The sequence below is a fragment of the Pseudomonas brassicacearum subsp. neoaurantiaca genome (genome assembly GCF_013608025.1).
Taxonomy (GTDB): Bacteria; Pseudomonadota; Gammaproteobacteria; order Pseudomonadales; family Pseudomonadaceae; genus Aquipseudomonas.
This window is the reverse complement of the sequence record NZ_VDLV01000010.1, coordinates 119,537-234,879: the sequence shown is the minus strand read 5'-3', so window position 1 is coordinate 234,879 and position 115,343 is coordinate 119,537. Positions and strand designations below refer to the sequence as shown.

Below are 115,343 nucleotides of genomic sequence, written 5' to 3'. Positions count from 1 at the left end.
CCAGGTCCAGGTTGGCTTGGCGGCTTCGGCGGCCAGTTCCTTGACGGCGTTGATCACCACCTGGAACTCGTCGTGGGCGAACAGCACGGCGCCCAGCATCTGGTCTTCGGTCAGCTCTTTGGCTTCGGATTCAACCATCAGCACGGCTTCGGAAGTACCGGCCACAACCATGTCCAGGCTGGAAGCCTTCAGTTGCTCGTAGGTCGGGTTCAGCAGGTAGCCGGTGCTTTCGTGGAACGCGACGCGGGCAGCGCCGATCGGGCCATCGAAAGGAATGCCGGAAATGGCCAGGGCAGCCGAGGTACCGATCATCGCAGCGATGTCCGGATCAGTCTTCTTGCTGGTGGACACGACGGTGCAGACAACCTGCACTTCGTTCATGAAGCCTTCTGGGAACAGCGGACGGATCGGACGGTCGATCAGTCGGGAAGTCAGGGTTTCTTTCTCGGAAGGACGGCCTTCGCGCTTGAAGAAACCGCCAGGGATCTTACCGGCAGCGTAAGTCTTTTCCTGGTAGTGGACGGACAGAGGGAAAAAGCCCTTGCCTGGATCAGCTTGCTTGGCACCGACAACGGTCACCAATACGCTGACGTCGTCGTCAACGGTGACCAGCACTGCGCCGGAGGCCTGACGGGCGATACGGCCAGTCTCGAGGGTAACGGTCGACTGACCGAACTGGAATTTTTTGATTACCGGGTTCACGGTGTCCTACCTTCTTTGTGGCTCTTGGGGAACTTGTCTTCTTGCGAAATTCTTGGGCAATGGCGGGAATCGGCCCGACGTTTGTCCAGGGTAAAACGTGTATCCAGATAAAACTTGAGGCTGGGAGCCTGCCATGCGCCAGCGGGAAACCCTCTGACGCACGACAGACCACCAACCTCTAGCGCAATCGCTGATTAGCGACGCAGACCCAGGCGAGCGATCAGAGCGCTGTAACGGCTCACGTCCTTGCCTTTCAGGTAGTCCAGCAGCTTACGACGCTGGTTTACCATGCGGATCAGACCACGACGGGAGTGGTGATCCTTACCGTTGGCCTTGAAGTGACCTTGCAGTTTGTTGATGTTGGCGGTCAGCAGTGCAACTTGCACTTCTGGCGAACCAGTGTCACCAACAGCTTGCTGGTAGTCAGCTACGATTTGAGCTTTTTCTTGAACGTCGAGAGCCATGAGGCAATCCTTTTAGTCAGGAAACTGTTCCGAGGAAACAGCTTCAACAGGCCAGGGACAAGTCCCTGTATCTATAAATGAGTAGTGACCGTGCCTGTTAACAGCCACACTCGCCAACCTGCTGTTACACAGGTTGGTTCCGGTCATTCCGACCGAATCAGTCGACGCGGCGCAATGCGCCCGTCTTCGCCCACTTCACCGATACCGATGAAGCGACCATTGTGATCCTGTACCCGAACCATGCCGAACTTCGGCGCATCCGGGGCACGCACCGGCTGGCCGTTGAGCCAGTAGAACGCACTGTGTTCCGAGAACTGCAACAGCGGCCAGTCCAGCAAGCCGCTGTCCGATGGCATCAGGAAGCGGTCGACCGCTTCGTTGCCGCCTTCGGCATGCACCGCTTCGAGCTCTTCCAGCGTGACCGTCTGGGCCAACGTGAAAGGTCCGGCCTGGGTCCGTCGCAATTCTGCCACGTACGCGCCACAACCGAGCTGCTCGCCAATATCCTCCACCAGAGTGCGGATATAGGTGCCTTTGCTGCAATCCACTGCCAGCCGCGCAGTATTACCGTCAAAGGCCAGCAATTCCAAGCGCGCAATAGTAACAGAACGCGGTTCACGCTCCACTACTTCGCCTGCACGGGCCAGTTTGTACAACGGCTGCCCATCGCGCTTCAAAGCGGAGTACATCGGTGGTATCTGACTGATTTGTCCGCGAAATTTCGGCAAGACCGCCTCGACATCCGCCTGACCAACGGTCACCGGGCGCTCCAGCAAAACCTCACCTTCGGCGTCCGCCGTGGTGGTGGTCTTGCCCAACTGCGCCAGGGTCTCATAGCCCTTGTCGGAATCGAGCAGGTACTGGGAAAACTTGGTCGCCTCGCCGAAGCACAGCGGCAACACGCCCGTAGCCAGCGGATCGAGACTTCCGGTGTGCCCGGCCTTTTCGGCATTGAGCAGCCAGCGAACCTTCTGCAATGCCGCGTTGGAAGTGAACCCCAGCGGCTTGTCGAGCAGGATGATGCCGCTGACGTTACGACGGATACGTTTGACCTGAGCCACCGATTACTCCTTGGTGTCTTCGGGTTCAGCGGCCGCCGGGTGCTGGCTGTCTTCAGCCACGGCGCGCTCGATCAGTGCCGACAGATGCGCGCCACGCACGACGCTTTCGTCGTAATGGAAGTGCAACTGTGGAACGCTGCGCAGCTTCATCTCGCGGGCCAACTGCATACGCAGGAAGCCGGCGGCCGAATTGAGCACCTTGATGCTCTGGGCGATTTCTTCGGCGCTGTCCTGCCCCATCACGGTGATGAAAATCTTCGCATGACCGACGTCACGGCTGACTTCCACTGCGGTAATGGTGACCAGGCCAACGCGCGGGTCCTTGACTTCGCGACGGATCAGCTGGGCCAGCTCGCGCTGCATCTGATCGCCGATTCGTTGGGTACGGCTGTATTCTTTTGCCATGTCTTGTTACCTGTTACTGCCCCACGGTGAAACCCGCGAGGTCTGAAAGCGGCAAACGCCCGGCCTGGCAAAAGCCAGACCGGGCGTTGCGTTTAGAGTCCGCCTGCGCGGCAGCGCATGTTCATGCGGCTGCCCGATGCGGCTCTTGAAGTACGCGAGTCAGAGGCTGCGAGCAACCTGGACCTTCTCGAAGACTTCGATCTTGTCGCCGACCTTGACGTCGTTGTAGCTCTTGACGCCAATACCGCATTCCATGCCGGCACGTACTTCGGAAGCGTCATCCTTGAAGCGACGCAGGGATTCCAGCTCGCCTTCGAAGATCACGATGTCTTCACGCAGTACACGGATCGGACGGTTACGGTGAACGACACCTTCGATCACCATGCAACCGGCAATGGCACCGAACTTCGGCGAACGGAACACGTCGCGAACTTCGGCCACGCCCAGGATGTTCTCCCGCACGTCGCTGCCCAACATACCGGTCAACGCTTTCTTCACGTCTTCGATGATGTCGTAGATCACGTTGTAGTAACGCATATCCAGGCCTTCCTGCTCGACGATCTTGCGAGCGCCAGCATCGGCACGCACGTTGAAGCCGAACAGTACAGCGTTGGAGGCCAATGCCAGGTTGGCGTCGGATTCGGTGATACCACCGACACCACCACCGACCACGCGCACTTGCACTTCGTCGTTACCCAGGCCGTTCAGAGCGCCCTGCAAAGCTTCCAGCGAACCACGAACGTCGGATTTGAGGACGATGTTGAGCGTCTTCTTCTCTTCCTGGCCCATGTTCTCGAAGATGTTTTCCAGCTTGCCGGCGTGAGCACGGGCCAGCTTGACCTCGCGGAACTTGCCTTGACGGAACAGCGCGACTTCACGGGCTTTCTTCTCGTCAGCCACAACGCTCATTTCGTCGCCAGCGTCCGGAGTACCGTCCAGGCCGAGGATCTCGACCGGGATAGCCGGACCGGCTTCCTTGATTGGCTTGCCGTTCTCGTCGAGCATGGCGCGCACGCGGCCATAGTTCGAGCCGACCAGCACCATGTCGCCTTGGCGCAGGGTACCGTCTTGAACCAGCACGGTCGCCACTGGGCCGCGGCCCTTGTCGAGACGCGATTCAACGACCACACCACGGCCAGGAGCCGAAGGCGTAGCGGTCAATTCCAGAACCTCGGCCTGCAACAGGACAGCTTCGAGCAATTCGTCGACGCCGGTACCCATCTTCGCGGAAACCGGGACGAATGGAGTGTCGCCACCCCACTCTTCGGAGGTCACGCCGTGAACCGACAGTTCGCTACGGATGCGATCGAGATCAGCGCCCGGCTTGTCGATCTTGTTCACCGCGACCACCAGCGGCACGCCAGCTGCCTTGGCATGCTGGACGGCTTCGATGGTTTGCGGCATCACGCCGTCGTCCGCTGCAACCACCAGGATCACGATGTCGGTTGCCTTGGCACCACGGGCACGCATCGCGGTAAACGCGGCGTGACCCGGGGTGTCGAGGAACGTCACCATGCCGCGGTCGGTTTCAACGTGGTAGGCGCCGATGTGCTGGGTAATGCCGCCAGCTTCGCCAGCCGCAACCTTGGCACGACGAATATAGTCGAGCAGGGACGTTTTACCGTGGTCGACGTGGCCCATGACGGTCACGACCGGAGCACGGGAAACCGCCTCGCCTTCGAACTTCAGCGACTCGGCCAGGGAATCTTCCAGGGCGGTATCGCTGACCAGGGTCACTTTGTGGCCCAGTTCTTCAGCGACCAGCTGGGCAGTTTCCTGGTCCAGAACCTGGTTGATGGTGGCCGGGGTGCCCAGCTTGAACATGAACTTGATGATCTCAGCAGCCTTGACCGACATCTGCTGGGCGAGGTCGCCCACAGTGATGGTCTCGCCGATCTTCACTTCGCGCACCACAGGGCCGGTAGGGCTCTGGAAACCGTGGGCGTTGCGTTTCTTCAGCTTGGCCTTGCCGCGACCGCCACGACGGAAACCATCGCTTTCTTCGTCGGTAGTACGAGGCGCAACGCGTGGTGCTGGCGCCTTTTCCTTGACCGAAGCACGATGAGGAGCGTTTTTACGCTCGCCATCGCCACCGCCACGACGGTTGTCGTCGGCACGCGGCTTGTCCGGACGACGTTGTTCGTCGCGCTTGCGAGTATCGGCTGGAGCCGGCGCTGGCGCGGCGACCGGAGCCGCTTCGCGAACAGGCTCGGCAACCGGGGCAACAGCCTCGACGGCTTCGGCTGGAGCAGGTTGCGCAGCAGCAGGCTGGCGACGCGCTTCTTCTTCAGCGCGACGCTTGGCTTCTTCTTCAGCCTTCTGACGAGCTGCATTTTCTACTGCGCGACGTTCTTCCAGTTCGCGCTTGCGCTCGGCTTCGATTTCTTCCGGGCTGCGTTGTACGAAGACTTTCTTCTTGCGTACTTCAACGCTGATGCTTTTGCTACCGGCAACACGCAGGGTGCTGGTGGTTTTACGCTGCAGAGTGATCTTGCGCGGTTCTTCCACTTTCGCCTTGTGACTGCTCTTCAAGTGAGTCAGCAGGGACTGCTTCTCACTGTCGGTCACATGTTCCTCGGCGGCGGTGTGCGGCAGACCTGCCTCACGCATCTGCTGCAACAGGCGCTCTACCGGTGTTTTGACCTCATCGGCCAGTTGTTTCACCGTGACTTGCGTCATGCACTTCTCTCCTCAGGCCGCGCCTAATTACTCGAACCAGTGGGCTCGGGCGGCCATGATCAACTTGCCGGCACGATCATCGTCAATGCCGTCGATGTCGAGCAGATCGTCAATAGACTGCTCGGCCAGGTCTTCGCGGGTAATTACGCCGCGCACCGCCAGTTCCATCGCCAAATCCTTGTCCATGCCCTCAAGCGAGAGCAGGTCTTCGGCCGGATGGGCGTCTGCCAGCTTTTCCTCAGTAGCGATGGCTTTGGTCAACAAGCGATCCTTGGCCCGAGCGCGAAGCTCGTTGACGATTTCCTCGTCAAAGCCGTCGATGTTGAGCATTTCCTCCACCGGTACGTAGGCAATCTCTTCCAGGCTGGTAAAGCCTTCATCCACCAGCACCTGCGCCAGTTCTTCATCGACTTCAAGCTCTTCGATGAAGTTGCGCAGGATGTCGCCGGTTTCAGCTTGCTGCTTAGCCTGGATGTCCGATTCGGTCATCACGTTCAGGGTCCAGCCAGTCAATTGGCTGGCCAGACGCACGTTCTGACCACCGCGACCGATGGCCTGAGCAAGATTGTCTGCGCCAACGGCGATGTCCATGGCATGGGCATCTTCGTCGACGATAATTGCCGCCACTTCAGCAGGCGACATGGCATTGATCACGAACTGAGCCGGGTTGTCGTCCCACAGGACGATGTCCACACGCTCGCCGCCCAACTCGCCGGATACGGCCTGGACACGCGAACCGCGCATGCCGATGCAGGCACCTTGCGGGTCGATACGCTTGTCCTTGGAGCGGACCGCGATCTTGGCGCGCGAACCCGGATCACGGGAAGCGGCCATCACTTCGATCAGGCCTTCAGCAATTTCCGGCACTTCGATGCGGAACAACTCGATCAGCATTTCCGGCGCGGTACGCGACAGGATCAACTGCGGGCCCCGGTTCTCGGTGCGGATTTCCTTAAGCAGCGCACGCAGACGCACGCCAACCCGGAAAGTTTCGCGAGAAATGATGTCTTCGCGAGCCAGCAACGCTTCGGCGTTGTTGCCCAGGTCGACGATCACGTTGTCGCGGGTGACTTTTTTCACGGTGCCGGAGATGATTTCCCCAAGGCGCTCGCGATAAGCGTCGACGACTTGCGCGCGCTCGGCTTCGCGAACTTTCTGCACAATGACCTGCTTGGCAGTCTGTGCAGCGATGCGACCGAACTCAATGGATTCGATTTTTTCTTCGACGACATCACCGACCTTGGCGCCCGGGTGCGTTTCCGCAACCTTGCTCGGCCAGGTTTCGATAGCCGGATCGTCCAGGTCGGCTTCCTCGACAACCGTCCAGCGACGGAAAGTCTCGTAGGAACCGGTGTGGCGATTGATTTCCACACGCAAATCAACTTCGTCTTCAAACCGCTTCTTGGTAGCAGTGGCCAGGGCCAGCTCCAGCGCTTCAAAAATAACGTTAGCCGGTACGCCCTTTTCATTGGATACCGACTCAACAACCAGCAGTACTTCTTTGCTCATCGTACGCCTCGCCTTTCGCAAGCCATTGGATCCGCGGGATCCGCAGTATCTGGCACGTATCAGTCAAAACTGGGAATAATGTTGGCCTTGTCGATCATGTCGATCGGCAACAGGAACTCGTGCTCGTCTACTTGCACCACGACGTCCTGCTCTTCTACACCGCGTAGAAGGCCTTGGAAGTTGCGTCGACCTTCGAAAGGCGAGCGCAGCCTGATCTTCACTTGTTCACCGGCAAACGAAGCAAACTGCTCAAGAGTGAACAGAGGGCGTTCCATGCCAGGCGAGGAAACTTCAAGGGTGTATTCGGAGGTGATTGGATCTTCAACATCCAGCACACCACTGATCTGACGGCTGACAATGGCGCAATCGTCCACCAGCACTCCGCCTTCTTTATCAATATAAACGCGCAACATTGAGTGGCGACCTTGAGCCGAAAACTCAATACCCCAGCATTCATAGCCTAGGGCCACGACCACCGGGGCCAACAAGGCCTGCAACTCTTCTAGCTTGCTCGACACCTGAACCCCCTCGTGCATGTAGTGCATGCTTTGCAAAATAAAAAATGGGCGAAACGCCCATCCTTGAAACGCCGTTGAACAGCGGCGTTATAAAGTGTCCAGCTAACAAAAAGCCCCTTGGAAGGGGCCCTGAAACTGGTTGCGGGAGCCGGATTTGAACCGACGACCTTCGGGTTATGAGCCCGACGAGCTACCAGGCTGCTCCATCCCGCGACAAAGCTGGGGGCGGAAGTATACGACCGATCCCTTATAGGGTCAATGTAACCCTTCCACCTACAAGAAAGCCCGCAATAGCGGGCTCTCCTGATAATTGGTACCGAGAAGGGGACTCGAACCCCTACACCCTATGGGCACAACCACCTCAAGGTTGCGTGTCTACCAATTCCACCACCTCGGCAATACAACGTTTGAAACCTTCTTACTTCTGCTCTTGAGCTGGAGGTACGTCAGTCGCCGAATTGGCCGACTTTTGCTCTTGAAGCACCGGGACATCATCAGAAGCCGGTTGTTGCTTTGGCGCTTCCAACACCGCTGGGTTTGGCAATCCTACTTGAGTCAGCTCGTGAGCCTTCTCTTTAGCAAAGTAACCTAACCCTAAGCTGGTTATGAAGAAACCGGCGGCGAGTATAGCAGTAAACTTACTAAGAAAGGTAGAGGAACCTTGGCTTCCGAATACAGTATTTGAAGCACCTGCACCAAAAGACGCACCAGCATCCGCACCTTTACCCTGCTGCAGCAATACGAGAGCGACTACACCCAGCGCGCCCAGCAGATGAAAAACGACTACGACTGTTTCCAGCATTTTTTCAGTTTCCCGCGGCGCGACATATCGCACCGAACTCATCTGCATTCAGGGAAGCCCCACCAATGAGCCCCCCATCGATATCCGGCATGCCGAACAGTTCGGCCGCATTGGCCGCCTTCACGCTGCCGCCGTATAGAAGCCGCACACCTCGTGCCACTTCAGAATTCTCTGCCGCCAACTGCGCGCGAATGGCTGCATGCACATCCTGCGCTTGTTGCGGCGAAGCCGTCAGCCCAGTGCCAATGGCCCAGACCGGCTCGTAGGCAATGACTGCCTTTGCAAAAGCACCGACACCCAAGTCTTCGATGATGCTGCCCAGCTGACGCCCGACAACTTCAAGCGTCTTGCCGGCCTCACGCTGCTCGAGGGTCTCCCCTACGCACAGCACCGGAATCAGACCACAAGCCTGGGCCGCAGCAAATTTGCGGATCAGCATTTTGTCCTGCTCGCCCATGATCTGGCGACGCTCGGAATGTCCGATCAGGACCAGGGCACACCCTGCATCCACCAATTGACTCGGTGCAATCTCACCGGTCAACGCACCTTGCATGGATTCCACCGCAGAGTTCTGCGCACCGACCGAAATCGACTTACCCTTCAAGCCATCAACCACTTGGTTGATATACAAGCAAGGCGGGAATACCGCGACATCAACACCGCTTGGCAAGGCCAGATTACGAAGGCCCTTGATCAGCTCAGCGACGCTGGCGCGGGTACCGTGCATCTTCCAGTTACCAGCTACCATAGGGCGACGCATGCTGTACCTCGTCGGTCAAAGTGGGCGCAGATGTTACCCAACCGATTCATCACTGGCAAGCCGAATTCAGGCAGAAACTTCAGTTACAAGTTTCGCCAGCTCTTCGGCGTAACCGCGGACCTGTGCTTCATCCTCGCCTTCGACCATCACACGCACCAAAGGCTCGGTACCCGACTTGCGCAGCAGCACCCGTCCACGCCCCGCCATTGCCTGGGTTACGCGATCACTGGCCTGCTTGACCATCGCGTGTTCGAGCGGACTCGCACCACCACCGAAACGCACATTGATCAGAACCTGCGGACATTTGCGCAACGCCTGGCGTGATTGCGCCAGACTTTCATTGTGCGCCTTGAGCGCCATCAGTACCTGCAGCGCCGCGATGATCGCATCACCGGTAGTGGTGTGGTCGAAACAGACGATATGCCCCGAATTTTCGCCACCAATCACCCAGTTGCGCTCCAGCAGCTCCGAGATGACATAACGGTCACCCACATTGGCTCGCACAAAAGGTATGTCCAGGTCCGCCAGGGCCAGCTCAAGACCGAGATTGCTCATCAACGTCCCAACGACGCCGCCCTGCAGCTTGCCACGACCGTGCAAGTCGCGAGCGATGATGAACAGCAACTCGTCACCATCGACCACAGTACCCGTGTGATCAACCATCAGGACTCGGTCACCGTCGCCATCAAAGGCGATCCCCAGATCAGCCTGCTCAGCCAGCACCGCTGCCTGCAACGCCTCGGTGTGCGTCGAGCCGCAGTTATGGTTGATGTTCAGCCCGTTAGGCTGGGCGGACAGCACCACCACCTCGGCGCCCAACTCACGAAAAACGCTAGGGGCGACCTTATAGGTTGCACCATGGGCGCAGTCGACGACGATCTTGAGGCCGGAAAAGCTGGTACCCGTCGGAACACTGCCTTTGCAGAACTCGATGTAGCGACCCGACGCATCGTTGATCCGCGACACTTTACCGATCTTGCTCGACTCAACCACCGTCATCGGTGCATCCAGCAGCTCTTCGATCATCAACTCGATTTCATCCGGCAGTTTCGTGCCCTTGCCGGAAAAAAACTTGATACCGTTGTCATCATGGGGATTATGCGAGGCGCTGATCACGATACCGGCTTGCGCCTGGAAGGTTCGCGTCAGGTAGGCGATAGCAGGCGTAGGCATCGGCCCCAGCAACATGACGTCGGCGCCCGCCGACGTCAGCCCTGCTTCAAGCGCCGATTCAAACATATAGCCAGAGATCCGCGTGTCCTTGCCAACCAGCACTTTGCAGGCGCCCATTTTTCGGAACGCCATGCCCGCAGCCCAGCCGAGCTTGAGCATGAAATCGGGGGTAATAGGATATTCACCGACCCGACCACGAATACCGTCGGTGCCAAAATATTTCTTGCTCATAAGTGCTCCATCATTCTTATTCGGCTGAATCCACTGCTGCGATCATCCGCACGACGTCCATCGTTTCGACTACATCGTGTACCCGCAATATGCGCGCACCTTTCGTAATAGCCAATGCCGCGAGCGCGAGACCACCATACAAACGCTCGCCCACCGGACGCCCCAAGGCATTTCCGATCATGCTCTTTCGCGAGACGCCAACCAATAAGGGACGGCCCAGGGCATGCAGGGCTTCCATATGCTTGAACAGGCTGAGATTGTGCGCCAATGTCTTGGCAAAACCGAACCCCGGATCAAGAATGATCCGCTCGGCAGGAATGCCCACGGCGGCGCATTCGTTCATTCGGTCCATCAGGAAATCACGCACCTCCCCTGTCACGTCCTGATAGTACGGATCGTTCTGCATCGTGCCGGGCTCGCCAAGCATATGCATCAGGCAAACCGGCAATCCCGTGGAGGCCGCGGCGTCCAGCGCGCCGTCACGCTGTAAAGAGCGAACATCGTTGATCAGTCCCGCCCCCAGTCGCGCCGCTTCGCGCATGACCGCAGGCGTGGATGTATCCACCGAAATGATGACATCAAGCTCGCGATGGATGCGCTCGACAATGGGCGCCACCCGCTCCAGTTCTTCGGTCGGCGAAACCGGCCGTGCACCTGGGCGCGTCGACTCACCACCAACGTCGATCAGCGTCGCACCTGCCGCCGCCATGGCCTCGGCATGTCGCAGCGCCGCGTCAAGCTGACTGAATCGGCCGCCGTCGGAAAAGGAATCGGGGGTGACATTGAGAATGCCCATGACATGCGCATGGGATAAATCAAGAACCCGGCTGCCGCATGGCAACCGGGTCGAGGACTGAGCAGAAGTCATTTCAAGCCTTAAACGTCGGCAGCCGGACCGCCGATCGGTGTTTCCGGACGCTCGCCCTGTACCGCCGGCGGCGTACCGGAAGAACCTGTGCCACCCGACCAGTCACGAGGCTCACGAGGCGGACGCCCAGCCATGATGTCGTCGATCTGCTCGGCATCGATGGTTTCGTACTTCATCAGGGCATCAGCCATCGCGTCCAGCTTGTCACGATTATCCGTGAGAATCTGCTTCGCGGTACCGTAGCACTGGTCGATGATGCTGCGCACTTCAGAGTCGATCAGCTTGGCTGTCTCGCCTGAGAAGCTCGCATGCTGGCCACTACCACCGCGACCGAGGAATACTTCACCTTCTTCCTCCGCGTACATCAACGGCCCAAGCTTCTCGGAAAGCCCCCATTTGGTCACCATATTCCGAGCGATCTGGCTAGCGCGCATGATGTCATTCGACGCGCCGGTCGTTACACCATCGAAGCCCAGGGTCATTTCTTCGGCGATACGACCGCCATACAGCGAACAGATCTGGCTGATCAATGCACGTTTGGACAGGCTGTAGCGATCTTCTTCCGGCAGGAACATGGTCACACCCAGCGCACGACCACGCGGAATGATCGAAACCTTGTACACCGGATCATGTTCAGGCACCACACGCCCGACGATGGCGTGACCCGCCTCGTGGTAAGCGGTGTTCTGCTTTTCTTTCTCCGACATGACCATGGATTTGCGCTCGGCGCCCATCATGATCTTGTCCTTGGCCAACTCGAACTCTTTCATTTCCACGATGCGCTTGCCGGAACGGGCTGCAAACAAAGACGCTTCGTTCACCAGGTTGGCCAGGTCGGCACCGGAGAAGCCCGGCGTACCACGAGCGATCACGCCTGGGGCGACGTCATCGCCCATTGGCACCTTGCGCATGTGGACTTTCAGGATCTGCTCGCGACCACGGATATCCGGCAACCCCACCACGACCTGACGGTCGAAACGCCCTGGACGCAACAGCGCAGGGTCGAGCACGTCAGGACGGTTGGTAGCCGCGATCACAATGATCCCGTCGTTCATTTCAAAACCGTCCATCTCGACCAGCAACTGGTTGAGAGTCTGTTCGCGCTCATCGTGACCGCCGCCCATGCCGGCACCACGATGGCGACCGACGGCGTCGATTTCATCGATGAAGATAATGCAGGGTGCATGCTTCTTGGCTTGTTCGAACATGTCGCGAACACGGCTAGCGCCTACGCCAACGAACATTTCAACGAAGTCGGAACCGGAAATCGTGAAGAACGGCACTTTCGCTTCACCAGCGATCGCCTTGGCCAGCAAGGTCTTACCGGTACCAGGCGGGCCAACCATCAGCACGCCACGCGGAATACGACCACCCAGGCGCTGGAACTTGCCCGGATCGCGAAGGAATTCAACCAGCTCACCGACCTCTTCCTTGGCCTCGTCGCAACCAGCGACATCGGCAAGGGTGGTCTTGACCTGGTCTTCGGACAGCAACCGCGCTTTGCTCTTGCCAAAGCTCATCGGCCCGCCTTTACCGCCCGCTCCGCCCTGCATCTGGCGCATGAAGAACATGAACACCGCGATGATCACCAGGATCGGAAAACTCGCGACCAGGAGCTGGGTCCAGATACTTTGCTGTTCAGGCTGCTTGCCTTCGACCACGACATGGTTGTCCACCAGGTCGCCGATCAGCCCATTGTCCTGAATAGCCGGACGAATGGTCTTGAAGCTGTCGCCATCGGTGCGCTTGCCGGTAATCACATAGCCATCAACGGCTACGCGCTCGACCTTGCCATCCTTGACCTGCTGGATGAAGTCGGAATAGTTGAGGGTCTGCGGCTCGTTAGGGCTGGAGAAGTTGTTCATCACGGTCACCAGGACAGCGGCGATGATCAACCACAGGATCAGATTCTTTGCCATATCGTTCAATTAACTACCCTCTGAAGCAAGCTCCGCTACTGGCGCGCGCTTCGCATGATATTCACCGGCCTAACTTACTACATTACCTACGACTCTGGCAGGCGCCGTCTGTAACCCTTTGTGAAACACTTTCTACACAATATTCGCTAATGCTCACGGGACGAAATACGAAAAACCTATCGCCCCGGTCGAAAAATCCCTTATTCCTCACTGCGACCACGGAAACCACGGCCCAGCAGGTACTGCTCACGGGAGCGATCACGCGATGATTTCGGCTTGCGCGTCGTGACCTTCTCGAACTGCTTGCGCACACTCTTGTGGTATTCGTCGAAGCCTTCGCCCTGGAAGACCTTGATCAAAAAATCACCACCCGGCTTCAACACCCGAGTCGCAAGATCCAGTGCCAACTCGCACAGGAACATCGATCGAGGCATATCAACAGATGCCAATCCACTCATATTGGGGGCCATATCGGAAATCACAAGGTCCACCTCGTTTTTTCCAACCGCTTCAAGAATCTGCGCCAGTACCGCGTCCTCGGTAAAGTCGCCCTGAATGAAGGTCACATCCGGGATGCTGTCCATTTCCAGGATATCGGAAGCGATCAGTGTGCCTTGCCCACCAATCAGACGACTGGTCACTTGGGACCAGCCACCCGGGGCGGCGCCCAAGTCGATCACGCTCATGCCTGGACGGATCAAACGGTCTCTTTCCTGAATCTCCAGCAGCTTGTAGCTGGCACGGGAACGATACCCGTCTTTTTGCGCCATTTTCACGAATGGGTCGTTGAAATGCTCTTGCAGCCACTTAAGACTTGTCTTGGAACGGGCCACGGGCCACCTCTAAAAAAATAAAACCGATCGTGATTAACTGGGCGGTCCCGGACTCGCTCGGGTAAACTGGCCGCCGCTTTTTACAAGATCAGACGCAGGGGTCAGATTATGCCGCTCACTCAAGAGCAGAAGAAACAATACAAATCCATCGGCCACCATCTGAAACCGGTTTTGACTGTGGCTGACAACGGTTTGACTGAAGGTGTGCTCGCCGAATTGGAACGCGCCTTGGGCGATCACGAGCTGATCAAGATCAAGCTCAACATCCTCGACCGCGAAGCCCGCCTGGCTGCTGTTGCCGAACTGTGCAAAGTCGGAAAGGCAGACCTCGTGCAGGTCATCGGCAAGATGGCGCTGATTTATCGCAAGAATTTCAGCGTCAACAAGCAGTTGTCGAACGTTCACCGCTTCAAGTGATATCAAAGGGTCAAGGGTGCGCTTCGCGCGCCCTGCCACTCCAGCCAGGAACGGGTTGCAATACAAGCACCAATCCGGAAAAGCCCAGCACCAGGTAACTGAATACCTGCCACTGGCTCGCATCCGGCCAGCCGAGATGCACAGCAAAGAACATCCCGCACGCGTACAACGACATGAGCAACAATTGCCCACGGATGTCGCGCCATAGACTGGCAAGGCCCTCGGCCTGAACCAGCACCAAAGCCTGAAACATCACACACGCCGCGGAAAACGCCACCAGCAGCGCCGTCAGCATGCCAGCGATTTCGTCGATGAGCAGCGGTGCCAGGCCAACTCGACCCAGCACCGGCAGCAAACCGATGTGTAACAACCAGATGCCGCCCACCCATAACATCTGGGTGAGCTGCCAGATCATGGCGCCGGCTCGCAGCGGGCGCCTTCGCTCAGATGTGACGGACTTCGACAATCTCATACTCGATGACACCACCGGGCGTCTTCACAGCGACCACATCACCCTCTTCCTTGGCAATCAAGGCGCGAGCGATGGGCGAGCCGACTGAAATCTTGCCGAGCTTGATGTCTGCCTCGTCTTCGCCAACGATCTGGTAGGTCACGCTTTCATCGGTCTCGACGTTGGCGATTTCCACCGTGGTGCCAAAGATGACCTTGCCAGTATGTGGAATCGTCGTGACATCGATGATCACCGCATTCTGCATACGGCCTTCGATGTCACGGACACGCGCCTCGACCATCCCCTGCTCCTCTCGGGCAGCGTGGTATTCGGCGTTTTCCTTCAGGTCGCCCAGCTCACGCGCTTCACCAATAGCCTGGCTCAAGCGCGGGCGCTCGACCTTGGTCAGGAAAGCGTGTTCTTCCTCCAGGGCCTTCGCGCCCTGAACAGTCATCGGGTACTTGGTTATGCTCATGCCTTCAATCCTGCATGTAGATCCTGCAAGCGACGTACGGTCTTCTCGGGACCGAACTTGAGCGCTTCGCAGATCGCTTCGCCCGCAGCAATGGTCGTGGTGCAGTAGATCTTATGCTGCAGCGCGTTGCGACGAATGGAGTAGGAATCGGCGATCGACTGGCGACCTTCCGTGGTGTTGATGATCAGCGTGACTTCGTCATTCTTGATCATATCGACCACGTGAGGACGACCCTCGGTCACTTTGTTCACGCGGCGCACTTTCAGCCCCGCCGCCTCGATCAGCTTGGCGGTGCCGGCAGTGGCAACCACTTCGAAGCCCAAGTTGATCAGATCACGGGCCACACCTGCAACCAGTGGCTTGTCGTCATCACGCACGCTGATGAACGCCGTGCCGCCCGTCGGCAATACTTCGCTGGCGCCCATCTGCGCCTTGGCGAAGGCTTCACCGAACGTATCGCCCACACCCATCACTTCACCGGTGGACTTCATTTCAGGGCCGAGGATCGGGTCCACGCCGGGAAACTTGGCGAACGGGAACACCGCCTCTTTCACGCTATAGAAGTTCGGAATGATTTCCTTGGTGAAACCCAGCTCTTTCAGGGTTTTGCCAGCCATGACCCGTGCAGCGATCATTGCCAGGGAAACACCGATGCATTTGGAAACGAACGGCACGGTACGGGAAGCACGCGGGTTCACTTCGATGACGTAGATGTCTTCGCCCTGCAACGCCAACTGCACGTTCATCAGACCAATAACGCCCAGTTCCAGGGCCATTTTCTTGACCTGCTCACGCATCTCATCCTGGATGTGCGCTGGAAGCGAGTACGGCGGCAGCGAGCACGCGGAGTCACCGGAGTGAACACCGGCCTGCTCGATGTGCTGCATGATCGCACCGATCACCACGTCCTTGCCGTCGCTGACCGCATCCACGTCCATCTCGATGGCGCAGTTCAGGAAGTGGTCCAGCAGCACCGGGCTGTCGTTGGATACTTGCACCGCTTCACGCAAGTAACGCTTGAGCTCGTCTTCCTGATAAACGATTTCCATCGCACGGCCGCCCAGTACATAGGAGGGACGCACCACCAACGGATAACCGATCTTGGCCGCGGCACGAATCGCTTCGTCTTCGCTGCGCACGGTGGCGTTTGGCGGCTGACGCAGGTTCAAGCGCTCAACCATCTGCTGGAAGCGCTCACGGTCTTCGGCGCGGTCGATGGCATCCGGGCTGGTGCCGATGATCGGCACGCCAGCGGCTTCAAGGGCACGAGCCAGTTTCAGCGGGGTCTGGCCGCCGTACTGAACGATCACGCCTTTTGGCTTCTCGACGCGGACGATTTCCAGCACGTCTTCCAGGGTCACTGGCTCGAAGTACAGGCGATCGGAGGTGTCGTAGTCAGTGGAGACGGTTTCCGGGTTGCAGTTGACCATAATGGTCTCGTAACCGTCGTCGCGCAGGGCCAGTGCCGCGTGCACGCAGCAGTAGTCGAACTCGATGCCCTGGCCGATCCGGTTAGGACCGCCACCCAGGATCATGATCTTGTCCCGGGTCGAAGGCGCGGCTTCGCACTCTTCTTCGTAGGTGGAATATAGATAAGCAGTGTCGGTGGCGAACTCGGCCGCGCAGGTGTCGACGCGCTTGTAGACCGGGAACACTTCCAGCTTGTGACGATGAGCGCGCAGGCTCTTCTCGGTCACACCCAGCAACTTGGCCAGGCGCATGTCGGAGAAGCCTTTGCGCTTGAGGCGGAACATCATGTCGCGGTCGATGCTGGACATGCCCAGGGTCTTGACCTTCTCTTCTTCCTTGATCAGATCTTCAATCTGCACCAGGAACCAAGGGTCGATCATGTTCATGCCGAAGATCTGCTCGACGGTCATGCCGGCACGGAAGGCATCGGCCACGTACCAGATACGCTCGGCACCCGGCACGGTCAGCTCGCGCTTGAGCACGCTCATGCTTTCCGGATCGTTCAGGTCCAGCTTCGGATCGAGGCCGCAGACGCCTACTTCCAGACCGCGAAGGGCTTTCTGCAGGGACTCCTGGAAGGTCCGGCCGATGGCCATGACTTCACCGACCGACTTCATTTGAGTGGTCAAGCGGGCATCGGCCTTGGCGAATTTCTCGAAGGCGAAGCGTGGCAGCTTGGTCACAACGTAATCGATGGACGGCTCGAAGGACGCCGGGGTCTTGCCGCCGGTGATGTCGTTCGACAGCTCGTCCAGGGTGTAGCCCACGGCCAGCTTGGCGGCGACCTTGGCGATCGGGAAACCGGTGGCTTTCGACGCCAGGGCCGAAGAACGGGATACCCGCGGGTTCATCTCGATGACCACCATGCGACCGGTATTCGGGCAGATGCCGAACTGGACGTTGGAGCCGCCGGTTTCCACGCCGATCTCGCGCAGTACCGCCAGGGAGGCGTTACGCAGGATCTGGTATTCCTTGTCGGTCAGGGTCTGGGCCGGCGCGACGGTGATCGAGTCACCGGTGTGCACGCCCATCGGGTCAAAGTTCTCGATGGAGCAGACGATGATGCAGTTGTCCTTTTTGTCGCGGACAACTTCCATTTCATATTCTTTCCAGCCGATCAGGGATTCGTCGATCAGCAGCTCCTTGGTCGGCGACAAGTCGAGACCACGGGCGCAGATTTCTTCGAATTCCTCACGGTTGTAGGCGATACCACCACCGGTGCCGCCCATGGTGAAGGACGGACGGATGATGCACGGGAAGCCCAGGCGCTCCAGGACGGCGTTGGCTTCTTCCATGCTGTGGGCGATGCCCGAGCGAGGACAGTCCAGGCCGATGGATTTCATTGCCTTGTCGAAACGCGAACGGTCTTCGGCCTTGTCGATGGTGTCGGCGTTGGCACCGATCATTTCCACACCGAACTTCTCCAGGACGCCTTCGCGCTCCAGGTCCAGGGCGCAGTTCAGCGCAGTCTGGCCACCCATGGTCGGCAGCAGCGCGTCCGGGCGCTCCTTCTCGATGATCTTGGCAACGGTCTGCCATTTGATCGGCTCGATGTAGGTGGCGTCGGCCATGGCCGGGTCGGTCATGATGGTGGCCGGGTTGGAGTTCACCAGGATGACGCGGTAGCCCTCTTCGCGCAGGGCTTTGCAGGCCTGGGCGCCGGAGTAGTCGAATTCGCAGGCCTGGCCGATCACGATCGGGCCAGCGCCAAGAATCAGGATGCTTTTTATGTCTGTACGTTTTGGCATGGGTTTGTCACTCAAATCCGCAGGTCAGTCGGCTAGGCCGTCGAACAATCTTTGAAGCGCCCGTGGGGGCCGCCGCTTTCGGGGCCGCCCTCGGGCTTCACGCGGTCAGCGTCGCTTGGCCATCTCATTGATGAAGCGATCGAACAGCGGCGCCACATCGTTCGGGCCCGGGCTCGCTTCAGGGTGGCCCTGGAAGCTGAACGCGCTCTTGTCGGTACGCTCGATGCCTTGCAGCGTGCCGTCGAACAGCGATTTGTGGATCGCACGAACGTTGGCCGGCAGGGTCGCCTCATCCACGGCAAAACCGTGGTTCTGGCTGGTGATCATCACCACGCCGGTGTCCAGGTCCTGGACCGGGTGGTTGGCACCGTGGTGGCCATGACCCATTTTCAAGGTCTTGGCGCCCGAAGCGAGGGCCAACAGTTGGTGACCGAGGCAGATGCCGAAGACCGGGATCTCGGTTTCCAGCACATCCTTGATCGCCTGGATCGCGTAGTCGCAAGGCTCCGGGTCACCCGGACCGTTGGACAGGAACACACCATCTGGCTTGAGCGCCAGGACGTCGGCGGCCGGAGTTTGCGCCGGCACCACGGTGACGCGGCAACCGCGCTCGACCAGCATGCGCAGGATGTTCAGCTTGACGCCGTAGTCGTAGGCAACCACGTGGTATGGCAGCTCGGAAGCCTCGATCGTCGCGTGACTGTCGGTCTTCAGATCCCAGACCGTGGAGCGCCATTCGTACTGCGCCTTGGTGCTGACGACTTTCGCCAAGTCCATGCCCTTGAGGCCAGGAAAACCTTGGGCAGCGGCGATGGCGGCTTCTTCGGAAATGTTGTCGCCGGCCATGATGCAGCCGTTCTGCGCGCCTTTTTCCCGAAGGATGCGGGTCAGGCGGCGGGTGTCGATACCGGCGATCGCCACGACGTTGTTGGCTTTCAGGTAATCGGACAGGGACATCGTGTTACGCCAGTTGCTCGCTACCAGCGGCAAGTCACGGATGACCAGGCCAGCGGACCAGACGCGATCAGACTCGGCGTCTTCCGGCGTGGTGCCGGTGTTGCCGATGTGCGGATAAGTCAGGGTAACGATTTGTTGGGCGTAGGAAGGATCGGTAAGAATTTCCTGATAGCCGGTCATTGCGGTGTTAAACACCACCTCACCAACGGTCTGACCGTCGGCTCCAATGGCTTCGCCGCGAAAAATGCTGCCATCAGCAAGGGCGAGTATGGCTGGCTTAGTCAAGAAGACCTCCCGTAAATAAAGCCTGAAAGGGCGATCGCAGGTTGTAAAAAAGCGGAGTGACGTATGGACACGTCACCCCGCTTGTTCACTGAATTATTCTGCGCGCTTTTAGTGGACACACTAAAGCTGTAGCTTACAGAAAAAGGCTTTTTTGGTCCACCGCTAATGAGCCTTAAAGGCAGAGGAATGCGACAGGCCGTCGCGAGGCGGTGCAAAACGGGGCTCAGTATAACCTGAACCCCGCCTTGAGGGGCATCAACGCAGGTCGAGAACGTCCTGCATGTCGTACAAACCAGGCTCGCGCCCATCCAGCCACAACGCGGCACGCACGGCGCCCTTGGCGAAGGTCATCCGGCTCGATGCCTTGTGGGTGATCTCCAGGCGCTCGCCTTCGGTGGCGAACAACACGGTATGGTCGCCCACCACGTCACCACCCCGCACGGTCGCGAAGCCGATGGTGTCGCGCTCGCGAGCACCGGTATGCCCTTCGCGACCATACACGGCCACCTGTTGCAGATCGCGCCCCAGCGCATCGGCAATCACTTCACCCATGCGCAAGGCCGTGCCCGAAGGCGCATCGATCTTGTGCCGGTGATGCGCCTCGATGATCTCGATATCCGCATCGTCACCCAAGACCCGCGCCGTCAAGTCGAGCAATTTGAGCGAAAGGTTCACGCCCACGCTGAAATTCGCCGCAAAGACGATTGGAATGTCCTTGCCAGCTTCGGCCAGCAATTGCTTCTGCGCAGCATCAAGACCGGTCGTACCGATAACCATGGCTTTGCCTGCCTTGCGGCAGATGGCAAGGTTTTTCAGCATGACTTCCGGCAAGGTGAAATCAACGAGGACGTCAAATTCGTCGATCACCTTTTCCAGCCCACCGGACATCGGCACGCCAATACGCCCGATCGAGGCCAATTCGCCAGCGTCGGCGCCAACCAGGGTACTGTCGGGCCGGACGATGGCGGCCGTCAGCCCCGACAGCGGTGAACGCTGTTGCACCGCCTCGACCAACGCCTTGCCCATGCGCCCGGCGGCGCCCATCACTGCTATACGTCGCATGCGGACTCCTTAGAGATCGCCGAAGAAGCGCTTCACGCCTTCGAACCAGCCAGTGGTTTTTGGCGAGTGGCTGTTGTCATCCGCAAGGGAACTGCGGAATTCTTCAAGCAACTCACGCTGGCGTCGGCTCAGGTTGACCGGGGTTTCCACCGCCACACGGCACATCAGGTCGCCTGCTCCACCGCCACGCACTGGCGCGACGCCCTTGCCGCGAATCCGGAACTGTTTGCCGGTCTGCGTACCTTCGGGGATCTTCAGCTTGACGCGACCGTCGAGGGTCGGGATCTCAAGCTCGCCACCCAAGGCCGCATCGACAAAGCTGATCGGCACTTCACAGAACAGGTGCTTGCCGTCGCGCTGGAAGATCGCGTGCTCGCGCACGTTGATCACGACATACAAGTCGCCAGTCGGACCGCCCTGGGCCCCCGCCTCGCCCTCACCGGACAAGCGAATGCGGTCACCGGTGTCGACACCCGCCGGCACTTTGACCGACAGCGTCTTGTACTCTTCCACACGCCCTTCGCCGTGGCAGGAATCGCACGGGTCGGAAATGATCTTGCCTTGGCCATGGCAACGCGGGCAGGTCTGCTGTACCGAGAAGAAACCCTGCTGCATGCGAACCTGGCCGATACCGCCGCATGTCGGGCAGGTCACGGGCGACGAACCTTTCTTGGCTCCCGAGCCATCGCACGGTTTGCAGTTGACCAGCGTCGGCACACGAATATTGACCGTCGTACCGCGCACCGCCTCTTCCAGATTCAGCTCCAGCGTGTAGCGCAGGTCACTGCCACGCTGGGCGCCACCACGGGCACCGCCGCGACCGCCACCGAAGAAATCGCTGAAAACATCGCCGAAGATGTCGGAGAAATTCTGACCGCCGAAACCGGCGCCACCACCGCCCATGCTCGGGTCGACACCGGCATGACCGTACTGGTCGTAGGCCGCACGCTTACTGGAGTCGGACAGAACTTCGTAAGCCTCGTTGGCTTCCTTGAACATCTCTTCCGACGCTTTGTCGCCGGGATTACGGTCCGGGTGATGCTTCATCGCCAGGCGACGATAAGCCTTTTTCAGCTCTGCCTCGCTGGCACCGCGCTCGACACCCAATACTTCGTAAAAATCACGCTTTGCCATTAGTCTTTGCACTCTTATAGGACGTTCGGCAAACCTCTCCTGAACCTTGCCAAACTCGTTGAGCCCCAATACAGGCCCGGACCCAACTCACGTCAATTCAACGATCCTGGTCGTAGGCTTTGTAGGAAAAGTGCCTGCGCGACGTCTCCTACAACCAAATCTTTCAGCCAGGGCCCCGGCCAAAATGCGGTGCTCATCGCCCGAAAAGCAGGAGCATTCCCGAACACACCGCCAACACCCGAACACTGTCGCATGTTGTAAAAATTCGCTGGCTCCAGACACGCCAACGCGGGAGCAAGCTCCCGCGCGGCGACATCCTACCAGCCACCGCACAAATGCAGTCAACCGGCCGACCAACAAGCGATTACTTGTTGTCTTTCACTTCTTCGAACTCAGCGTCGACGACGTCGTCGGCTTTTTCCGCCGATTCGCCTTGCTGCGCGGCGCCTTCAGCTGGCTGAGCCTGCTCGGCGTACATCTTCTGAGCCACTGGAGCGGAGACTTTCGACAGCTCTTCGATCTTCGCCTCGATGGCCGCTTTGTCGTCACCTTTGACAGCCGCTTCAAGGGCAACCACGGCCGCCTCGATAGCGGCTTTCTCTTCAGCGGTCACTTTGTCGCCGGCATCGGCAACCATCTTGCGAGTCGAGTGAACCAAGGCATCGCCCTGGTTGCGAGCGCTTGCCAGCTCTTCGAACTTGCGGTCTTCCTCGGCGTTGACTTCAGCATCGCGGACCATCTGCTGAATTTCTTCCTCGGACAGACCGGAGTTGGCCTTGATCACGATCGACTGGGTCTTGCCGGTCGCCTTGTCTTTCGCGCCGACGTGCAGGATGCCGTTCGCGTCGATGTCGAAGGTCACTTCGATCTGTGGCACGCCACGTGGTGCTGGCGGAATCTCTGCCAAGTCGAACTTGCCCAGGGACTTGTTTTGAGCAGCTTGCTTGCGCTCGCCCTGCAGAACGTGGATGGTCACGGCGCCCTGGTTGTCATCGGCAGTCGAGAACACCTGGGATTTCTTGGTAGGAATCGTGGTGTTTTTCTCGATCAGCGCGGTCATCACGCCACCCATGGTTTCGATACCCAGGGTCAGCGGACTAACGTCCAGCAGCAGAACGTCTTTCACGTCACCGGCCAGAACGGCGCCCTGGATAGCTGCACCCATGGCAACGGCTTCGTCAGGGTTCACGTCCTTGCGAGCTTCTTTACCGAAGAAATCGGTAACCAGTTTCTGCACCAGTGGCATACGGGTCTGACCGCCGACCAGGATCACGTCATTGATCGAGCCCACGTCGATACCGGCATCCTTCATCGCAATGCGGCAAGGTTCGATGGTGCGCTGAACCAGGTCTTCCACCAGCGCTTCGAGCTTGGCGCGGGAGATTTTCACGTTCAGGTGCTTAGGACCGGTAGCATCTGCGGTGATGTACGGCAGGTTCACGTCGGTCGACTGGCTCGAGGACAGTTCGATCTTGGCTTTTTCAGCGGCTTCTTTCAGGCGCTGCATGGCCAGCGGGTCACCCTTGAGGTTCATGCCGCTTTCTTTCTTGAACTCGTCGACGAGGTAGTCGATCAGGCGGATGTCGAAGTCTTCACCACCGAGGAAGGTGTCACCGTTGGTGGCCAACACTTCGAACTGGTGCTCACCATCAACTTCCGCGATTTCGATCACGGAAACGTCGAAAGTACCGCCACCCAGGTCATAAACGATCACGGTGTGATCGCCCTTGGCCTTGTCCATGCCGTAGGCCAGAGCCGCCGCGGTAGGTTCGTTGATGATACGCTTTACGTCCAGGCCTGCGATGCGGCCGGCGTCTTTGGTCGCCTGACGCTGGCTGTCGTTGAAATAGGCAGGGACAGTGATGACCGCTTCAGTCACCGCTTCGCCGAGATAGTCTTCGGCGGTTTTCTTCATTTTCTTCAGAATTTCAGCCGAGATCTGTGGCGGTGCCATTTTCTGGCCGTTCACTTCAACCCAAGCGTCGCCGTTGTCAGCCTTGGCGATCTTGTAAGGCACCATCTTGATGTCTTTCTGAACGACTTCTTCGTCGAACTTGCGACCGATCAGACGCTTCACCGCGTACAGGGTGTTATGCGGATTGGTCACAGCCTGACGCTTGGCGGATTGGCCCACCAGGATCTCGCCATCGTTGGCGTATGCGATGATCGACGGCGTGGTGCGCGCGCCTTCAGCGTTTTCAATAACCTTGGCCTTGCCGTTTTCCAGCACGGAGACGCACGAGTTGGTGGTCCCCAGGTCGATACCGATAATCTTGCCCATGTTAACTCTCCCGGAACTTGAATTTTTTTGCCGCAGCAGTGGTGGCTAACTGCGGTAGTACTTAAACGCTTGACTTCTTAATGGGGCCGTTGCGCCCGATTTCAAGCCTGCTCATCAATAGAGGGCGAAACCGGTGCCGGCGCCTTGCTGACCACAACCATGGCCGGGCGCAGCAAACGACCGTTGAGCAGGTAGCCCTTCTGGAAAACCTTCAGCACGCTGTTTGGCTCGACGTCCGCACTTTCCTGCATCGCCATGGCCTGGTGATGCTCGGCGTTGAAGGGTTCGCCGTGTGGATCGATCGCCTCAAGCTGATAGCGCTTGAGGGTGTCCTGGAACATTTTCAGGGTCAGCTCGATGCCTTCACGCATCGGCCGGATGTTCTCGTCGTCCGGATTGGACAGCTCCAAGCCGCGCTCAAGGCTGTCGATGATCGGCAGCAGATCGCCAGCGAAACGCTCCAGGGCAAACTTGTGGGCCTTCTCTACGTCTTGCTCGGCGCGACGGCGAACGTTCTGCAGATCGGCTGCTACACGCAACGCCTGATCCTGCGCACCGGCCAGTTGCTCCTCGAGCACTTGTACACGTGCCGACAGGTCTTCGCCCGAGTCCTGGGGAGCCTGATTGGCGTCTAGATTTTGCGTGTCCTGCGTCTGTTCGTCAGCCATAGATTTCTCCTTTCAACTTCGTCCGCGAGCTCGACTCGCGCTTCTGCCCCGGTATATGGGGCCGGGTTTTCAAGCTTCAAGGGTCACCTGACGAATTAACCCTACAAAAGACAGCAGCATGGTCATTCCTCGCAGCACTAAGAATCTCGCGCAGCCAAGCAAATCGAGCTAAGCGCAGGCATTGTCAGCCCGAAACAAAACACTGTATAAATAACCAGACCTAAAGCCTGGGAGCGGCCTTATGCTGGTGCACCTGTCCGTACACAACTACGCCATCGTCGAACATCTCGACCTCGAACTCGATCGGGGCATGAGCGTGATCACCGGTGAAACCGGCGCGGGCAAGTCGATCATGCTCGACGCCCTGGGCCTGACGCTGGGCGACCGCGCCGATAGCGGCGTGGTGCGTCCCGGAGCGGACAAGGCCGACATCCTGGCAACCTTCGACCTGGTCGATATTCCCGAAGCCAGCACATGGCTGGCTGAACGCGACCTGGACACCGATGGCCTGTGCATCCTGCGCCGGGTCATCACCGCCGAGGGCCGCTCCCGAGGCTACATCAACGGCACGCCCTGCCCACTGGGCGACCTCAAGGCCCTGGGTGAGCTGCTGATTGATATTCACAGCCAGCATGAACATCAATCCCTGCTCAAGACCGACACCCATCGCCGCCTGCTCGACGAATACGCAGGCGCCACCGACCTGGCACGCCAGGTTCAACTGGCCGCCCAGCGCTGGCGGCAAACCCGGCAGGAACTGGATCGCCTCTCCAACTCCGGCGACGAACAGCGTGCTCGCCACCAGTTGCTGAGCTACCAGCTGGAAGAGTTGGAGAACCTGGCCCTGGGTGAAAACGAGCTGGAGGAATTGGAACAGGAACACAAGAACCTGACCAACGCCGAGGCGCTGCTGGGTATTTGCCGTCAGGTCGTTGAACAATGCAGCGAAAACGATTCAGGAAACGTGCTCAACGCCCTGACAGCGAGCCTGAACCGGCTTTCCAGCGTCAGCAACTCGGTGGGCGCCCTGAACGAAGCTACGAACCTGCTGACCAGCGCACAGATACAGGTCGAGGAAGCCGTCGGGGAATTGAACCGGTTCCTCGATCATTTCGATGCCGACCCGGCACGCCTGCAATATCTGGAAGAACGCCTGGATACCATCTATACGCTCGCCCGCAAGCACCGCGTCCAGCCGACCGATGTCGTCGAGCTGCAGCAGCGCCTGCTGGAAGAGCTGGAATCCCTGAACGCCAATGATGAATCCATCGAGCGCCTCGGCGACGAGCTGGCTTCCTATGCGCGTCATTATCAGGAAAAAGCCAATGAGCTCAGCCAACTGCGCCGCCAGGCCGCGACAGGACTGGCCAATGCCGTGGAGCAGGAGATCCAGCGACTGGGCATGCCGGGCGGGCGCTTCACCATCGAGTTGCACCCCAACGCGGGCAACGAACTCCAGCCCAATGGACTGGAGCAGGTAGAGCTGCTGGTCAGCGCCAACCCTGGCCAGCCGCTCAAGGCGCTGGCCAAAGTGGCGTCCGGAGGCGAGCTGTCGCGCATCAGCCTGGCTATCCAGGTCATCACCGCGCAAACCTCAAGAGTGCCTACATTGGTATTCGACGAAGTGGACGTAGGGATTGGCGGCCCGACGGCGGAAATTGTCGGCCAATTGCTCCGCAGGTTGGGCGAACGCGGCCAGGTCCTGACCGTTACCCACCTGCCTCAGGTCGCAGCCCAGGGACACCAGCATCTTTTTGTCCACAAGGTGCGTGGCGAAGATGCGACTCGTACCGCTGTGTCCAAGCTCAACAAAAACGAACGCGTGGAAGAAGTGGCACGAATGCTGGGTGGCATCGACCTGACCAAGGAGTCCTTGGCGCATGCCAAGAAAATGGTGATCGCGGCAAAAATCTAAAAGACATCGCAAAGCAAGAAGGCGACCCGAGGGCCGCCTTCTTTCGTTTTGGGAGCATTGAGTCCCGCGACGAGCTTATTTGCGCTTGCGCACATGCAAGACGAGATGGTGATCGATCAGCTCGAAACCATACTCTTCAGCAATCGCTTTTTGCAGCTTCTCGATTTCGGGACTGACGAATTCGATGACTTCACGGGTTTCCACATCCACCATATGGTCATGGTGCTCCCCGTCAGCCAATTCAAAGACGGCATGACCGCCATCAAAATTATGACGAGCCACCAGCCCCGCAGCTTCGAACTGAGTCAGGACACGGTAAACCGTGGCCAGACCGACGTCCTCGCCAGCTTCCATGAGCGCCTTGTAGACGTCTTCGGCACTCATGTGGCGTTGCTCTGCGGAATCGAGCATTTGCAGAATCTTGACCCTTGGAAGGGTCACTTTGAGGCCGGCTTTGCGTAGTTCGCTATTTTCAACCATGGTCAGCTTTCTCGCGATGCTGCTTCGCAGCTTCTCTTATTGCGGGTATGATCGGCGTTTACGTTGTCCCAGCCAAGATAGTGGAAGTCGCCCACCGATGCAAAACACCAAGCTCTTGCTAACCAGTTTCACCTTTGTGGGACTGCTCGCACTCGCCGGTTGTTCATTCCCCGGGGTTTACAAAATCGACATCCAGCAGGGCAATGTCGTCACGCAGGACATGATAGACCAGTTACGCCCGGGAATGACCCGTCGGCAAGTACGGTTTATCATGGGCAACCCCCTGCTGACCGACACGTTCCATGCCGATCGCTGGGATTACCTGTACAGCTTGCAGCCAGGCGGCGGTGAGCGGCAACAAGAACGCATCAGCGTTATCTTCAATGCCAATGATCAGCTTGTCAGCCTGTCGGGTGATTTCATGCCGGGCGTAAGCCGTGATGAAGCCATCATGGGCAAGGACAGTGGCACCACCGTCACCGATCCGACGCAGAAAGCCGAACAGCCAAAACCGGAAAAACCGGCCAAGCCAGGTTCGCTACTGGACCAGATCCAGAAAGACGTGGACAAAGTCGAGACCGTACCTGTGCCGACTCCGGAGCCGCTGGATACGTCACCGCAATAAATCGCGACATGAAAAAACCCGGCATGCCGGGTTTTTTATTGCCTGCGATTCAGCCCGACTATTGATCTGCCTGACGCGCCTGGGCAGCCTTCGCCGCACGCAGGCGACGAATTTCCTTCGGATCAGCCAGCAAAGGTCGATAAATCTCAAGCCGATCCGCCGGCTGGACCACTTGCTGGTCCGGATCGGCAACCACCTTGCCAAAAATCCCGACAGGGCAAGTGGACAGGTCCAGCTCCGGAAACTCCTCAGCGATGCCCGACACGATCAGTGCGGCGCGAACAGATGTTCCTTCGTCGACCTTGAATGGGCGCAACGCCTGGCGATCGCTAGCGGCGTACACCACTTCTATCTCGATCAACGCTTGAGCTCGGCATTTTGCTTGGCCCGCTGGCAGAACGCGTCCACCAGGGTATTGGCCGCCTGATTGAACAGCGGCCCCAACGTTGCCCGCACTAGCGGCCCGGCGTAATCGAACGACAGGTCCAGGCTGATCTTGCAGGCCTTCTCGCCAAGCGGCTTGAACACCCATACACCATGGAGCTGATTGAAAGGGCCTTCTTCAAGGTTCATCTCGATGGACTGGCCCGGCACCAAGGTATTGCGAGTGACGAAATGCTGGCTCAATCCACCCTTGGCGACATTGAGACTGGCGCGCATATGGGTTTCGGAGCTTTCGAGCACCTCGGCGGACGAGCACCACGGCAGGAACTGCGGATAACTCGCCACGTCGTTGACCAGGTCATAGAGCGCCTGCGCCGGATAAGGCAGCAAGGCCGAGCGTTGAATATGTGTCGTCATGCAAGCGTCACTTCCACAGCTGGGCGGCAAACACTACAAGAATGCCGATGGGCGCCACATAGCGCATCAAGAACAGGCTCAGGGCGAACAGCACCGGACTGCGCAGCGACAACTCGTCACGTACGGCTTCGCGCCCCATGACCCACCCTGCAAACACCACGAAACACAAACCTCCCAAGGGCAGCATGATCCGCGATGTAAAGAAATCAATCACCCCGAAGAAATCCAGTCCCCCGGCAGCTCCCCACTGGTAGAGGTGGAACAGGCCGTCTTCGTTCACGAAAAACTTTGCCTGCTTCCATATATTGAAGGAAAAAACCGTGCCCAGCCCCACGAACCAGCAAGTAAAGGCCAGCCAGAAGGTGACCCAGGCGCGGCTCAGGCGGGTTCGTTCCACAAGATAAGCCACCATCGGCTCAAGCAGGGAAATGGCTGAACTCCAGGCTGCGATAGCCACCAGGACAAAAAACACCACCCCCATGACTTGGCCGAACGCCATGCTGCCGAAGGCAAAAGGCAGGCTGACGAACATCAATCCCGGCCCTTCGCTGGGGTTCAGGCCGGCGGCAAACACAATCGGGAACAATGCCACCCCAGCCAACAACGATACAAAGGTGTCCAGCAACGCGACCCCGACAACGGTCTTGGTCAGAGACGCATTCTTCGGCATGTAGGCGCCATAGATCATGATCGAGCCGACTCCCACGCTGAGGGAAAAAAATGCGTGGCCCATGGCCGGCAACAAGCCATCCATGACTTTCTCCGGCTTGAAGTCGAACATGAAATGCACGCCTTCCATGAAGTGGCCCGTGGTCATGCTGTAGCCCAGCAACACCAGGATCATCACGAACAGGAGTGGCATCATGATCCGCAGGCTGCGCTCAAGCCCGGCGACCACGCCTCGGGCAATCACCACGGCAGAGAGCACCAGGAAAAGTGTGTGCCAAAGCGTCAGCCTCCACGGGTCGGCGATCACATTGCCGAAGTAGGCACCGACTTGATCGGGCGTCGCGCCCTGGAAATCCCCACGCCCCATGTCGATGATGTAGTCCAGCGACCAGCCACCCACCACGCTGTAGAAGGACAGGATCAGCAACGCCGTGATCATCCCGGCGAACGCGCCCCATGACCACTTGGGCGAGTGCCCTGCCTCCACGGCCAATACCTTCAAGGCATTGGCCGGGCTCTGTCGGGCGCGACGACCGATCAAGGTTTCCGCCAGCATGACCGGCGCGCCGATAAGCGCGATGCATGCCAGGAACATCAATACGAAAGCCCCGCCGCCATAGACGCCGACCATGTACGGAAACTTCCAGATACTACCCAGGCCCACGGCCGAACCGGTCGCGGCGAGTATGAAGACCCAGCGGCTAGCCCAACTGCCGTGGACAGAAACCTTGTCTGTCGACATCGTGATCACGCCCAAGCGTTCAAAAAAGAGGCCGCATTGTCCGGGATTCACGCAACCTGCTCAAGCACACCGCTTCACCGTAGCCGACACGCACGCAACTGCCTATAATGCCGCCCCTATGGCTAAACAGAAGAAACACCCCACAGGGACCATCGCGCAAAATAAAAAGGCGCGACACGATTACTTCATCGAACAACGTTTCGAGGCTGGCATGGTCCTGGCCGGCTGGGAAGTAAAGAGCTTGCGTGCTGGCAAGGCGCAACTGGTCGACAGTTATGTCTTGCTCAAGGACGGCGAAGCCTGGCTGCTGGGCAGTCATATCACGCCGCTGACCACCGCCAGCACTCACGTCATTGCCGACCCAGTGCGCTCGCGCAAGTTGCTGCTCAACAAGCGCGAGCTGGAGAAGCTCTTCGCTTCCGTGCAGCAGAAGGGTTATGCGTGCGTCTGCACGTCGCTGTACTGGAGCAAGCACTTGATCAAGTGCGAAATTGCCCTGGGCAAGGGCAAGAAGGAATACGACAAGCGCGATACCGAACGCGAGCGCGACGCCGGTCGCGAGTTGCAGCGCGCGGTGCGCAACAAGGGCAAGGAAGACTAACCAGCTCGAAATCGACTGTGGGAGCGAGCTTGCTCGCGATGAAGTCGTCACATTCGCTGTAGATGTGTCAGATAGACCGCCATCGCGAGCAAGCTCACTCCCACAGGTTTCGCGGGCACGCTTAGATTCCCTTGCGCCGCTCCGCCCGCGCCACCCGCTGCACTTCCTGCCGCACCTCTTCCAGGACTTCCTGCACATACAGGATATGTCGGCTGGAGACTTCCCGCGCCAGCTCGGCGTGCCCGTCCATAATGGCTTGATACAACTCCCGATGTTGACTGATCAGCATGTCGCGCGTCTCGCTGCGCTGCTTGTACATGCCGCCAATGTTGGTCACCACGTTGCGCTTGAGCAGGTCGAACAACCCACGAATGGTGTGCAGCAAAACCGCGTTATGGCTGGCCTCGGCGATCGCCAGATGGAAACGCGCATCCGCCGCCCCCTCCTCCGCCCGACTCACTTCTTCATGGCGCGAATAACAGTCCTGTAACGCTTCGAACGCCGTCGTCAGCCGCTCGCGATCGACTTCAGTGGCCCGCAACGCTGCGTAATAGGCGCAGGAGGCTTCAAGCGTATGGCGAAATTCCAGCAAGTCACGCTGCGCCTCGGGATTGCTTTCCAATAGTTGCAGCAGCGGATCGCTGAACGTCGATCCCAGCGACTCGACGACATAATTCCCCCCGCCCTGGCGACTGACCAGAAGCCCCTTGGCCGCCAGTTTCTGGATCGCTTCGCGCAGTGAAGGCCGCGAAACGCCGAACTGATCGGCGAGGGTCCGCTCGGCCGGCAGCCGCTCACCTGACTTCAGCGTGCCCTCGAGGATCATGCCTTCAAGCCGCTCGACAATATCGTCAGACAAACGGCGCTGACGAATCTGATCAAACCCCATAACTCAATTCTCCACGATCCCGACGGCTCGCCGGGCTCTCTATTCTGGCCCATCCGGGCCACGTCCACACCTATCAAACGCCGTTTGAACGAACGGATCAGATGCCCTCTGCTCCGCTTATTCGACGAAAGTTTCAGGGCGGCAAATTGACACACGACAACCAAGGCTTTTACCCTAGCCAACAGCGCTTGTAAATTGGTATTACCAATTAACCATAAACGCTGACCAGTGCCTGACCAACAACAATTAGGGGCTCACCCAATATGCAAACCTGGCAACAGCTTTACAGCCCGCTCGGCAGCCTAGGCTTGTCCGCACTCGCGGCCGTCATTCCCATCGTGTTTTTCTTCCTGGCCCTGGCGGTGTTTCGCCTGAAGGGACACGTGGCCGGCAGTATCACCCTGGCCCTGGCGATTGCCGTGGCGATCTTCGCATTCAACATGCCTGCGGACATGGCTTTCGCCGCCGCCGGCTATGGTTTTGCCTACGGTTTGTGGCCCATCGCCTGGATCATCGTCGCCGCAGTGTTCCTCTACAAACTCACGGTCAAGAGCGGCCAGTTCGAGGTCATCCGCAGCTCGGTGCTGTCGATTACCGATGACCAACGCCTGCAAGTGCTGTTGATCGGCTTTTGCTTCGGCGCATTCCTCGAAGGTGCCGCCGGTTTCGGCGCACCCGTGGCGATCACCGCGGCCCTGCTGGTCGGCCTGGGCTTCAACCCCTTGTATGCCGCTGGCCTGTGCCTGATTGCCAACACGGCACCGGTAGCCTTTGGCGCGCTGGGTATTCCGATCATCGTGGCCGGGCAGGTCACCGGAATCGACGCGTTCAAGATCGGCGCGATGACCGGTCGCCAATTGCCTTTGCTGTCGCTGTTCGTGCCGTTCTGGCTGGTGTTCATGATGGACGGCCTGCGTGGCGTGCGGGAAACCTGGCCGGCGGCGCTGGTGGCTGGCTTGAGCTTCGCCATCACCCAGTACTTCACCTCGAACTTCATCGGCCCTGAACTGCCGGACATCACGTCCGCTCTGGCCAGCCTGATTTCCCTGACGCTGTTCCTGAAAGTCTGGCAGCCCAAGCGCACCGCAGGCGCGCAGATTGCGGGCGCCACTTCCAGCGCAACAATCACCGCCAGCGCCGGCGGTTTCGGCCAGCCGCGCAGCACCGTGGCGTCACCCTACAGCCTGGGGGAAATCATCAAGGCCTGGTCGCCTTTCCTGATTCTCACCGTGCTGGTCACGATCTGGACCTTGAAACCGTTCAAAGCGATGTTCGCCGCTGGCGGCTCGATGTACGCCTGGGTGTTCAACTTCGCTATTCCGCACCTGGATCAGTTGGTGATCAAATCCGCGCCCATCGTGGTGAATCCGACCGCCATCCCGGCCGTGTTCAAGCTTGATCCGATTTCCGCCACCGGCACGGCGATTTTCTTCTCAGCGCTGATTTCGATGCTGGTATTGAAAATCAACGCCAAGACTGGTCTTACCACTTTCAAAGAGACCCTTTTCGAGTTGCGCTGGCCGATCCTGTCCATCGGCATGGTGCTGGCGTTCGCGTTCGTCACCAACTACTCCGGCATGTCCTCGACCATGGCCCTGGTATTGGCCGGCACTGGCGCGGCGTTCCCGTTCTTCTCGCCGTTCCTGGGTTGGTTGGGCGTGTTCCTGACCGGTTCCGATACGTCGTCCAACGCGCTATTCAGCTCGCTGCAAGCCACCACCGCGCACCAGATCGGCGTCAACGACACCTTGCTGGTGGCGGCCAATACCAGCGGCGGAGTGACCGGCAAGATGATCTCGCCACAATCGATCGCCGTGGCCTGCGCGGCCACCGGCTTGGTGGGCAAGGAATCGGATCTGTTCCGTTTCACCCTGAAACACAGCCTATTCTTTGCAACGATTGTCGGCTTGATCACATTGGCCCAGGCCTACTGGTTCACCGGCATGCTGGTTCATTAAATCCTACGCGCAACATTGGAAAAACCGACGCCGACCCGTGATTCGGCGTCTGCTATTCACAACCGGGTCTGCAAGGCTGCTGAAAGATTTCCTCACTATATTCAGCAGCCTCAGCGGACGGATAACCGGGACCACCCGGAGACACGCCTGATGAGCGAGCTTTTTTACAACGCCGTACCGAACGCGACCCGTGTCGCCCCGCCCCTACCTGAACCCCGGCAGTACCCCAGCGAGAAGCCTGCTCGGGTCTACCTCTTCGGGACATGCGTGGTGGACCTGTTCTATCCCGAGGCTGGGATGGATGCGATTCATCTGCTCGAACGCGAAGGGATCCGAGTGGAGTATCCGCAAGGGCAAACGTGCTGCGGGCAGCCGGCGTACACGTCCGGATACACCGAGCAGGCGCGGACGGTGGCGCGGGCGCAATTGGCGTTGTTTGCCGGGGATTATCCGGTGGTCGTGCCGTCCGGCTCATGTGCCGGCATGTTGCGTGAGCATTATGCCGACCTGTTCAAGGACGAGCCTGAAACGCTCAAACAGGTCCAGACCCTGGCGGCCCGGACTTATGAATTGGCCGAGTTCCTGTTGTTCGTCTGCAAGGTGCAATTGAACGACAGCGGCACGCCGGTGAAGGTCGCGCTGCATACGTCCTGCTCGGCACGCCGGGAAATGAACACCCACCTGCATGGCCGCGCGTTGTTGGCGCAACTGCGCAATGTGGAACGCGTCGAACACAGCCATGAAAGTGAATGCTGTGGTTTTGGTGGGACGTTCAGCGTTCGCATGCCGGACATTTCCGGCGCGATGGTGGCCGACAAGACCCGGGCGTTGAAGGAATCCGGCGCGCATCAGGTGATCAGCGCCGATTGTGGGTGCTTGATGAACATCAATGGCGCCCTGGAAAAACAGCAGGAAGCGTTGCGCGGCCAACATCTGGCGAGCTTCCTCTGGCAGCGAACCGGAGGTGCCGCATGAGCACGCCGACGCTGATCCCGACCGTTGAAGTGGGGAACGATTTTCGCGCCCGCGCCCACAAGGCGCTGGACGACACGCAATTGCGAAATAACTTTCGCAGCGCGATGGATTCACTGATGACCAAACGGGCAACGTCTTTCAGCGATGCCCACGAAAGAGAACATTTGCGAGTGCTGGGCAACGCTGTCCGCGCCCGTGCGTTATCCAAGCTGCCCGACCTGCTCGAGCAACTTGAAAGCAACCTGACCCGCAACGGTGTGAAAGTACACTGGGCGGAAACGGTGGACGAAGCCAATGGCATCGTCCTCTCGATCATCCGTGCTCACGAGGCGCGGCAAGTGATCAAGGGCAAATCGATGGTCAGCGAAGAGATGGAGATGAACCATTTCCTCGAGGCTCGGGACATTGAATGTCTCGAATCCGACATGGGGGAATACATCGTCCAACTCGACCACGAGAAGCCTTCACACATCATTATGCCGGCGATCCACAAGAATGCCGGTCAGGTCGCGTCCTTGTTCCACGACAAACTTGGCGTGGAGTACACCAAGGACGTTGACCAACTCATTCAGATCGGCCGCAAAGTCTTGCGGCAGAAATTCTTCGAAGCCGACATTGGCGTTTCTGGCGTCAACTTCGCCGTTGCCGAAACCGGGACGTTGTTGCTGGTGGAAAACGAAGGCAACGGGCGGATGTCAACGACGGTACCGCCAGTGCACATCGCCGTCACTGGCATCGAAAAAGTCGTCGAGAATCTACGGGACGTCGTTCCGCTGCTCTCGCTGCTGACCCGCTCGGCCCTCGGCCAGCCGATCACCACCTACGTCAACATGATCTCCGGACCGCGCAAGCCTGACGAACTGGACGGTCCCCAGGAAGTCCATCTGGTCTTGCTCGATAACGGTCGCAGCCAGGCGTTTGCCGACAGCGAACTGCGCCAGACCCTGAACTGCATCCGCTGCGGCGCCTGTATGAACCATTGCCCGGTCTATACCCGAATCGGTGGCCATGCCTACGGCGAGGTTTACCCGGGGCCTATCGGAAAAATCATCACACCGCACATGGTCGGCCTGGCGAAGGTGCCGGATCACCCGAGCGCCTCTTCGTTGTGTGGCGCCTGCGGTGAAGTGTGCCCGGTGAAGATTCCGATCCCAGCCCTGCTGCGGCGGCTGCGGGAGGAAAACGTCAAGGCGCCGGACAGTCCCAACCCGATCATGCGCGGCCAGGGCAGCAAATACTCGGCCAAGGAACGGTTCATCTGGAATGCCTGGGCCCGGCTCAACAGCTCGCCACGGCTGTACCGATTGTTTGCTTTCCTTGCCACGCGCCTGCGCGCCCTGGCACCGCAAAATGTCGGTCCGTGGACGCAAAACCACAGCGCCCCAAAACCCGCCGCCCGCTCACTGCATGATCTGGCCCGCGACCACCTGAACCCGCAGGGAGACCGCTGATGAGCGCCAAGGAAAATATCCTCGCCAAGCTGCGTAAAAGCCTGACCGGCACCACGCCGGTTGCCGACACCTATGACGTTGAACTGGTGACGCAGACCTACCGCTATGCGCCTGAAGAACGCATCCCGCAATTGCGCAAGCAAATGGAAGCGGTGCACACCGAGATCCACCTGACCTCCGGCGAAGCCTGGCCGGCACTGCTGGCGCAACTGCTGCGGGACCGACAACTGCCGAGCCTGCTGATCGCGCCGACAACGTCTCACGGTCAAAAAATCGTACAGTTCTGGGCGAATAATCCGGACCTGCCAGTTCTAAAGGCCTATGACCGTCCCGTAGAAGAATGGAAAGCCGAACTGTTCAACGACACCCCTGCCAGCCTGACCGGCACTCTCGGCGCCATCGCCGCCACCGGTAGCCTGATTCTCTGGCCGACGCGGGAAGAACCGCGGCTGATGAGTCTGGTACCACCGGTGCATTTCGCCCTGCTCAAGGCCAGCGAGATTCGTGACAACTTCTATGAAGTGCAACAGGAATTCGAGTGGGCCCAAGGCATGCCGACCAATGCCCTGCTAGTGTCCGGGCCGTCGAAAACCGCTGACATCGAGCAAGTCCTGGCTTATGGCGCCCATGGTCCGAAGGACCTGGTGGTACTGATCCTGGAGGACCAATGACGCTTCCGGCCCCTTTCCTGCGCGACGCATACCAACTGATCCCGCAAAAACGACGTTTTGACGATCCGTTGTCCACCCTGGCCTTCGGCACTGACGCCAGTTTCTATCGGTTGATTCCGAAGCTGGTGGTGCGCGTCGAATCCGAAGACGAAGTCATCGCCCTGCTGAAACTGGCCCAACGCGACCAGGTTCCGGTCACGTTCCGCGCCGCCGGTACCAGCTTGTCAGGCCAAGCCATCAGCGATTCGGTGCTGATCGTGCTTGGGGATAACTGGAACGGCCGGGAAATTCGCGAGCAAGGCCACCAGATTCGTTTGCAACCCGGCGTCATCGGCGCCCAGGCCAACGCCTGGCTAGCCCCGTTCGGACGCAAGATCGGCCCGGACCCGGCGTCGATCAATGCCTGCAAAATCGGCGGTATCGTCGCCAACAACGCCAGCGGCATGTGCTGCGGTACGGCGCAGAATACTTATCACACCCTCGCCGGCATCCGCCTGGTTCTGGCCGACGGCACGCGCCTGGACACCGAAGATGCCGCCAGCGTGGCGGCTTTTCGCACAAGCCATGGTGAACTCCTGGAGCACCTTGCAAACTTGGGTCGCGAAACGCGCGCCAACACGGAACTGGCCGCCCGAATTCGCCACAAATACCGTCTGAAAAATACCACCGGTCTGTCACTCAACGCCCTGGTGGACTTCGACGAGCCTGTGGATATCTTGAGCCACTTGCTGGTGGGCTCCGAAGGAACCCTCGGTTTCATCAGCGCGGTGACCTACAACACGGTGATCGATCACCCGAACAAGGCGTCGGCGCTGATCGTCTTCCCTGACGTTGAAACCTGCTGCAACGCCGTCACCGTGCTGAAAAGCCAGCCGGTCTCCGCGGTCGAGCTGCTGGACCGTCGCAGCTTGCGCTCGGTGCAGGACAAGCCGGGCATGCCGGATTTCGTACGACATCTGTCGGACAATGCCTGCGCCCTGCTGATCGAATCCCGCGCGGCTTCGTCATCGTTATTGCAGGAACAACTGGCGCTGATCATGGCCTCGCTGGCAAGTTTCCCGGTGGAAAAGCAGGTCGATTTCACTGAAGACCCACGGGAGAACGCCCGGCTCTGGGCGATCCGCAAGGACACCTTCCCCGCCGTGGGCGCGGTCCGCAAGACCGGAACCACGGTGATCATCGAAGACGTGACCTTCCCGGTCGAGCAACTGGCGATCGGTGTGAACCGCCTGATCGCGCTGTTCGACAAGCATCACTACGACGAAGCGATCCTTTTCGGACACGCGCTGGAAGGCAATCTGCACTTTGTCTTCACCCAAGGCTTCAACAGCGCCGACGAAGTCGCACGCTACCAGGCGTTCATGGATGACGTGGCGCAACTGGTGGCGGTGGAATTCGGCGGGTCGCTGAAAGCCGAGCACGGCACCGGCCGCAACATGGCGCCGTTCGTCGAGTTGGAATGGGGCAGCGACGCCTATCAATTGATGTGGCGGCTCAAACGCCTGCTCGACCCCAATGGCATTCTCAACCCGGACGTGGTGCTCAGCGAGGATCCGCAGATTCACCTCAAGCACCTCAAGCCCTTGCCGGCCGCCGATGAGATTGTGGATAAGTGCATTGAGTGCGGCTTCTGCGAGCCGGTCTGCCCATCCAAGGACCTGACCTTGAGCCCGCGCCAGCGCATCGTGATCTGGAGGGACATCCAGGCGAAAAAGCGCGCCGGTATCGATACTTCGGAGCTGGAAGCGGCCTACCAATACCAAGGCATCGACACCTGCGCCGCTACCGGGCTTTGCGCCCAACGTTGCCCTGTAGAAATCAACACCGGCGAACTGGTGAAAAAGCTCCGCAGCCGCAGCGCAACGCGTACGAAAACCGCTGATTGGCTTGCGGGCAATTTCGCAACCGCACTGCAAGGGGCGCGCTTTACGCTGCACGTCGCCAATGGTGCACGAATGTTCTTGGGGGCACCGCGCCTGGCACGTTTGTCGGCGGGCCTGACACGGCTGACCAAAGGCCAGGTCCCACAATGGACCAACGCCATGCCGCAGCCCGAAAGGGCCATTCGGTTCAGTCCCGCCGTGTCGGATGAACGGCCCAAGGTGGTTTATCTGGCGGCCTGTGTATCGCGGGTCATGGGCCCTGCCGCGGGCGACAGCGAGCAGATGTCGCTGCATGATAAAACCCGAGGCCTGCTGGAAAAGGCGGGCTATCATGTCGTTTTTCCGGACAATGTCGATAGCCTTTGCTGCGGCCAGCCTTTCGCGTCCAAAGGTTACGCCGAACAAGCCGAGCACAAGCGCCAGGAACTGATCGGCGCGCTGCTGCATGCCAGTCGCGGCGGACTTGATCCGATTTATTGCGACACAAGCCCCTGCACACTACGGCTGGTCCAGGACCTCGGCGACGTGCGCCTGGACCTGTATGACCCGGTGCGTTTCATCCGCACGCACCTGATGGATCGCCTCGACTTCACGCCTCAGGAAGCGCCCATCGCAGTGCATGTCACCTGCAGCACGCAACACCTGGGTGAAAGCCAGGCGCTGATCGATCTGGTGCGCAAGTGCAGCAAACAGGTGGTCATTCCGGAAGGCATCCATTGTTGCGGCTTTGCCGGCGACAAAGGTTTCAGCACGCCGGAGCTGAACGCCCATTCGTTGCGTTCGCTCAAAGACGCAGTGCAGCATTGCAGCGAAGGGATTTCCACCAGTCGAACCTGTGAGATCGGTCTTACGCAACACGGTGCAATCGACTACCACGGGCTGGTTTATCTGGTCGACCGAGTGACCCGCGCCAGGGCGACCTGAGAAAAAAATAGAACCCTGGCAAACGGCGGCAGTCCATTAAGCAGGTCCTGCAAACGCAGGACTTCCTCAAACTTGGTAGTCCTGATGGGTCAGCGAACGCTGCCCTTGGGTCAAGGAGAGACATATGAAACGCTCTGTGCTGTTAGGTCTGTTTGTCACTGCCTCGATGCTGGCATCTCCCTCGTTTGCCGCCGGCGATTCGGACAGTCTCTGCGACACCAACATCAAAACCATTGAAAATGCCAAGACTCAGGTCCAGGGTTCGGATCTTGAAGCAAAAGTCGAAGCCAGCGTGCAGCAAGCCAAGGCCCATCAGGCTCTGAATACGGAGGAAGGCACTAAAAAATGCATCTCCGAGACAACCCAGACCATCCAGGAGATTCAGAAAGTCAGCAAAGACGGTAAAAACTCCTGAATGCAGGGGGCCAACCTTCGGGTTGGCCCCGGATGCGTTTTGACGTACACTACGCAGGCCTGTCGCTCTACAGATTCACAGAGCGCCAGGTTCGGGGCCGTTTAGGATTCGACGCCGGTTGCGAAACTTTAGGTGCATGCCGAGTTGGTAACAGAACTCGTAAATCCACTGTTGCAACTTCCTATAGTTGCCAATGACGAAACCTACGGGGAATACGCTCTCGCTGCGTAAGCAGCCTTAGCCCTTCCCTTCTGGTACCTTCGGGTCCAGCAATCACCAGGGGATGTCCGTAAACCCAAAGTGATTGTCATATAGAACGGAATCGCCGTGCAGTACGTTGTGGACGAAGCGGCTAAAACTTACACAACTCGCCCAAAGCACCCTGCCCGTCGGGTCGCTGAGGGTTAACTTAATAGACACGGCTACGCATGTAGTACCGACAGCGGAGTACTGGCGGACGGGGGTTCAAATCCCCCCGGCTCCACCAATCCAACGAAAAAAGACGTCCACGGACGTCTTTTTTTGTGCCTGGAATTCAGTGAATACGGGGGCATGGCTGGTTGGGGGCTTTCGCGACCTCTCATTAGCGAATGCTTGCAGCGACGATGGTATTGTTCGATGCGCTGGGGGCGAGTGCCGCGGCGAGCAACAAGGCACTGGATCGGTTGTGGCGTAATGCGCGCACGTTGGCGAACCCCAATCCGCGAGTGTACGAGTCGCGGATTGGGGGTAATTACCTGGTCAATGGCGCGAGGGTGGCCAAGGGGATCGCCTGATAAAACAGTTGAATACTCGGCCACCACTCGATCAGGCAATGGCCGGGCCAGACTCAGCGATAGACCGGAAAACGACGGCACAGTGCGACAACCTGTTCGCGCACGTGGTGCCCGACCTTGTCGCTGCCTCCGTTTTCCAGGGCGTCCAGTACGTCGCACAACCAGCCGGCCACTTGCTCGCAGGCCTCCACATTAAACCCGCGGGTGGTCACAGCCGGGGTACCGATACGAAGGCCGGATGTCACAAACGGTGAGCGTGGGTCATTCGGCACCGAGTTTTTGTTGGCGGTGATATAGGCACTGCTCAGGGCCGCGTCGGCCTCCTTGCCAGTGTAAGGCTTGTCGGACAGGTCGATCAGCATCATGTGGTTGTCGGTGCCGCCCGAGACGATTTTGTACCCGCGTTTTTGCAACACCCCGGCCATGGCCCGGGCGTTGATGACCACTTGGGTCTGGTAGATGCTGAACTCCGGCGCAAGCGCTTCCTTGAACGCCACGGCCTTGGCCGCGATCTGGTGCATCAGCGGCCCGCCCTGCACGCCGGGAAACACAGCAGAGTCGAGTTTTTTGTTGAAAGCTTCATCCTGTCCCTTGGACAAAATCAAACCACCGCGTGGCCCGCGCAGGGTTTTGTGCGTGGTGCTGGTGACCACATGCGCATGGGGAAGCGGGTCCGGGTATTCGCCCGCAGCGACCAGCCCGGCCACGTGGGCCATATCGACCCAGAAGATAGCCCCAACCTTGTCGGCAATGCTGCGCATGCGTGCCCAGTCCTTGTGCCGCGAATACGCGGAAAAACCACCGATCAACATTTTGGGGCGTGTCTGCAGTGCGATTCGCTCCATCTCGTCATAGTCGAGAAAGCCGGTTTTCGGGTCCAGTCCGTAAGGCACGATGGTGTAGTGACGCCCCGAAAAGTTGGCCGGGTTGCCGTGGGTCAAGTGCCCCCCCTGGGCCAGGTTCATGCCCATCACCGTATCACCGGGGTTGATCAGCGCCAGGAAGACCGCCGCGTTGGCCTGGGCACCCGCATGGGGTTGCACGTTGGCGTAGTCGCAGTCGAACAGGGCCTTGACCCGCTTGATGGCCAGCCGCTCGGCCACATCGACGTATTCGCAGCCGCTGTAATAGCGTTTGCCGGGGTAGCCTTCGGCGTACTTGTTGGTGAGCACCGTGCTCTGGATTTCCATTACCAGCGGGCTGGCATAGTTTTCCGAGGCGATTAGCTCGATATGGTCTTCCTGGCGATGCTCTTCGTTGTGAATCGACTCATACAGCTCAGGGTCGAAAGCGTTGAGGGTCAGCGTCGAGTCGTACATGTGCAAAGTGTCCTTGGTCAAGAATTCAAGCGGCGGGTGACAGCAGGCGCGTGATGCGCGCGGCGATGTCGTCGATCTGTGCGTCATCGCAGATCAGCGGCGGCAACAGGCGCACGGTGTTGCCCCGTGTGACGGTGATCAGCAGACGTTGTTCTTCACGGGCCCGGCCGATCAGTTCGGCGCACGGGCCATTGAGTTCAATGCCGATCATCAAGCCGATACCGCGCTCGTCACCGCCACGCCGGCGATGGCATCCAAGTATTCAACACCCTCGGTGTCGCACAACGAGGCGCCCTGGCCTCGGCTGAACGAAACCGGTTGTCGGGCAGAGGTATGCATGAGGTAAGCGGGTGCAGCGGACATTGCGGGCCTCCTTGTAGAGGGGGATCAACGGCTGGGTGCGATCGATAACAACGTGTCTTCAATGAGAGGGCGGGCATCAGCGGTCGGCCAGTAGTACGCATCCGGCATGGCTCTGGCACCGAAGATCGCCTGCCCGACGCGCACCACGGTCGCGCCCTCTTCAATGGCGACTTCAAAGTCACCCGACATGCCCATCGACAGCTCTTGCAGCGACACCCCGTCAGGGGCGCAATGACGCAATCGGTCGCGCAATTCACGCAGCCGGACGAAGCAAGGGCGTACCCGCACCGCGTCGGCGGAGAACAGCGCCAACGTCATCAGCCCGCGAACCCGCAGTGTCGGGAACGCTGGCATTGTCTCCAGGAAAGCCGCCACGTCATCGGGCGCTAGCCCGTACTTGCTGGCTTCGCCGGAGGTATTGACCTGGACGAACACGTCCATCTGCCGACCTTCAATGCGCAGGCGACGGTCCAGCGCCTCGGCCAACCGCAGACTGTCCAGGGCCTGGAATTCACTGGCGAAGCGTGCGACCTGCTTGGCCTTGTTGGTCTGCAAATGGCCGATCACCGACCATTGCAGGTCTTGCAGGTCGGTCATGGCTTCCCACTTGCGCTGTGCTTCCTGCACTTTGTTCTCGCCCAACAGGCGGCAACCGGCGGCATAGGCCAGACGCAGATGAGCTTCATCAAAGGTTTTGCTGACCGGCAGCAGGCGCACACCGGCCGGGTCCCGCCCTACCCGATGGCACGCCTCGACAATGCGTTGCTGCACGGCGGCCAGGTTGCGGCGAAAGTCTTCGACACTGTCGACCTGTGGGTAACGACCATGGCGCGCATGCAAGATGTTGAGGTCTTCGGTTTGATCAGGCATCAGTTGGCCGCTCCCTTGGTGGACACTGCAATCGGTTCGGCCCGTGGGCCTGCAGTCTTTTCACGACGCGGCAACTGCCCATTGAGTACGACATAGGCGGCCAGGCCGATGACAAGGCCCCAGAACGCGCCACCGATGCCCAGCAAGGTGATATTGGCCGCGCAGGCGAGGAACGTGATCAGCGACGCTTCCCGCGATTTCACGTCCGCCATGGCGTTGGCCAGGCTCGCGCCGAGTGTGCCCAACAGGGCCAACCCGGCCAGGGTGGTGATGAAGGTCGCCGGGAAGGCCATGAACACCGCCACCAGGGTCACGCCGAAGATCCCCACCAGGATGTAGAAGATGCCCGCAGCCACGCCCGCGATCCAGCGCTTGGACGGGTCTTGCGACGCTTCCTTGCCCGTGCAGATGGCGGCGGTGATGGCCGCGATGTTGAAGGCATGGGAACCGAACGGCGCCATCAGCAGAGAACCCAGCCCGGTCACGCTGAGGATCGGGTTGGCACTGGTGTTGAAGCCATCACTGCGCAGCACCAGCATGCCCGGCATGTATTGCCCAGTGAGGGTGATCAGAAACAGCGGCAACGCCACGCTCAACAACGCATCGACCGAAAACTCCGGGCGGGTGAAAACCGGTGTCGCAAACTCCAGCGTCAACCCCGTGAAGTCCACGCGTCCCTGCATCAGCAGAAAGCCAAGCCCCAGCACCAGAATGCAGACCACTGCGTAGCGCGCACTCAAGCGCTTGAACAGGATGTAGGCACCGATTAACACCCCGCCCAATAACGGGTCGATGCTCATGCTGGCGAACGCACCGATGCCGAACTGCAGCAAGATGCCGCCCAACAAGCCCGCTGCTACACCCGGCGGGATCAGGCGAACGGCTTTTTCAAAGTAACCGGATACGCCCAGCAGCACGAACGCTGCAGCCGAAATCATGTACGCCCCAATGGCCTCGGCGTAGGGTGTGGTCGCCAAGGCGACGATCAAAAACGCCGCCGCCGGGGTCGACCAGGCGGTGATGATCGGCTCGCGACTCACCCAACTGAGGAACAGCCCGGTCACCCCTACCCCGATCGACACAGACCAAACCCACGACACCGTCAACTCAGGGCTGAGCCCTGCGACCTTGGCGGCCTGAAACACCAGGATGAAGGTGCCGCCGTAATTGACGATCACCGAAATCAACCCGGCAACCACCGGATGCAGCAGGTCCCGCAGACGCAGGGACGAGAGGGATTGAGTAGATGACATGGGCTTGGCTCCTTGCCGGACGATGCATCCGGCCACTGGTAAGCCGTACTTTATAGCGGTTGAGTGGCAGGTTTTACCCCTACGCTTTAACGCAGAAGACCAGACCACTTTTTGTGGTCGGCTCAGCCATGCTCACGCGCAAAGGCGTTCATGAAATCACACTCCTGTTCAAGAACGCTCGCCCTGCGCGTCATCACCGAGGTAAAGGCGGAGGGTAGCGAGGGGCCAGAGCCTACGGATAAACTGGCCTGCCTTTACCTGCCAGTTCATGGAAAGAGAGCAGACCACATGGCAAAGACCTTCGAGCTGGAAACCCTGAAGATGCGCCTCAACGACGCTGAATTTCAGTTGCTGGATCTGCATCAGAAGATCCAACGTGCATTGCGTGCGCTGATTCTCGACGGCGCCCTCGGCTCCGGCTTGAAACTACCCGCCACGCGGGTGCTGTCCAAGTCACTGGGATGCGCCCGCGATACCGTTGAGAACGCCTATGTGCAGTTGCATCGGGACGGGTTTATCGTGCGCCGCGAAGGCGCCGGCAGTTACGTCCGCGACACGCTGGGTGTCGAATTGCGCGGTGTTGGCCGCCGACGCCTCAGGGCTCAGGAAATCAGGAGCAGCGTCGCCGCACCGGGCGCAGAACTCAGCCAACGCGGGCGGATGATCTTCGACACCGGCGGCGTGCGCGATCAGCAAGTCATCAAGGCATTCGCCACCGGCCTGCCGGAAACCCGCAGCTTCCCGACGGATGTCTGGGAGCGTTTGCAGCGCCAGGTCATGAAGGACTATCGCGCGAGCGTGCTGCTGCATGGCGATCCACAAGGGGCTGAGCCCCTGCGCAAAGCGATTGCCACCTACCTGAACCTCGAACGCGGCGCCAAATGCTCCCCCGACCAGGTACTGGTCTTGAGCAGTACGCGTCAGGCGTTGTATCTGTGCGCGCAATTGCTGGTGGACGCCGGCAAGCCGATACTGATGGAAAACCCCGGCTACTACGGCGCCCGCAAGGCCTTCCAAATCGCCGAAACCAAGGTGATACCCATTGATGTCGATGAACAGGGTATCCGTACCGACCTGTTGCACGCCGACCGCAGCGGCGCCAATTGCGTGTATGTCACGCCCTCTCACCAATACCCCACCGGCGCGACATTGCCGCTGGAGCGGCGTCTTGAGTTGATCAATTGGGCGGCGCAAAAAGGCAAGTGGATCATCGAGGATGACTACGACAGCGAGTTCCATTACGACGGGCAACCCACGGCGTGCGTGCAAGGCCTGGACAAGTACCAGCGCACGCTCTACATCGGCACGTTCAGCAAAACCCTCTACCCCGGACTGCGCATGGGGTACATGGTGCTGCCCTCCCAACTGGTGAAGCCCTTTGCCTATGCGCGCAGCATGATGGACGGCCATACTCCGCAAACGCTGCAACTGACGCTGGCGCGCTTTATGGAGGACGGCCACTACAACGCGCATGTCCGGGCCATGCGCAAGCTGTATGCCGGACGCCGGTCGATCATGCACGACGCCATCGGCAAGTACTTGAGCACGGTGGTCACCGCCGAACTGCCGCCGGGCGGGTTGCAAATCCCCTGCTTGCTGAAAGCCGGATGGTCCGAGGAAAAAACCATCCGCCAGGCCGCCACTGCCGGCGTGCAACTGTCCGGCCTCAGCGGCTTGTACGCGGGCGAACCGAAGCAACAGGGCTGGCTGCTGGGTTACTCCTCCCTGACCGCGTATGAAATAGAAGCCGCCATGTTACGTCTGGCCAACGCCCTGAAAATCTAATGGCCCAGCGCAACAAAAAAAGACGTCCACGGACGTCTTTTTTTGTGCCTGGAATCCAAGGAATCAAGCCCCCTGCACCACCAGCGAGCCGATGCTGCTCACTTCTGCGCAGCCAACACCCTACGCGCCGCCTTTTCATTTTTCATCGCCGCAATCTCCCGCTCACACGCTTCCACATCGAAAGAATTGTCCCACTTGGCAATGGCGATCGTGCCGATACCGTTCCCGATCAAATTCGTCACGGCTCGCGCTTCGTTCAGGAACCGATCGATGCCCAGGAGCAAGACAAGGCCCACCAGCGGAATGGAGTGGATGGTGGTGAGCGTTGCAGCAAGGGTGATGAATCCGGCCCCCGCCACGCCAGCCGAACCTTTCGACGTGAGCAGGAAAACGCCCAACAGGATCATCTGGTCCATGAACGTCAACGGCGTGTTGGTTGCCTGGGCGATGAAGATCGCAGCCATGGTCAGATAGATGCAGGTGCCATCGGCATTGAAGGTGTAGCCCGTCGGCAGCACCATCCCCACCACCGATTTCTTGCAGCCCAGCTTTTCAAGCTTGACCATCATTCGCGGCAGCACGGCCTCGGTCGAGCACGTCCCGAGCGTGATCAGAATCTCGTCCTTGAAGTAACGGAGAAACAGCAACAGGGGCATGCCTGACCATCGAGCCACCGTGCCCAGGACGATCACGATGAAGATCAGCGTGGTGACGTAGAGCGCGACCAGCAACTGGCCGAGGGAAAGCAACGTACCGATGCCATATTTGCCGATCGTGAACGCCATTCCCGCGCCAGCACCAATCGGAGCCAGCCGCATGACCATGGCAACGATCCTGAACAGCCCTTGCAGAAACAGATCGATGGTATTGATCAGCGGTTTGCTGGTCTCACCCATTTGAACCAGGGCCACACCCATCAAGACAGAAAGCAGGATGACTTGCAGCATGACTCCATTGGAGAACGCACCCAAAAAAGTCGGCGGGATGATGTTCATGAAGAAATCAACAGTGCCACCCTGCTCCGTGGCGGCTTGGCTGTACTTGGCGATAGCACTGCCATCGAGCGCATCGACATTGATGTTCATCCCAACGCCTGGCTTTACAACGTTGACCACGACAAGGCCGATGACCAGTGCGATGGTCGAAAGAATCTCGAAATAGACCAGCGCCTTGACGCCAATCCGGCCGACCTCCTTGATGCTGCCCATCTTGGCGATACCGACCACCACGGTGCCAAAAATAATAGGCGCCAAGAGCATTTTGATCAGCCTGATAAAGCCATCTGCCAAAGGTTGAAGCTTGGCGCCGAACTGCGGTTCGAAGTGACCAATTGCGGCACCGACCACGATGCCGATCAGCACCTGGACGTACAGCTGGCTATACCAGCGGGACTTGGAGTTTTCCACGGGAGCACCTCATTTTATTGTTGTGATGGGCGTGTGGTGTGGCGCCAACGGGTGACGCCGGATAACGGGGGCCTCAGGCGAAGAGGCCGCGTTCGGGGCTGTCAGCCCTCGCCCAATTCGCGCATGACGGCGTACAGGGCGGACTTGGCTTCGAAGCCGACGCCCGGGATGTCCGGCAGTCCCACATAGCCGTTTTCCACGCGAATCCCGTCGGCAAACCCGCCGAACGGCTGGAACACATCGGGATAGGATTCGTTACCGCCCAGGTGCAGGCCCGCGGCGATGTTCAGAGACATCTGGTGGCCCCCGTGCGGAACGACGCGACGCGAAGACCAGCCCATTTCCTCCATCACTTTCAGGGTGCGCATGTACTCGACCAAGCCATAGGACAGCGCGCAGTCGAACTGGACGTAGTCACGATCGGGACGCATGCCGCCATGGCGCAGCAAGTTGCGGGCGTCTTGATGGGAAAACAGGTTTTCGCCAGTGGCCATCGGCAGGTCATAGTGCTTGGCCAATTCCGCCTGCAAGGCGTAGTCGAGCGGGTCGCCTGCTTCTTCGTACCAGAACAGGTTGTAGGGTTTCAAAGCCTCGGCATAAGCAATGGCCGTGTCCTGGTCAAAGCGGCCGTTGGCGTCCACAGCCAAGCGACGCCCGTCACCGACCACTTTGATGACCGATTCGATTCGCCGAATATCGTCAGCCAGAGGCGCGGCGCCGATCTTCATCTTGACCACGTCGTAGCCGCGATCCAGGTAGCTGCGCATTTCATCCTGAAGCTTGGCGTCGTCCTTGCCTGGGTAGTAGTAACCACCGGCGGCGTAGACCCAGACTTTGTCGTCGGCCACGCCGTTGCGGTAACGGTCAGCCAACAGGCGATACAACGGCTTGCCTTCGATCTTGGCGACGGCGTCCCAGACGGCCATGTCGATGGTCCCCACGGCAACCGAACGCTCGCCATGGCCGCCGGGTTTCTCGTTGGTCATCAGGGTTTTCCAGATGGCGAACGGATCAAGGTTATTGTTTTCTTTATCGATCAGCGACTCAGGGTCGGCTTCGGTGATGCGCGCCAGGAAACGGTCACGCATCAAAGCGCCTTGGCCGTAACGACCGTTGGAGTTGAAACCGTAGCCGATGACCGGTTTACCCTCGCGAATCACATCCGTGACGACAGCGACGACCGAGCAGGTCATCTTGGAAAAGTCGATGTAGGCATTGGCAATTGGCGAGGCAATGGAAACGGTTTTTTCACGGATGTCTACGATGCGCATGGCGGGTTCCTCTTGTTGTTGATGGCCCCACGTTATGCTTTGCGATGACACCCGCCCAATGCTAATAATGCCGCGCCCCATGCACAGGAGGCATTGCCCTTGGAACTCGTTTGGCTAGAAGATTTTTCAGCGTTGGCGGAGTACGGCAGCTTTGTCCGTGCCGCTGAAGCGCGCCACGTGACCCAACCGGCGTTCAGTCGCAGAGTCCGTGCGCTGGAGAATTGGATGGGTGTTGAGCTGTTCATTCGTACGCCCCAAGGTGCCACGCTGACCGAGGCAGGGAAGCAGATTTTGCCAAGCGCCCAAGAGACTGCGAGGCGCCTGTACCGCATGCGCAGCGAGGCCCAGGAAGTGGCGGGCATGGCGATCAAGACGCTGCAATTCGCGGCTACCCATTCGCTGTCGTTCACGTTCTTTCCGAAGTGGCTGAGAAGCACGGAAAACGGTGCCCCGATCGAAGCAGTGCGACTGCATTCCGATAGCATGGCCGCTTGTGAGCAGATGCTGATCCAGGGCCAGGTACAGTTCCTGCTTTGCCATCGTCATCAGGATGTTCCGCCGCTGTTGGCCCCTGATCAGTTCATAGGCAAAAAGGTCGGCGAAGATGTACTCGTGCCACTGGCGAGCGCGTCCGCCAACTTTGGCAATGCGCCCGCGTCGCTGCCATACCTGGCGTATACCCAAGAGTCCGGGCTGGGGCGCATCGTCGCTCATCGACTCCAGGGCAAGGAAGAGTTCCTGCACCTCAAGCCGCTGTTCAGCAGTCACCTCGCAGCGGTGCTCATGTCCATGGCGCTGGAAAACAAAGGCGTGGCCTGGCTGCCAAGCAGCCTGACCGAGCAAGAGGTCGCCGACGGGCGCCTGGTACGAGCCCTCGACGAAAGCTGGGATATTCCGTTGGACATTCACCTCACTCGGCCAACGGGTGCCATCAGCCCATCGGCGGAGGAGTTCTGGGCGAAGTTGAGGGATTGCTGAAACTGGTTTTTCTGCCGTGCATGGTGAACTCCAAATGGATAGACAGGAGGCCATGGTAACGATCGAAAACTGGCCCACCTATGCCGGTTTGCCTTGGGGCGTTGCCTATTCCTATCAGCGCGTCAGATTCCCGGACCTGTCACGCGGGCCGGCAATCTGGCCAAGCGATCCCAACCGTTCGCATCGATCCCCGAGCAATTGGGCAACCACAGCCTCTGCAGCGGCAATTGCTCGAATACGGGCACCACCGCCGACGTGATCCGCGATTCACCTGGATCAGCACCCAGCGCCAGGTCCCGCAACGGCATGCCCGCCAGATGAGCCACCCCGGCATCCGTCAGCCAAGGACTGTCATGCAAGCCCAGGCGTTGCAAGGGCAGGTCGCGCAAACAGGCCAAGTCGGCATCGCGCAGGTCCAGGCCGCTTATTTCAAGCGCCTCCAACGGCAAGCCCAACTCGACGAGCTTGCGCAGCACCTTGCCGTCGATGCCCCGGCAATAACTCAAATCGAGCCGCTTCAGAGGCAGACCGGCCAGTTGCTTCAGTTCCTTCCAGCTGATGTCGTTCAAGGACAGATCGAGGGACTCCAACTCCAACCCGCGCAAATCACTCAACGTACCTGCACAGACGCCCTGCACATCAGACAATCCCAAGCGCTTCAAAGGAAAACCGTGCAGCACATCGAGCCGCTCGATCACCTGTCGCAGGCACTTGAGGTCCAGGTCCGCGAGCGGCATTCCTTCGAGGACTTCAAGGTCGTCTTCGCAGATGAATGCGGAATGGAGCGAAAGCTGTTCCAAAGGCAGACCCCGAATCGCCTGCAACACACTCTCGCCTGCATAGCAGCCATCCAGACTCAACGAGCGCAACCGCGTCAGGTCGCCAAGCCAAGCAGGATCATCGAGGATCGCGCCGCAGTCACTGAGCGACAAATGTTCGAGGGGATGGCTGGCCAAGTGCGCCATGCCGCGGGACGTCAGCTCACCCACGCGTTGCAACGTCAAGGATCGCAGCTTGAGGCGTGACAGTGCTTCAAGGCCGTCGTCGGTAATGTCATCGCAACGGTTCAACGACAATTCCTGCAGCGGGCTGTCGCTCAGTTGGCGGAGAAAACGGTCATCAAAATCTTCGCCGTAGGTTTGCAACTTCAGCCGGCGCAACCGTGTGGTCGGCGGTAGGCAATGGGCATTGTCGTCGCGGGAGAAATTACTGACTTCCAAGCTTTCGAGGGTTGTGGCTTGCAACCGCTGCCACATCTCCGGACCGCAGATGAACCTGGGACTGTTGAGCACCAGCGTGCGCAAGGGCAGCCCGGCCAGGGCGTCGCACCACTCTGGCTCGGCATTGTTCAGTTCCAGATGATCCACCGGCAGGCCACGCAGTTGCGGCAGCAGTGGGCCGGGGCGATTTACAAGGACCGAGGTGTTCAGTTGCGCCACCACCCCATTAGCCACCGGATCGCCCAGACCCGACGCGACGCGTAAACCATCCAGTGACGCCTCCCCGGTATCGAGCAGATCGCGACAGAGCGACGCGCGTGCGGTGATGTCATCGGGGTTGGCGGCGAGTTGGGTGATCAGAGCGTTGCGGTTGGGGGTTGGCACGATCTAGGAGTCTACGAAAGGGATTGAAGGGGGATATGGCCGTTAGAGAAGCATAAAAAAGAGTCTTACAGAAGAGGCTGTCAGGGCTGGGTAGCGCCATATCGCTTCCACCCTGTGGCGAGGGAGCTTGCTCCCGCTGGGCTGCGCAGCGGCCCCACGATTTTGCGGTCGCTGCGCAACCGAGCGGGAGCAAGCTCCCTCGCCACGGTCATCTCTCTAGCCATGACAATGTGCCGAATGGACGGCTAATTCGAACCCGTTGATAGCTGTAAACAAAATGTAGGGAAATACAGCCGCAGAAAGGCCAAAGCTCCTACATGAAGCTCGGAAAGCGGTGTCTTGTAGCGCTTGAGCGGGGCGGCCTATAGTTCCTCGTCGCCCCAATGGCGACTCGGGTTTGGCGACTCGACAACGAGGTAGCTCCTTTCAACTGAATGAGGTCCTACCGATGAACCGATACATGCCCATCGCCGGCGTCGACTGCGTCCCCGCTACCCTGCTGATCGACATCGAAGCCCCGCTTGATGTCCTCTTCGAAACTGCCGATTACCGCATCCGCACGGTGACTCAACTTTTGGAAAATATCGCGTTCCGTTCGGAGATCAGTTCCGACACGCTGGTGCTTTCCGATTTTTGCAAAATGCTGACGATAGCGCTGCGCGACGGGTGTGATGTGATGGATGTGATTGGCAGGCGATTGCGGTCGCAGGCGGCGGAGTAAGTAAGACGGGCGACTAGGCCATAACGTGGCCCCCACCGTCAGGAGCAACTACATCTATCTACTCCGATGAGCTGTGGCGCAGTTCGTCAAGAACTGCGCCACATTTTCAATCCAAAATGGCGCGATTCTGAGAACTGCGCCATAATCGCGCCAAATCTTCTCTAACAGCGCCAACATAACCATGCCTTCGACCACCGACATACTGAACAGTATCCAGGCAGCCAGGAGCGGGGCGAGCCTCTCAGAGCTTTTGACCAAGCACCCGGAAATCGCCCGGCGAACGGCGCAGCGCATCCTTGCAAACCTGGTCGAAAGCAGCCAAATCACTGCACAGGGAGAAGGCAGGGCACGGCGTTATTTCGCAATAGAACACCAGGCCGAAACCCACGCGCTGAATACTGACACCGATGCCTTCCCTGCCTTCATTCCATTATCTGCAGACAGCCGGGACATACTCGCCTATATCAACCAGCCCACAGAAGCGCGCAAGCCGGTGGGCTACCAACGTGACTTTCTGGACGCCTATCGTCCTAACGAGACAGGGTACTTACCTGAGTCGTTGCGGCGCCAATTGCACAGGATGGGCAAAACCGCAGATGCGACGGAGCCAGCAGGCACTTACAGCCGGGCGGTCCTGAATCGCTTGTTGATTGATCTGTCGTGGGCATCAAGCCATCTGGAAGGAAACACCTACTCACGACTCGACACGCGGCAACTCATTGAGCAAGGTAAGGCAGCACAGGGCAAGGCCGCTCTAGAAACGCAGATGATCTTGAACCATAAGACAGCTATCGAGCTTTTGGTCGAGAACATCGAGAGTGCCGAGTTCAACCGTTACACATTGATGAACCTGCATAGCGCCCTGGCCGAAAACCTGCTGCCCAACCCAGCAGACGAGGGCCGAATTCGCCAGCACGCCGTCGACATCGGGAAAAGCACCTATCGCCCGCTCTCAACGCCACAGCAAATTGAAGATGCACTGGATGTCCTGCTTGGCAAAGCCAATCAGATCGCTGATCCGTTCGAGCAGTCTTTCTTCATGATGGTGCACCTGCCCTATTTGCAGCCCTTTGCCGACATCAATAAACGCACCTCCCGACTGGCAGCGAATCTCCCCTTGTTCCGTGCCAACCTTTGCCCGCTGACCTTTCTGGATGTACCGGAGCAGGCCTACAGCCGAGCCACATTGGGTGTGTACGAAATGACCCGTGTAGAGCTGCTTCGCGACCTGTATATCTGGGCCTACGAACGCTCGACACAGGAATATCTGGCAATCAAGCAAGACCTTGCGGAACCGGACCCTTTACGCCTGGCATGGCGAGACGTCATCAAGAAGACCATTCGGGAAATCATCACTCACCCAGAACTTGACCCGTTGTCATGTATCCAACGCTCGGTAGCGGAATATGTTTCAGAAAGAGAACAGCCGGAAGTGCAAGCACTGATCGTCGAGGAACTCCGTCGGCTGCACGAAGGGGTTCTCGCACGCTATGGGTTACGACCATCAGAGTTCATGTCCTGGAAGTCGCGCCATGGCCACTGATAGGTGAGTAAAAAAGTGGACAGATAACGTGGTCTTTTCCCGTCCCCATTACGGACCGTTTCAACCATGATTTAAATTCTTAGCCGCCTGATTCAAACAAAGAAAGGAAGGGGGCAGTTTTATTTAACACTAAAGCATGGACATCTGCTCTCCGCGCCTTAAATAAATCCGTCCCCTTTTGTCTTCAAGCCCTATTCAAATCTTTCGCCGCTTAATTATTTGCACGTCAATCAACCAGACCTTTAACGTGTTTATCCAACATGAGAATGGAGAAACCGAAGTCTAATCTTTGATTAAGAAAAAATCGTCCTTGAATAGTTTCTTAAGCTCAGCGCGACGCTTCGAAAACAAGGGGAAATCACTTACCACATCCTGAAGTTCATTAGTAACCCTCAGCAAATACCCATTACTTAACTTTTCAAGTGGAAAACCTGACGCTACGATTCGCTCAGCATCCACGTCCCCAGCAAACTCATCTCCGAAGAACATCGCCCAACCAATGTTTGGAACATCTGGCTTCAACGCCGAGTTAAATGACCCGATCTGAAAGCTATTATTTTTTTCATTAGAGCCAAGTTCAGGATCACTAAAATGGTGAAGCATCCCAAGCTGAGGCGGAAAGACCTCGCACCACGCATTGAAGAGCGAGCACCAATCAACCTTGTCGCTACATGCCGAACGGAAGCTGATCGCGCCTGGTACAAGCTGCCCTCTAGCATTCCGCGCCGTATGCACAACACTGCCAGAGTGCTTTATTGTTCTCTTTCTTCGCCAAGCGAAATCTTGGTAGAACTCTGACAACGTTCCATTGACTCTTATCGATGCCTTCGATGCCCAGACACTCTCACTCGCAGCCTTCCCCATGAAGGGCTCTGTGAACTCATCAGCGTTATGCGATACTTGCTCTGGAGCAAGCAAGCCCTCCACCCAGGCTCAGTGAATCAATAAATTTCTCACCCACATCCCATCCAACCGTCTCAGCCCTTGTTCTAATCGCAATCTGTATATATGGCTTCATCTATTACTAGAACCTCGTCAAATCGCCCGTAGCGGGATCATATCTAAAAACATCTCCGCCGGTGCTTCTCACCCGTCGCATGAGCTCCGCGAAGACATTGCTTGTTCTAGGACTCACTACAAGATTTAAAGGCTGCCCCGTATCGCTTGCAACTTTAACCTGTACCCGCAGCTGGTTAGACATTGAAAAATTTTGCAAGAAAGGGGACAGATTTATTTAACCAACAGAGCGATGACTATCACCTTTCCTTTAAATAAATCTGCCCCTTCCCCTACTCCTCATTTTCACATCTTAGAATTACCCCTGAGATTGTAAACTCCAAAAATCCATTCCATCCACTATCCAATATTTATCCTCATCTGGAATCAAACCTCCAAACTCACTAGACGCTTTTGCATTCCAATCTGAAGGAACATAAGACTCATGCGACCTATCCCAATCAACATGTTGAAATATCTTACTATCAAGATTTATATAGAATCGCGGCAGCCTCACCCTTAACTTACCCCATTCATCCAGACGAGCTTCTGCGCGACCAGACAAAACATCTTCTATATGCCTATAGAGCTCAACAAAGTAGACAGCGGAGTGGCCGTACTTAAAAAACTCACCCATCCATTCAGAAGAGCAAACATTAACTCCATTATTATCTAGGTAACGTTGAAATGTATTAACATCTAGGATCGGGACACCACCTCTAAACGCAGAAATGGCAGCATCATAAAGTTCACCATCCATAGCACCGCGTTCAACATACCCTCGATACTCAGGCCTTACATCAATACAAAAATTTTCTTTATCATCTGCAAGGTAGTAGCACCTACTCCCAACGACAAACAAAGCCAAGTCCTTCCTTCCTTCGAAAATATTTTCAAGCAGGCTGTCAAAATCATTTACCAAACTCATCAACAAACTCCTTACCTGTTAATACCCGCGCTCTCGAAGAACTTTGCTCAATCAGTCGATCCCATACCTTAGGTAATTCTAGTGAGATACTCGGTTCGCCTTTGCCCGGATCGACAATTTTAGGAGCATTAGGGTCCCTAGGAGGTCAGGAAGAATGGTCACCCGAAGAAGGTTAAGTAAGTGCCATTCAAATCTGCCCCCTTTTCCCTTTAACTTATTCTGAACGGATCAAACAAAACACTTTTCCTTAAAGACTTTGCCTCCAAAATCTTTTCCACCATTATTTCAATTGAACTTAAAAGCCGCGGCTCTATATGAGCAGCAGCAACCAATTCGGATATAAGCGAATCCATTTGCGAAGTAGAAAACATATCATAATCATCAAAACTCAGACTAGAAAGAGCTGGAAACTCCTCGGCATCTAGCTGAAAGAAAAAATGCGCTAAATTTTTTGGAATCTCAACCTTATCAAGACAGCCATCCTGCCCCGTAGCTGCTAGCTCTTTGTCCCACACAATTAAGCAATACATAATTTAGAAAGTCTTCCCAGGAAACGTATTCACCAAATTACCTTTTGAGTCAGTAATCACCGTTATGAAATTAGTAGGCTGCCCCCCGGCCTTGGCATCGATACCTATAGGTCTTCCCATATCAACCGTTCGGATAAAATTACCAGACGTAGGTGATTGGTAGGCAGGTGTTTTGACAACCTGTGGCGTTTGCAGAACGACCTTCAGTTCATCCTTGGAAATCGTAAAAGCAGATTTATTTTCGCCCCAAGCACCACCATGCTTTTTCCAGGCGTACTCAAGCCCACTACCAGTGGCTTTGAAAAAAGGGGACAGATTTGAATGGCACTTACTTAACCTTCTTCGGGTGTCCATTCTTCCTGACCTCAGCCCTTGCTGATCGACGTGTTTTCATCAGCATGGGGTAAGGCTTGGGTCTTCGTTTTATTGCGCGCGGCTCAATCCTGCCAGGACGCTTTCCGACCCGTTTCTGGGCAATCAGCGCAAGCAGATTCAGCAGCCGATCCTCTTGCTCCTGAGCCCCGTACTGCCTCAACGCTAGGCACAGCTGAAGGCTATGCTTGAAGCTCAGTTGGCGAGGCAGACAGTCGGCCAACAGAGCTGATTGCGCCATGAGCATCCGTATCAGGTTGTGGGCCAACAAGTAGATCCACAACTCTTTGACGGCCATGCTCGGTGTCTTGCAGCTCAGAGCTTCAAGCCCCAGCGTAGTCTTGAGGTTGCGCAGATCCAGCTCCACGTGCCATCGATCTTTAAACAGTGATTTAAGAGCAGCTTTTGGCACCTGCTGTGGACAATTCAGAGTGGTGACCAGGATTTTTCCACCGGCCTTCAACTCACGTACTGTCAGCGTTTCAGGTGCCTCGTCGTAATAGGCCTGACTCATCCAGGACGGCTTTGCCTTGGGCTTTTTCAACTCAACCAAATGATCTTCCGACCCCAAGGGCTTTCCCAACTGAAAGTCCGTGCTACGCCGTCGAGCGCCATATTGTTCGAACACCCCGTCCACGCCTCGATGTTGCAATTCACACAACAAAAAGTAGGTTGCGTAGTAGGCATCGCCCAGCACAATGTCACCTCGTTCCAAGGTATCGAGCATGGTTCTGAGCAGCGTCTGCTCATCACCTCCTTTACCGCGGAAACGTCCCAACGAGGCATCCAAAACAGCACCGCTGGCGAGGCAAACAATTCCCACCACCCGGCAGATGGGAAAGCCCAGTCCGGCTTTCTGCCCACGAGATTGCGGATAGGCCTCTTGGTTGGCCGGCGTATCCGGCAGGGTAACTGTAGTGCCATCCACGAGGCGCACAGGTCGCCCCCTCCAACGCCACGATGACGGAGCCCGGTTGCTCATCGATGACCCCGTGGAGCGCAACAAGGTTGAAACCATCTCCACCGGCAGCCGCGCTCTTGCTTTGCAGTAAGCACCGGTATGAATGCTGTTGGGCTTCAACCCCTCGCAAGAGCGCCTGACAGAAAAATCATTCACGGCATTCTGACAGGAGCGATCGGCGCTCATCGCCTGGGACAAAAACAGGGACAGTGTTTCGGTCGGGGGGAATAGCCGCTGGCGATGTTTGGGTATTGACGACTCGACACCCCGCAATAGCTCTGGGTCGTTGAGCAGTTTGAAGAAAGCATGAGCATTGCTGTTCGTGGCGTGCTGGCGCATACGGTGCTGTTGATGTCGGACGATTTGGCGTCTACGATTCACTCGGGCTGTGTCCTTGCTTGATCGGTGTGTGTTCGCAACTATCACCGTAGACCAAGGCCAGCCTTTTTTCATTTTTTGCAGGCGTATCAGCTAGTTAGCTGTTAAGTAAGTGCCATTCGGGACAGATTTATTTAACCGTCAGAGCGATGACATCCACTCTCGCCTTTTAAATAAATCTGTCCCCTTTTCCACTCTTCGCTTTCGGACCTTCTGCTTTTTAAGTCCGACTCAAAGCCCCTGGACGCTCGCCACAGGAATACGCTCCTGAGGTTGAGTGACATCGTAAACATGCTGCTCACAACCTGCCCCAATGATCACGAACTCCACCAGGTAAACCTTTTGCTTCTCGGGCTTGAAGGTGGAACTCATAGGGCCGCATGCATAAACAATTTTTTCGGCATAGCGGTAATAGTTCGAGTCGTAGACCCGTGATTCACCGATCACTTCAATCGCCTGCCCGGGATCAGCCTGCACCTCCAGTTGGGGGAAGCGTTTTACGGTGGCGCTGTTGGCAACCTCGTTCACTTTGGCAATCCAGCCGAATACCTTGCCACGACCGGAATCGACCACGGTTCCCAAGACCTCGGCACGTTGGTCCGCATCGGAACTGCGCCGCACGGAAAATTGCACCGGGTGGGTGAATCCTGTCGCCTTCATGATGATCTTGGCGTGTTCCGCGTCAGCAACGACCTTGGGTTGTTGCAACTGCACGCCATCCTTGAGCAGGCTTGGCGAGGAGTCCCTGACGTTTGAGTGACAGCCTGCCAGGGCCATGGCTAGAACTAAAAAGGTGGTTTTTTTCATTATTACTTCCCTGCAAAATTTTAATAACCACAGATCACCGATATACTTTCGACGACAGCAGAACGGCAAAAAACCGGACTAAAAAATAGGACCAACTTACTTTAAGAACCGGGCAAAAAACCTGCCCCCTTTCCTTAAGTTGTTGGACTCAAGCTATTTAGACACCAACTAACCCAGCAAAATATCCTGCGTATCAACGGCTTCAACAGAACCGTTAGTAACCAGAACTCCCAAACCAAGCTGGGGGTCAAAGACCGCATCGAAAATAAAACCAATTTCACGTGCTCCCGCATTAAAAGCGGACATCACTTTCACACACTTCAAAGAAACTAAATCCCGCATATCATCAACTGCATGGACTCTCGGCGCCTTGGTGTCAACCTCATCACCATCAAAGCATGCTCGGTAATCTTCAAGCCTACCAAGATAATAGTTAAAAACAGCTTCTTCTACCAACAAAGAAACAGCGTTTTTGTTCGAATCAAACTCCCGAAACGCAAGCCGCTGAGTTTCAGAGATTGGTTCACCATCAAAAGTCTGAACGACAAGCGGCACCTCATAGCGATTTCCAAAAATCGCTACACAACATAGCCCTGTCCAAACCCCATCAAAATGCAACTCACCAAAATCTATATCTGAGACAATACTCATTTTTTAACCGCCTCCAACAAAGCTTTCTCGGCAACGCCGCCTAGGTGACCATATTTCACACCAAAATCCATCGAATTCACCTTGCCAGTATGGATAAACGAAGGCACCAACTGCATTCTTCGCATATCCTCGACCTCATGCCAGGTAAATTTTTCCTCCCTCATAAACCGAGCCACATCTGACTCTTTCAAACCAAGCTTATTAGCCAGCATCTGGTTGGCAGCACGAAAGTTAGCATCTCGATTTGTAGATATTAGACCAGGAAGCCTAACCTCATGAAGTGTAACCGGAGAGAAGTCCGGGTAACCATTCCTGTAAGCAATCCCATCAGGCAGAATCTTCTTAAATTCAGGGTTATCGAATACAAAATTTGATTCACCTCTGACTCCTGCCCACGATCCTCCGTTAATTGGTGTCAGTTTAATTCTGTCTTCATACCGACTGAGTTGAGGTACAAAAGGCCCCATCTCTGCATTGGATAGACCGGTGGAACCCGCTTCCTTTGCACCGACAACAGCCTCAACCTCTAATCCCCCCGCCGCTTTTTTCGCCGCCATCCTTTCCAGGATTGTCTCAAGGACAGTCTTAGCAGCCTTGGCCCCTGGCATCACCAGCATCGCTGCATCCAGCTCCGGCGAAACGGTCACGATCCCTTTCCCGGCCAAAACCGACAGCCTCTGCGCAGCGGCCTCTACGTCAGAGTCATAGCTCGACAGTTTTGCAATCTCACCCGAATGCTGGCTCGTCTGCTCCTGCCCGTACTGACGCCATTGTTCATACACCGCGCCGGGGCCATACAACCCCGCCGCGTTGAACAACGTTGGATCATTGAATTGTTTCTCAGTTGCGCCGAACGCGAAAACCTTCTCGCCATTCGCGACAATTTGGCTTCCGTTGCTCCACGTCAATGGGATTTTCTGCGCCGCCAACTGAGCGACAACGCCTTTGGCGAAGTTTAAATCCTCGGTAAAACGCTGAGACTCCGGGTCATTCCCTTGGGACTGCAGAGACAACTCATTCAATCGTGTAGCGTCGGCGGCATCGACGCTGCCACCCGCAGCTATCATCAGCAAGTCTATCCAACGAGAACTGGAACCCGGTTGACCTAAGGTCTTCTCCAGTTCCTCAGCTTTTTTCTCCAGAACGGGAATTTCTTGCTGCTTGTGCAACTGTCGGTTGAATGCCTCAACGCCATTAGCCGTGCCTCCAGCCACGACCGAACCACCAGTACCGTTACTCGTTCCAATCGTTGCCCCGACACCCGCCGCAATCAGCGAAGCGAGGGCATCTTGGTCAGCCTCTGTCATTGTTGTGCCGCTGAGGGCTTTGCCAATGTACGGCATCAGCGCCGCTGACGTACCAGCCCCAAGCGCCCCACTTTCCACATTGCCGCTGGAAAGCCCTATCGCAGCCCCAGCCAGCGCATGCAGCATTACCCGCGCCGCACCACCCTCCGCCCAGGCAGCTCTGGTAGCTGCATCCGATTTTGGATCGGTCGCGCGCGCTTGAGCGTAATCGCCGATTTTGTTGAAGATATCACTGGAGGCGGTGTTGGCAACAATACCAACCGCCGTTCCCCCTGTAGCGCCACCCAGCCCTGCAGCAATCAATCCTGAAGCAATGTCTGCCATCAGTTTCTTGTCACCGCCGACCTGCCAGCGCAGGGACTCGACATAGGCGACTTCTGCGGCCCGTACCGCCTCGGCGGCATCGGGCGAGCCAGCGTCTACTTGTGCTTTCGCTTGGTCGTCGAGCTTTTTGGCCTCATCCGCCTTTGCCTTCGCCACCGTACTGATAATTCCACTGGCCAGTTGCGCCGAGCTTTGAATCAGATCGATACGCTCCTGCATGGCCTCTTCATCAGGCCTGTCCAGCTTCTGATTGGCGTTGGCGGTATCGCGGTTCAGCCCCACCAAGTCAGCCGCGCCCTCGGGGTTACGAACAACGATCGTGCCTTCGCTGACAGCACTGCGGGTGTAGCTGTGATCTTTGTCCTTAAGGGCTACTGGGATGCTGCCGCCGAATGAGGAGCCGCCAACATTGCTGCCCGAGATGGAAATTCCTGCCGATTGGCTCTCGATATTGCTGCTGTTTTTGATATCGCTGACGAGCAAGCGATCCGTGCTGAGGCGGTTTTTATCCGCAGACGCTTCGCTGGCAATCACAGCGCCCTGCAGAGTCGTGGTTTTACCCACATGGATGTCGTAGCCACCGGCACCAGCGAACAGCCCGCTCTGGTCGGTCACGGCCTTGTAGTCACTGTTCATGTTGGCGGCGGCAACATTCGCCGAACCCGCGACCATGGAGCCGTAGCAGAACGGCGGAACGCAGATGCTCGCTCCGATCCCCCCACTGCTTTGCTTGCTTTTCGACGATTCGGTGTCCTGCCGAGAAAGAATATTCAGGTTGCCGCCAATCGACGCGTTGATGGTGTCCGCCCGGACCTGCGCGCCTTCGAGGGTGGTGTCGCGGCCGCTTTGCAACAACAGCAATCCGGTATCCAACGTGGTATTTACCTGGGTGACGGACTTGCCGTTACCCATGTTTTTCGCACCTTGGGCCCCCAGATCGAGGGTGAAGCCGTTTTGCTCCCCAATGTTGAAGCTGGCACCAATGGCCGTTTTGTTGCTCGACCCGTCGTTTTTGCGATCAACGGTGTCCTGTGCACTTTTCAGCAGCAGATCATTTTTAGCCAGCAACAAGGTGTTTTCAGCCTTCAGGCTGCTGCCGGTTATCTGGATATCACCCAGGGTTCCCGCCGCGTCCCCCGTGGCAACAATCGATAGCTCTTGACCGGCATTAAGGGTGCTTTGCTTCGCCGTCAGGCTGTTGTACTCGCTGCTGCTTTTGCTGCGCGTATTGGCCAGCTCGGTACCGATCTTGATCAGTGAGCCATTGCTGGGGGTGCCGCCTTGCTTGTTTTTGAACCCGGAGCTCTGCCCGTTGGCATCCGAGGCCTGGCCACCCAGGTTGTAAAACGCAAGCGCAGCCTGGGCGATTTTTACTGCCTTGAGTCGAGGGTCATCGGCATTCTCCGCAGCTTTGGACGCGTCGCGAATAGTCCTTGCGGTGTCGACGATCGCACCACCGATGACCCTACCCACTGCCAAGCTTTTAGAGCTGTCCTCAGTGGTTTGCCGCGCGGTTTCATCACCTGCGGTAATGGTTACGTTGGAACCGGTAAGCGCCATGTCCTTGGTACTGACCAAATCACTAGCAACCACACTCAATTCACGCCCAGCCGTGAGCGTCACATTGCCGGCACTGGAGCCAACCGTGCTGCCGGTAAGCGTGGTTTCTGCAGCCGTGCCGTTGTGCTTCTGGCTGTTAATAAACAGGTGCTGGTTGCCCGTCATGTCATCCAGGCCTAGCTTGTTACCAGTCAGCACACCTGTCAGGTCGCGATTCTTTTCCTTGTGCATATCAGTGCGCGAGAAGGTATTTTTCGCCGCATCGATGGTCAGGTCGCGCCCGGCCTGGACTGCCAGATCACCGGTACTGACCAGGGACGAGCCCGTCACTTTCACATCTTGGCCGCCCGCGACGGTGACCGTCTCGCCGGAGACCATGCTGCCCACCGCCGTGGTGCGTTTCTCGTCGACTTTGTCTTGGACTTTGCTCGACTTGAACCCACCCCAACTGCTTTTGCTTTCCTTACGCTCATGGCGGGCGCTGTCGGCGTCGGTCACGGCAAGAATCTGTACGTCCTTGCTGGCGACCAATTTCGTCGCGCCTTTCTCGGAAGTCACGGCGCTGCCTGCCGACAGCAGGTTTTCGCCCGCCACCAGCGTGCTGTTGCCGCTGGAACTGACCAGGCTGCCCACATGGGTGGTGCTGCCCGTTTCATCCAGCCGGAATTTCTTCCCTGAAGAAGACTTCTTGGTCTTGCTGTAGAAGCTGTAGTCCTGATCCGCAGCAGCCTTCAGGGCGAGGTTGTTACCCGCCACCAGGTACGCCTCATTCCCCGCGTTGACCGTACTCGCTACCAGCGTGAGATCCTGCCCCGCGCTCAGCGTCGCATCCCCGCCCGCCTTGAGCGTGGTGGACACCTGCTGGACATGATCCTCGATGCTCTTGACCTTCTTGCTCTGGCCATACGAATGCTGTTCATTCGCCGCTGGCCCCAAGGTCAAGTTCTTGGTAGCGGCAATGGCCAGGTTCCGCTTGGCTTCGACCTGGCTAGCGACCACGTTGAGGTCACCGCCCGCAGCGGCCTGAAGATCCCGCCCAACCGTAACGCTAGAACCATTCTGGGTAATGGTCTGGTCTCGATGTTTGCTGCCCTGCGTATGGCTGTCCACCTGCTCGGCGGCGGTGATATTCATATTTCGGGCTGCGCGCAATGTGGTGTCGTTACCACTCTTGAGCACACCACCAACATTGGCGATATCCCGCCCAGCGCCCGCGCTCAGGTCATGACTCGCCTCGATCCGCGCCGCGTTGTCAGCAAATTCGCGTTGCTCAGTCTTGTAACCAGTGCCGCTGGCATGCCGGGTAATGGTTCGCTCATTGGTCAAATCACCAGCGACGGCAACAACACTGACATCCCGCCCAGCAATAACCCCGCCAGCCCGGTTAGTAAGATCCTTACTCGCCAACGCCTCAAGCCGGTTCCCCGCTTCCATCAACCCACTGTTGACCAAGCTGTCGCCCGCCGTCGCCCTCAGGTTGCTGGACGCACGCAAGGTGCCCGCACTGTTCAGGTTCTTACCCGCAATCAGGCTGACGTCTGAACCCTGAATCAGCGCACCATTCGGCGCCAGACGGTTGTTGGCTTGAGCCAGATAAAGCACCGGCACCAGCACCTGTTGATTATTCACCGTCCGAGTTTCCATCCAGACGATGTCATGGGTCAGGGCCGCAACCTGTTCGGCGGTCAGGCTCACGCCCAGGGACAGGTTGAGAGCGTCCTTGCTGGCGATGGCGTTGTTCATCAGGTACTTGAACATGCCGTCGTCGGAGGTCTGGCCATCGAGGAAGCGCTGGCCGGTGCGGGCGATCACGGCTTGCTGGATCAGGCGTTGCTCGTAGAAACCATCGCCCAGGCGCTTGGCGGCGGTGTCCGGGTCGTAGCCCAGATTCGACAGCAGGTAATCCGAGCTCATGAAGCGGCGCATGTCGGTCAGCGCCGGGTTAGTCTCGATCAGGTATTTTTGCGGGCTGGTCTGGAACGAGCGGTCCGGCAGGCCACGCACTTGCGTGAGCCCCGTGCTTTGGGTTGGCGTGGTGGAGCCGTCGCCGCTCATGCGGAACAGGCCGTTTTGCCCGGTGGGCAAGTCAAAGCCCGGCAGGGCCAGTGGATCGACCTGTTGCTGGGTCAGGCTCGGCGGGAGTTGCCGATTGACGCTGATGCGGGTCGAGAAGGCGTTGTCGGCCTGGGTGTCGGTGCGCGGGCCGGCGCCGACGTAGTTATAGCCGCCACGCACGACGCCGCTGTTGAGGTCGCCCTGGGTAGGAATGTCGACGGCGCCACCGGCTTGGATAATCGCGGCATAGGTCTGGTTATCGGTAGTACTGGTTTGGGTGCGAAGCTGCAGGAACTCCATCTCGGTAATGCCGATGAAGCGGCTCATCGCTGCTTCAAGGCCACCCAGGTCGTTGGCGTTGTAGCCCGGGCTCTGCAGCCAATATTTGTTGGTGAAGTCATTGGCGGCGGCGCGCCAGCCACTCGGATGGCGCGTGCGCTCGGACCTGAAGGTGCGCGAGGTTTCGATCTCGCTGGTCTCGATGCCGATGTTGTTCAAGCTGACGAGGTTGGCGGTCAATGCACCGCCGACGCCGATGCTGCTGCTCCGATTGGTCAGGGTGTCGCCCTGGATATTCAGGTTGCCGCCGGTGGTGATGCTGGAGGCGGCGCTGGCCGCGGTGACTTCGAACTTATCGCGCTGGATGATCTGCCAGACGTGGTTGACCTTGGGACCGTCGCAATCACCTGGGATGCAGGCCACTTCCCTGATCGAGGCGGTGTAGATGCCTGCATCGTGGGTGGTCAAGACCTCGCGGACGTTGTCGATCGTGCTGGCCGCCAGGCGCATGTTGCCGTCGCTTTGCAGCGTGCCGGAACTGTTGAGGATGCGGCTGGCACGCGTGCCGAGGCCGTCGCGATCGATGCTCAGGTCACCCAGGCTGTAGATATCGGCATAGCGGTTGGTCAGGCTGTTGACGCGCAGGCTGGTATTACCGCCGCTGAAGATCAATCCGCGTTCGTTGAGCAAGTTGCCGGTGGATACGCCGAGCGCGCCGGCGCTGCCCAGCGTGCCGTAGTTGTTGACCGTTGCGGCCGTGACGCTCATGTCCGCCGCCGAGGTCAGGCGACCGTAGCTGTTGAGGACGCCATCGACCACGACGGTTGTGTTGCCACCGCCAGCGATACTGCCGTTTTGCTCCAGATTGATCAGCGCGGCCTTGAGGCCCAAGGTGCCGAGGCTGCTCAAGCGACCACTACCGGTATAGGCACCGGTCAGTTGCAGGTCGATCGCGCCATCGCTGCCGATCAGGCCGTCAACCCGCCAATTGCTGCCACGGCCCACCAGGCTATCGGTGCTGAGCAGTTTGCCCGTAGCGGTCTGGGTCAACTGGTCGACATCCACCACCAGGCGTCCAGCCTGGATCGCCGTGCTGTTAGTCCAGCGGTCCGCCTTCACGCTCAAGTTGCCGTAGGTCACCAGGCGACCACCGGCCTGCCCCAGGTTGGCCTGGCTGATGCCGAACAGTCCCAGGCCGGTATGCAACAACTCGCCGCCCACGTTCTGAATGCTGCCGGTTTTCAGGCCCACGTCCTGGCTGGCGGTTTCCAGCGTGCCGTCGATGTTGTCGAACAGGCCTGTAATGTTGAACGTGGTGGTGCTGTCCTTGCCCAGGGTTCGCAACTGGCCCTTCTGGTTGCTCAGGCTGGCCGCGAGGATATCCAGGCTGTCCTGGCTTTCGATGATGCCGCCGTTGTTGTCCAGTGCCCCCGAAAGATCAAAGTCGATGCGATTGGCGCTGATCTGCCCGCCGTTGCTGTTGTCCAGGTCTCGACCAATGACCTGGACCTTACCCGTGGCGTAGATACCGCCGTTACTGTTGTTGATATCCGCACCGGTATTGTTGATCACGACATCGCCCGCTTGCGCGGCAATGCGCCCGCCATCGTTGAACAATCCGGCCAAAGCCTTGAGTTTGAGACCTTGGGCCTGGATCGTGCCGCCCTGGCGATTCACGTCATAGCCGTTTTTAAGTACGCCGGTGGCTCGCGCCTCCAGCGCGGCCTTGACGCTGGCCAGCACGCCGCCGCGGTTGTCCAGATTCGTCGCGAAAACACTCAGGTTGGCGTCCTGGGCGATGATGCTGCCGCCCTGGTTATCGATATCGCCCGCGACATTCACAATCGTCAGGCCTTTGCCTTGCAGCGTGCCCTTGGCGTTATCCAGGCTCGCGGCCTCGAGCTCAACACCGGCACCGCGGCTGGCAATCAGGCCTTGGTCAGCGTTGTTGACCTTGCCTGTCGCCGTGACCAGCAGCTTGCCATTGGCGGCGACGGTGCCTTTGTTGCGGTTGTCCAGGCTGGCGGTGCGCACGGTCACAATGCCTTGGCTGGACAGTTCGCCGCCCTGGTTGTTGATCGCGCCCGCGTTGGTGATGTCGAGGTTCATGCCAGCCATGACCAGGCCGGTCAGGTTGTCCAGGCTGTCGAGGACCAGGGTCGCGCTGTTCAGGCTGGACAGTTCGCCTGCGTTGTTTTCCAGGCGGCCGAGGTTGGCGGTCAGGACGCCTTGGCTGTTGATCAAGCCACCCTGGCTGTTCAGCACCTGATTGGCGGTCAAGTGCAGTTCGGTGTTGCCGAGGATTCGACCTTTGTTGCGGTTATCCACAACGTCGGCGGCGACCGTGGCCTTGCGCTGCCCACTGAGCGTACCGCCCTGGTTGTTCAGCGCAGCGGTAGTCGTGACCGTCAGGTCGCGGCTGGCAATGACGGTCTTGCCGGCGTTGTTCAGTTGTCTTGCCGTGAGCGTGACATCGCCCACCGCATTGCGGCTGTTATCGGCGTTGACCCCGGCCTCGATAATGCCGTTGTTGGTCAGCGTGCCGCCGCTGTCCAGGTGAATGCTGTCGCGCGCCACCAGGTTCTGCTGGCTGGTCAGGTCACCCTGGGTTTTGACTTCGAGCCGGCTACCGGCATACACCTGGCCACGGGTCTCCAGGCTCTTGGCCTCGATGTCGATGGCACCGGCAGCCGCCGTCTGCGCCAGGCTCAAATGCCCATTGGCATCGAGCTGGATATCCCCGCCACTGGCAACCATCTTGCCGTCCAGCTTCACCCCGACACCGGCCTCGGTGCCCACCAGCTTGATCGCGCCGGCATACATCCCGCCCAACGCCGAGGAGTCGATCGCCAGTTGGGGTTTGGCGCTGCCGTCGTCGGCACGGGCCGTGGCGTTGAGGGTGCTGGCGTTGACGTCATTGCGTCCGGCCACGATCGTCAGGTTCTTCGCCTGGATCTCGGCATTGATCTTGGCGCTGCGGGTGATGATTTCGAAACGGTCGACGTTGTTCGCGTTGAGGCCCGCGCCTTCAATGGCGACACTGCCCTGATCCACCTGATAGCGGTTTAGCTGGCCGTTTTCGATGATCGGCTTGCCTGTGGTCAGGGTCGCTTTCGGCGTATTGATGAAGCCGCATCCATCGCAGGTGATGCCGTACGGGTTGGCGACGATGACGTGGGCCGATTGCCCCGCCACTTCGGTGTAGCCGCGCAACTGGCTCGGGTTGCCGCCGTTGACCTCGTTGAGAATGACTTTGGCCGCCGAGCCCTTGAGGTTCGGGTTGCCGAGGATGATCCCGCCCAGTTGCGTGGATTGGGCGGGGTTGGTGGCGTTGTTGAGGATGACGCCGTTTTTTCCGACGTTGTAGTCGGTGAATTTGTTGTGGGACAGCCCGCTGCCGTTGGGCTTGGCGATTTTGACGATGGGTACGCCATTGCCCGCCTGACCCAGGCTGGTGCCCGGCGCGCTGACCACGATGCCGTCGGCCTGGGCCCACAGCGGTTGCCAGAACATGACGTTGACCAGCAGGAACGCCAGGCCGCGCTTGGGCATGCCCCAAAAGGCGTCGCGGGTTTTCAGGGCAGCAGAAGGCTGGCGGGCCAGGAAGGCGTATTGGCGGTCGTCCATGATCGGGTCTCGTTGCAGCGAATTAAATGGATACGTCGAGGCGGAAGTAGATCGGCGCTTCGCGCTCGGTCAGGGCATCGGGACGTTCCAGGGAATGGGCGAAGGTCACGCTGGCGCTGAGGTTCTCACCGCGGGCGAACAACTCCAGCGAATTGCTCGACATACGTCCGTGTTGATCGCCGTTGTAGCGATCCCCGCGGATAACACCCTGGTCGTAACCCAGGCTGGTGCCGTACTCGGCGAACACCGGACGCAGCCACTCAAGCGTCACCGGGCGGCTCCAACGCAGGTCGTTGCGCCAGTAGCCCCCGCTGTCGCCGGCCAGTGTCTGGTCCTTGTAGCCGCGAATCGAAGACAACCCGCCGAGGCTCATGCGCTGCGGGCTGAACAACGCGTCTTCGCTGCGCTGGCCGGTCATCAGGCTGCTGAAGCTGAAGGACTCGCCCAACACCTGGAACGGCTGCAAGTAGCTGAGGGTGGCGGTGTATTTGCGGTAGCGGGCATCCGGCACGCCAGGCCCCGGCTCGTGATCGCCCTGGGCGTCGAGGGCACCGATACCTTGTTGCAGGCCCAGATCGAGGTTGACGAAGGCATTGCCGATCCGCCGCCCATGGTTGATGCCGAACTGGGCTTCGCTGATGCGATTGCTGCTTTGCGAGAGCTTGCTGTCTTCGATGAAATTGTTGGTGCGCAGGTATGCAAGGCCCGTGTTGAGGGAGGTCTTGCTCACCGCGTCACGATGCACCACCCGCTCCAGGCGCAACTGATGGTTCTGGCTGTCGCCGCTCTGCTTGAAGTTGAAGCCGTTGGCCTGGCCCAGCGCGCGGTACTCGCTTTCGCTGTAGGTGTAGCTCAGGTTCCACCAGCCAAAGGGCAGGTTGTAATAGAGCATGGCGTTGCGTGAGGTCTTCTGGTGATCGCTGACGGCATCGTGGCCGCCGCGCAATGCCAACTGATCGGCCAGGCCCAAGGGACTGTCCCAGTCCAGGGACGCTCCCCATTGCTGCTCACCGGTGCTCTTCTGCCCGTCGTTATGCCGTGACAGGCCGGCCCGCCAAGGTTTCTGTGGAGTGTTCCGGACCAGCACTTCACTGCCGCCAATGTTCTGCCCCGGCGTCAGCTCCATGCGGGCGCTGTTGGATGGCAGACGGTTCAGTTGATCGACCATCTGCTCGATATCCCGCAGATTGAGCAATTCGCCCGGCTTGCCGGGAAAGCTCATGGCCAGCTCCCGCTCGGAGAGTCCGCTGTTCTCGGCACCCTTCAGGCCTTCAAGTCGCCCCTCGACCACCAGCACTTGCAGGTGACCGCTGGACAAATCCTGTTGCGGCAAATAGGCACGGCTCGTGACCAAGCCCTTTTCCAGGTAGGCATCGGTAATGGTCTTGAGCAACTCGTTAAGCTGCGGCACGCCCAGGCATTGGTTGACGTAGGGTTCGAGCAAGCGTTGGCGCTCGCGCTCGGACAAGGCGTCAGCGCCCTTGAGTTCGATGGTCTTGATAAGGAAGCAGCGGGTATCGGCAGGTTTTGTCGGCTGGGCCGGCTTGGCTTCTTTGCCTGGCAGGTCCTTGAGCTCTTCGAGGCGCCGGCGCTGCTCTTCGAGCAAGCGATTCTGGCGCTCGCGGATCAGGTCCGTGTCGCCAGGGGTTGGCGCGGCCACGGCAAGGTCCATCGCAAAAAAACACAGCGACGCGACGACGAGCCTCGTCCTTAAGGCAGACATGGACATGTTCGATCCCTCGATACAAAAGCGACAACAAGATTGCGGAGCCGGCCAAATCGACCCGTTTCGCGCACACCAGACCTTGCGTATCGCTTTCAGTTCAGAGAACGGACATTTTTCTACTTAAAAAAGAGACGCGTCTCACAGGACGCGTCCGAAATCACCTCATTGACGAATACCTATCGAAACCGCATCAAGCTGAGCCGCATGAACTTTTCTTCACCCCATGCGTTTATGCGATCCGGTACAGTCCCCTCGCTCATTCAAGAAACTAAGGTTTTAGCCCGCTCTCCCGCGGGCTTTTTTTTGCCTGCGATTCATGGAGCAGGCTGCGCATCGCCCAGCTCAGGCATGCTTGGTGCGACCCTGGGCGACGCGGTCTTCAACAAGGATTGTTCCAAGACTGCGCGTCCGTAAAAAAACAATGCCATCAGCCAACAGCTCAACCAGACGAAGATTCCCGCCCAGAAGGTGTGGGACATGTAGTGCCAACCCTGTAGGACTCGCGTCGTGCCGTAGACAAATCCCAAGGCCAGCGCGCCATACATCAGGGCTTTGGAGTGACGCCAGCGATAGCGTCGGGCAACGAAGTACAGCGCCAGCATCGTGAAACCACCGGAAGCATGGCCGCCAGGCCAGCAGCGCCCGTCACCGGCGACTTTCAGCAAATCGAAATTCTGGAACCATTCCTTGTGCTCGATCTTCCCCGCGTACTGGGTGGTTTCCACCGGGCAGTACACGCTGGTGTGCCCCTTGAGGTAATGAATGACGCCTGTACTGAGGGAAAAGGCGAAGACCACATAGAGAAAATCGCGACGGTGCCTGTGGGCAAACCGTAGCGGTTTGGTCAGCCGGATCTTATCCAGTACCCGAAGCAACCCGGGACGCTTTTCCGGCCGGAACAGCGGCCAGACGAACGACAACAGCGCACCGATAATGGCCGCTTCGCCGGTCCAGTTCGGAATGACCCTGGCCCACTTATGGGTGATTTGCTCGAACAGGCGCACATGCTCCAACGGAAAGGCTTGGTGCAGCGGGTCGTAGAAAAGATCGCTGAAGGCGATGTCGATGCGGGTCATGTCGAACAGCAGGAACACCACCGCGGCACAGGCCAGGGGGATTCCAAGGTTGAGCCCGTAAAAACGAGCGCGAGCAGACGTCAGCATGAGCGGTCCTAATCGTGGAAAGGTTACTGAAACTTCATTGAGCGCCAGTCGGACGCCTCGATAAAACCCAGCAGTCGAGGCGCTTGTGACTGGGCGGCGGATATAAACAACGAAGCGCCATAGCCAAACGCCGAAGCAGGTCGGCGCAGCTCGGTTTCCATCGCCTGCATGCATTCGCTGTGGGTGACCAAAATCAAGTTGCGCCCAGCCACCTTATGGGCCAGGGCATTGCGCAGCAGGTCGTGGCGGCAATTGCTCAGCCAATCGTCGCCGGCGCCCACCTTGTTGAACATATAGCCAGCCGTCTGGGACGCTCGAACCAGCGGACTGTTATAAACGTCCGCATTCTCCAGGCCCAGTTGCTCGTACCGCGCGCCAAGCCCCACCGCAACGGCGCGGGCACGGTCAGTGATTCCCGACGGATCACCCAGGCACGCTGCCTTGGAGTGATCACACCGTTCGACGTGGCGCACCAACACAATCATCTCCCCCTTGGCCCAGCCATCGGCCAGCGCCCGGGCGCCAACAATATTGCCATGGGCCAGGTCCGGCACCGCTGCCGGCCCTAGCAGCCAGAGGGACAGTGGAATCGCCAGCATTGCCGAAGCCAGGATCACCGCAGCGTTTCGATAGCGGACAAGCCAGCTCGTATCAATCGAGCGCGTCACGCCAAAAAGGCTCAGTCTCAGTTCCACATCAAGCCGCCCCGACGGCACCCAACCAGTCATTTCGATGGCGAGACGGTAAAGGCGTAGACGTAGGCAGGCAGTGAAACCAATGTGAAAAAAAGCTTGGCTCACGCGGCGACAACCCGGGCAGGCGATACAAAAAAAATTTTCAGATTCATGAACAGCCGCCGATACAGCCCTGTTAAACGTTTTTGCTGGCTCTTAAAAACAACAATCTTCCAGCCAACCGATGATCAAGCAGCGCAACGTTCCTGGAGGAATTTGATGAATAGCTGGTTTGGCAACATTAGCGTCAACATGAAATTAGGCCTGGGCTTTGGCCTGGTGCTGGTACTGACTTGCGTCCTGGCCCTGACCAGTTGGACCAGCCTGGGCGGTTTGATCGACCGCAGCAATTGGATGAGCGACATCACCCAGCTCAACGCTGGCCTGACCAAACTGCGGGTCACTCGCCTGCAATACATGCTGACCAACGGTGACGAGACCGCCGCACAGAATGTGCAAACCACCCTCGATGGTTTCGTGGCGCAACAAAACGCGTTGCTCAGCAGCTTCAAAAGCCCCGAGAACGTCAAGCTGCTCAAAGAGCAGAGCGCGACCATCAACGCGTACCAAACGTCGCTGAATAAAATGCGCAGTGCCTACCGCACCGGCAACGGTGCCCGGGATGTCATGGGCGCGAACGCCGAGACGGCCTACAAGCTGATCGAAGCCATCGATTCCGACGTAAAGCAGATGGCCCTCAGCGATGAGCGCTTTGCGCAATTCCAGGCCATCACCCAGGCCAAGCAGGCGTTCATGCTGGCCCGCTATGAAGTGCGCGGCTACACCGCCAACAGCAATGCCGAGACCGAACGCAAGGCTTTCGCCCAACTGGACGCCGCCATCGCTTCGCTCAAGCCGCTCAACGAACATTTTGCCAACGCTCGGCAGGATGAACTGCGTCAGCTGGAAACGACCCTGACCCAGTACCGCAGCGCCGTGCAGGCCTTCAAGATGGCCATGGCCGATGTGGCGCAGGCCCGCAAGGAAATGACCGACCAGGGCGCGACCATCGTTTCCCTGAGCGAGCAGCTGTACCAGATCCAGCTCGACCGTCGCGACGCTGAAAGCGCCCAGGCCCGCACGCTGCAATTGGTCAGCACGTTGTTGGCTTTGTTGGTGGGCATCGTTGCCGCCGTGGTCATTACCCGCCAGATCACTCGCCCGCTGCGTGAAACCCTTGCCGTGGTCGAACGCATCGCCGGTGGCGACCTGTCGCAGAACGTCATCGTCACCCGTCGCGATGAACTCGGCGTGCTGCAGCAAGGCATCGCCCGCATGGGCGTAACCCTGCGCGATCTGATCAGCGGCATCCGCGACGGCGTGACCCAGATCGCCAGCGCCGCCGAAGAACTGTCGGCGGTCACCGAGCAGACCAGCGCCGGGGTCAACAGCCAGAAAGTCGAGACCGACCAGGTCGCGACCGCCATGCATGAGATGACCGCCACGGTCCAGGAAGTGGCGCGTAATGCCGAAGAAGCCTCCCAGGCAGCAGCAGCAGCCGACGGCGAAGCTCGGGCCGGTGATCAAGTGGTCAACGAAGCCATCGCCCAGATCGAACGCCTGGCCAGCGAAGTGGTGCGTTCCACTGACGCCATGAGCGTGCTGCAACAGGAAAGCGACAAGATCGGCGCCGTGATGGACGTAATCAAGGCCGTGGCCGAACAGACCAACCTGCTGGCCCTCAACGCCGCCATCGAAGCCGCCCGCGCCGGTGAAGCCGGACGTGGCTTCGCGGTCGTCGCCGATGAAGTCCGCGGCCTGGCCCAGCGTACGCAGAAATCCACCGAGGAAATCGAAGGCCTGGTGGCCGGCCTGCAGAACGGCACCCAGCAAGTGGCCGCCGTGATGAACAACAGCCGCAACCTCACCGACAGCAGCGTGGCCCTGACCCGCAAGGCTGGCGTGTCGCTGGAAAACATCACCCGCACGGTGTCCAACATCCAGTCGATGAACCAGCAGATCGCCGCGGCCGCCGAACAGCAAAGCGCCGTGGCCGAAGAGATCAGCCGCAGCATCATCAACGTGCGCGACGTGTCCGAACAGACCGCCGCCGCCAGCGATGAAACCGCAGCGTCCAGCGTTGAACTGGCGCGGTTGGGTGGTCAGTTGCAACAAATGGTCAGCCATTTCAGGGTTTGAGCCCCGCTCGCATGAGGCCGATGTGCGGCCTCATGCGGCTTCCCTACGCACAGCTTTCTTCCAGCACGCATTGCCTTCTCCTACAAGCTCTGTTCTCTCGTCCGGCCTTCTTTAGTTGCATGCTCCTGTACCGTTTTCGCCAGCACGAACCTTTCGTTCGACAGGAGATGGACAGTACATGGATGCAAACAACAACCTATTGGTGCAGAGACTCATAGGTGCCGCAGCCGCTGGAGATGACACTCAAGCCAGTTTCCGCGCAGCCCTGCACCGAATGGGATTGACGTCGGTATTCGACATCACTCGCATGACCAAGGCGCAGTTCGCCCTCGAACTGAGCAAGCACACCGACGCCGACGCCAACCAGGCCTACGACAACGCGCAGAGCTGTGCTCGGCATGTCTGTCGCCTGTATCTGGAACATCTGGTATCGCCCAAGGATGCCTCAGCCCGCCACCGACGCGACTTGCCTTCGAAGGCGAAATCAGAACCTGCAAGCTACCAAGCGCTGTTCAAGGAGAACTGGGATAAGTGCTGTAAGGAAGGCGACCTCGCGGCAATCGATTCGCCGGTGGCCTATTTGCGGGCGCTGTATCTGTTTGCCGGACAGCTTGAAGGAGCGTCGTCATCCCGCGAGAAAATCTCCCTTGATGAAAGACGGCCGGACCTGAAGAACTTGATGCTCGACCAGCAGAGCGCCTTCGTTGCGCGCCCCATGTTGGAGATCGTCAATCACACCTTGGACAAGGCGATCAAGGCGCACTTTGAAAGTGATGTTCATCAGCACCTTGCAACTGCGCATTATCCGTTTTCGCTGCCCTATGAGCTGCATCATCATCAATGCCTGCTTGGGCTGGGCACGGGTAAACCGGCGCTCGGCGAACTGAATTATCGAATGAGCCGGATATTGCCGCTTTCCCCGGCTCATTCAACTTACGGAAGCGTTGTCCAGCCGCGTGTCGAGGCGCAAAAACTGTTGTCAGGACTCAGCCCGGAGCAACAGAAGCTGTTGCTCACGCCGCTCAGTTCCGACCGGGACGTCAGCGGTTTGAAGAAATCCTATGGCACTCAACTGCCTGCTCAACTTTACGGTATCGAGTTCTTCAAGGAACGTACCGGACTGACCACCGAACAAGTCCGGCACTTATTGGCGCAAGGCGAATATGCCGCCCGGGCCTCGCCCCACAGTCCTGCTTCGGGACACAAAAACTATGGCGCAGCCTATATCAATGGGCCGGAATCGAAGGCGCCCCTGACGCTTAACTCGTCAACGAATAGATTTGAAAATGGGACCCCGGAGCGCCTTTCGCGCTTGCAGAAAATGATCCGACTGCAGCGCTGGACGGGTATCCCTTTCAACGAGCTCGATACGCTGATTACCAGCGCCATGCGCTCGGAAAAAAACACGGCAATGACGCTCAATGCCAACACACTGCGCGCGTTGGGCGTCTATCGATACCTCAATCGGCGCCACGGCATAGCGCCTGAGGAGTTTGCGTGTTTGCTGCACGACATACCGATTCACGCTTGTGGTCTACAAGTGCCGTTGTTCGACCAGATATTCGATAGCTCCCGATTATTCAAACGTCCCGGGGAAGAGATCAACGCGCCACAGGATCTGATCTATCTGGCCGCCGGCTTTGGGCTGGCGAAAGCGCCCGAGTCACTGTCGTGGCTCATCGAACAAACCAAACAACACCTGGCTGAACCAAAGCATGACTTGCCTACGGTCTCGTCATTTTATCGCCAGGCCCGCATCGCACGGATGTTCGGGCTCACGCTTGTTGAATGCACGTCACTGGCCCGCATGATGGGTGGTGACAATTTCAATGAGGTAATGGTGACGGGGGCATTGGATTCCACCGCGCAACGCTCTGGCACCTGCATTCTCGACGTATTGATGGCGTTGGACTGGGCCAGCGACTGGTTAAAGCGGTCCAACCGAGACGTGGCATCGACGTATCACCTATTCGCCACTTCCTTGGACGAGTTGCCGCTGGATCAGAACCTGGAGAAACGGTTCAAGGCCCTTCTGGCAAAGCATGCCAGCCCTGAAGACAATCGACATCTGATTGAAAACTTGCTGCATGAGCTCGTCGATTTGTCCGCAGACTACGTTCCATGTGTGCTGAAAATGACCGGGACTACCGCATCGGAAGTTGTCGCGGCTATCAGTTCACCCCAAGGGAATATGCCTGCGGTACTGACGAGATTATTGCGCAACGCCAAGGTGTGCCAAGCGCTGCACCTGAGCGCTAGCGCATTGCAACAGTTGGCGGCCCAGCCAACCTGGCTGTCCGCCAGCGCCTCCCACTCATTGACACTTCACTCCCTGTATTTGTACGAGCGCTTCAGTTATTGCGTTCGCCTTAACGGCAGTTCGGAAGAGCAATGGCTGCATTACCTTCAATTTGCCAACCAAGACAACGGCCAACACTCCGAAAAAGCAGCCAACAAACGTTTGGCCGAGTTGCTGGGATGGACTCACGACGAAGTAAAAAGCCTGACAGACAACTTGACGGGAAAACGCGCTCGGTCAGTGGAAGAAGTGGACTGGATCATTCGCTGCCAGGAATGCAGCAAGAGCACCGGGTTGTCAGCAAGCCTTCTGCTCAAGACCACAGCGCTAGGCAGCATGAGCTCCACACAGGAATGGAAAGTCGTTGGCGAAGCAATAATCGCGAACGGCCACTGATATTCGCTTCAATTTATTCAAGGATTGAATATGACCGTTGCCATGAAAAAGCAGCTTGATGAAAGCTTGCGTGATGCGCTGTTGACGTTTTATTTGAACAAGGTCGCACCGAAGATTTCCGCGGCTGCGAACCTCAAGACAGCCCAAGACCTTTACGAATATTGGCTACTCGATGTACTGGTCAGCCAGGAGGTGCCCACCACGCCTGTCGCATGCGCCATTGCCAGCCTTCAGCAATACATCAATCGCATCCTGATGAACATGGAGCCCGGCTACGATCAGGCAAGCATCACGCCCGAGCACCTGCAAACGTGGCGCAACGAGATGCATCAATACCCCATCTGGGCGGCTCATCAAACGCTGCTTTATTTCCCGGCGAGTTACCTGGACCCCGCCCTGAGGAACAGCAAGAGCGACAATTTCCGGCAACTTGAAAACGACCTCAACCAGAACCGGATCCAGGCTGAAGCGGTTCAATCGGCGGTCATGGCCTACCTGGCCCGATTCGAAGAAGTCGCCAACCTGAACATTCTCAATGGCTACGTCGACGGTGAAGACTTCGCTAACAGCACCTACTACTTCATCGCCAGATCCCGCACCGAAAATACTTATTTCTGGCGCTCGCTGGACATGGCGCAACGTCCACTGGACGGTACGCAGCCGGATCCGTTTGCCTGGTCGGACTGGGAAAAAGCCGATGTGCCCATTCCCGAAAGTGCGGCGGAGCACACGATTCGTCCTGTCTGGTTCAACAATCGCCTGTTCGTTGTCTGGGCGGAATGCATACAACAGGATCCGAAGGCCTCCAGTATTGCTGATGCCTCTGCCATGCAGCCGGATAACGGCCATCCGCTTTTGCGCCTTAGCTTCTGCTTCAAAAAGCAGAATGGAACATGGAGCACGCCGCGAATTGGGCTGCAGCGGCACTGCGAGGACAAACAGCTTTATGGCAAGGACGTCGATGCTATCAAGTCGTTGCTATGTACCGTTGCCGAACACCATCGCAACGGCATGCAGGATCTGCTTTTCCTGTCATTGGGCGCCAAGGCCGACAGGGAACCTGCAAACGACACCAACTGCATTTTTCTTGGGATCACTCGCATCAACAAAGACCTAAGCTTCCAGCCCTACGCGTCGGACTCTGCCCCGGAAAAAACGAAAGTTGACCTGAAGGTCCTCGATAGAAGAGTTCGAAAAAAGCTCTTTGATACAGATGCCCAACGTATTCAAACCCGAAAGTTTCTCAAATTTATCCAGCTTGGAGTGATTAAAAACAGCGGTATCCTCCTGCCCGAGCACCTCATCTCTCATTCCGATCTTTCTCCTCCAACGATCACCGAAACATCGATAAATGGCCAGGACACTGCGCAGTTCCTGGATTTTTCCGCATCCACTTCAGGTAACAATCCAGGTCAGCCGATCAGGTTGAACACCACATTCGCCGCCGAACTGATCCGTCTTACAGAGAACGGTCTGGATGAACTGTTGGATTGGAAAACACAACGCCTGCCAGAACCGACCATACTCGACAGCGCAAACAACCAGATGGACTTTCACGGCCCTTACGGTCGTTACTTCACCGAGTTGTTCCTTTACTTGCCATGGCTGGTCGCCCATCGCTTGAACGCCGAGCAGCGCTATGAGGAAGCCGAGCGCTGGTTGCGTCGTCTCTTTGACCCGGCTCGCGGCAAAGAAAGCTGCTGGATGGCCGTTCCTTTAATCGATAGCAGTACGCCGTCGTATGCCGACCAAGCGCCCTACGACCCTCACCAGATCGCACTCAGTCATCCGGTGCACTTTCGCAAAGCGCTGTACTTCCTGTACCTCGACATCCTGATCAATCGAGGCGACGCCGCTTACCGCGAATTGACCCCGGACGGCCTCAGCGAGGCAAAGCTGTGGTACGTGCGGGTGTTGGATCTGTTGGGACCACGCCCAATCGTTCAACCGATCGATCATTGGGTGAGCATGAGCCTGCAAACGCTGAGCGAAGCGACCAGTGACAACTTGCGTACATTTGAAGGCTCACTCGCCCCTTCGCAGCCTTCATTGCCGGTTCGCGAAGGTAGCTTGCAGGCGTCCTTGCCAGCCATCGACAGCCCGCATTTGCGCCTGCCATTTCATCCGCAGTTGCTTCACCGCTGGGACGTGGCTGAAAGCCGGCTGCACAACTTGCGGCACAACCTCGACATCGCCGGCAAGCCGCTGCACCTCCCGGCATTCGCAGTCCCGCTGGATCCTCGCGCATCGCCCAGCGCCTCCGTACTGAATACTTCGAACAATACGGTCCAAGGTTTGCCGACCACTTCTATCCCGCACTATCGGTTCTCGGTCATGCACAGCCAGGCCTTGAGCGCAGTGGATAGCCTCAGCCAATTTGGCGCCTCGCTGCTATCGCTGATCGAGCGCAAGGAGCAGGCACAGATACAAGAGCTACAGCAGCAGCAAGCCTGGAACCTGGCAAAAATCTCGGTCGACCTGCAACGCCAGGCCTTGAATATTGATCGTCAGAACCGCCAGGCGCTGCTCGCCAGCCAGGCAATTGCTCAAAGCCGCGCGACCCATTACAAAAAACTCCTCGACGATGGTCTGAGTGACAAGGAAATAAACGTCAGTGCGTTCCATATAACCAGCGGCACGATGGAAGCCGCTGCATTGGCCTTCCAAGTCGCAGCCGCTGGGCTGATGTTGGTTCCGAACGTCGCGGGCTTCAGCTTTGGCGGCAGCCGTTGGGAGGGACCGGCGCTCGCCGCCTCTGCGGCCGCCCATAGCGGCGCGATCATAAACCGCACGATCGCGGCCGACCTGGACCGCCAAGCCATATTCGATCGGCGCCGGGAGGAATGGCATTACAACCATGATCAGTCACGGCTCGAACTGGCCCAGATCGACGCGCAACTGGCGCAGTTTTCCGAGCAGGAAACCGCCACTCGCCTGCAATTGCGCCTGGCCGAATCAACCCTGAGCCAAACCAAGGCCAACTACGATTTTCTCAGCAAACGCTTTACCAAAGCACAGCTGTACCAATGGCTGGACAGCCAGTTTTCGGTGCTTTATCGCCAGGCCTACGACGCCACGCTGTCCCTGTGCTTGGCCGCCGAGAGTGCTTGGCAATACGAAATTGCCAATTTCGACACGCGATTTATTCAACCTGGCGCGTGGAACGCCACCTATCGAGGACTGGGAGCAGGCGAGCAATTGAAACTCGGCCTGACGAACATGCAGGCCGAATATCTACGCCGTAGCGAGCGAGAGCTGGAAATCCGCAAGACGATTTCACTGCGTCAATTGAAGGGCAAGACCAAAGGCCCGACGATCAACAAATCATGGCAAGAGATGCATGCCGACCTGAAGGGAGGCCAATGCGAGTTCGAGCTATCCCACGAACTATTCGAGGACGATTACAAGGGTCAAAATCACTGCCTGCGGCGGATCAAAACCATCAGTGTTTCATTGCCGGCCGTGGTGGGTCCTTACGAAAACATCCGGGCCACGCTGACCCAGGTTTCCAGCCAAGTGTTCATGTCCGCTGACTCAAGGCAGGTCATGGAAGGCCTGCGCCCCAACCAGCAAATCGCCCTCTCCACCGGCATCGACGACAACGGTCTGTTCACCCTGAACTTCAACGATGAACGCTACCTGCCGTTCGAATACACCGGTGCGATCTCCAAATGGCGACTGATCTTCCCCAATCCTGAAGCACAAAAAGACCTGCTGGCATCGCTGACCGACATCATCGTACACCTGAGCTATACCGCCAGAGCCGGAGGTTCGCTATGAACGGGCAACCTGCTTTACCGGTGACCGCGCCGTCACTGCCCAAGGGCGGCGGCGCCATCCAGAGCATCGGCAAAGGCTGGAACGTCGTCGGCGCCCACGGCACCGCTTCCTATGAGATTGCCTTGCCGACTTCACCAGGACGAGGCTTTGCTCCGTCCATGTCTTTGAACTACAGCAGTTCGGCCGGCAATGGCTTGTTCGGCATCGGCTGGGGACTGTCGCTGCCCAGCGTGGCGCGACGCACCAGCAAGGGCGTGCCCGCCTATAGCGATGATGACGAGATTGTCGGCCCCAACGGCGTGGTCTGGTTGCCCGAACACGGCACCGCGCCAACCCAAGTCAGTCGCTACAACGGCGTGGACCTGGGCACGACCTATACGGTGACACGTCAGTTACCACGAGTCGAAAGCAGCTTCGACCGAATTGAACATTGGTCGTCGGAGGGCGATAAACCGGGCTTCTGGCTGGTCCACGGTGCCGATGGCGGTTTGCACGTCTACGGAAAAAAAACCGAATCGCGACGGACGGATCCACAGGATCCAAGCCGGGTCGGCGAATGGCTGCTCGACGAAAGCCTGAATGCCCATGGCGAACACATCCTGTATCAGTACGCACGAGAAGACGGCGGAGCCCAACGTTACTTGAGCCATGTGCGTTACGGGAATTTCAAGGCCAACGCCAATCTTCACGCCTGGGAGACAGGCCAGCCCAAGCCGGACCAGTGGCATTTCGAACTAATCTTTGACTATGGCGAACGGAGTACCGCCTATGGCGCAAAACCGTTGTACGAAGGAGACGCACAGCCGCAAAAACGTAGCGATGGGTTCTCTTCGTTTGCCTATGGTTTCGAATTGCGCACCGATCGCCTATGCCGCCAGGTATTGATGTTTCATCATTTTCCCGAGGAGCTGGGCCCCGATCCCGTTCTTGTGCGACGCCTGCTGCTTGAGTACCGCGAGACGCCTCTTGGCTATAACCTGCTGAGCGCCGCGCACGACCAAGCGTTCGACAACGGAGCCTTACCCCAAAGCCGCCCCCCCATCGAGTTTCGCTACAGCGAGTTCAACGGCCAGCCCGACGTTACCGCCTGGAAGCCCTTTGAAAACCTGCCATGGCTCGAAGGCGAGCAAGGTTTTCAATGGGTGGATCTATACGGCGAAGGGTTGCCCGGCGTGCTCCATCGAAACGATGCGACCTGGTATTACCGTGAGCCCATTCGAGCGAAAGCCAAGACTGATGAAGTCGCATACGGCCAGTGGCAAGAGTTGCCCGGGATTCCGGTCGCTGACACAGCTAAACCGCTGCAGCAAACGCTGAGTGACATCACAGGCGATGGTCGATTGGACTGGATCATTGCCCAGCCGGGGCTTAGCGGCTTCTTTTCCCTTGGCGCGGATCGAAAGTGGTCGAGTTTCGCTACCTTTCAAGCGTTTCCAACAGAATTTTTCCTACCCCAGGGGCAGTTGGCCGACTTGATGGGCGAGGGGCTCAGCGATCTTGCCTTGATAGGCCCACGCAGCGTTCGCTTGTACGCCAACCAGCGCGAGCGAGGCTTCGCCGCAGCCCGGGAAGTTCCTCACGACGATGATGACGACGCCTTGCCGGTATCCAACGGGTCGTCCGCCGAGCTGGTCGCTTTCAGTGATCTGCTCGGTAGCGGTCAGCAACACCTGGTACGCATTCGCCACAACGAAGTGAAGTGTTGGCCGAGCCTGGGCCAGGGGCGGTTCGGCACAGGTAAAGTGCTGGGCGATCCGGGCCTCGACTACCAGACCTTCGACGCCTCGCGTATCCGTCTCGCGGACCTGGACGGTTCCGGTGCAGCCGATCTGATCTATCTGCAAGCGGATCGAGCATTGATCTTCATGAACCGCTGCGGCGGCTTCGCTCCCGCGGTTGAATTGCCCTGGCCGGCCGGCCTGCACTACGACAATTTATCTCAGGTGAGCATCGTCGACCTGCAAGGGCTGGGCTGTTCTAGCCTGGTGCTGAGCGTGCCGCATCTGAGCCCAGCGCAACATTGGCGCTATGATTTTGTCGCGGAAAAACCCTATCTGTTGACCGCTTCCAACAACAACATGGGCGCCGCCCACCGCATCGCTTATCGCAGCTCGGCCCAGGAGTGGCTGGACGAGAAAGCCTCAAGAGTCATAGCCAAAGCGTCCCTGGCCTGCCATGTGCCATTGGCGTTGCACCTGGTGTCGCGCCAGGTGCAGCGGGATGAGATTACCGGTACTCGCCAGACCCAGGTCTTTTCCTATCGCCAAGGTTATTACGATGGCTTGGAACGGGAATTCCGTGGCTTCGGATTGCTGATGCAAACCGACAATGAAACCTATCCCAACGATGCCGATTCGCCAGGCTTTACCGAGCCCTGCCTGCAAAAAAGCTGGTTTCATACCGGTCAGGCAGTGGATATGGACCGAGGCGAATATCACAGCACCGATTCGCAAGCCAAGGCACTGGGCAAGGCATTTCTGTGCCGATACAAAGACGACAACAGTGATGACGAATGGGTTGCCGCGACAGACGAAGCGACCAGGCTTGAAATGTGCCGCGCCCTGAGCGGTCGTTTACTGCGTCGCGAGACATACGCAGGGGGTAGCAACAAGACGCTGTATTCGGTTCAGGAAAACCGTTATCGAATCCGTCTACAACAGGCGCCCCAGGCCCAGCGCCGCTATGCCTCCCTGCTGGCACTGCTGCTGGAATCCATCAGTTACCAGTACGAAGGCCAGGACGCTGACCCGCAATGCCAGCACACGATCAATTTGCAGCATGATCAGTACGGTTCAGTGATCCACAGCGTGAACGTCCACTACGCTCGACGCAAAACGCCCGAAGATAGGGTACCGTTCAGCGATCCAGACCAGCAACAATGGTGGCGAGACGCACATGACCCGGCGCAACAGTTTTACTACCTGACGCAAACCCGCGCCGAATTCATCAATTTGCACACGCCTCAAAAATGGCGCCTGGGTTTACCTTATCGCCAGCGAACCACCGCGTTGAAACGGCCCAAGGCACCTGAAGCCGAAGGGCTGGCTGCGCAGCGCATCAGCCATGAAGCGTTCATCGGACTGTTCCTCGACCCGAGCCTGACGCCCACGGGCGTTCTGACCAGCCTTTGCCTGACGCGCTACAAAAAGGCTTCGTCCGACGAAACCCTGGCCGACGGCGAAGCCAGCTTCGAAGCCTTGGTCGCGTATCTGGAAACCGCGGAGCTGGACGAAACTGCCCTGCAAGCCTTCGACCTATTGCCAGAAAACTCTCGCCCCGAGGAAACCCTGCTGCACGAAATCGGCTATGGACGCATGGCCGACTTTCTTCCGACGGGCACTGCGTCGAGGACGCTCTGGTCGGTCAAAAGTGGCTTCGCGACGTATGCCGGTTTGGAAGGCTTTTATAAAACCCAGACCGTGCAGCCGAGCAACAGCCACGGCGCGACCAAGGTCCGATACGACCCATACGCTTGCTTTGTCACTGAGTTCGAACTGCCTGACGGCTGTGTGACCCATGCTGAATATGATTACCGCACATCGCGGCCCCAGTGCGTCAAAGACCCCGACGGCAACGTACAGGAAGGCCTCGTCGATGCCTTCGGCCAAGTATTTGCCAGCACCTTTTACGGTAGTGAGAACAACAACCCCGTGGGCTTCAAACCGATCGCAGCGTTCAAGCCATCGTTCAAGAGCCCGGCAGAAGCGATCGCACGGAGCAACGACGCTTTGCAAGACGCCGCCACCGCTGTCTATTACGCGCCATTCAGTTGGATGGGAAACGTATCGTCGACCGCCCGCATGGACGCCGCCTGGCTAGAGCGCTGCGTGACCAATGGTGACGTACTGCCAACCGGGCATATCCGTGCTTCGGCTCGTCCCCGGCTGTCAAGACTGGAGGTACTGACCGAAGACGACAAAAAACTGAAACGCGAAATTCGCAACGCGAAACGTGAGCCGGTACACATCGCCACACTTGTCGCCGATCGTTATCCCGACGATGACCAGAGACAAATCCGTATCAGCATGAGGTGCTTCGATGGCTTCGGTCGGCTGTTGCAAAACAAGCAATTGGACGAGCCGGGCTTGGCTTACATCGTTGACGCCAAGGGTGAACTCACCGTCAACGACGGCAGGCCGCTGGAGCAAATCACCGCAACGCGCTGGCACGTCAGCGGACGAGTGGAATACAACAGCAAAGGACTGGCGATCCGAATCTACCGCCCTTATTTTGCTGATCAACACCGCCACATCAACGACAAGTCCTTTCGGCAATTCGGTCATTGCGACGAGCAGTTTTACGACGCATTGGGCCGCCCCACCCACACCCGTCTCGCCAAACAGCATGGCCTTTCCTACATGCGGCGACAGACACGTCATCCCTGGTACACCTTGGACGAGGACGAAAACGACACGCTGGAAGAAGTCATGGCCGAACATGCCGCGACCGCTGGAGGTGAGGCATGAACCCACGCTTGCATCGCAAGACGCCCACGATCAATGCCGTTGATAGCCGCGGCCTGACAGTGCGCCATGTTGCCTACTGCCGAAGCAAGGCAGGCGAGGCGCTTCAGATGCGTCTCAGCCAGCAAGAGCATGACGTCGCCGGGAGGCTGGTTGCCCAGCGCGACCCTCGGCTTGCCAACGCAACCGACGCCAATCTTGCGACCGTCCACAGCCTGTCCGGCAAACCACTGCAGGTTAAAAGTGTCGACGCCGGATGGCGCCTGGATTTGCCTGGTGACGCCGGACAGATCCTGCGCAGTTGGGATCAGCGAGGACATCACTGGCGATCAACCTATGACAACCAACTCAGACTGATCTCCATCGAGGAGCAAGCCGCAGGACAAGCGCCACGCACAGTGGAGCGCCTGTGCTATGGCGACAGCTCGCCGGAGTCGGCGACGCTCAATCGGTGCGGCGCACTGATCCGCCACGATGACAGCGCGGGCACCTTGATCATCGATGAATATGCGTTATGCGGCAAACCGCGCAGCCAGACGAGGCGCTTTCTTCCCGAGGTTGAACAACCTGACTGGCCAACCGACGAGGAAGGTCGCGATGTTCTGCTTGAAAAGAGAGAAGGCTACACAACGAATTGGAGCTACGACGCGCTGGGGCAAATCATCCAGCAAACCGATGCGGCTCAACACGAACAGCACCACGCTTTCGATATCGCGGGACAGCTCAAATCCGTAAGTCTGAGGATAAAGGGTGTCGAGACCCGTAAAACCATCGTGAAAGATCTCGTCTACAACGCGTTTGGCCAGGTCGAATCCCAAACCGCCGGCAACGGCGTGACGAGTCGTGCGGTGTTCGACCCGGCCAGCGGGCGACTGGCCTCGCTCAGTGCATCGGCGCCTGGCAAACCCTTGCAAGACCTCCACTACGCCTACGACGCGGTGGGTAACGTGACTCAAATTACCGACAAGGCCCAACCGGAGCGATTCAACAGCAACCAACGGGTCGAAGCCGTCAATACCTTCACCTACGACAGCCTCTACCAGTTGACCAGCGCCACCGGGCGTGAGGCTGCTGGCCTGAGCCGCCCTCCCGCCCTTCCATCCGTCGGCACGATCCCCTTCGATCACACGCAACTATTCAACTTTACCGAGCAATACACATACGACGACGGCGGCAACTTGACTGAACTGCGCCATGTTCGTGATGGAAACAACTACACCCGCACATTGAACGCTGGTGCCGACGGCAATCGCCTTATGTCTTGGAGCCAGGGCCACGATACAACCAAGATGGAATTCGATGGCAACGGTAACCTGCGGGCGCTACGCCCAGGCCTGGCACTGACATGGAATAGCCGCAACCAACTCGACAGTGTGGTGCTGGTCAAGCGTGAAAGCGGTCTCGATGACACCGAGCGCTATGGCTACGACAGCAGCGGTCAACGCGTACGCAAGGTCAAAACGACCCATACCACGTCGCTCACCCATACTGGCGAAGTCCGTTATTTGCCAGGCCTCGAAATCCACACCCGTCATAACGAACGACTGGAAGTCATTACCCTGCAAGCCGGACGCTGCAACGTACGTTATCTGCATTGGACCGAAGGTCGACCGTCCCGTATCGCAGCCAACCAATCGCGCTACGGCCTCGACGACCATCTGGGCTCCAGTTCATTGGAACTCAACGACAAGGCCGACCTGATCAGCCAGGAAAGTTATCTGCCCTATGGAGGAACCGCTTGGGTGGCATCCCGTTCGGCTGTGGAAGCCGATTACCGGACCATTCGCTATTCCGGCAAGGAGCGCGATGCCAGCGGATTGTATTACTACGGGCAGCGGTATTACGCGCCGTGGTTGCAGCGCTGGATCAGTCCCGACCCGGCGGGGGCGGTGGACGGCTTGAACTTGTATTGCATGGTCGGGAATAACCCGATGAGGTATGTCGATCACCAAGGATTGGTACTGACTGACGCCCAAGGAGAACGCGTCGATCCCGTCGAATGGCTGAGACAGGATGGGGAGAACCGCTCGAAAAAAATGATGACCGCCCCCATCCCGCAGAAGAAGGGCAAACAAGGCCCTACCGAAGATCCCGACGCCGGCCCCGGTTTCAGCAAAACAAAACGCAAGGACTTGGTCGTCCACGCCTATGGCGTAGTCCTGGATCGCAAGGGCGACAACGATATAGGCCTCAACGAGTACTACAATCTCACCGGCCCAAAATCCGGCCCGGCGGGATACCGCGGCGTGGACAAAAATTATGACGGCGCCGCCAAAAGCGACAGGTTCTACCTGAACTTCGGAAGCTACAAGATCGGCGATACCCATGACTACCTGGCGGACCTGGGCGAACGGTACAGCGCGACGAAAAACGACCCCGTCCATAAATTCGAGCTGGACCCTGATCTGCTGAAGCTCGAGCCGACGCTGAGCAGGACAGTCGAGACCCTGTACGAACTCCAGCCACACACCCGGCAGCTCATCGCCACGCACATCGAGAAAACCAACGGCATCATTCCCGTGCGCGCCGGAGGACCAGGGGCTCACGGAGAAGTCCGTGTACTCAACTCAATCGTGGCGCTCTATCCGGGTCAAGTTGAAAGGGTGCTGTCGGATACGCATCTGTTCACTGAAAAGTTGACCAGCGTGACGCAACCGGAACCGTTCATTGCTTGCTTCAACTGCAGCGGCATTATTCCCGATGAGGTCAACATTCCATCGGGCCGCAACCTCAGAGACTATGAGTCGTACAACTCTCACGTGTCGGCAATAAATCGCCTTCCAGCGTAAAGGCAGCACGTCGTGACCGGGCATGCTGAGGCAAACCTTGATCGGTTCGTATCAGCTCCATGAACCAACCATGACCGGCCAGCCCATCAACGTTCATGCAGGTTGCGTCTCACACACTGATCGCGTTGGTAAATACCAACCGATTCCCGAACGGATCACTGATCGCCATGTCCTGGCTACCCCAGGGCATGGCCTGGATCTGCGGGTGGGCGTAGCGGTATTGCTTGGCGAGCAATTGTTGCTGGAAGGCTTCCAGCTCATCGGTCTCGATTCGCAGCGCCGAGCCCGGCGTGCAATCACCGTGATGCTCGGACAGGTGCAACACGCAATCACCACGGGAGACTTGCAGATAAACCGGGAAGTTGTCACCGAAGCGGTGTTGCCAGTCGACGGTAAAGCCCAGGAAGTCGACATAGAACGCCAACGCCTTGGCTTCGTCGAAGATCCGCAGGATTGGAGTGATTTTACCGAAGCTCATGGGTTGCTCCCTGGCTGAAAAGACCCAGTTTAGATGGGTTGAACCCATTGCTTCGGCCTTTATCCCGGGTTCTTTAGTGTCGCAGTGCCATTATCGTGACGCCAATTAAAGCGATATCAGGCGCTCGCGTGCGTTCAAACGCTACTCAATCGACTCGAATCCCCGGCGCAGATCGCCTTCACGCGCCAGGAAACGTCCTTGCCTTTGTCCGTTCGCTTGCCCCTCGCGATAACTCAGGACGCCATTGACCCACACCCCATCGATGCCTTCGGCGGCCCGTTGTGGCGTGTTGAAATCAGCGACGTCGCGAACGGTTTGTGGATTGAACAACACCAGGTCCGCCCAGTGTCCTTCACGGATTTCACCTCGGTCCTTCAGGCCGAAGCGCGCCGCTGAAAGACCGGTCATCTTGTGCACGGCGGTGTGCAAAGGAAAAAGCCCAACGTCTCGACTGAAATGTCCCAGCACCCTCGGGAAAGCGCCCCACAGACGAGGATGGGGAAACGGATCTTCTGGCAGACCGTCGGAGCCAACCATGGACAATGGATGCGCGAGGATTCGTCTTACGTCGCTTTCGTCCATGCCGTAGTACACCGCACCCGCTGGCTGTAGGCGACGAGCAGCTTCGAGGAGCGACACCTGCCATTCAGCGGCAATGTCCGTCAGGTCTCGGCCGCCCATGTGCGGATGCGGCGTCGACCAGGTAATGGTGATGCGATGGGCATCGGTGACTTGCTTGAGGTCCAGGGTCGAAGAACTCGCGGCGTAGGGGTAGCAGTCACAACCGACGGGATGGCTTTTCGCCGCGCTCTCCAGCGCCGCGAGCACCTGCGGGCTCCGCCCCCAATTACCCGCACCAGCACACTTGAGATGGGAAATGATCACCGGACTCTGCGCGTGTCGACCAATCTGGAAAGCTTCGTCCATCGCTTCCAGGACTGGCTCGAATTCGCTGCGCAAATGGGTGGTGTAGACCGCGCCGAACGCAGCCAACTCTTCGGTCAGTTGCATGACCTCATCGGTAGATGCACAGAAGGCGTTGGCATAAGCCAGGCCAGTGGACAAACCCAGCGCACCGTCCTCCAGGCTTTCGCGCAGTTGCTGACGCATGGCGGCGATTTCTCCCACCGAGGCCGTGCGCAACAAATCATCCATGTGATTGCTGCGCAACGCCGTGTGACCGACCAATGCCGCCACATTGACCGCCGGCGACGCCGCCTCCACCGCCGAACGATAATCAGCGAAACGTGGGTAGGCGAACGCCTGGGCCGTGCCGAGCAGATTCATCGGGTCTGGCGGATCGCCCCGAAGGCTGACGGGGGATGCGCTGATGCCGCAATTGCCAACAATCACCGTGGTCACGCCCTGGCTGAGCTTGGGCAGCATCTGCGGTTGGCGGATGACCACCGTGTCGTCGTGGGTGTGCACATCGATGAAGCCCGGCGCCAGCACGCGGCAGGCGGCGTCGATTTCTTCCCGCGCGCGCGCTTCGCGCAGCTCACCGATGCGCTCGATGCGCCCCCCGTGGATCGCTACGTCGGCGCGGTAGCCAGGGGTGTCGCGGCCATCGATGACCAGCGCATCGCGGATAAGCGTGTCGTACAGCATGTCAGTCTCCCAGCGGCAGGTGATCGTCGCCGCCACGGTAATCGTCCAGGGCGAGTTTGACCCGCCGCAGGCGCTCTTGATTGTCTTCGGGGTGGGCCAGCGCCAGCTCGGTGGCGAGCACGTCGATGGCCAGCAACATGCCGTAGCGCGCCGCCGTGGGTTTGTAGATGAAGGAAGTTTCGGCGCCTTGCAGAGGCAGCACCACATCGGCCAAACGAGCCAGTGGCGAATCGGTGCGGGTGATGGCCAGGATCGGAGTGCCGTAACTGCGGGCCAGTTCAACCGCACTCAACAGCTCCGGCGTGATACCGGTCAGTGAACAGGCGATGACCAGATGTTGGTCACTCAGCGAGGTGGCGGTGATGCGCATCATCACCGGATCGCGGCAGGCGGCGATCGGGTAGCCGAAACGCACCAGGCGCACCTGCAATTCCTCGCTGCAAAGGGCCGACCAGCCACCGAGGCCGAACGCGTGGATCATCCGTGCCTTGCCAATCATCCGCACCGCATCACCGAACCGCGACTCTTCGAAGCCCGACAGATGCTGGCGCAACGTCGACTCGATATCGCCGACGATCTGCCCGTAAAACGCCGATTGTTCAGGGGCGCCAGCTGGGTCGAGGAAACGGCTGCCGACGCCACTGGCCTGGGCCAGTTGCAAGCGCAAATCCCGCAGGTCTCGACAGCCGACGGTCCGGGCGAAGCGCGACAGCGTGGCGCTGCTGACTTCGGCGCGCAGGGCAAGTTCGTCGAGGCTGGCGGAGGCGGCGAATCCTACGTCGTCGAGCATCAGACGGGCGATTCTTCCTTCGCCGGCGCTGAAGGAATCCTGGCGGGAGCGGATCTGGTAGAGGATGTCCATGACGGTTCCTTGCAATGGCGGTCAAAGCACACGTGCGAGCCCTAGCGTCAAACCGAATGCGACCACCGAGATCAGCGTTTCGAGCACGGTCCAGGTCTTGAAGGTTTGCGCGACGGTCATATTGAAGTATTCCTTGATCAGCCAGAAGCCGCCGTCGTTGACGTGAGAAAAGATAACCGACCCGGCCCCGGTCGCCAGCACCAGCAGTTCGGGATGGGGATAACCCAAGCCGATCGCTACGGGCGCGACGATGCCCGACGCAGTGGTCATGGCCACCGTGGCCGACCCCGTGGCAACCCGCATCAACGCGGCGAACAGCCAGCCCATGACCAGCGGAGACAATTGGAATTCCTGGGCCAGGCCGACAATCTGCTGCGTCACTCCGGCGTCCACCAGAATCCGGTTCAACCCGCCGCCGGCGCCGACCAGCAAGGTGATACTGGCGGTCGGCGCCAGGCATTCATTGGTGAATTTGAGGATCGATTCGCGGTTAAAACCCTGGGCCAGGCCAAGAGTCCAGAAGCTGAGGATGGTCGCCAGCAACAAAGCGATCACCGAGTTGCCGATGAACAGCAGGAATTGATTGAAACCGCTGCCCGGCGTGGAGATCAGGTTGGCCCAGCCGCCGATCAGCATCAGGATCACCGGCAGCAGAATCGTCCCCAGCGTTATGCCGAAACCTGGCAGGTTGGCCCGTGGCTCGCGGTCGAGAAATTGCCGCTCCAATGGGTTTTCAGCCGGAAGCTGGATGCGCGGGACGATGAATTTGGCGTACAGCGGGCCGGCGATGATCGCAGTGGGAATGCCGATCAGGATCGCGTAAAGCAAGGTCTGCCCCACCGAGGCCTGGAACGCCTGTACCGCCAGCATCGCCGCCGGATGCGGCGGCACCAGCGCATGGACCACCGAAAGGCCCGCGACCATCGGCAGCCCCACCATCAGGATCGACACGCCCACGCGCCGGGCGATGGTGAACGCGATAGGCACCAGCAGCACGAAACCGACTTCGAAGAACAGCGGCAGCCCAACCAGAAAGGCGATGCAAACCATTGCCCAGTGGGCGTTGCGCTCGCCGAAGCGTTCGATCAGCGTCTGCGCCATTCGCTCGGCCCCGCCGGACTCGGCCATCATCTTGCCGAGCATCGTGCCCAAGGCCACCACCAGCGCGATGTGCCCCAGCGTCTTGCCGACACCCGCTTCGTACGCCCCGACCACACCTGAGGGCGGCATCCCGGCCAGCAGCGCCAGGCCAATCGACACCAGGGTAATCACGATGAACGGATTGAGCCGGTAGCGCGCAATCAGGACGATCAACGCAATAATCGCGATCGCCGCGTAGACCAACAGCCAATAACCGAAAGCAGGTGCCATGCGTGACTCCTCGAATGGGGTGACGTCGATGTGTTGTGAAACTCATAAATCATTTCGACGAAAAATCTTCAAACCCAATGAAAGTAATTTTCGCGCACAGACAAAAAATGTCGCTGACGGACATCGCGACTTGGCCTCGATGAAAATCCAGCGCAAGACTTTCATCGAACTTGTGGCGAGGGAGCTTGCTCCCGCTGGGCTGCGAAGCAGCCCCAAATTCATCAACCCAATCGACCAACGGCTGGCCGCCCCGCACTCAATTCCGTACCATCCGCTCCTGTTTTTACACCGCTTCCCCGGCAGCCGGCTCTCCATCGGCGCCCAGTCAGGTAAACCATGAAACCAGCACGTCTTCGCGCCGACGCCCTCGCCGGCCTCACCACCTCTTTCGCCTTGCTCCCCGAATGCATCGCCTTCGCCCTCGTGGCCCACCTCAACCCGCTGATGGGGCTGTACGGCGCGTTCATCATTTGTACGCTGACCGCGTTGTTCGGCGGGCGGCCCGGGATGGTCTCAGGCGCGGCGGGGTCGATGGCCGTGGTGATCGTCGCGCTGGTGGTCCAGCACGGAGTGCAATACCTGTTGGCGACCGTGCTGCTGGGTGGGCTGATCATGATGGCGTTCGGGCTGCTGCGGCTGGGCAAACTGGTGCGCATGGTGCCGCACCCGGTGATGCTCGGCTTCGTCAATGGCTTGGCCATTGTGATCGCGCTGGCGCAACTGGAGCATTTCAAGCGCGACGGCGCCTGGCTGAGCGGCCCGCCGCTTTATCTGATGGCGGGCCTGGTGGCGCTGACAATGGCCATCGTCTACCTGCTGCCACGCCTGACCCGCAGCGTGCCGCCGGCCCTGGTGGCAATCCTCGGCATCGGCCTGGCGGTCTACCTGCTTGGCCTGCCGACCCGGACGCTGGGCGACATGGCGCACATCGCCGGCGGCTTGCCGGTTCTCGCCCTGCCGGACATTCCCTGGAATCTGGAAACCCTGCAAATCGTCGCGCCCTATGCGGTGATCATGGCGATGGTCGGTTTGCTGGAAACCTTGCTGACCCTGAACCTGACCGATGAAATCACCGAGAGCCGCGGCTATCCGGACCGTGAATGCGTGGCATTGGGCGCCGCCAATATGGCCTCCGGGCTGCTGGGTGGCATGGGCGGGTGCGCGATGATCGGGCAGACGATGATCAACCTCAGCTCGGGCGGACGCGGGCGGCTGTCGGGTGTGGTGGCCGGGGTGATGGTGTTGCTGTTCGTGTTGTTCCTGTCGCCGCTGATCGAACGCATTCCGCTGGCGGCGCTGGTGGGCGTCATGTTCGTGGTGTCCCAGCAGACGTTTGCCTGGGCCTCGTTGCGGGTGGTGAACAAGGTGCCGGCGAACGACGTGCTGGTGATCGTCGCGGTGACCGTCATCACGGTGTTCACCGACCTGGCCGTGGCCGTGCTCTGCGGGATCATCATCGCAGCGCTCAATTTCGCCTGGCAACAAGCCCGGGAACTGTACGCCGATGCGCACCAGGAAGCGGACGGCAGCAAGCTCTATCACTTGCATGGCACGTTGTTCTTCGCCTCGACGACCCAGTTCCTCAATCAGTTCGACCCGGCCAATGACCCGGCCCTGGTGACCGTCGATTGCCGTCACTTGCGCTTCGTCGACTACTCCGCCGTCGCCGCGCTGAAGACCCTGCGCGAACGCTACAGCAAGGCCGGCAAGCATCTGCGCGTGTTCCACCTGTCGGAGCGTTGCAAGCGAATGCTCAAGCGCGCGGGTGTGCAGCACGACTGACCAGTCGCCAACACAAAACCTGTGGGAGCGAGCTTGCTCGCGATAGCGGCTTATCAGTCGAGTTCAGTATCGGCTGGTCGGACGCCATCGCGAGCAAGCTCGCTCCCACAGAGGTTTTGGGGTGAGCAGAGACCAGGTGGTTGTCGGCGGTCAAATGTGGGAGCGAGCCTGCTCGCGAATGCGGTCTGCCAGTCAAAGCTGATGTTGCCTGGCCCTGCGCTTTCGCGAGCAGGCTCGCTCCCACAAGGGTGCCTGATTGCGCTGGCATTACCGGTGTGACTTACACCATCTCATCAAGAATCCACTCCACCACCGATGTCCGCTTCGGCGTCCAGCCGAGCAGCTCACGGGCATTCGTGCCGCGTACACGACTGTTGGAGCCCAGGCCATAGTTGGCCATTTCATACCCCCACTCGGCCTCGGCCTCCTTCAACGGCCAATCCTGTGGCGCATCAAGATCCAATGCCCGAGCCATCGCGGTGGTCATCTCGATAAACGACGCTTCGCCGCTTTCGACAAAGTAGAACGTGCCGGGCCGGTTATGGGTGAGCGCCAACGCGTACAGCTCGACCACATCCTCGATGTGCACGTTGGACCAGATGTTCTGCCCTGGCCCGACATGCCGCACCACGCCACTTTTACGAGCCTGCTTGAGCAGACGCGGCAGTTGCACGCTGTCACGCTTGACGCCCAGGCTGTGGCCATAGATCAAGGTGTTGCAGATGACCGCCGAGTTCACACCGTGCTTGGCAGCCTCCAGGATCAGGTTATCGATGGCGACACGTGCAGCCTTGTCGGCGGTGGGTTGCGGCAGGTTGTTTTCGTAGTAGATGTCATCGCTGGCGCGACCGCCCGAGGCATCGCCGACGATGCTCGAACCGCTGGTGTGCAACAACACTTTGTTCGAACCCTCGAGGGCTTCGACCAACGCCTCGGCCGCACCACGATGGTCGCTGCTGGCGGCATTGATCACCGCGTCGGCGGCACGGGCCTGCTCGGCCAGGAGCGCGCTGTCTTCCAGGGTGCCGATGACCGGCGTGATGCCCCGCGCGGTCAACTCGGTAGCCTGCTCGACACTGCGCACCAGGCCGGTGACGTGATGCCCGGCCCGCACGAGGCCAGTGGCAATGGAACCGCCGATAAAACCGGCAGCACCGGTGACGAATACGTTCATGGCTAACTCCTTGGCAAGCTAAGTGATGGGACGAGTATCGTGGGCCAGTCCTTGCCGAAACAGCCCACATTGCCCAAATCACTCTTGCCTTGAAGTCACGAATCAGCCCTTGAATTCCCGCGAGGCATATTCGGCGAGCTTGCCTTGGATGAAGTCCAGGAAGCACTGGATTCGCAAGGCCAATTGGGAGTTGCGGTAGTACACCGCGTTGATCGGTTGGCGATAGCCGCTGTTGGCATCGGCCAGCAACACCTTGAGATGACCGGCACGAATGTCATCACGGGTCATGAAGTCCGACAAACAGGCAATGCCCTGCCCTTGCAGCGCCAGGTGACGCACCGTTTCACCACTGGACGCGCTGATGGCCGGCTGGATCGGCCAGCGATCACCGTGGACGTGGCGCAGTGGCCACTGGTTGAGCCCGTCGTTCTGGGCAAACCCCAACAAAGAGTGCTCGGCCAGCTCGGCGACGCTCGTGGGCGTGCCACGCCGTTTCAGGTAAGCCGGACTGGCGAGAATGTGCAGCGGGCTGCAACCCAGCGAGCGGGCGTGAAGGGTCGAGTCCGTGAGCGTACCGATGCGGATGGCAACGTCGGTGCTCTGCTCGAGCAGATCGATGATCAAGTCGTTGCTGTTGAGCTCCAACTGGATGTCCGGGTAGAGCGTGCGGAACTCCTCGATGTGAGGAACGATGGCGTGGAGCATGAACGGCGATGCGGCGTTGATCCGCAAGCGCCCGGCGGGGTTCTTCTGGCGGGACGACAAGCGCTCTTCCAGCGCGTCCATCTGGTCGAGAATGCCCTTGGCCTGCTCGAAGAAATACCTGCCCTCCTCGGTCAGGTCCATGCGTCGTGTGGTGCGGTTGATCAACGTAGTGTCGAGCTTGGCTTCCAGGCGCGACAAGGTACGACTGACCGCCGAGGGCGTTTGCCCGACCTGCTCGGCGGCGGCGGAAATCGACCCGCACTCGATCACGCAGACGAAAATCTGCAACTCGTCGGATCTGGCTTTCACAGACATCCTCTCGATGGAATGCACACCCAATGTGAAGGATGCTTTTGTGGCGAGGGAGCTTGCTCCCGCTGGGCGCGGAGCGACCGCTTTTGGGAGGCGCTTCGCACCTCAGCGGGAGCAAGCTCCCTCGCCACGGTTACACCTTCGTTTCAGGTGAACCCTGATACTAACGGATTACCGCGAAAGGCCGAACACCTCGGCCAAATGCCGCTCATACCGCGCCACATCTTCCTCGATGTTCGGGCGCTTCATCACGTCCACGCACAGGAACGTCGGCAGGCCGGTCATGCCGAGGAACTGATTGGCCTTGTGGAACGGGAAGTACACGGCATCCACACCCTTGGCCTCGAAGAAATCCGTCGGGTCGTCGAAGGCTTGCTGCGGGGCGTTCCAGGTCAGCGACAGCATGTATTGCTTGCCCTGCACCAGGCCTCCGCTGCCGTACTTTTGCGAAGCATCGGAACGAGTGCGACCGTCGCTGGCATAGAGGCTGCCGTGGCCTTCGGTAAAGACTTCATCGATGTATTTCTTCACAGTCCACGGGGCACCCATCCACCAGCCGGGCATCTGGTAGATGATTACGTCGGCCCAAAGAAACTTGGCGACCTCTTCCTTGATGTCGTAGCCACCGTCGATGAAGGTGGTTTTCACATCGAAACCGCCACGGTCCAGGACGCTGAGCGCCGTCTCGTGGAGGGTGGCGTTGTAGCGACCGTCGGAATGGGCGAATTGTTTGCCGCCATTGAGCAGCAGGACTTTTTTCATGGGGAAGCCTCATCGGGTTCCACGGCGTGGCCGTTGGCTGGCCGTCGCATGGAAAGGTTGAAAATGATGGCGGCAGACTACCGATGAGCCTCGCGCGGAATAAGCACCGCAACTGCAAAACTCATTTGACCTATACGCAAGAATTGACGGCCGATTGTTGCCGTAAAATCCGACACCTCTTTCATTTCAGGAGCCATCTCCATGAGCGAACTGCACGGTTTCATCCTGCACGCCAAGACCCGCCCGGAAAAAGCCGAAGCCTTCGAAGCGTTGTTCCGCGCCTACGTCGAACCCAGTCGCGCCGAACCCGGCTGCATTGAATACCACATGCTGCGGGACCAACAGGATCCAACGCTGTTTATCTTCTACGAAATCTGGGGGTCCCAGGCTGATCTGGACGTGCACTCGAACCTGCCGCACATGAAGCAATTCTTCGAACAGCGCATGGAATACCTGGAGCGCGATTTCGAGATTCGCCGCGTCGACATGCTCAGCCGGTCCTCGGCTAACCGCTGACCAACAGATGGCCGCCGAGCACACCGAGGCCAATGAAAAATACCCGTTTGAACAGCACGGCGCTGATCCGCTGGCGCAGCCATTGCCCGAGCCACATCCCCAGCAGCGCCGGTATCAGCGCCAGCAGCGACGCGCTCAACTCGCCGCCGCCCAAGGCGCCTCGCCACAACAGCCCGGCCGCCAAGGCCAATGTCGAAACGGTGAACGACAGGCCCAGGGCCTGTACCAATTCATCTCTGTTCAAACCCAACGCCTGGAGATACGGCACCGCCGGAATGACGAACACACCGGTGGCTGAGGTGATCACACCGGTGAGCAATCCGCAAAGCGGAGCAAGCCAACCTTCCTGCCCGGCACCGACCCGCAACGTCGGTAAAAACAAGCCGCTCAATGCATAAACCACCAGCGCGGCGCCCAAGCCCTTTATTGCCCAGGCGCCGCCCACCATGCCGATCCACAACGTACCGAATCCGGTGCCAATGAAAATCCCCAGCAGCAATGGCCACAAGCGCCGGAGAAGCCCTCGCAAATGCCCGCCAAACGTCAATTGCCAGACATTGGTCAGCGTCGCCGGAATGATCAACAACGCCGCTGCCTGCGTCGGAGCCATAGCCAACCCGAGCAAACCCATGGCGATCGTCGGCAGGCCGAGGCCGATCACGCCCTTGATCGTGCCGGCCAGCAGGAAGGTGCCGATGACCAGCAGAGAGAGGGCCGGGCCGAGGTTTTGGTAGAAAGCGATGAGGGTATCCATGGAACTATCGTGCGCCCGGGGTCTCGGTTTGGAAATGTGCCATATACTGAGAGTGCCTCTCTTCCAGCAAGAGGCTGAGACTTTTTTTGGCGCTACTGACGCCATCGCGAGCAAGCTCGCTCCCACAGGGGATTGCGTTCCAAATTGTGGGAGCGAGCTTGCTCGCGATGGCGATAAACCAGTCACCACGGCACTTGAAACAGGACCCTGCCTCATGCACTTCGACCTCACCGACCTGCGCCTCTACCTGAATATCCTCGACGCTGGCAACATCACCGCCGGTGCGGCTTGCAGCCATTTGTCCCTGGCAGCGGCCAGCGCTCGAGTCCGCGCCATGGAAGCGTCCCTGGGTATCGACTTGCTCGAACGCGGGCGACGCGGCGTCACCCCGACACCGGCCGGCAAAGCCTTGGCCCAGCACGCCCGAGTCCTTTTGCAACACACCGAACACCTGCAACAAGACCTGGCCGAATACGCCAGAGGCGTCAAAGGCCGGGTGCGGTTGTTGTGCAACACCAGCGCCATGACCGAATACCTGCCGGAACCACTGGCCGATTTTCTCAAGGCCCATCCGAACCTCGATATCGACTTGCAGGAATTGCCCAGTTCACGCATCACCCATGCCCTGCGCCAAGGCGCGGCGGATCTCGGGATCATTTCCGACGCCGTGGACACCGCCGGCCTTCAGGCCTGGCCTTTTCGCGACGACCCGCTGGTATTGATCCTACCGACCGGACATCCACTGGCTGACGACCGAGCCGTGCGTTTCAGCGAAACCCTGAGCCACGACTACGTCGGCCTGAACGCCTCCAGTGCCCTGGCGATCCACTTGGAAGAACAGGCCCTGCACATCGGCTCACGCATGCAAATCCGCATTCGCGCCGATGGTTTCGACGGGGTGATTCGCATGGTCGCGCACGGTGCGGGCATCGCCATCGTGCCGAAGGCGGCCATTGACCGGCGCCCGCCCGAGCCTGGGTATCACTGTGTCCCGCTGCAAGAGGCATGGGCCCATCGGGCATTGCTGCTCTGCGCCCGCAATTTCGAAGGTCTGCCTGCCTATGCCAAAGCCCTGGCCCGGCATCTGGCCGAGTGATGCGCGCTTCTGGACAGCCCGGTGTCGAGCACAGGCATCTGCCCGGCCTTGCTCCGCGCTAGGGTGCAGTTTCTTTCTTGCCCCTTTTTCGGAGCTCACATGACCGCACCCATCACCGTCCTGCGCGACACCCACCCGCTGCCCGTACTCGACGCCTGCAAATGGGAAAAGCTTGAAGGCGACCCGCACACCGTCAACCTCAACGCCTACACCAGCGAAGACGGCAGCAAGATCATGGGCACCTGGATCTGCACGCCGGGCAAATGGCGTGTGGATTACGTGAAGTGGGAATACTGCCATTTTCAGGAAGGTTACTGCGTAATCACCCCGGACGGCATGGCGCCGATCCATCTGCGCGCCGGTGATATTTTCGTCGTCGAGCCGGGCATGAAAGGTACTTGGGAAGTGGTCGAGACCGTGCGCAAATATTTCGTGTTTGCCTGAAACAAAAAACCGAGAGACCACCTGTGGCGAGGGAGCTGGCTCCCGCTCGGTTGCGCAGCAACCGCCAACAAACAGGGCTGCTACGCAGCCCAGCGGGAGCAAGCTCCCTCGCCACAAAAGCCTCTCGATACCACAGGTTTACTGCGGCTTGCGATAGCTGTTCACAATCGCCGAAAAGTCCTTGCCGCCCTCGCCCCGCTGGCTCATCGCCTGATACAGCTGCTGCGCCACTGCCCCCAATATCACCGGCTGACGAGCCTGACGCGCCGCTTCGGTGGCCAGGCCCAGGTCCTTGAGCATCAAGTCCGCACCGAAACCGCCGGTATAACCACGGGATGCCGGCGCCGTTTCGATCACGCCAGGCCACGGGTTGTAGGTATCAGAGCTCCAGCATCGCCCGGTCGAACTGTTGATGATGCCGGCCAATACCTGAGTGTCGATCCCCAAGGCATCGCCCAGCGCCATGGCTTCGCTGACACCCACCATGGAAATCCCCAGCAGCAGGTTGTTGCAAATCTTGGCAATCTGCCCGGTGCCGACTTCGCCGCAATGCACGATGTTGCGGCCCATTTGCGCCAGCACCGGCTGAAGGGTGGCGAACAGCTCGTCCGTAGCGCCAACCATGAAAGTCAGCGTGCCCGCCGCCGCGCCGCCGGTACCGCCCGAGACAGGCGCATCAGCCATGGCCACGCCTTGCTTCGCCGCAGCAGCCGCTACGTCGCGGGCAGTCTGGGGATCGATGGTGCTGCAATCCACAGCCGGCGTACCGGCGGCGATGCCGGCAAGCACACCGTCCTCACCCAGCCAGACGCTGCGCACATGGGCGGCGGCTGGCAGCATGGTTATCACCATCGACGCGCCCTGGGCCGCGTCGCGCGGCGAGGCACTGATGGTGCCGCCCAGCGCCGCCAGCTCAGCCAGCACCGCCTGGTTCAAGTCGAACAGGTTCAGCGAGTGGCCGGTCTTGAGCAAGTTGCGCGCCATGGGTGCGCCCATGTTGCCCAGGCCGATAAATGCAATATTCATGTCCGGCTCCTCAACGCAGATTGATGGTGGTGTTCACACCGTCATTGACGCTGTCGTCATCGAACCAGCGCGCGGTCACGGTCTTGGTCTGAGTGTAGAACTGCACCACTTGTTTGCCGTAAGGACCGAGGTCGCCGAGTTTCGAACCACGGGAACCGGTAAAACTGAAGAACGGTACCGGCACCGGGATCGGGATGTTGATGCCCACCTGCCCGACGTCGATTTCGCTCTGGAATTTGCGCGCCGCCGCACCGCTCTGGGTGAACAGGCCAGTGCCGTTGCCGAATGGGTTGGCGTTGACCAAGGCGATGGCCTGGTCGAGGGTATCGACTTCCAGCACCACCAGCACCGGGCCGAAGATCTCTTCGGTGTAGATGCGCATGTCGGTCGTCACGCCGGAAAACAGAGTCGGGCCGACAAAATTGCCTTGTTCGAAGCCTGGCACGCTGATGCCACGGCCATCGAGTTCCAGCTTCGCGCCTTGCTGCACGCCGCTTTCGATCAACTCAAGGATTCGCGCCTTGGCACGCTTGGAAATCACCGGGCCGACATCAGTTCCCGGCTCGCTGCCGGCGTTGACCTTGAGTTTCTGCGCCAAGGCCTTGAGCTCCGGCAACCATTGCTTGGCCGCGCCCACCATCACCACCACGGAGGTAGCCATGCAACGCTGGCCCGCCGCGCCGAAACCGGCGCCAACCAAGGCGTTGAGGGTTTGTTCACGATTGGCATCGGGCAACACCACTGCATGGTTCTTGGCGCCCATCATCGACTGCACGCGCTTGCCATGGCGGCCCGCCAAGTCATAGACATGAGTGCCGACCGCCGTCGAACCGACAAAGGAAACGGCCTTGATGTCCTTGTGCGTGCAGAGCGCATCCACCACATCCTTGCCGCCGTGCACCACGTTGAGCACGCCCGCCGGTACGCCGGCCTCGATGGCCAGCTCCACCAGGAGCATGGTCGACAACGGATCCTGTTCCGATGGCTTGAGCACAAAGGTATTGCCGCAAGCGATGGCCATCGGGAACATCCACAGCGGAATCATCGCCGGGAAGTTGAATGGCGTAATGCCCGCGCAGACCCCGATCGGTTGGCGCAGCGTGTAGGTATCCACGCCCCCGGCGACGTTCTCGGCAAACTCGCCCATCTGCAGCGTGCCGATGGAACAGGCGTGCTCGACCACTTCCAGGCCACGGAAAATATCACCCTCGGCATCGGCGATGGTCTTGCCTTGCTCGGCGCTGAGCACCGCGGCGATGCGCTTGGAATGCTCGCGAATCAAGGCTTGGAGCTTGAGCATGATGCGCATGCGCGCACCGATGGGCGTCAGTTTCCAGGTCTGGAAAGCACGCTGGGCAGCGGCGATGGCGGCATCGACTTCCGAGGCCGTGGCAAACGGAACCTTCGCCAATACCTGCTGGGTGGCCGGATTGACGATGTCGTGCCATTCGTTGGATTGGGATTCAACCCACTCGCCATCGATCAACAGTCTGACGGTTTGCAGGGCAGTGTCGCTGGGTGTAAGGGAAACGTTCATGCTGGCCTCCGGGATTGTTCTTATAAGAGAGCGCTGGTTCAGCAACGACCAAGGTGAACAGACACCTTGGTGAGAAGACGGTTTTTGGAGTATAGATGTGCAAACTTCTAATAAGAACGCACATAAAGTCCGGTCCATCATGCAAAAAAACATCACCTCCCTGGGGTCGCTGAATTGGGATGACCTCAAGTTTTTCCTCGAAGTGGCCCGTACCCGCAAGGCCAGCACGGCCGCCAAGCGCCTGGCCGTCGACTACACCACGGTGTCGCGACGCATCAGCTCGCTGGAAGCTTCGTTGGGCACGCTGCTGTTCGAAAAATCCCGGACCAACGGTTTTGTCCTGACGGCCGAAGGCCAGCGATTGCTGGGCTACGCCGAATCGATCGAAAGCACGCTGCACATGGCTTGCGAACAGGTTTCAGGCTCCGGCGTCGCGCTGTCCGGCCATGTGCGCATGGGCTGCACAGAAGGCTTCGGCAGTTTTTTCATCACGCCGCAACTGAGCCATTTCGTCGACGCCTACCCGGCCATTTCCGTGGACATCCTGCCGCTGCCGCACTTCATCAGCCTCTCCAAGCGCGAAGCCGATATCGTCATCGCCCTCGAACGCCCGGAACACGGCCCATACGTATGCTGCAAGCTGTGCGACTACCGCCTGCAGCTCTACGCCACCCAGCAATACCTGGACAACCACCCGCCCATCCACCGTCCGGCAGACTTGGGCAAGCATTCGTTTATCAGCTATGTGGACGATCTGGCATTCAGTTCCGAGCTGCTGTACCTGGCCAACGTCCTGCCTGGCGCGCATGCCCATCTGCGCAGCACCAGCGTGATCGCGCAATTCGTCGCGGCGCAGCAAGGCCGCTCGCTGGCGATCCTGCCGTGCTTCCTCGCGGCCCAGGACCCACGCCTGTTGCCAGTGCTGCCGGAGGAAATCACGGTCACCCGGCAGTTCTGGATGTACTGCCGGGAAGACCTGCGCAAGCTCAAGCGGATTACATTGTTGTGGGATTACATTCGCGAGGTGACTGAACAGAACCGGCCATTGCTGATGGGCGACAGCCGGGAGATGGTGTTCGCCGATTAGTCGGCAATGACCACGATGGCAACGCGACGGTTCTCGGTGCGGCCGCTGGCCGTGTCGTTGGACGCGACAGGTTGGCTACTGCCCAGGCCGCGCAGCTGGACGTTCTCTTCGCGCATGCCCACGCCTGTCAGGACCTTGCCAACGCTGTTGGCCCGGCGTATCGACAGTTGTTCGTTATAGGCTTGGGAGCCTGATGCGTCGGTATGACCGTCGACACGTACTCGCTCGATACCCGCGCCCAGCAGTGCCTTGCCGATCCGCTCGACAATTTCGGTACTGGCCGGGTTGAGGCTTTCCACGTCACTGCCAAACAGCACTTTGCCGGAGAGACCGAAGGCCCAGCCCTCCTCCGTCAGCTTGAATCCCTGTTCCTTGAGCACGGCGATTTGCGCAGGGGACAGGCCCTTCTGCGGCGCCGTCTGGCATCCCGAGAGGGTAAAAAAGGCGAGCAATAAAAATGCTGCGAATCGCAGCAGGGGGAAACGAGCATTTGAACGCATGCAATCAGCTCCTGGTTTGAAGATCCGCGACCGGGTGCTCCGACCCCGCCGTGTGTTGGCCGCCTCGGGCGAGGCGTTTGGCCTGGTACATCGCCGCATCGGCGGCACTCAGCAAGGCGCCCGGCGTGGCGCCATGTTCGGGGAAAACCGCGATACCGACACTGAGGGACGTCAGGACCGAGGCATTGCCGGGCAACTGAATCGGCATATCCATGCTGGCAATGATTTTTTCAGCGATCCGCTCGGCATCCTCGACCTTGTGCAGCGGCGTCAGCAGCACGGCAAACTCATCGCCCCCCAGACGCGCGACCAGGTCATTCTCTCGCAACTGCGCACGGACCCGGGTCGCCACGGCAGTCAGCACCGCGTCGCCGGCAGCGTGACCGAAGTTGTCATTGATGCCCTTGAAGCGGTCGCTGTCCAGGTACAGGACGGCCACCTGCTCGTCGAGCTTACTGGCATTGCGCAATGCGCGGATCAATCGACCTTCGAAAAATGCCCGGTTAGGCAATCCGGTCAGGCTGTCATGGCTGGCCTGGTGAGCCAACGATTCGTTTTCACTTTGCAGATGGGTCTGCCAGGATTCCAGTTCGGCAAGCAAAGCGTTGAAGTCGTTGCCCAGGTTGTCCAGTTCAGCAATATCGGCCGGCGGCACGCGGCGATCCAGGGCGCGCTCGCAACGCGCGGCGTGAGCCACTTCAGCCAGGCTGCGCAGCGGCCCGGTAATCGACCGCAACTGGCGTCTCGCCAGATACAGCGCGACCCAGGCGCTTATCGCCGTACATAAAACAATGCCCGCCAAACCGCTGAGCAAAAAGCGCAACAGGCTTCCGCCATGTCCCGCCAGCAAGATCCTACCGATGTTCTGCCCTTGGTGGACGATGGGAAGGCTGATAGGTTTTTCCAGGAATGCCTTCGCGATATGCAATTCCAGCCCCGACAAGAGACCGGTGTCGGGTCGCTGCCAATGAGCCAAAAGCCGACCGTGCTCATTGAATATCTGTGCATCGGCGACTTCTTCGGTGGCGGCAATCAGCGCCAGCGCTTCCGTGGCGGCGGCCGCGTCATCAAACACCACGGCGGCTTCCACGGTGTAATTGATTGAACGGGCGATCAAATGCAGGTTGTGATCGGCGTAGACCCGCAAGGCGAGCACGCCGAGCAGCGTCAGGGAAACACTGGCCATGGTGATCGCCACCAGCGCGACGATCAGATGGCCGCGACCGATGACCGAGCCCAACGTGGGACGAGTTCGTAGTTTTGACGAACTCATGGGGCGACCGGCCTGCGACGTGAAAGCTGGAGAACGCTCGGATGAATTCGCACGCCACTGCGCGCCACCGAATCAAGGTTGACCTCGAACGACACTTGCTCATCGCCTACCCGCAAGCAGAACAGACTGCCTACGGTGCATTGATCGCCCCCTTCGCTGATGCTCAACACAGGTTTGCCTATCAATGAAGTGAACAGGCGTGAGCGTTCATCATTGGTCAGCCTGCCAATGTAGACGGCGTTGCAGTCATCGGCGATGCCAGGATGATCTGCCAGCACCCGTTGTACGGACACCGGTCGGCCCGTGGCCTGGGTCGTACCTTTGACAAGCACATCGGTGTATTGAGTCGGACCGACGATGCAGAGCTGTAATTGTGTCGGCTCCACAGGCCAACGGGCATAGCTGAGGATACCCAGCACAACCTGGGTGACCGCTTCGGCGCGCTGGTCGGCGCGGTCGGGGATTGCCTGTTCTTGGGCGACCACCACGAATGACAGCAGCCACAGGAAGCCGGCCAGCACATGAGGCTTCCAGTCCTTGCTGCACGCTGCCCCCCGAACTGCCACCATCCTGGATGATCCCTGGTTAGATAAGAGCCGAAACGATAACACAGTGTCAAAAAGCCAGCGAGACCAGTGCCTTGCGGCGCTTTTCGACAAAAAACAGGCGGAACCGCGATCGAAGCATCAAAGGTGAAAGCTGATCGATCAGCCACTCTGCTCCCATTCCAACATCAACCCGCTCAGGCGCTTGACCTTGCGGCGCACGGCCTCCTCGAATACCCCGGCCCTCGGTTCTATGAGACTGAACCATTGCTTGCCCCGGGTAATCGCCGTGTATACCAGTTCCTTGGTCAACACAGGGTTCAACGCATCGGGAAGGATGAGCGCCGTGTGGGTGAACTCCGAGCCTTGGGATTTGTGCACCGTCATGGCGTACACCGTTTCCACATCATTCAGGCGACTGGGGAGGACAAAACGCACGCCACCTTGGCCATCGTTGCGAGGGAAGGCGACTCTCAACACCTGCCTGCCCGCCTCAGGCCCTTCACGCTCAGGCAGCTTGAGGGCGATGCCAATATCGCCGTTCATCAACCCGAGCCCGTAGTCGTTGCGAGTCATCAGTACCGGACGCCCCTCGTACCAGAGGTGATCGTTGTCGATCAAACGAGCCTTGAGCAACGCAGCCGTGATCCGCTGATTCAGCCCCTCGACACCCCACGGGCCTTTGCGCACGGCACAGAGCAACTGGAACTCATCGAATGCCGCCAGGACATCCCTGGCCCAATCCGTCCAGCAACTGTCTTCCAATGGACGAGAAATGTCCGGGCGCCGTTGCCGCAACAGGTTCAGGTAATGCCGATACCCTTGCGGGCCATCTGCTTGGCCATCGAGCAGAAAGCGCTCCAGCACTCCGTCATGCTCGCTTTTGAGCGCAAGGGAAAACAGGTCCGCATATTGACCACCCCGCAGTAGCTGACGGGCTTTCTCCGGCTGCTGCTGATTCACGCTGCGGGCCAATTGCCCAATGCCGCTGCCTTCGCCAAAGCGCCGGGAATGCCTGAGCATGACGACTTGCTGGGCCAGGGGATGAGCCCCCTCGAGGTCCTGCTTCAGGTCGCTGGCCGCCAGGTTCTCGCCGCTGACGGACTCGAGCCAAGCCAGGGTCTGCGGGCTATACCAGCCCTCCTCGGCATCCCGACATAGATCCCCCAGCACGGCGCCAGCCTCGACCGACGCCAACTGGTCCTTGTCTCCCAGCAGCACCAGCCGCGCATGAGGCGGCAGTGCATCCAGCAAATTCGCCATCATTTCCAGGTCGATCATCGACGCTTCATCAACCACCAGCACATCCAGTGGCAAGCGATTGCCCCGATGATGGCGAAAATGCCGAGTGCCGGGGCGGCTGCCCAGCAAACGATGGACGGTGGTGACATCGCAGGGAATGCGCTCGCGTACGCCATCGGTCACATCCAGCGTCCGGACCTGCTGGCTGATGGACTCGGTCAAGCGCGCCGCTGCCTTGCCCGTGGGCGCGGCCAGGCGAATACGCAGCGGTTTCCCAGCCTCGACAGCCGGCGCCTGCAACAAGGCAAGCAGGCGCACCACCGTGGTGGTCTTGCCGGTGCCCGGGCCGCCAGTCACGATGCTGAAGGCGCTCCGGGTCGCCAGCGCGCAGGCCAGCTTCTGCCAGTCGATCGGACCTGTGGCGCTGGCCACTCCGAACAATCCCGCAAGGCGTTCGCGCAGGTCATCGGGCGCTGCGCCATGATCGGCCAGCCGTTGACGCAACGCTTCATCGATCCGCCGTTCATAGGCCCAGTAACGGCGCAGATAGAGGCGTTTGCCCGACAGTACCAACGGCCGCTGCTGCGCCTCTTCAGTCATGTCGACCGCCAGGGCCACCAGGCGGCTGGATGCCAGGACCTTGCACCAATGGGCAGCGTCCAGCGCTTGCAATATCTGCGACGGCAACAACGTTGCGCCTGTCTGAACGTCGCCCTCGGGAGGAAGCGACAATGCGAAATCCGGCTCGCTGAGTGTCTCGAAAAGATCCAGGCAGACGTGCCCATGACCCAGTTGATGGCTGGTCAGAGCCGCGGCGAGCAGTACCAGCGGATCATCGTTGGGCTCCAGCTCATGGAGGAATGCGACGAACGCCTTGTCCAAGGCTCGAAGCCAGCCGCGCTCCACCCAACGCGTGAGCAGCAGCAACAGATCACTCGCCTGACTCAGCGGCGCAAGGTTGGCCAGGCTCTCGTCTTCGGACGGTTTGGGGAGCAGATCGGCAAAAGAACGACTCATAACAGCTCTCCCTGTACCCACGCCGGTTCGGCCTTGGGTTCGGGTGCCCCTTGGAACAGGCGATCGAGTTGTTCGATCAACGCTCGTGGGGGCTTGGTGAAATACACGCCTTGGCTGGCTGCGCGCGTACCACGCAAGAATATATACAGCGCTCCGCCGACATGCCGGTCGTAGTCATAATCGGGCAAGCGCGCCTTGAGCTGGCGATGCAGTGCCAACAGGTACAGGACGTATTGCAAGTCGTAGCGATTATCCAGGATCGATTGTTCCATCGCCTGCACGGTGTAGGCCGTGTCATCAGCCCCCAGCCAGTTGGACTTGTAATCAGCCACGTAGTACCGACCGTCATGTTCGAAGGTCAAGTCGATGAAACCCTTGAACATGCCGTTGAGCAACACCGGCTCCGCCGCGATACGAGCCACGCCGCCATGGGTGAATCGGCAGACGAGTTCGTCAAGCTTGAGCACATCGACTTTGTGACTGGCGAACCAGAACTCCATTTCGACCTGGAACCGAGTCAGGTGCGTCAACAACACCGGAGCCTGGCCGCCACCGATATGCAAGGGTGTTGTAATCAGGTGCTGCAACCAGTCGCCTAGCGTGGTGATCCAGCCTTTCCAGCCTCGGCGGTTGCAACGTCGGGCAATAGCATCCTCGATTACCGCTGGTGTGGTGGTAAATCCTTCCCTGGCCGACCATTCCAGAAGACCGTGCAGGAACGTGCCCGGGTTCGGGCCACGTGGAAAGCGATGGATGTCGCCGCCGACGGCAACCACTTCCCTGGGGGCATCCGGGTCAAGACGCTCGTCATCGAACTGTTTCTGCGCCTGTGGATTTTCCGGTGCGGTGTCACCGCCCGCGCTAAGCGTTTCGCCCAGGCGCAATGCGCTGTAGGAAGCGATCCACCAATTCTCGCTGGCTTTGCGTGCCGGCAACAAAGGTGCGCGCAACACCGCTTCGTTTTGGGCAGGCCGGTAGTGGTCATCGTTGGCCTGGGGCATCTCCTGGCAGCTCACCGCTTGGCTGCCTTGTTGCAAATCTTCCAGCCATTGCCGCAACGCCACCGACTCCGTGAGCGGTGCGCCACCGCTCAATAGATAACCCAGCGCTGACAGGTGCAGGATCGAGCGGCTGTTGCTGCCACGCTTGAGATCGGCGACACCCAGCCAGCAGGCATGCTGGGCGCGAGTCAGCGCCACATACAGGAGGCGCAGGTCTTCGGCCAGGCGTTCATCATCGGCCTTGGCGATCAATTCGGGGGTAGGCGTGAGACTGATTTGCGCCTGGCGGGCTTCGTCGTGGTAATGCAAAGGCAATCGGCTGCCGTCCACCGGTTTCGTCGAGCAAATGAACGGCAGGAAGACCAACGGATATTCGAGTCCCTTGGACTTGTGAATCGTCACCACCTTGACCAACTGCTCATCGCTTTCCAGGCGCAGGATCTGTTCTTCTCCGGCCTGCCCGGTCAACGCCAGATGCTCGGATAGATACCGAATCAGTGCCTGCTCGCCATCCAGCTCGACGGCAGCCTGCTGCAACAGTTCGCATAGATGCAGCAAATTGGTCAGCACCCGCTCCCCGTCGTTCCGCGTCATCAAGGCCTGGGGCAATTTGAAATCGTGCAGCAGGCGCCGCAACATCGGCAGCACACCCTGGGTACGCCAGACCTGCCGATACCCACGAAACTGCATGACGCGACTTTCCCATGCCAGCTCATCCTGATTCAGGCGCTCCAGCTCCGTCAGCGGCAAATTCAATGTGATACTGGCCAGTGCCGCTCGCAATGGGCGTTCGTCATCCGGCTCGGCGCATGCCTTCAGCCAAGTCAGCAAGTCCCGTGCTTCTTGCGCGGCAAACACCGAATCCTTGTCGGACAGGTAGACGCTACGTACGCCTCGTGCAGACAACTCGCCGCGCACGGCCTGCGCTTCCTTGCCATCGCGAACCAGAATGGCGATATCCGCCGGCAGCAGCCCACGCACCACTTCCCCATCAATGACAAACCCATCACGCCCCGATTGGCCGCCGTTGAGCAGCGCCGTGATCTCAGTGGCGCAGGTAGCAGCCATGTGTTGCCGATACATTGCGCCAGAGAGTGGTTGGTCCGACGCCAGGTGCCAGACATTCAATGCGGGGACGGTTTGTCCTGCGATCAGCAAGGATTCCTTTCGTCCTTGGGATCCCACCGCGAGGAACGGTACCGGATTTTCCCCCGAGGGTTCTCGGAACAGGAAAGCCCCGCGCCCTTTTGGACGGGTTTCCGCGTTCTGGAAAATATGGTTCACGGCGCCGACCATGGCATGGCTGGAACGGAAGTTCGTTCCCAGCGTATGCAGCCTGCCGGCAGTGGCTTCCCGGGCGCGCAGGTAGGTATAAATGTCGGCCCCCCGGAAAGCATAAATGGCCTGTTTCGGGTCGCCGATCAGGAACAGCCCTGTTTCGGGATCGTTGTCCTTGATGCGATAAATACTTTCGAATATCCGGTACTGGACCGGGTCGGTGTCCTGGAACTCATCGATCAGAGCGACCGGAAACTGCTCACGAATCACACTCGCCAGACGTTCCCCGCCTTCAGCCTGCAGCGCCGCGTCCAGACGCAACAACATATCGTCGAAGCCCATTTCCGCTCGGCGACGCTTTTCCGCCTCGAAGCGCTCCCCTACCCATTGCGCGGCATGCTGCAACACCGCTGCATCGGGTGTCGGCAACGCGTCCAGGCCGGCCTTGAGACCTGACATCGCGTCCAGGCCGGGGTGATTTGGCACTTCGCCCTTCCAGGCTTCGGCCATCCCCTCTGGTGTCAACCGCGTGAATCCCGTGCCGATGTCCAAAAGCTCAACGCTTTCATCCTCTACCCAGGCCGTGATCTTCTGGAACCACGGTTCAAAATAGCGGGCTTGCATCTTGCGCCCGTCGACACTTTTATTGGCAACACCTTGCTGGCATATCTCCAGCAACTCCACCGCCCACTGACGCCACGGCGCCTTGAGATCAAGCAGGGCGGCGCTGCGCTCTTGCAGGGATGCGGCGATAAGCTCCGCGGGCTCAAGCCCATCATCATTGCCACGCCCGTTGGAAAACAGGCCTTTTACTCGCGGCAACAATGCCGCAGGCCCACCCCAGTGGGTACGCACCCAATCCAACGCCTCGCCTTGCATCGAATAGCAGAACAGCCGCCAATAGTCGCGCAGCACCTCGCCGAGCAGTTCGCTGTGATCGGTTTCCAGGGTCTGGGTAAACAAGCTTCCACTGTCAAAGGCATGCTCGCGCAACATGCGCTGGCACCAGCCATGGATCGTCGAAACAGCCGCCTCATCCATCCATTGCGCTGCGATATCGAGTCGGTTGGCACAGGCAGGCCATTGCCCTTCGTCAAACTCGTCACGCAACGCTGTTACCAACGAGTCTGGAGCAGGAATTTCGTCGCGAAAAAAACGCGCCGCCTCTGCCAGGCGCGTACGGATACGGTCGCGCAACTCCTTGGTGGCGGCATCGGTAAAGGTCACCACCAGGATCTGTGGAGGAAGCAGTTCGCGACCAAAACCGGCCGCCGATCCACCGTGACCCAATACCAGGCGCAAGTACAAAGCCGAAATGGTGAAGGTCTTGCCAGTACCGGCGCTGGCCTCGATCAACTGACTGCCACGCAGTGGGAAGGCCAGGGCCAACGGAGTTTGCCGACTCATGAACGCACGTCCTCATCGACCAGTGAACGCCAGGACGCTTCGAATAACGGACGATAAAGCGCATCGCACCAGTCGGGAAATGTTTCGTCTGCAGTGAGCGCGTCGAAGTCAGCGAACTGTCGAGCCAGGGCCGGGCTTTCCCGCCGCTCGCCTTCGAAATTCAGACCGTCGCCTTCATAGGCTTTTCGAGCCGCCGCTTCGGCCTTTCCGGGATCGCTCTGACCGAGCCAGGCAAAGGCAGTCTTCACCGCGATCGGCAGCGGCTCACGCATGCCTGTCTGCCAGGCTTGCAACAGATCACCGAGCAGTCTTCGCGCAACAGCTTCTTCAAACGGCGCCAACAGCAAGCTGTCATCACTGGCGACCAATGCGGTTGTCATCGAAAGTCCGTTGGCGCACGCCACAAGATGATTTACCCAAGGTCGTATCAGGCGATGCCATTTCCGAGTCTTGGTGGAGCCGATGCTGTTGGGGATGGCGGTAATCGCCAAGACCGCACCATCAGATCGCTGGTGCAGACCACTGAGCCAACCTTCGACACTCACATCGTCCAATTGCAGATTGATGGGTACGGCGCTTGTCAGCGGATTCGGCCACAACGCCAAAAGCTGCTGGTAACGTTGGAGCAAGTCAGGCAATGGCTCGATCAACTCACGCTGCATGCTTTCACCAAAACCAGCCATGGGTAACAGGCCACTGTTCTGGAGCCGTTTGGCATGCGCCTGCAATGCAAGATCAGGTTGGTCGAGACGAATGAGCGCGGCTTCGAGCAGGCTGTCACTCAAGCTGTAACGCTGCAGCGCATCAAGCACGAAAGGCTCATCATCCGCCAAGGGAGCTTCGATGCTCTCGAAAAACACCTTGAGTCGCTGGCTGAAAAAATGACGGACAGGATTGCGCAGGAAATCCTGCAACTGACCAAGTCCCAAGGGTTCTTCCTGAACATAAGGGGCCAATCGCTGAGGCATCTGCGTGTGATCTTGGGACTCATGAATCACTCGCCATTCGCTGGCATAACTGAATAGCTGATCGTCCTGGTAAAAATAGCGAGCACTGAACGGTTGTAGAGGATGCGCCTGGGTGAGTGCGTCAAGAAGGCTTCCCTTGTCATCCGCCAACCGCCAGCCACTGGCAAGATGATCGCGTAGCTGGCCGACGAGAACGGATGGCGGTCGTTCGCTATTGTCACGAATGCTGCGTCCCACCCAACTGATGTAAAGTTTTTCCCGTGCTGAAAGAAGCGCCTCCAGCATCAAGTACCGATCATCCTCGCGCCGAGAGCGATCGCCAGGCCGATAATCGCTGCCCATCAGGTCGAAGTCCAACGGCGGTTGGGCTCGAGGGTAATCACCGTCATTCATTCCCAGCAAACAGACCAGCTTGAAGGGGATCGCTCGCATCGGCATCAAGGTACAAAAGTTGACCGCACCAGCGAGGAATCGCTGGGACAATCGCCCCTGGTCCAACCCGGCCAGCCAGGCCTCCCTTACAACCGTCAATGGCAGCTCATCGTGCAGGGCAACCGACTCGCAGGTTTCCAGCCAGGTCTCACGCAGGTCTTCGAGCTGGGTCAGCAGATAATCGTCGTGTTCATTACTCGCCAAGAAGAACAGCTGCATCAGGTCATGCAGGCGCGCGCCCCAATCCTGAGGCGATGCTGGCTGGCTGAGCTCCTGATGAGCGACTTCCAAGGCATCCAGCAACGCCACCAGAGGACCGATCAACGCCGCATCGAGACCGCCGATTTCGTCATACGGCTCGATGCCTTCGTAAGCCTGCGAATTGCCGACCGCATACCCTAATAACATGCGACGCAGGCCGAAACGCCAGCTGTTCTGTTCAAGCTCTGCTGGCAAACCCAGCCCGGCACGATGTTCGGCACTCATTCCCCAACGGATGCCGGCCCCCTCGATCCAACGGTGCAGCGTTGGCAAATCGGACTCGCCAATGCCAAACCGCTCGCGCAACGCCGGGACGTCCAGCAGATCAAGGATCTCGCTCACTGGAAAGCGACTATCAGGAAGCTTGAGCAGATGTTCCACTGCGATCAGAAGCGGGTCACGTCCCCGCTGGCCTTGGTCGGTCAGGGTGAATGGAATGAAACGAGCGTCGAATTTATCAAGTTGACCGAACACCGCACGAATATGCGGCGCATAACTGTCGATATCCGGAACCATGACGATGATGTCGCGGGGGCGCAAGGTCGGATCCTTACTGAACTGAGCAAGGAGCTGATCATGGAGGATCTCGACTTCGCGTTGCGCGCTGTGGGCGATATGGAAGCGGATGGACTCATCTTCCTGGGTATCGACCGCCGGCCACTGCTCTCGAGTTTCGTCCAAGGGACGCAATTCAAGAATGTCATTCTGCAACTGGCTGAGGAGGGTGGCGGGTTGGCCGTCGCTGAACAGATCGATTCGCCCTTCGCGGAACACCGAGCGATAGGTCGTGGGGTCATCGTAACTGTCGAGCAGATTGATATAGTCGCGCCCCTGTTTTCCCCAGGCAGCCAATAAAGGGTGAGCATGTTGATGCAACGTTTGCGAGTCGAGGACTTCGGGCATGCCGCGCTTGCGTGCCTGCCGTTTGTATTGGTGGCGCAGCAGGTCCTTGTCCGCCACGATATCTGCCCAATGATGTCGGCATGGATTGTGGACACACAGCAAAACCTGGCTAAACCGTGAGAGCCCGGCAAGAGCCTCGAGGACTTGGGCGGGCAATGACGATATGCCAAAGACGATTACTCTCGCAGGCAAGCCTTGTGGAGCGGCTTCCAGGCTGTTGATGCACTCCAGATAGCGCTGATGAACACCGGCACGGCTTTGGGCCATGCCCTTCTCCCCTACATCCACCAACAGGGCTCGCCACAACTCCGCTTGCCAGCAATTGGCCGCCGCGAGCGGCTTGATTTCACCGCGGACGGTTCTCGTCTGGTGTCGCCCCTGTGCCCAGTCTTCAAGCCAGTCGGCACGGTAGACCTGATACTGGTCAAACAGATCAGCCAGACGCTCAGACAGTTGGTACCGCTTGCGCAAGTCAGCGTCATGAGTGAGAAAACGTCGCAGGGGTTCGAAATGAGGCTGTTCGATCAACTGCGGCAGGAGACGCATCAACCGCCATGTGAGCGGGGCCTTGTCCAAAAGGGATTTGGCAGGGATTTCGTCACGCCCGAGCACCATTCGATAGAGTTGCCACATGAAGCTACCTGGCAACTGCACATCAATGGCTGCCGCAATGCCGCAACCGCCGCTATCGTCGTCTTCCGGGTCCTCAGCCAGCGCGAGCTTAAGCCATTGGGCGATACCGTTGCTTTGTACCAGCGCGATTTCATTTTCAAGAGGGGCCAGCGGGTAACGCCGCATCAGGCTGATCACCAGGCTGCGCAATTCATCAAGGCGATTCCCGTGAACCACCATGAAAGCTGGGCTAAGGGACGTTGCGTCCGGCATCAAAGGCATCCTTGAAAATGCAAAAGCTAGGGCAGAACCTTAGCATTGTCGGGGGACTGTGACAGCCGGGAGCTGTCTGCGTTTGTCGTAAGA

Annotated in this window: 87 protein-coding genes, 2 tRNA genes, 1 other RNA gene and 2 pseudogenes (1 of these 92 cut by a window edge); 28 read left to right on the top strand and 64 right to left on the bottom strand. The window is 58.9% G+C overall.

The genetic code is table 11. From position 1 onward, the window contains the following. The 15 genes from pnp to rlmE all read right to left on the bottom strand — a co-directional run. On the bottom strand, window positions 1–702 hold the 5' portion of the coding sequence (gene pnp / locus FHK92_RS07770; RefSeq protein WP_030139794.1) for a polyribonucleotide nucleotidyltransferase. 1,404 nt of this gene lie to the left of the window's left edge; the window shows 702 of its 2,106 coding nt (coding positions 1–702); the start codon lies at window positions 700–702; its stop codon lies off the left edge, out of view. A gap of 194 nt (window positions 703–896) precedes the next feature. Beyond that, complete coding sequence (gene rpsO, locus FHK92_RS07765) at window positions 897–1,166, bottom strand: 30S ribosomal protein S15 (protein ID WP_011332409.1); 270 nt, start codon at window positions 1,164–1,166, stop codon at window positions 897–899. 143 nt (window positions 1,167–1,309) lie between these two features. Beyond that, window positions 1,310–2,227 carry a tRNA pseudouridine(55) synthase TruB gene (truB, locus tag FHK92_RS07760; RefSeq protein WP_181287553.1) on the bottom strand — a complete coding sequence of 306 codons (918 nt, stop codon included), beginning with the start codon at window positions 2,225–2,227 and terminating at the stop codon, window positions 1,310–1,312. A gap of 3 nt (window positions 2,228–2,230) precedes the next feature. Continuing rightward, complete coding sequence (gene rbfA, locus FHK92_RS07755; protein WP_181287552.1) at window positions 2,231–2,632, bottom strand: 30S ribosome-binding factor RbfA; 402 nt, start codon at window positions 2,630–2,632, stop codon at window positions 2,231–2,233. Window positions 2,633–2,791: 159 nt separating this feature from the next. After that, a complete protein-coding gene (gene infB / locus FHK92_RS07750) occupies window positions 2,792–5,311 on the bottom strand; it encodes a translation initiation factor IF-2 (RefSeq protein ID WP_181287551.1) in 2,520 nt (839 codons plus the stop codon). A gap of 27 nt (window positions 5,312–5,338) precedes the next feature. Further along, window positions 5,339–6,820, bottom strand: coding sequence for a transcription termination factor NusA (gene nusA, locus FHK92_RS07745; protein ID WP_181287550.1), 1,482 nt, complete (start codon window positions 6,818–6,820; stop codon window positions 5,339–5,341). A gap of 59 nt (window positions 6,821–6,879) precedes the next feature. Further along, the gene (gene rimP, locus FHK92_RS07740; RefSeq protein ID WP_181287549.1) at window positions 6,880–7,338 is read right to left on the bottom strand and encodes a ribosome maturation factor RimP; all 459 of its coding nucleotides are present in this window, start codon (window positions 7,336–7,338) and stop codon (window positions 6,880–6,882) included. 136 nt (window positions 7,339–7,474) lie between these two features. Next, window positions 7,475–7,551: transfer RNA gene (locus tag FHK92_RS07735), tRNA-Met, on the bottom strand. Window positions 7,552–7,649: 98 nt separating this feature from the next. Continuing rightward, a tRNA-Leu gene (locus FHK92_RS07730) sits at window positions 7,650–7,735 on the bottom strand. Window positions 7,736–7,756: 21 nt separating this feature from the next. Then, complete coding sequence (gene secG, locus FHK92_RS07725) at window positions 7,757–8,140, bottom strand: preprotein translocase subunit SecG (protein WP_181287548.1); 384 nt, start codon at window positions 8,138–8,140, stop codon at window positions 7,757–7,759. A 4-nt stretch (window positions 8,141–8,144) separates the two neighbouring features. Continuing rightward, window positions 8,145–8,900, bottom strand: coding sequence for a triose-phosphate isomerase (gene tpiA, locus FHK92_RS07720; RefSeq protein ID WP_181287547.1), 756 nt, complete (start codon window positions 8,898–8,900; stop codon window positions 8,145–8,147). Between the two features lie 66 nt (window positions 8,901–8,966). After that, entirely contained in the window at window positions 8,967–10,304 is a 1,338-nt protein-coding gene (gene glmM / locus FHK92_RS07715; protein WP_181287546.1) for a phosphoglucosamine mutase, read from the bottom strand. Between the two features lie 16 nt (window positions 10,305–10,320). Next, on the bottom strand, window positions 10,321–11,172 hold the full coding sequence (gene folP, locus FHK92_RS07710; RefSeq protein WP_181287545.1) for a dihydropteroate synthase: 852 nt from the start codon (window positions 11,170–11,172) through the stop codon (window positions 10,321–10,323). A gap of 8 nt (window positions 11,173–11,180) precedes the next feature. Continuing rightward, window positions 11,181–13,091 carry an ATP-dependent zinc metalloprotease FtsH gene (gene ftsH, locus FHK92_RS07705; protein ID WP_181287544.1) on the bottom strand — a complete coding sequence of 637 codons (1,911 nt, stop codon included), beginning with the start codon at window positions 13,089–13,091 and terminating at the stop codon, window positions 11,181–11,183. Between the two features lie 200 nt (window positions 13,092–13,291). Continuing rightward, complete coding sequence (rlmE, locus tag FHK92_RS07700; RefSeq protein WP_003177853.1) at window positions 13,292–13,924, bottom strand: 23S rRNA (uridine(2552)-2'-O)-methyltransferase RlmE; 633 nt, start codon at window positions 13,922–13,924, stop codon at window positions 13,292–13,294. A 108-nt stretch (window positions 13,925–14,032) separates the two neighbouring features. Here rlmE and FHK92_RS07695 point away from each other — a divergent pair, with 108 nt between their 5' ends. Next, window positions 14,033–14,341, top strand: a complete 309-nt coding sequence (locus FHK92_RS07695) for a YhbY family RNA-binding protein (protein ID WP_181287543.1) — start codon at window positions 14,033–14,035, stop codon at window positions 14,339–14,341. 10 nt (window positions 14,342–14,351) lie between these two features. Here the strand turns inward: FHK92_RS07695 and FHK92_RS07690 are convergent, their stop codons facing one another. The 8 genes from FHK92_RS07690 to grpE form a co-directional block, all read right to left on the bottom strand. Further along, window positions 14,352–14,756 carry an MFS transporter gene (locus FHK92_RS07690; RefSeq protein WP_181287542.1) on the bottom strand — a complete coding sequence of 135 codons (405 nt, stop codon included), beginning with the start codon at window positions 14,754–14,756 and terminating at the stop codon, window positions 14,352–14,354. Between the two features lie 28 nt (window positions 14,757–14,784). Continuing rightward, entirely contained in the window at window positions 14,785–15,261 is a 477-nt protein-coding gene (greA, locus tag FHK92_RS07685; protein WP_030139783.1) for a transcription elongation factor GreA, read from the bottom strand. Window positions 15,262–15,263: 2 nt separating this feature from the next. After that, window positions 15,264–18,485, bottom strand: coding sequence for a carbamoyl-phosphate synthase large subunit (carB, locus tag FHK92_RS07680; protein WP_181287541.1), 3,222 nt, complete (start codon window positions 18,483–18,485; stop codon window positions 15,264–15,266). 105 nt (window positions 18,486–18,590) lie between these two features. Next, complete coding sequence (gene carA / locus FHK92_RS07675; RefSeq protein WP_181287540.1) at window positions 18,591–19,727, bottom strand: glutamine-hydrolyzing carbamoyl-phosphate synthase small subunit; 1,137 nt, start codon at window positions 19,725–19,727, stop codon at window positions 18,591–18,593. Between the two features lie 255 nt (window positions 19,728–19,982). Continuing rightward, window positions 19,983–20,789 carry a 4-hydroxy-tetrahydrodipicolinate reductase gene (dapB, locus tag FHK92_RS07670; RefSeq protein ID WP_181287539.1) on the bottom strand — a complete coding sequence of 269 codons (807 nt, stop codon included), beginning with the start codon at window positions 20,787–20,789 and terminating at the stop codon, window positions 19,983–19,985. Window positions 20,790–20,798: 9 nt separating this feature from the next. Beyond that, entirely contained in the window at window positions 20,799–21,923 is a 1,125-nt protein-coding gene (gene dnaJ, locus FHK92_RS07665) for a molecular chaperone DnaJ (RefSeq protein ID WP_030139779.1), read from the bottom strand. A gap of 364 nt (window positions 21,924–22,287) precedes the next feature. Then, window positions 22,288–24,204, bottom strand: coding sequence for a molecular chaperone DnaK (gene dnaK, locus FHK92_RS07660; RefSeq protein ID WP_181287538.1), 1,917 nt, complete (start codon window positions 24,202–24,204; stop codon window positions 22,288–22,290). A gap of 101 nt (window positions 24,205–24,305) precedes the next feature. Further along, the gene (grpE, locus tag FHK92_RS07655; protein ID WP_181287537.1) at window positions 24,306–24,872 is read right to left on the bottom strand and encodes a nucleotide exchange factor GrpE; all 567 of its coding nucleotides are present in this window, start codon (window positions 24,870–24,872) and stop codon (window positions 24,306–24,308) included. Window positions 24,873–25,113: 241 nt separating this feature from the next. Between grpE and recN the strand changes: the two genes are divergently transcribed. Then, complete coding sequence (gene recN / locus FHK92_RS07650; protein WP_181287536.1) at window positions 25,114–26,787, top strand: DNA repair protein RecN; 1,674 nt, start codon at window positions 25,114–25,116, stop codon at window positions 26,785–26,787. A 75-nt stretch (window positions 26,788–26,862) separates the two neighbouring features. Here the strand turns inward: recN and fur are convergent, their stop codons facing one another. Beyond that, complete coding sequence (gene fur / locus FHK92_RS07645) at window positions 26,863–27,267, bottom strand: ferric iron uptake transcriptional regulator (protein ID WP_030139775.1); 405 nt, start codon at window positions 27,265–27,267, stop codon at window positions 26,863–26,865. Between the two features lie 97 nt (window positions 27,268–27,364). Between fur and FHK92_RS07640 the strand changes: the two genes are divergently transcribed. Continuing rightward, window positions 27,365–27,892: an outer membrane protein assembly factor BamE gene (locus FHK92_RS07640; RefSeq protein WP_181287535.1), complete on the top strand. Its 528-nt coding sequence runs from the start codon at window positions 27,365–27,367 to the stop codon at window positions 27,890–27,892. 58 nt (window positions 27,893–27,950) lie between these two features. Here the strand turns inward: FHK92_RS07640 and FHK92_RS07635 are convergent, their stop codons facing one another. The 3 genes from FHK92_RS07635 to FHK92_RS07625 are packed head-to-tail and all read right to left on the bottom strand — an operon-like array spanning window position 27,951 to window position 30,104. Further along, on the bottom strand, window positions 27,951–28,253 hold the full coding sequence (locus FHK92_RS07635; protein ID WP_181287534.1) for an RnfH family protein: 303 nt from the start codon (window positions 28,251–28,253) through the stop codon (window positions 27,951–27,953). Continuing rightward, entirely contained in the window at window positions 28,250–28,693 is a 444-nt protein-coding gene (locus tag FHK92_RS07630; RefSeq protein ID WP_030139772.1) for a type II toxin-antitoxin system RatA family toxin, read from the bottom strand. The genes FHK92_RS07635 and FHK92_RS07630 overlap by 4 nt, the downstream gene beginning before the upstream one ends. A 7-nt stretch (window positions 28,694–28,700) precedes the next feature. Then, window positions 28,701–30,104 carry a sodium-dependent transporter gene (locus tag FHK92_RS07625; RefSeq protein WP_181287533.1) on the bottom strand — a complete coding sequence of 468 codons (1,404 nt, stop codon included), beginning with the start codon at window positions 30,102–30,104 and terminating at the stop codon, window positions 28,701–28,703. A 118-nt stretch (window positions 30,105–30,222) separates the two neighbouring features. On the opposite strand from FHK92_RS07625, the gene smpB reads away from it, so the two are divergent. Further along, window positions 30,223–30,705, top strand: a complete 483-nt coding sequence (smpB, locus tag FHK92_RS07620) for an SsrA-binding protein SmpB (protein ID WP_030139770.1) — start codon at window positions 30,223–30,225, stop codon at window positions 30,703–30,705. A 121-nt stretch (window positions 30,706–30,826) separates the two neighbouring features. Here smpB and FHK92_RS07615 read toward each other — a convergent pair whose 3' ends face one another. Continuing rightward, window positions 30,827–31,594: a GntR family transcriptional regulator gene (locus FHK92_RS07615; RefSeq protein WP_181287532.1), complete on the bottom strand. Its 768-nt coding sequence runs from the start codon at window positions 31,592–31,594 to the stop codon at window positions 30,827–30,829. 263 nt (window positions 31,595–31,857) lie between these two features. Between FHK92_RS07615 and FHK92_RS07610 the strand changes: the two genes are divergently transcribed. From FHK92_RS07610 to FHK92_RS07575, 8 genes and pseudogenes are all read left to right on the top strand, one after another. Next, window positions 31,858–33,552 (top strand): lactate permease LctP family transporter, encoded by a 1,695-nt coding sequence (locus FHK92_RS07610; protein WP_181287531.1) that lies wholly within the window; start codon window positions 31,858–31,860, stop codon window positions 33,550–33,552. A gap of 150 nt (window positions 33,553–33,702) precedes the next feature. Then, a complete protein-coding gene (locus FHK92_RS07605; RefSeq protein ID WP_181287530.1) occupies window positions 33,703–34,527 on the top strand; it encodes a (Fe-S)-binding protein in 825 nt (274 codons plus the stop codon). Continuing rightward, complete coding sequence (locus FHK92_RS07600; protein ID WP_030139766.1) at window positions 34,524–35,978, top strand: LutB/LldF family L-lactate oxidation iron-sulfur protein; 1,455 nt, start codon at window positions 34,524–34,526, stop codon at window positions 35,976–35,978. Before FHK92_RS07605 ends, FHK92_RS07600 begins: the two co-directional genes overlap by 4 nt. Beyond that, window positions 35,978–36,649: a LutC/YkgG family protein gene (locus tag FHK92_RS07595; RefSeq protein WP_181287529.1), complete on the top strand. Its 672-nt coding sequence runs from the start codon at window positions 35,978–35,980 to the stop codon at window positions 36,647–36,649. The genes FHK92_RS07600 and FHK92_RS07595 overlap by 1 nt, the downstream gene beginning before the upstream one ends. Then, on the top strand, window positions 36,646–39,456 hold the full coding sequence (locus FHK92_RS07590) for an FAD-binding and (Fe-S)-binding domain-containing protein (RefSeq protein WP_181287528.1): 2,811 nt from the start codon (window positions 36,646–36,648) through the stop codon (window positions 39,454–39,456). The genes FHK92_RS07595 and FHK92_RS07590 overlap by 4 nt, the downstream gene beginning before the upstream one ends. Before the next feature lie 124 nt (window positions 39,457–39,580). Then, the gene (locus FHK92_RS07585; RefSeq protein ID WP_181287527.1) at window positions 39,581–39,871 is read left to right on the top strand and encodes a hypothetical protein; all 291 of its coding nucleotides are present in this window, start codon (window positions 39,581–39,583) and stop codon (window positions 39,869–39,871) included. A 93-nt stretch (window positions 39,872–39,964) separates the two neighbouring features. Continuing rightward, window positions 39,965–40,358: a transfer-messenger RNA gene (gene ssrA, locus FHK92_RS07580) on the top strand. A 106-nt stretch (window positions 40,359–40,464) separates the two neighbouring features. After that, window positions 40,465–40,647 (top strand): annotated as a pseudogene (locus tag FHK92_RS07575) (hypothetical protein); the annotation flags it as partial. Window positions 40,648–40,700: 53 nt separating this feature from the next. On the opposite strand, the gene glyA reads toward FHK92_RS07575, so the two are convergent. The 5 genes from glyA to FHK92_RS07550 are packed head-to-tail and all read right to left on the bottom strand — an operon-like array spanning window position 40,701 to window position 44,452. Beyond that, window positions 40,701–41,966 (bottom strand): serine hydroxymethyltransferase, encoded by a 1,266-nt coding sequence (glyA, locus tag FHK92_RS07570; RefSeq protein WP_181287526.1) that lies wholly within the window; start codon window positions 41,964–41,966, stop codon window positions 40,701–40,703. Between the two features lie 25 nt (window positions 41,967–41,991). Further along, a complete protein-coding gene (locus FHK92_RS07565; RefSeq protein WP_258232602.1) occupies window positions 41,992–42,177 on the bottom strand; it encodes a hypothetical protein in 186 nt (61 codons plus the stop codon). Next, a complete protein-coding gene (locus FHK92_RS07560; protein WP_181287525.1) occupies window positions 42,177–42,329 on the bottom strand; it encodes a hypothetical protein in 153 nt (50 codons plus the stop codon). Before FHK92_RS07560 ends, FHK92_RS07565 begins: the two co-directional genes overlap by 1 nt. 24 nt (window positions 42,330–42,353) lie before the next feature. Then, entirely contained in the window at window positions 42,354–43,199 is an 846-nt protein-coding gene (locus tag FHK92_RS07555) for a YggS family pyridoxal phosphate-dependent enzyme (RefSeq protein ID WP_181287524.1), read from the bottom strand. Next, a complete protein-coding gene (locus FHK92_RS07550; RefSeq protein WP_181287523.1) occupies window positions 43,199–44,452 on the bottom strand; it encodes a benzoate/H(+) symporter BenE family transporter in 1,254 nt (417 codons plus the stop codon). The genes FHK92_RS07555 and FHK92_RS07550 overlap by 1 nt, the downstream gene beginning before the upstream one ends. Window positions 44,453–44,740: 288 nt before the next feature. On the opposite strand from FHK92_RS07550, the gene pdxR reads away from it, so the two are divergent. After that, window positions 44,741–46,237, top strand: a complete 1,497-nt coding sequence (gene pdxR, locus FHK92_RS07545) for a MocR-like pyridoxine biosynthesis transcription factor PdxR (RefSeq protein WP_181287522.1) — start codon at window positions 44,741–44,743, stop codon at window positions 46,235–46,237. A 98-nt stretch (window positions 46,238–46,335) separates the two neighbouring features. Here the strand turns inward: pdxR and dctA are convergent, their stop codons facing one another. After that, entirely contained in the window at window positions 46,336–47,643 is a 1,308-nt protein-coding gene (gene dctA, locus FHK92_RS07540; RefSeq protein ID WP_181287521.1) for a C4-dicarboxylate transporter DctA, read from the bottom strand. A gap of 101 nt (window positions 47,644–47,744) precedes the next feature. Next, the gene (locus tag FHK92_RS07535; protein WP_181287520.1) at window positions 47,745–48,914 is read right to left on the bottom strand and encodes a mandelate racemase/muconate lactonizing enzyme family protein; all 1,170 of its coding nucleotides are present in this window, start codon (window positions 48,912–48,914) and stop codon (window positions 47,745–47,747) included. A 99-nt stretch (window positions 48,915–49,013) separates the two neighbouring features. On the opposite strand from FHK92_RS07535, the gene FHK92_RS07530 reads away from it, so the two are divergent. Continuing rightward, window positions 49,014–49,892 carry a LysR family transcriptional regulator gene (locus FHK92_RS07530; RefSeq protein ID WP_181287519.1) on the top strand — a complete coding sequence of 293 codons (879 nt, stop codon included), beginning with the start codon at window positions 49,014–49,016 and terminating at the stop codon, window positions 49,890–49,892. Window positions 49,893–50,014: 122 nt separating this feature from the next. Here the strand turns inward: FHK92_RS07530 and FHK92_RS07525 are convergent, their stop codons facing one another. Then, window positions 50,015–51,496 (bottom strand): leucine-rich repeat domain-containing protein, encoded by a 1,482-nt coding sequence (locus FHK92_RS07525; RefSeq protein WP_181287518.1) that lies wholly within the window; start codon window positions 51,494–51,496, stop codon window positions 50,015–50,017. Window positions 51,497–51,944: 448 nt separating this feature from the next. On the opposite strand from FHK92_RS07525, the gene FHK92_RS07520 reads away from it, so the two are divergent. Both FHK92_RS07520 and FHK92_RS07515 read left to right on the top strand, forming a co-directional pair. Continuing rightward, the gene (locus FHK92_RS07520) at window positions 51,945–52,217 is read left to right on the top strand and encodes a hypothetical protein (RefSeq protein WP_181287517.1); all 273 of its coding nucleotides are present in this window, start codon (window positions 51,945–51,947) and stop codon (window positions 52,215–52,217) included. A gap of 181 nt (window positions 52,218–52,398) precedes the next feature. Beyond that, window positions 52,399–53,760, top strand: coding sequence for a Fic family protein (locus FHK92_RS07515; RefSeq protein ID WP_181287516.1), 1,362 nt, complete (start codon window positions 52,399–52,401; stop codon window positions 53,758–53,760). Between the two features lie 282 nt (window positions 53,761–54,042). Here FHK92_RS07515 and FHK92_RS07510 read toward each other — a convergent pair whose 3' ends face one another. The 12 genes from FHK92_RS07510 to FHK92_RS07460 all read right to left on the bottom strand — a co-directional run bounded on the left by FHK92_RS07510 (window position 54,043) and on the right by FHK92_RS07460 (window position 72,119). Next, window positions 54,043–54,624 carry a hypothetical protein gene (locus FHK92_RS07510; RefSeq protein WP_258232601.1) on the bottom strand — a complete coding sequence of 194 codons (582 nt, stop codon included), beginning with the start codon at window positions 54,622–54,624 and terminating at the stop codon, window positions 54,043–54,045. A 160-nt stretch (window positions 54,625–54,784) separates the two neighbouring features. After that, entirely contained in the window at window positions 54,785–54,961 is a 177-nt protein-coding gene (locus tag FHK92_RS28115; protein ID WP_219915981.1) for a hypothetical protein, read from the bottom strand. A 114-nt stretch (window positions 54,962–55,075) separates the two neighbouring features. Further along, window positions 55,076–55,684: a hypothetical protein gene (locus FHK92_RS07505; protein ID WP_181287515.1), complete on the bottom strand. Its 609-nt coding sequence runs from the start codon at window positions 55,682–55,684 to the stop codon at window positions 55,076–55,078. A gap of 209 nt (window positions 55,685–55,893) precedes the next feature. Next, the gene (locus tag FHK92_RS07500) at window positions 55,894–56,214 is read right to left on the bottom strand and encodes a hypothetical protein (RefSeq protein WP_181287514.1); all 321 of its coding nucleotides are present in this window, start codon (window positions 56,212–56,214) and stop codon (window positions 55,894–55,896) included. Between the two features lie 3 nt (window positions 56,215–56,217). Continuing rightward, window positions 56,218–56,568, bottom strand: a complete 351-nt coding sequence (locus FHK92_RS07495; RefSeq protein ID WP_181287513.1) for a hypothetical protein — start codon at window positions 56,566–56,568, stop codon at window positions 56,218–56,220. Continuing rightward, a complete protein-coding gene (locus FHK92_RS07490; protein WP_181287512.1) occupies window positions 56,543–57,928 on the bottom strand; it encodes an IS4 family transposase in 1,386 nt (461 codons plus the stop codon). The genes FHK92_RS07495 and FHK92_RS07490 overlap by 26 nt, the downstream gene beginning before the upstream one ends. A gap of 228 nt (window positions 57,929–58,156) precedes the next feature. Further along, entirely contained in the window at window positions 58,157–58,732 is a 576-nt protein-coding gene (locus FHK92_RS07485; protein ID WP_039592366.1) for a hypothetical protein, read from the bottom strand. A gap of 168 nt (window positions 58,733–58,900) precedes the next feature. Further along, a complete protein-coding gene (locus FHK92_RS07480) occupies window positions 58,901–59,383 on the bottom strand; it encodes a DUF6985 domain-containing protein (protein WP_181287511.1) in 483 nt (160 codons plus the stop codon). Beyond that, window positions 59,380–68,535, bottom strand: coding sequence for a two-partner secretion domain-containing protein (locus FHK92_RS07475; RefSeq protein WP_181287510.1), 9,156 nt, complete (start codon window positions 68,533–68,535; stop codon window positions 59,380–59,382). The genes FHK92_RS07480 and FHK92_RS07475 overlap by 4 nt, the downstream gene beginning before the upstream one ends. A gap of 22 nt (window positions 68,536–68,557) precedes the next feature. Continuing rightward, window positions 68,558–70,264: a ShlB/FhaC/HecB family hemolysin secretion/activation protein gene (locus FHK92_RS07470; RefSeq protein WP_181287509.1), complete on the bottom strand. Its 1,707-nt coding sequence runs from the start codon at window positions 70,262–70,264 to the stop codon at window positions 68,558–68,560. A 311-nt stretch (window positions 70,265–70,575) separates the two neighbouring features. Then, window positions 70,576–71,424: a phosphatase PAP2 family protein gene (locus FHK92_RS07465; protein WP_181287508.1), complete on the bottom strand. Its 849-nt coding sequence runs from the start codon at window positions 71,422–71,424 to the stop codon at window positions 70,576–70,578. Between the two features lie 23 nt (window positions 71,425–71,447). After that, a complete protein-coding gene (locus FHK92_RS07460; protein WP_309109597.1) occupies window positions 71,448–72,119 on the bottom strand; it encodes a lipopolysaccharide core heptose(II)-phosphate phosphatase PmrG in 672 nt (223 codons plus the stop codon). A gap of 150 nt (window positions 72,120–72,269) precedes the next feature. Here FHK92_RS07460 and FHK92_RS28110 point away from each other — a divergent pair. From FHK92_RS28110 to FHK92_RS07435, 6 genes and pseudogenes are all read left to right on the top strand, one after another. Beyond that, window positions 72,270–73,439 (top strand): annotated as a pseudogene (locus FHK92_RS28110) (methyl-accepting chemotaxis protein); the annotation flags it as partial. Then, complete coding sequence (locus FHK92_RS28105) at window positions 73,434–74,297, top strand: methyl-accepting chemotaxis protein (RefSeq protein ID WP_375154603.1); 864 nt, start codon at window positions 73,434–73,436, stop codon at window positions 74,295–74,297. The pseudogene FHK92_RS28110 and the gene FHK92_RS28105, both read left to right, overlap by 6 nt. Before the next feature lie 178 nt (window positions 74,298–74,475). Next, complete coding sequence (locus FHK92_RS07450) at window positions 74,476–76,992, top strand: Tc toxin subunit A (protein ID WP_181287506.1); 2,517 nt, start codon at window positions 74,476–74,478, stop codon at window positions 76,990–76,992. A gap of 30 nt (window positions 76,993–77,022) precedes the next feature. Next, window positions 77,023–80,772 (top strand): Tc toxin subunit A-related protein, encoded by a 3,750-nt coding sequence (locus FHK92_RS07445; protein WP_181287505.1) that lies wholly within the window; start codon window positions 77,023–77,025, stop codon window positions 80,770–80,772. Further along, on the top strand, window positions 80,769–85,238 hold the full coding sequence (locus FHK92_RS07440) for a SpvB/TcaC N-terminal domain-containing protein (protein ID WP_181287504.1): 4,470 nt from the start codon (window positions 80,769–80,771) through the stop codon (window positions 85,236–85,238). Before FHK92_RS07445 ends, FHK92_RS07440 begins: the two co-directional genes overlap by 4 nt. Next, window positions 85,235–88,024, top strand: coding sequence for an RHS repeat-associated core domain-containing protein (locus FHK92_RS07435; RefSeq protein WP_181287503.1), 2,790 nt, complete (start codon window positions 85,235–85,237; stop codon window positions 88,022–88,024). The genes FHK92_RS07440 and FHK92_RS07435 overlap by 4 nt, the downstream gene beginning before the upstream one ends. A gap of 109 nt (window positions 88,025–88,133) precedes the next feature. Here FHK92_RS07435 and FHK92_RS07430 read toward each other — a convergent pair whose 3' ends face one another. From FHK92_RS07430 to FHK92_RS07415, 4 genes are all read right to left on the bottom strand, one after another. Continuing rightward, complete coding sequence (locus tag FHK92_RS07430; RefSeq protein ID WP_181287502.1) at window positions 88,134–88,502, bottom strand: glyoxalase superfamily protein; 369 nt, start codon at window positions 88,500–88,502, stop codon at window positions 88,134–88,136. A gap of 141 nt (window positions 88,503–88,643) precedes the next feature. After that, complete coding sequence (locus FHK92_RS07425) at window positions 88,644–90,110, bottom strand: N-acyl-D-amino-acid deacylase family protein (RefSeq protein WP_181287501.1); 1,467 nt, start codon at window positions 90,108–90,110, stop codon at window positions 88,644–88,646. A 1-nt stretch (window position 90,111) separates the two neighbouring features. Beyond that, window positions 90,112–90,972: a MurR/RpiR family transcriptional regulator gene (locus FHK92_RS07420; RefSeq protein WP_181287500.1), complete on the bottom strand. Its 861-nt coding sequence runs from the start codon at window positions 90,970–90,972 to the stop codon at window positions 90,112–90,114. A gap of 21 nt (window positions 90,973–90,993) precedes the next feature. Then, entirely contained in the window at window positions 90,994–92,343 is a 1,350-nt protein-coding gene (locus FHK92_RS07415; RefSeq protein ID WP_181287499.1) for a GntT/GntP/DsdX family permease, read from the bottom strand. Here FHK92_RS07415 and FHK92_RS07410 point away from each other — a divergent pair. Both FHK92_RS07410 and FHK92_RS07405 read left to right on the top strand, forming a co-directional pair. After that, entirely contained in the window at window positions 92,342–92,683 is a 342-nt protein-coding gene (locus FHK92_RS07410) for a hypothetical protein (RefSeq protein ID WP_181287498.1), read from the top strand. The two genes, FHK92_RS07415 and FHK92_RS07410, sit on opposite strands and share 2 nt — an antisense overlap. Next, a complete protein-coding gene (locus FHK92_RS07405; protein WP_181287497.1) occupies window positions 92,680–94,125 on the top strand; it encodes a SulP family inorganic anion transporter in 1,446 nt (481 codons plus the stop codon). Before FHK92_RS07410 ends, FHK92_RS07405 begins: the two co-directional genes overlap by 4 nt. A gap of 280 nt (window positions 94,126–94,405) precedes the next feature. Here the strand turns inward: FHK92_RS07405 and FHK92_RS07400 are convergent, their stop codons facing one another. From FHK92_RS07400 to FHK92_RS07390, 3 genes are all read right to left on the bottom strand, one after another. Then, entirely contained in the window at window positions 94,406–95,299 is an 894-nt protein-coding gene (locus FHK92_RS07400) for an NAD-dependent epimerase/dehydratase family protein (RefSeq protein ID WP_181287496.1), read from the bottom strand. Window positions 95,300–95,401: 102 nt separating this feature from the next. Beyond that, a complete protein-coding gene (locus tag FHK92_RS07395) occupies window positions 95,402–96,313 on the bottom strand; it encodes a LysR family transcriptional regulator (RefSeq protein WP_181287495.1) in 912 nt (303 codons plus the stop codon). Between the two features lie 174 nt (window positions 96,314–96,487). Further along, window positions 96,488–97,078: an NAD(P)H-dependent oxidoreductase gene (locus FHK92_RS07390; protein ID WP_181287494.1), complete on the bottom strand. Its 591-nt coding sequence runs from the start codon at window positions 97,076–97,078 to the stop codon at window positions 96,488–96,490. Between the two features lie 201 nt (window positions 97,079–97,279). Here FHK92_RS07390 and FHK92_RS07385 point away from each other — a divergent pair, with 201 nt between their 5' ends. Then, window positions 97,280–97,594, top strand: a complete 315-nt coding sequence (locus FHK92_RS07385; RefSeq protein ID WP_181287493.1) for a putative quinol monooxygenase — start codon at window positions 97,280–97,282, stop codon at window positions 97,592–97,594. Here FHK92_RS07385 and FHK92_RS07380 read toward each other — a convergent pair. Then, window positions 97,584–98,348 carry a sulfite exporter TauE/SafE family protein gene (locus FHK92_RS07380; protein ID WP_181287492.1) on the bottom strand — a complete coding sequence of 255 codons (765 nt, stop codon included), beginning with the start codon at window positions 98,346–98,348 and terminating at the stop codon, window positions 97,584–97,586. The genes FHK92_RS07385 and FHK92_RS07380 overlap by 11 nt on opposite strands. Window positions 98,349–98,562: 214 nt before the next feature. Here FHK92_RS07380 and FHK92_RS07375 point away from each other — a divergent pair, with 214 nt between their 5' ends. Next, a complete protein-coding gene (locus tag FHK92_RS07375) occupies window positions 98,563–99,444 on the top strand; it encodes a LysR substrate-binding domain-containing protein (protein ID WP_181287491.1) in 882 nt (293 codons plus the stop codon). A gap of 99 nt (window positions 99,445–99,543) precedes the next feature. Beyond that, window positions 99,544–99,888: a cupin domain-containing protein gene (locus FHK92_RS07370; protein ID WP_003177747.1), complete on the top strand. Its 345-nt coding sequence runs from the start codon at window positions 99,544–99,546 to the stop codon at window positions 99,886–99,888. Window positions 99,889–100,026: 138 nt separating this feature from the next. Here FHK92_RS07370 and mmsB read toward each other — a convergent pair whose 3' ends face one another. Beyond that, on the bottom strand, window positions 100,027–100,914 hold the full coding sequence (gene mmsB / locus FHK92_RS07365; protein WP_181287490.1) for a 3-hydroxyisobutyrate dehydrogenase: 888 nt from the start codon (window positions 100,912–100,914) through the stop codon (window positions 100,027–100,029). A gap of 10 nt (window positions 100,915–100,924) precedes the next feature. Further along, window positions 100,925–102,451 (bottom strand): CoA-acylating methylmalonate-semialdehyde dehydrogenase, encoded by a 1,527-nt coding sequence (locus tag FHK92_RS07360; protein WP_181287489.1) that lies wholly within the window; start codon window positions 102,449–102,451, stop codon window positions 100,925–100,927. 139 nt (window positions 102,452–102,590) lie between these two features. Between FHK92_RS07360 and FHK92_RS07355 the strand changes: the two genes are divergently transcribed. Next, on the top strand, window positions 102,591–103,538 hold the full coding sequence (locus FHK92_RS07355) for a LysR family transcriptional regulator (protein WP_181287488.1): 948 nt from the start codon (window positions 102,591–102,593) through the stop codon (window positions 103,536–103,538). Here FHK92_RS07355 and FHK92_RS07350 read toward each other — a convergent pair. The 6 genes from FHK92_RS07350 to recC all read right to left on the bottom strand — a co-directional run bounded on the left by FHK92_RS07350 (window position 103,535) and on the right by recC (window position 115,250). Further along, a complete protein-coding gene (locus tag FHK92_RS07350) occupies window positions 103,535–104,038 on the bottom strand; it encodes an OmpA family protein (RefSeq protein ID WP_181287487.1) in 504 nt (167 codons plus the stop codon). The two genes, FHK92_RS07355 and FHK92_RS07350, sit on opposite strands and share 4 nt — an antisense overlap. A gap of 4 nt (window positions 104,039–104,042) precedes the next feature. Further along, the gene (locus FHK92_RS07345) at window positions 104,043–105,311 is read right to left on the bottom strand and encodes a diguanylate cyclase domain-containing protein (RefSeq protein WP_181287486.1); all 1,269 of its coding nucleotides are present in this window, start codon (window positions 105,309–105,311) and stop codon (window positions 104,043–104,045) included. Continuing rightward, window positions 105,308–105,880, bottom strand: a complete 573-nt coding sequence (locus tag FHK92_RS07340) for a YfiR family protein (protein ID WP_181287485.1) — start codon at window positions 105,878–105,880, stop codon at window positions 105,308–105,310. Before FHK92_RS07340 ends, FHK92_RS07345 begins: the two co-directional genes overlap by 4 nt. A 138-nt stretch (window positions 105,881–106,018) precedes the next feature. Beyond that, complete coding sequence (recD, locus tag FHK92_RS07335; protein ID WP_181287484.1) at window positions 106,019–108,115, bottom strand: exodeoxyribonuclease V subunit alpha; 2,097 nt, start codon at window positions 108,113–108,115, stop codon at window positions 106,019–106,021. Further along, entirely contained in the window at window positions 108,112–111,801 is a 3,690-nt protein-coding gene (gene recB, locus FHK92_RS07330; RefSeq protein WP_181287483.1) for an exodeoxyribonuclease V subunit beta, read from the bottom strand. Before recB ends, recD begins: the two co-directional genes overlap by 4 nt. Continuing rightward, complete coding sequence (gene recC, locus FHK92_RS07325) at window positions 111,798–115,250, bottom strand: exodeoxyribonuclease V subunit gamma (RefSeq protein ID WP_181287482.1); 3,453 nt, start codon at window positions 115,248–115,250, stop codon at window positions 111,798–111,800. Before recC ends, recB begins: the two co-directional genes overlap by 4 nt. Between the last annotated feature and the right edge of the window lie 93 nt (window positions 115,251–115,343).

Bases quoted from the DNA above. Each gene is read 5' to 3' on its own strand.
- FHK92_RS28105 (WP_375154603.1), top strand. From the start codon at position 73,434: ATGGGCGTAACCCTGCGCGATCTGATCAGCGGCATCCGCGACGGCGTG.
- FHK92_RS07415 (WP_181287499.1), bottom strand. From the start codon at position 92,343: ATGGCACCTGCTTTCGGTTATTGGCTGTTGGTCTACGCGGCGATCGCG.
- FHK92_RS07470 (WP_181287509.1), bottom strand. From the start codon at position 70,264: ATGTCCATGTCTGCCTTAAGGACGAGGCTCGTCGTCGCGTCGCTGTGT.
- dnaJ (WP_030139779.1), bottom strand. From the start codon at position 21,923: ATGGCAAAGCGTGATTTTTACGAAGTATTGGGTGTCGAGCGCGGTGCC.
- FHK92_RS07425 (WP_181287501.1), bottom strand. From the start codon at position 90,110: ATGCTGTACGACACGCTTATCCGCGATGCGCTGGTCATCGATGGCCGC.
- smpB (WP_030139770.1), top strand. From the start codon at position 30,223: ATGGCTAAACAGAAGAAACACCCCACAGGGACCATCGCGCAAAATAAA.
- FHK92_RS07695 (WP_181287543.1), top strand. From the start codon at position 14,033: ATGCCGCTCACTCAAGAGCAGAAGAAACAATACAAATCCATCGGCCAC.
- FHK92_RS07400 (WP_181287496.1), bottom strand. From the start codon at position 95,299: ATGAACGTATTCGTCACCGGTGCTGCCGGTTTTATCGGCGGTTCCATT.
- carB (WP_181287541.1), bottom strand. From the start codon at position 18,485: ATGCCAAAACGTACAGACATAAAAAGCATCCTGATTCTTGGCGCTGGC.
- rpsO (WP_011332409.1), bottom strand. From the start codon at position 1,166: ATGGCTCTCGACGTTCAAGAAAAAGCTCAAATCGTAGCTGACTACCAG.
- FHK92_RS07630 (WP_030139772.1), bottom strand. From the start codon at position 28,693: ATGACGACACATATTCAACGCTCGGCCTTGCTGCCTTATCCGGCGCAG.
- FHK92_RS07640 (WP_181287535.1), top strand. From the start codon at position 27,365: ATGCAAAACACCAAGCTCTTGCTAACCAGTTTCACCTTTGTGGGACTG.
- nusA (WP_181287550.1), bottom strand. From the start codon at position 6,820: ATGAGCAAAGAAGTACTGCTGGTTGTTGAGTCGGTATCCAATGAAAAG.
- FHK92_RS07355 (WP_181287488.1), top strand. From the start codon at position 102,591: ATGCAAAAAAACATCACCTCCCTGGGGTCGCTGAATTGGGATGACCTC.
- FHK92_RS07500 (WP_181287514.1), bottom strand. From the start codon at position 56,214: ATGTATTGCTTAATTGTGTGGGACAAAGAGCTAGCAGCTACGGGGCAG.
- FHK92_RS07345 (WP_181287486.1), bottom strand. From the start codon at position 105,311: ATGAGTTCGTCAAAACTACGAACTCGTCCCACGTTGGGCTCGGTCATC.
- glyA (WP_181287526.1), bottom strand. From the start codon at position 41,966: ATGTACGACTCGACGCTGACCCTCAACGCTTTCGACCCTGAGCTGTAT.
- FHK92_RS07565 (WP_258232602.1), bottom strand. From the start codon at position 42,177: ATGATCGGCATTGAACTCAATGGCCCGTGCGCCGAACTGATCGGCCGG.
- FHK92_RS07550 (WP_181287523.1), bottom strand. From the start codon at position 44,452: ATGTCATCTACTCAATCCCTCTCGTCCCTGCGTCTGCGGGACCTGCTG.
- pdxR (WP_181287522.1), top strand. From the start codon at position 44,741: ATGGCAAAGACCTTCGAGCTGGAAACCCTGAAGATGCGCCTCAACGAC.
- FHK92_RS07560 (WP_181287525.1), bottom strand. From the start codon at position 42,329: ATGTCCGCTGCACCCGCTTACCTCATGCATACCTCTGCCCGACAACCG.
- FHK92_RS07390 (WP_181287494.1), bottom strand. From the start codon at position 97,078: ATGAAAAAAGTCCTGCTGCTCAATGGCGGCAAACAATTCGCCCATTCC.
- FHK92_RS07610 (WP_181287531.1), top strand. From the start codon at position 31,858: ATGCAAACCTGGCAACAGCTTTACAGCCCGCTCGGCAGCCTAGGCTTG.
- folP (WP_181287545.1), bottom strand. From the start codon at position 11,172: ATGACTTCTGCTCAGTCCTCGACCCGGTTGCCATGCGGCAGCCGGGTT.
- FHK92_RS07535 (WP_181287520.1), bottom strand. From the start codon at position 48,914: ATGCGCATCGTAGACATCCGTGAAAAAACCGTTTCCATTGCCTCGCCA.
- FHK92_RS07385 (WP_181287493.1), top strand. From the start codon at position 97,280: ATGAGCGAACTGCACGGTTTCATCCTGCACGCCAAGACCCGCCCGGAA.
- FHK92_RS07480 (WP_181287511.1), bottom strand. From the start codon at position 59,383: ATGAGTATTGTCTCAGATATAGATTTTGGTGAGTTGCATTTTGATGGG.
- FHK92_RS07340 (WP_181287485.1), bottom strand. From the start codon at position 105,880: ATGGTGGCAGTTCGGGGGGCAGCGTGCAGCAAGGACTGGAAGCCTCAT.
- FHK92_RS07440 (WP_181287504.1), top strand. From the start codon at position 80,769: ATGAACGGGCAACCTGCTTTACCGGTGACCGCGCCGTCACTGCCCAAG.
- FHK92_RS07505 (WP_181287515.1), bottom strand. From the start codon at position 55,684: ATGAGTTTGGTAAATGATTTTGACAGCCTGCTTGAAAATATTTTCGAA.
- FHK92_RS07430 (WP_181287502.1), bottom strand. From the start codon at position 88,502: ATGAGCTTCGGTAAAATCACTCCAATCCTGCGGATCTTCGACGAAGCC.
- FHK92_RS07380 (WP_181287492.1), bottom strand. From the start codon at position 98,348: ATGGATACCCTCATCGCTTTCTACCAAAACCTCGGCCCGGCCCTCTCT.
- FHK92_RS07495 (WP_181287513.1), bottom strand. From the start codon at position 56,568: ATGGACACCCGAAGAAGGTTAAGTAAGTGCCATTCAAATCTGTCCCCT.
- FHK92_RS07370 (WP_003177747.1), top strand. From the start codon at position 99,544: ATGACCGCACCCATCACCGTCCTGCGCGACACCCACCCGCTGCCCGTA.
- FHK92_RS07605 (WP_181287530.1), top strand. From the start codon at position 33,703: ATGAGCGAGCTTTTTTACAACGCCGTACCGAACGCGACCCGTGTCGCC.
- FHK92_RS07585 (WP_181287527.1), top strand. From the start codon at position 39,581: ATGAAACGCTCTGTGCTGTTAGGTCTGTTTGTCACTGCCTCGATGCTG.
- dnaK (WP_181287538.1), bottom strand. From the start codon at position 24,204: ATGGGCAAGATTATCGGTATCGACCTGGGGACCACCAACTCGTGCGTC.
- FHK92_RS07445 (WP_181287505.1), top strand. From the start codon at position 77,023: ATGACCGTTGCCATGAAAAAGCAGCTTGATGAAAGCTTGCGTGATGCG.
- FHK92_RS07555 (WP_181287524.1), bottom strand. From the start codon at position 43,199: ATGCCTGATCAAACCGAAGACCTCAACATCTTGCATGCGCGCCATGGT.
- FHK92_RS07615 (WP_181287532.1), bottom strand. From the start codon at position 31,594: ATGGGGTTTGATCAGATTCGTCAGCGCCGTTTGTCTGACGATATTGTC.
- infB (WP_181287551.1), bottom strand. From the start codon at position 5,311: ATGACGCAAGTCACGGTGAAACAACTGGCCGATGAGGTCAAAACACCG.
- rbfA (WP_181287552.1), bottom strand. From the start codon at position 2,632: ATGGCAAAAGAATACAGCCGTACCCAACGAATCGGCGATCAGATGCAG.
- ftsH (WP_181287544.1), bottom strand. From the start codon at position 13,091: ATGGCAAAGAATCTGATCCTGTGGTTGATCATCGCCGCTGTCCTGGTG.
- FHK92_RS07510 (WP_258232601.1), bottom strand. From the start codon at position 54,624: ATGGGGAAGGCTGCGAGTGAGAGTGTCTGGGCATCGAAGGCATCGATA.
- grpE (WP_181287537.1), bottom strand. From the start codon at position 24,872: ATGGCTGACGAACAGACGCAGGACACGCAAAATCTAGACGCCAATCAG.
- dapB (WP_181287539.1), bottom strand. From the start codon at position 20,789: ATGCGACGTATAGCAGTGATGGGCGCCGCCGGGCGCATGGGCAAGGCG.
- FHK92_RS28115 (WP_219915981.1), bottom strand. From the start codon at position 54,961: ATGTCTAACCAGCTGCGGGTACAGGTTAAAGTTGCAAGCGATACGGGG.
- FHK92_RS07435 (WP_181287503.1), top strand. From the start codon at position 85,235: ATGAACCCACGCTTGCATCGCAAGACGCCCACGATCAATGCCGTTGAT.
- secG (WP_181287548.1), bottom strand. From the start codon at position 8,140: ATGCTGGAAACAGTCGTAGTCGTTTTTCATCTGCTGGGCGCGCTGGGT.
- FHK92_RS07375 (WP_181287491.1), top strand. From the start codon at position 98,563: ATGCACTTCGACCTCACCGACCTGCGCCTCTACCTGAATATCCTCGAC.
- recN (WP_181287536.1), top strand. From the start codon at position 25,114: ATGCTGGTGCACCTGTCCGTACACAACTACGCCATCGTCGAACATCTC.
- FHK92_RS07625 (WP_181287533.1), bottom strand. From the start codon at position 30,104: ATGTCGACAGACAAGGTTTCTGTCCACGGCAGTTGGGCTAGCCGCTGG.
- FHK92_RS07405 (WP_181287497.1), top strand. From the start codon at position 92,680: ATGAAACCAGCACGTCTTCGCGCCGACGCCCTCGCCGGCCTCACCACC.
- FHK92_RS07590 (WP_181287528.1), top strand. From the start codon at position 36,646: ATGACGCTTCCGGCCCCTTTCCTGCGCGACGCATACCAACTGATCCCG.
- FHK92_RS07360 (WP_181287489.1), bottom strand. From the start codon at position 102,451: ATGAACGTTTCCCTTACACCCAGCGACACTGCCCTGCAAACCGTCAGA.
- FHK92_RS07410 (WP_181287498.1), top strand. From the start codon at position 92,342: ATGCGTGACTCCTCGAATGGGGTGACGTCGATGTGTTGTGAAACTCAT.
- fur (WP_030139775.1), bottom strand. From the start codon at position 27,267: ATGGTTGAAAATAGCGAACTACGCAAAGCCGGCCTCAAAGTGACCCTT.
- FHK92_RS07515 (WP_181287516.1), top strand. From the start codon at position 52,399: ATGCCTTCGACCACCGACATACTGAACAGTATCCAGGCAGCCAGGAGC.
- recC (WP_181287482.1), bottom strand. From the start codon at position 115,250: ATGCCGGACGCAACGTCCCTTAGCCCAGCTTTCATGGTGGTTCACGGG.
- mmsB (WP_181287490.1), bottom strand. From the start codon at position 100,914: ATGAATATTGCATTTATCGGCCTGGGCAACATGGGCGCACCCATGGCG.
- FHK92_RS07595 (WP_181287529.1), top strand. From the start codon at position 35,978: ATGAGCGCCAAGGAAAATATCCTCGCCAAGCTGCGTAAAAGCCTGACC.
- recB (WP_181287483.1), bottom strand. From the start codon at position 111,801: ATGAGTCGGCAAACTCCGTTGGCCCTGGCCTTCCCACTGCGTGGCAGT.
- FHK92_RS07350 (WP_181287487.1), bottom strand. From the start codon at position 104,038: ATGCGTTCAAATGCTCGTTTCCCCCTGCTGCGATTCGCAGCATTTTTA.
- FHK92_RS07420 (WP_181287500.1), bottom strand. From the start codon at position 90,972: ATGGACATCCTCTACCAGATCCGCTCCCGCCAGGATTCCTTCAGCGCC.
- FHK92_RS07465 (WP_181287508.1), bottom strand. From the start codon at position 71,424: ATGCTGACGTCTGCTCGCGCTCGTTTTTACGGGCTCAACCTTGGAATC.
- tpiA (WP_181287547.1), bottom strand. From the start codon at position 8,900: ATGCGTCGCCCTATGGTAGCTGGTAACTGGAAGATGCACGGTACCCGC.
- FHK92_RS07600 (WP_030139766.1), top strand. From the start codon at position 34,524: ATGAGCACGCCGACGCTGATCCCGACCGTTGAAGTGGGGAACGATTTT.
- recD (WP_181287484.1), bottom strand. From the start codon at position 108,115: ATGAGTCGTTCTTTTGCCGATCTGCTCCCCAAACCGTCCGAAGACGAG.
- FHK92_RS07450 (WP_181287506.1), top strand. From the start codon at position 74,476: ATGGATGCAAACAACAACCTATTGGTGCAGAGACTCATAGGTGCCGCA.
- FHK92_RS07485 (WP_039592366.1), bottom strand. From the start codon at position 58,732: ATGAAAAAAACCACCTTTTTAGTTCTAGCCATGGCCCTGGCAGGCTGT.
- glmM (WP_181287546.1), bottom strand. From the start codon at position 10,304: ATGAGCAAGAAATATTTTGGCACCGACGGTATTCGTGGTCGGGTCGGT.
- FHK92_RS07520 (WP_181287517.1), top strand. From the start codon at position 51,945: ATGAACCGATACATGCCCATCGCCGGCGTCGACTGCGTCCCCGCTACC.
- FHK92_RS07475 (WP_181287510.1), bottom strand. From the start codon at position 68,535: ATGGACGACCGCCAATACGCCTTCCTGGCCCGCCAGCCTTCTGCTGCC.
- FHK92_RS07690 (WP_181287542.1), bottom strand. From the start codon at position 14,756: ATGATCTGGCAGCTCACCCAGATGTTATGGGTGGGCGGCATCTGGTTG.